The organism is Streptomyces angustmyceticus, from assembly GCF_040701845.1.
Classification (GTDB): domain Bacteria; phylum Actinomycetota; class Actinomycetes; order Streptomycetales; family Streptomycetaceae; genus Streptomyces; species Streptomyces angustmyceticus_A.
On record NZ_JBFBHQ010000017.1, the window covers coordinates 1 to 113,375 of the forward strand.

A 113,375-nucleotide genomic window follows, 5' to 3' on the forward strand; every position below is an offset into this window, starting at 1 on the left:
CGGAGCGGGTGGGTGTCCGGACGTAAAGCGAAGCAGTCCGGACACCCACCCGCGCAGGCCCGTCACCGGCACCCGACAGCCCCGCGCAGCGGACCGGCCCGCCGCAGGCGCAACGGCAGGGAAGTCAAAAACATGGGCCACGAGCAAAGCGCAGCGAACCGGCGCAACGGCGGGCGCACCGCGGCAGCGGGCGGCAAACGGTGAGCAACCCCCACGGCGGAAAAGACAAAAACGTGGGCCGAAAGCCATGCGCAGCGAAACGGCGGAAAAGCCAAAAACGCGGGCCTCAAATCCGCTCAAGGCTCCGGCCAGTGCTCCGCGGCCCCAGTAGTGCCACGTCCAGGCACAGGAGGAGCATCAGGCCGGCCGAGCCGGCGAAGACCGCGGCGGGGCCCAGGGTGTCCAGGACGTTCAGGGCGACGAACGGCAGTACGACCGAGGTGAGGCGGGAGAGCGAGTAGGCGATGCCGATCGCGCTGCTGCGCAGGCCGGTCGGGAAGAGTTCGGTCTGGTAGACGTGGAAGGCGTTGGAGAAGACGTTGCTGCACACCGTCAGCAGGAAGCCGAAGGCGACGATCGCCCAGGAGGCGGTGGCGAAGCCGAAGGCCAGTCCGCAGCCGGCGATGCCGAGCGCCGAGGCGATGATCAGCGTGCGGCGTTCGATCCGGTCGATGAGCGGGACGGACAGCGCGGAGCCGACCGGATAGCCGCAGAAGCTCAGCGCCGCGTAGAGCAGCGACTCGGTGACGGTGTGGCCCTTCGCGGTGAGCACCACCGGGGCCAGCGACCCGAAGCCGTAGTAGCCGACGGTCTGCAGCACCTGGAAGATCCACCACATGACGGTGCGCCGCCGCTGGTCGCCCCGGAACATCTCGCCCAGCGGCACCTTCCGCTCCCAGACGGTCTCCGCCTCCGGTACCGACGGCAGGCTGCCGCCGCTCTCCCGGGCCACCCGCTCCTCCAGGCCGGACACGATCCGTTCGGCCTCCTCGCCGCGGCCCTGCACCGTCAACCACCGTGGTGATTCCGGGAGTCGGCGGCGCATCAGCTGGATGAACCCGGCGCCCAGCGCACCGGCGACCAGCAGCCAGCGCCAGCCCTCGACGCCCAGCGGCTGGTGTGCGGCCACCAGCCGGGCGCCGAGCAGCGCGGCGACCGGGACGCCGAGGAACCCGACGGTGTACGCGTGGGCGAGGTAGCGGCCGCGTACCGCCCGGGGCAGGAACTCCGCGAGGTAGGTGTCCACCAGTACGAGTTCGGCGCCCAGCCCCAGGCCGGACAGGAAGCGCAGCGCGAGGAACCAGTGCAGGTTCGGCGAGAAGGCGCACAGCAGCGAGAAGAGCGAGTACGCCGCCAGGTTGACCAGGAACATCCGGCGCCGTCCGAAGCGGTCGGCGAGCACGGAGAGCACATTCGCGCCGACGAACATCCCGAGGAACCCCGCGGCGATCACCCAGGACTTCGCGGTGTGCCCGAGGTGCCACTGCTCGGCGAGGGCGGCGGCCAGCACCCCGCCGAGGAAGATCTCGTAGAGGTCGAAGAAGGCGCCGATGCCGACGACGAGGGTGATCCGGCGGTGCCACCGGGACGGCGGCAGCCGGTCGAGCCGCGCGGCGACCCGGCTGCCGTGGGGGGTCCCCCCGCGCCGTTCGGGCGTGGGAGAGGTGGTGTCCGTCATGGCGGTCCTCCCCTGAGCAGGTCCCGGCGCACGGGGCGGAGCCAGGTCCGTACCGCGCGGTCGGGCGTACGGCGAGGACCGTACTCCGCCAAGATCAGTTGGCGGAAGACCGCCTGTGCCGCCACCCCGTGCGGTGGACGTGGCAGGCGGATTCGGCCCCGCCGCCGGGCCGGTGGATACCATGCCGGGGTCAACCGAACGGTCCGGGAGGGGCTCCGCGTGACGGCGAAGCAGGACGCGCCACGGCTGTCCGATCTCATGCCGTGGTCCGTGGCGCCGCTGCGGCTCGGCCGCTCCTGGGTGCTGGCGCCGGACCCGGCCACGCTGCGCGCCCGCTGGGCGGCCCTGGCCGCGGCGGACGACGCGGCGGCCCGCGAGCGGCTGTTCCGCCCGTCCCGGGCCCGGACCCTGCACTCCGCGGTCGGCCAGTTGCCGGGCCAGGCCACGGCGACCGAGCGGCTGTACCGGGCGGCCGGCCCGTGCCCCGAGCCGGTGCGGGTGGCGCACGGCCCGTTCGACCAGCAGTGGCTGCTGCCCGATCACCGGCTGATCGACGGCGCGCGGCCGGAGCTGTGGCGGGTGGCGGACGACCGGCAGGTGTTCGTGGTCGAGTGGGGGCAGGTGCCGCAGGTCCCCGGCCCGGCCGTGGTGTGCTCCACGCTGCTGCCCGACGGGCGCTCACCGGCCGGTCGCCCCGGGCGGATCCGCCCGTTCTACCGGCGGCCCGGCGGGCACGAGCCCAATCTCGCCCCGGGACTGCTCGCCCTGCTCGGCCGGCGCCTGGACCGCCCGGCGACGCCGCCGGACCTGCTCGCCTGGCTCGTCGCGAGCGCCCGGCACTCCCCCGACGGCTGCACCGTGCCGCTCACCACCGACCCCGCCCTCTGGGACCGCGGCGTCGCGCTCGGCGAGCGGCTGCTCTGGCTCACCACCCGCGGCGCCCACGTCCCCGGGGCGGCCGGCGGGAGCGGCGGCGAGCGGCCCCGGATGCCGGGCGGGCGGCGCCCGTACGTGCGCTCCGCGCTCCCCGCCGGCGGGCTGCCGCAGGACGTCGCCTACGACCCGGACGAGGAGGCGCTGCTGCTCGGCGGCGGCCGGATCTCGCCGGTGCCCGCGGGCGCCTGGGACTTCCACGCGGGCGGCGTCCGCGTCCTGGAGGCGTGGCTGGCCGAGCGCACCGGCCCGGCCGCGGCGGGCACGGAGACGCCCGAGGCCGGTTCGCTGGCGGCGCTGCGCCCCGCGAACTGGCCGCAGGAGTGGACCTCGGAGCTGCTGGAGCTGATCACCGTCCTGGCGCTGCTGGCCGAACTCCGGCCGCAGTGCACGCAGTTGCGACGGGAGACGGCCGAGGGTCCGCAGGTGACGGCCGGTGAACTGCGGGCCGCCGGCCTCCTGCCGGCGCCGGTCTCCGCCCATCGTCCGGCGTCCGTGCTCGACCATCACGAGGAGGGCCCGGAGGGGCAGTTCGCGCTGTTGTGAGCGCCGGGGGACGCCGGTCGCCGCGGCCCGTCGGGGGTTCCGGCCCTGCCGGCCCGGCGGGCGCACACCGTGGGGACCGAGCGTCGCACATGCACAAAACCACCCGTTGCCGGGCAACGGGTGGTGGGGAGCGGGTCGCCGGCCGGGTGGGTGGGGACGGGGCCGGGTGTGAAGCGGATGCCGTGCGGCATCCCCGGGGCAGGGATTCCGCCCCGGCGAGCACACCGGCACGCTGCCGGTGCCCTGGGGCCTGACGAGCGATCGGACCGCAGTGCCGCGCCGGGACGGTGTGATCGCCCGAGATGCCGCTTCAGAAGCGGATCAGCCGTGACCGCCGAACAGCGAGCGCCGCAGCCTGCGCAGCGGCGCGAACAGCGACACCCTGGCGCCGCGGCCGTGCCTCGAACGGAAATGATCACGTGCGGTGAGCTCCTGCATCAGGGACGTCGCCCCTTCCGCCTCGCGCTGCGGGATGGCCGGACCACCCAGCACCGCGAGATGGCGGTCGAGACGCGCACTGGACGCACTGCTCCCGCAGCTGATGGCAGGGACTCGCGCCCTGCTACGCACTGTTATCTGTTCCATGACTCTCCCCACCCTACGAGGGCACCCGGCCCGGGCAGGGTAACCCTATCTCTCTCGGAGGACACGCGTGCAGACCGGTCAACGGATTCACCTGCCCCGCCTTGACGTTGACGAACACCATACGGAATGTCACGTACACCGCATGGGCCAGGGCGAGTTGAGCGTCATCGGGCTGCCGCGGGGGCCCGGTGGAGGTCTGACGGGCCGCCAGGACGCCCGGGGAAGAGAGCGGAATCTCACCGGCTCCCCCGGGCGCCCGGCGGGCGGATGATTACGCAGCGGAGGCGAAGACCGGCAGATAGCCGCCGGACTGCCCGGTGGCGGTGGGGTGGTAGGACTCCAGGACCGGATAGGTCACGCTGTGCAGCCAGGCGCTGCCGGAGCACAGCTCATGTCCGGAAAAGGTGGTGTTGACGTCGGCGAAGGTGAAGCCGTGGTCGGCGGCCCGCTTGGCGGTGACGCCGTTGATGGCGTCGGCGGCCGCGTTGATCGCGGCCCGGGACTTCTCGGAGAGGCCGGCGATACAGGTGCCGCGGAGCTTGTAGAAGCGGGGGTAGCCCACGACCACCACATGGGCGGCCGGGGCCTTCCGGGAGATGGCGTCGTACACCCCGTCGAGCTGACCGGGCAGGGTGGTGTCGATGTAGGCCCTGGCCTGGGCCACCCGGGACAGGCAGGCGCTCTCGCCCTGGAGCGCACAGGTCGTCATGGTGTCGGCGAAACCGGCGTCGTTGCCGCCGATGGTGATGCTGACCAGGCCGGTGGAGCCGTTGAGGGGGCCGAGCTGACTGCCGAGAACGTCACCCGTTCGGGCGCCGGAACAGGCGGTGAACTGGAAGGAGGAGGGGGAGTGCGCGGCGGCCCACAGGGCCGGGTAGGCCTTGGTGCTGCGCTTGCAGGAGCCGCTGGCACTGTCGTAGCTGCCGGCTCCGACACCGGAGGAGTAGGAGTCGCCGAGGGCCACATAGCCCGTGGCGGTGGGGAGTTGAGCGGACACGGCGGCGCTCGCGCCGGTGAGCGCGAGCGCCGTGGTGACGAAGAAGGCGGATGTCAAGGCCGCGAATCGGGACAGTCTCATGGAACCTCCCTTAGCAGGATCTCTGCCACATTCGTCGTAGCAAAACTCGCGGGTAGCCGGAAGTGTCCATGCCAAAACTCATCGGCAGTTCGCGGCAAATATGCCGATCCGGGGGGATGTTCACCGCCCTTGGGCGGCGTCGCGGGTGAGGCCGGGAACGAGGAAGGCGGTGGCCGCGATGAAGACGGCCACCAGCAGGATCACCAGCATCGGCCGGGTGCCCAGGCCGAGCAGGCCGGCACCGAGGAGGCCCCCGGCGAACATCGCGGAGACCGAGAACAGCCGGCGGCCGGCGGCGTGACTGCCGTACCCCAGCCGCTTGTCGCGCCCCAGCGGTGACCCGCTGACCAGGGCCGTCATCGCCCGGGTCTCGACGGTCGTGGTGAAGTCGGGGACGGCGGCGCGCATGGCGGTGACATTGCGCATGCCCATCGCCACCGCCATCAGCCCGATGACCAGGAAGCGCCGGCCCGGCGGCAGCCCCCGGACCGGGCCCGCGTCCCAGGCGGCCGCGGCGGCGGCCACCAGCAGTGCCGCCTCCACGGCCAGTGCGACCGGGAACCAGCGGCGCCGCCGCGCGGCCAGCGTCGACTCCATCCGGGCCCCGAACGCCGCCCCCAGGGCGAAGGCCCCGAGCGACACCACCGTCGCCAGGACCGGCAGCCCGCCCTGCCCGGCGATGCCGAAGCCGAGGAAGAGCAGATTGCCGGTCTGGGTGGCGGTGAAGACCTGACCGAGCGCCAGGAAGCTGACGGCGTCGAGCATCCCGGTGGCCACGGTCAGGCACACCATGATCACCGTCAGGGCGGTTCCGCCCGGCGGCTCCACCAACGCGGCTCCTTCCGGCGGTCGCCTCACCTCGCGGCACGTCCCCCCAGTGTCCGGACGGCCGGCCCGCACCACCGCCATTGCGCCGTCCGAGGGCGGCCCGCCACATCCGTCTCCTCGTACGGTTGCGCAGGTTTCCGGTCGTCTTCGTGTCTTGACGGTGCTCCGAGCGTTGCGCGACATTGAGGCCCGGCATCCGGCGCTTATGGGGGGCAAAGCTGCCAATGCACACCAAGACCATCACCCGGCACGGCTCGCACGACGCACCACCGCCCGGGGAACGGCCTGCGGGCGCCACCGCGGCACTGCTCGCGGGGGCGGGAACCGGCATCGGCGTCATGGGAGCCGTCCTCGCGCTCGCCGACATCGCCTCGCCGCTGCGCGCCCCGTTCACCCTCTTCTTCCTGCTGATGGCGCCCGCCGCCGCGCTCGCCACGGCGCTCGGCCGGATGGATCCGCCGGCCCGCGCGGTCGCGGCCGGCGCCGGGGCACTGGCCGTCGACCTGCTGGTGGCGCAGGCCATGCTCGCGCTGCATCTGTGGTCGACGCGCGGCGGCGTCGTCGCGGTGGCGGCGTTCAGCGGCGTCCTGCTGCTGGCCGTCGCGGTGCGCCGGCGCCCCGGCCGGGCCCCCGGAAGCCGGGCGGGCTGAGATGGACGTCGCCGTCTACCGCCCCGGCGAGCTGTCCGGGACCGACCGGAGTGCCTGGGCCGCCCTGCAGTCCCGGGCGCCGCTTCTGGGGTCACCACAGCTGGCGAACCCCTTCCTCTCCCCCGAGTTCGCGCTGGCCGTCGGCCACTGCCGCGGCGGGGTGCGCGTCGCGGTGCTCCACGAGGACGGCGGGCCCGCCGCGTTCCTGCCCTTCCAGCGCTCGGCGCTGGGCATCGGGCGGGCGGTCGGCCTGGGCGTCTCCGACGCCCAGGGGCTGGTGCACCGGCCCGGGTTCCGCTGGGACGCCCGGGAGCTGCTGCGGGCCTGCGGGCTGTCGGTGCTGGAGTTCGATCACCTGGTGGCGGGCCAGGGCCCGTTCGCGGCGGCTTCGTTCCGCGATCACGCCTCGCCCGTCATCGATGTGGACCAGGGCTTCGAGACCTATCTGGCGGAACTGCGGGCCCGGTCGCCGAAGTTCGCCCGGACCACCCTCGCCAAGGAGCGCAAGCTCGGCCGGGACATCGGGCCGCTGCGCTACGTCCACGACGAGCGCGACCCGGCGGCGCTGCGGACGCTGATGCGGTGGAAGTCGGCGCAGTACCGCAGGACGGGGCGCAGCGACCGCTTCGCCCAGCCCTGGATCGCCCGGCTCGTGGAGCAGTTGTTCCACACCCGTACCGCGTCCTTCGCGGGTCTGCTGTCCGTGCTGTACGCGGGCGGGCGGCCCGTCGCGGCGCACTTCGGGCTGCGGTCGCCGTCCGTGCTGGCCTGCTGGTTCCCCGCCTACGACCCGCAGTTCGCGAAGTTCTCCCCCGGGCTGGTGCTGCATCTGCGGATGGCGCGGGCGGCGGCCGAGGAGTCCTTGGGCCACCTCGACCTGGGGCGCGGGGCGAAGGACTACAAGGACTCGCTCAAGACCCGTGAACTCACGGTGTCCGAGGGGTGGGTGATGCGGCCGCATCCGGTGGCGCTGGGCCACCGGGCGCGGCGCGCACCGGTGCGCGCGCTGCGCAACGCGGTGCTGGCCAGGCCGGAGCTGTTCGCGCCGGCCGACCGTCTGCTCAAGCGGGTGGGCCGGATCCGGTCGGGGGGCTGACGCATTAGCGGCACCGGTGGCCGGTGTCCGGGGTTTTGCGCGGTTCCGGACGGCGCAACGGGGCGTGCGCCGGTGCATTCATACGGGCGTGCCCCCGAGTGCACCGGCCAGTTGCCGCAAAGGGTATTTGACCCGGAAGGCGGTGCCCTACAGTCCCAGTCATCAATACCGACGCACATCCACCCGCACCGGACGATCATCGCAAGAAGGCTCTTGGGGAGAGCCCGAGCGACACGGTGAAGCGGCCGGTGCGGTGCGCGGTGGGGGGGTCCCGTGCGCGGTCTTCGCTTGCCGATCACAGCTTGCCGAGGGCCGGAGCACGAGCCGCGCAGCCGGAATCACGCGTGCCTGCTCGCCTTGCTCGGACGGTGAACCCTGCCGTGCGACCCAGGTGTGAACCCCCCTTTCGACCCGGATAACCACATGGACCACCCGGGGGTGGGAGGTCCACCGGACGAGAGGGCAAGAATCCCGATGAGCTCGTTCCTTCGCCCGGCCGACGCGGAAGAACCATCGCTGACGCTGCTGCCGGACCAGGCCGTCTACCGTCCCGTCTCCTCGCATCTGGCCATCGCTCCACCGGTCAGTGTCGTCATCCCGGCGATGAACGAGGCGGAGAACCTTCCGTATGTCTTCAAGACCCTGCCGGACTGGATCCATGAAGTGATCCTGGTCGACGGGAACTCCACCGACGACACCGTCCGGGTCGCCCGTGACCTGTGGCCGGACGTGACGGTGGTGCCGCAGCGCGGCAAGGGCAAGGGCGACGCGCTGATCAGCGGTTTCGCGGCCTGCACCGGCGAGATCATCGTGATGATCGACGCGGACGGGTCGGCCGACGGCGGCGAGATCGTCAGCTATGTCTCGGCACTGGTGTCCGGGGCCGACTTCGCCAAGGGCTCGCGGTTCGCCAACGGCGGCGGCACGGACGACATGACGCCCGTCCGCAAGCTCGGCAACCGCATTCTGACCGCCGTCGTCAACACCAAGTTCGGCGCCCGTTACACCGACCTCTGCTACGGATACAACGCCTTCTGGCGGCACTGCCTGGACAAGATCGCCCTGGACTGCGCCGGGTTCGAGGTCGAGACGCTGATGAACATCCGGGTGGTCAAGGCCGGGCTGCGGGTGCAGGAGATCCCCAGCCACGAGTACAACCGCATCCACGGCGTCAGCAATCTGCGGGCGGTGCGGGACGGGCTGCGGGTGCTCCGGGTGATCCTGCGCGAGCGGGGCTCCCGGCGGAACCGGCCGGCCCGGCCCGCGCTGATCACCGGGAACGCCCGGTGAGCGCGGCCGGAGAAGCAGCCTGCCCGGCGCCGCGGATCTCCGTCGTCGTCTGCGTCCACACCCAGGACCGGTGGGGCGACATCCTCGCCGCGGTGGCGTCGGTGGGGACCCAGTCCCGCCCCGCCCATGAGCTGCTCCTGGTGGTGGACCACCACCCGGCGCTGCTGGCCCGGCTCAGGGAGCACTTCGGGGGCGCCCGCGCGGGCGCATCCGCCACCCGCGCTCCCGCAACTCCCCTGCGGATCATGGCCAATTCGGGTCCCCGCGGTCTGTCCGCGGGGCGGAACACCGGTATCGCCGCGGCACGCGGCGAGGTCGTCGCCTTCCTGGACGACGACGCGGTGGCCGAGCGGGACTGGCTGCGCCACTTCGCCGCGGCCTATGCGGACCCGGCGGTGATGGCGGTGGGCGGGCGCACCGAGCCGGTCTGGGCGTCCGGCCGCCGGCCGGCGTGGTTCCCCGAGGAGTTCGACTGGGTGGTGGGCTGCTCGTACCGCGGCCTGCCGCCGGGCACGGCGCGGGTGCGCAACGTCCTGGGCGGCAACGCCTCCTTCCGCAAGGCGGCGTTCGAGCGCGTCGGCGGGTTCGCCGTCGGCATCGGCCGGGACGCCGGACGGCGGCCGCTGGGCGGCGAGGAGACCGAGCTGTGCATCCGCATCAGCCACGCCCTGCCGGACGCGGTGCTGCTGATCGACGACCGGTCGGTCATCCATCACAAGGTCCCGGCCGTGCGCGAGCGGTTCGGCTACTTCCGCAGCCGGGCGTATGCCGAGGGACTGTCCAAGGCGCTGGTGTCCCGCAGCGTCGGCGCGCGGGACGGGCTGGCGACCGAGCGGCGCTACACCACCCGGGTGCTGCCCGCGGGGGTGCTGCGCGGGGTGCGCGACGCGGCGCTGCGCCGGCCGGGCGGCGCCGGGCGGGCGGGCGCGATCGTGGCGGGGGTGGCCGCCGCGGCGGCCGGCTATGCGTGGGGCACCCTGCGGGTACGCCGAAGACCCGTCACGGGTGAGGGAGTCGAGGAGCACACGGACGGCGCGGCGCCGGGCGCGGTCCCGGCGCGCGAGGGGACCGCGGCATGAGCACCCGGCGGCCTGCGGTGCCGATCGTGATGTACCACGCGGTGACCGCGGACCCGGCGCCCGCCGTACGGGAGCTGTCCGTGCCGCCGGAGGCCTTCGCCGCGCAGCTCGCGGTGCTGGCCGACGGCGGCTTCACCCCGCTGACCACCGCCGCGCTGGCGGCGGCCTGGCGCGGTGGCGGCCCGCTGCCGGCCAAGCCGGTGCTGATCACCTTCGACGACGGGTACGAGGGCGTGCACCGGCATGCGCTGCCCGCGCTCGCCCGGCACGGCTTCCCGGCCACCCTCTTCGTGTCGACCGGCTGGCTGCGCGGCCCGTACGACACCGGGGGCGGCCCGGACGCCATGCTCGACTGGGACCAGGTGCGGGAACTGGCCGCCGCCGGCGTGGAGATCGGCGGGCACAGCCACAGCCATCCCCCGCTGGACGGCCTCGGCGACGCCCGGCTGCGGCACGAGGTGCGGCGCTGCAAGGAGATCATCGCCGAGCAGGTCGGCACGCCGCCGGAGTCCTTCGCCTACCCCTACGGCCACTCCGGCCGGCGGGTGCGGCAGACGGTGCGCGCCCTGGGGTTCGCGCAGGCGCTCGCGGTGGGCAATGCGCTCGCGGACCGCCGCCAAGGGCCGTACGCCCTGGAGCGGCTGACGGTGCGGCGCCGTACGGACACCGAGGAGTTCGCCCGGATCGTGGAGGGCCGCGGCCTGCTCCGCTCCTTCGCCCGGGACCGGGCGCTCACCAAGGGGTACGCGGTGGTCCGCAGGGCGCGGCAGGCGGTCCGGCTGTGTACGCAGGGCGGTTGAGCACGCCGCGGCGCGCCGCGGCGGGAGAAGCGGAAGAAGGAGCGACGGAGCCGGTGTCGGACACCACCACCAGGACCGGGGAGCGCACGGAACCGGAGCCGCGGGGCAGCCGCGGGCTGCACCTCCCGGGGCGGGGCGGCCCGAGCCCGCTGTTCCGCAACGCCTATGCGCTGATGCTCAACACCGGCGTCTCCGGGCTGCTCGGCCTGGGGTTCTGGCTGGTCGCCGCCCGGTACTACACCGAGGCGGCGGTCGGCCAGGGCTCGGCGGCCATCGCCGCGATGAAGCTGCTGGCCGGGCTGACGGCGGTGACGCTGACCGGGGCGCTGGCCCGCTTCATCCCGGTGGCCGGGCGGAGCACCGGCCGGCTGGTGCTGCGGACCTACGCGGGCAGTTCGGTCGTGGTGGCCGTCGCCGCGGCCGTCTTCCTGCTCACCCTCGACCTCTGGGGGCCCTCGTACCGCTTTCTGCACGGCCCGCTGAACGGCCTGGGCTTCCTGCTGACCGTGGTCGCCTGGGCGTTGCTCACCCTGCAGGACGGGGTGCTGACCGGGCTGCGCAGCGCCCTGTGGGTGCCGGTGGGCAACCTCGCCTTCTCCACCGTCAAACTCGGGCTGCTGGTGGTCTTCGCCGCGGCGGTCCCCACCGCCGGGGTCTTCGTCTCCTGGGCCGCGGCGATCGCGGTCTCGGTGCTGCCGCTGGGCTGGCTGGTGTTCCGGCGGCTGGTGCCCCGGCACGCGCGGGCCGCGCCCCGCACCGCCCGGCCGCCGTCGCTGCGGGAGATGGGCCGCTTCCTGGCCGGCGACTCCACCGGCTCGCTGTTCTCGCTCGCGGTGGTCTACCTCGTGCCGGTCCTGGTGGCCTCACAGGTCGACGCGGCGGACAACGCGTACTTCTACATCACCACCACCATCGGCGGCACGGTCAACCTGCTCGCCCTCAACATGGGCGCCTCGCTGACCGTCGAGGGGGCGCACGACCCGGCGCAGCTGGCCCAGCACACCCGGGCCGCGCTGCGGCGGATGGCCCGCATCATGCTGCCGGTCTGTGCCGTCCTGTTCGTCGCCGCGCCGCATCTGCTGGGGATCTTCGGCCCGGGGTACGCGGAGGCGGCGACGCCGCTGCTGCGCTGGTTCGCGGTGGGGGCGGCGCTGCGGGTGGTGATGGAGGTCCACTTCGCGGTGCTGCGCGCCCAGAGCCGTACGGCCGGACTGGCCGCGCTGCAGGGCCTGTTGTGCGCGCTGGTGCTCGGGCTGACACTGGTGCTGCTGCCGCGGATGGGACTGACCGGCGCCGGTGTCGCCGAGATCTCCAGCCTGGCGGTGATCGTCGCGATCGCGAGCGTCCGGCTGGGCCGGGTGCTGCGCGGGACGGAGTCCGTGCCGCCCGCCCGGGCACCGGCGGGCGGCCCCGCCCCCGACGGCGATCCGGCGGAAGCGGCGGGCCACGGCGATCCGGGGGAGGCGGTGCGGGTGCACGGGGCACCGCGCGAGGCGGCCGCCGGCGCCGTGCCGGGCTCCCCGCTCCGGGGCGGACCGCCGCGCCGCCGCGCCCTCCTCGTCCGCGTCCGCAGCCGCCCCGACCTCGCCGTCTGGGCGCTGCTGGCCACCGCGCTCGCCCTGTTCTGGCTGCCGCTGCGCGGGATGGGCGATGCCGCCCTGGACCGGATGAACGGGCTCGGGCTGATCTCGGTGCTGCCGGTGGCGACGCTCGCCGGGGCCGCCCTGCTGGTGGCGGCCTTCGGCGCGGCGCTGTGGCTCCCCCGTCCCCGGCGGGCGCTGCTCGCCGCGGTGCTGCTGCTGACGGTGGTGGCGCTGCATGCGCTGCCGGCCGTCCTGGAGACCGAGCCGCGCTTCCCGACGGCCTGGCAGCATCTGGGTTTCCTGGACTACCTCGGCAGGACCGGCACCGCGGTCCCGGACCTGGACGCCCGCTGGAGCTGGCCCGGCTTCTTCGCCGCGGTGCAGTTCGTCGCCGGCGCCTGCGGGGTCACCGACTTCACCGAAGTGCTGCGCTGGTGGCCGCTGACCGTACAACTCCTCTATCTGGCACCGCTGTTCCTCCTCCTCCGGGCGGTACGGGCGAGCTGGCGGGCGAAGTGGTGCGCCCTGTGGCTGTTCGCGCTGTGCGGCTGGGTCGGCCAGGACTACTTCTCCCCGCAGGGCTTCACCTACCTCCTGTATCTCGCGTTCGTGGCGATCCTGCTGGTGTGGTTCCGCGACCCCCGGCCGATATGGAGCGTGCGCCGGCCGGGCGAGGCGGAGGTGCGGCCGGCCGGCCGCGGGCAGCTGGTGACGCTGCTCGGGGTGCTGATCGCGCTGTTCGCGGCCTCGGTGGCGGGCCATCAGCTCACCCCGTTCGTGATGCTCGGCGTGGTGACGGTCCTGGTGCTGGTCCGGCGCTCCGCCCTGCGGGGCCTGCCGCTGCTGCTGGGCGTTCTGGTCGTGGCGTGGGTGGGGTTCCTCGCCGAGCCCTACTGGTCGGGCCACTTCGACGAGCTGTTCGGCGGGCTCGGCGGCGTCGGGGGCAATGTCGCCTCGTCCGTCACCGACCGGATCGGCGGCGGCGACCCCACGCACAAGCTGGTGCTCTACACCCGGGTGGGGCTGGCGGGTGGCGTCCTGGCGCTGGCCTGCTGGGGAGTGCTGCGCCGGCGGGCGGCGGGCTGCACCGAACGCGCGCTGCCGGTGCTGGCCTTCGTGCCCTTCCTGGCGTTCGGGATGCAGTCCTACGGCGGCGAAATGGCGCTGCGGGTGTTCCTGTTCGCGCTGCCCGGCGCCGCGGTGCTGGCGGCGCTGGCCCTGTTCCCGCGCGAGGGCGGCAGCAGGCGCGGCCTGGGGCCGCTCGCCGCGCTGCTGACGGGCCTGCTGCTGGCTGCCGGCTTCCTCGTCGCCCGCTGGGGCAACGAGCCGTTCGAGCGGGTCCGGCCGGGCGAGGTCGCGGCGATGGACTACGTCTATGCGCACGACCGGCCGACCGCACGGCTGGTGTGGCTGAGCAGCGACCCCGTCAACAGCGTCACCCCGGCGATGCCCTGGGGCGCGAAGGACATGGAGCGGGTGCAGTACGAACCGGCCCTGGCGCCCCGCGACCCGGACCGGGTGGGCCCGGTCGTGACCGCGCTGCGGGAGGCGGGGCCGCAGTCGTACCTCGTCGTCAACCACGCCCAGGCGGAGTCCCTGCGGCTGGACTCCGGCTACCGCACGGACTGGGAGGCCCGGCTGCGCGCCGCCCTGGACCGGCGTCCCGAGCTGCGGCGGGTGCAGGCCGACCGGCATGCGGCGGTGTACGAGCTGACGCGGCGCCCGGCGGGCGAGGTCCCGCCGCCCCGCCCCGGCCCGGCCGGCCCGCAGGTGACCTGGACGCCGTGGTCGGTGCTCGGCGCGCTGGCGGCGCTCGCGCTGATCGTGGTGCTGACGGCCCGCGAGGTGCTCCGGGTCGGGGTGGCTCCCGGCGTGCGGCAACTGCATTGGATCCAGGGCCTGTTCTGGTTCTCGCTGCCGCTGCTGGTGGTGTTCCTGGCGTCGTTGGTGCAGCGGTTCGCGACGATGTCATGAGGGGCGGGGAGGGGCACGGCCGCCGGGCGGGCGGAGCCGGCCGGGCGGCGGTACGGCGCACCCGGGCCGGGGCCGCCGTCGGTCACTTCCCGTCAAGAACGGTCGATCCACCGCACCTGGTAACCGTCGAGCGTGACGCGCTTGCCGTCCACCGTCGCCACGGCGCGGCGGTCGGCGGTGTTGACCAGCAGCGCCGTCCGGGCGTCGGCCAGCCCCCGCACCGTCGTCCCGCCGGTGTCGAGGTCCTGCGGCTTCTCCCCCGGCGGGAAGGCGCGGGAGAAGCGGGACAGCAGGTCCATCATGGGCAGCGCCGCTCCCCCGTCGTCCCGTGCGGTGCTGGTCCACAGGCAGCCGGGGCAGTGCGCCCCCTGGGTCTCCGGGTTCCAGTAGAACCCGCTGCCGGCGCCGCCGGACGCCATCTCGATCAGGGCGGTGGCCTGGGTGGCGGTGCGGCGGCGCTCGCTCCAGCCGGCCCGGTCGTCGCTCCCGTCCGGGACCTCGACGTACCACTCCGCCCACCACAGCGGCAGCCCGCTCTCCTTGCGCAGCCACCGTCCCACGTCGGCGAACTTCCGGGTGGCGGCGAACGCGTCGGGGGCGTAGCGGTCGTCCTTGCTGTAGCTGGAGCCGTCGACGACCAGGAAGTCCGCGCCGTCCTTGTGCCGGTTCCAGTACGCGAAGGCGTCGAGGGTGCGCCGGTCGACGCTGCCCCAGGGGCCCTTGAGGGCGGAGGCGTAGGTGTCGTCGCCCGGGACGTAACTGTCCATCACCAGGTACGGGCCGCCGACCTGATTGGCGCTGTTCACCTTCTTCACCGCGCGGTGGACCAGGTTGTAGAGGCGGGTGTACCCCTCGTAGTTCCAGCGGCCCTTGGCGTCGTCGAAGAATCCCTTGAACTCGTTCCAGACGACGAAGTGCCGGACGTCCGGATAGCGCTGGGCGACCTTTCCGGCGAGGGCCGCGAAGTCCGCGTAGTGCGCGGGCGTCGGCGCCTTTTCCAGGGTGCTCCAGTCGGTGTGCCCGGCCGTGCCGCCCTTCATCCAGTCCGGCGCGCAGCACAGGGTCAGCACGGGGGTGCCGCCGGTCCGCCGGATCAGGGCGAGCCGGCGGTCCAGGTCGGCGAAGTCGTACTGGCCGGGACGCGGTTCGGGGTTGTCCGCGCCCCAGCCCATCAGGTGCTGGTTCTGCGGCATCGGGTGGGCGGCGAGCAGCCGGGCGGCGCGTGCGGTGGCCGCGTCGGTGCCGTCGTCCGCGCTGTACTGGGTGTGGGTGAACCCCCAGCCCACGGCGGGGCCCGCGGCGCGCGGGCGCGCGGGCCGTTTCGCGTCCCCGCCCTCGTCGCCGGGAAGGGAGCAGATGACCAGCAGGACGGCCAGCACCGCCACTCCGGCCGCGATCGCGAGGCCCGGACCCTGACGTTCCCCACCATGACGTCGCACAATGGGCAGGTTAGCCAGTGATCCCCCGCTACGCCCAGGTTTCTGGGTAACAGTTCTGTTCTGGTAGGGGGAAAACGCCGGGATAATCCGTGTACGTCATGGGTCGCCGTGACCGATCATGGCGGGATGTGTGCCGATCACGTACGGCCGACCGCCGCCGAGGAGTCCCTTCCGCTCCGGCTGACCATGGACGACAGCGATGCGCCCGCCGATGTCGTCGACGCGCTCTTCCTGGGGCGGTTCGCCAATGGAGAGCAGCCGTACGCCCGCAGCCGGTCCGTGGACCGGGTGAAGTCGGGCCTGACGCTGCTGCCGCCGGGCGCGCGGGTGCTGCGCCAGGCGAAGGACGAGGACCGCAGCGCCACCCTCGCGGAGGGCGACGGCTTCACCGTGCTGGTCTCCCGCTGGAACCGCGGCGCCGACGTGACGGTCACCGCCGTCACCGACGAACTGGCCGAGAAGGTGCTGGGGCAGGCCGCCGACGGTGCGCAGGACGATCCGGAGCCGCAGCCGGAGAACGTCCCGATGGGCTTTTGGTACTTCTCCCCGCGCCGCGGGCCGCACCGTACGTCCCGGCCGATCTCGGCCGGCACCTGGGAGGAGATCCGCCCCAACTACACCGCGCCGGTGGCCGGGGCCATGGACCGGCTGATGAAGGTGGCGCCGGGGGAGATCGCCGGCCGGCTGCTGTTGCTGCACGGCCCGCCCGGCACCGGCAAGACCTCCGCGCTGCGCACGCTCGCGCGTTCCTGGCGCGACTGGTGCCAGGTGGACTGCGTCCTGGACCCGGAGCGGCTGTTCCACGACGTCGGCTATCTGATGGACATCGCGATCGGCGAGGACGACAGCACCGGCAAGGGCCGCTGGCGGCTGCTGCTCCTGGAGGACTGCGACGAACTGATCCGCGGCGAGGCCCGGCACGCCGCGGGCCAGGCGCTCTCGCGGCTGCTCAACCTGACGGACGGGCTGCTGGGCCAGGGCCGCAACGTCCTGGTCGGGGTGACCACCAACGAGGACCTGGAGCGGATGCATCCGGCGGTGGTCCGCCCCGGCCGCTGCCTGGCCCGGATCGAGGTCGGGCCGCTGACCCGCCCGGAGGCCGTGCGCTGGCTCGGCACGGAAGGGGGCATCGGGCGCGAGGGCGCCACCCTCGCCGAACTCTTCGCGCTGCGGCGCGGCACCCGGCCCGCGTCCGTCCCGCCGCAGGACTCGGGTGCCGATGCGGGGCTCTACCTCTGAACCGGCGCCGCGGCCGCCTGCCGTACGGGCCGCTCGCGGGCCCCGTCAGTGCACCCGTCCGCGCGGTTTCATGGGCACCGCCGGGAGGGCGGGTGCCCGCAGGCGTTCCCCGTCGTAGCCGTGCACCTCACCGAAGCGGGTGCCGGTCATCCAGTCCTCGCGGGCCTTTTCGATGTCCTCCTGCGACCGGCCCACGAAGTTCCACCACATGAGGATCTTCTCCTCGAACGGCTCGCCGCCGAGCAGCATCAGGCTGCTGTCGGAGTCGGCGCGCAGGGGCAACTCGGTGCGCCCGCAGCCGAGGTAGAGGAGGGCGCCGGGCGCGAGGCGGACGCCGTCGACCTCGCTCTCGCCGGAGATGGCCAGGGCCGCGTACTCGAAGTCCGCCTCGACCGGCAGGCGGGCGTCCGTGCCGGCGGCGAGGGTGAGGTCGGCGCCCACCAGCGGGGAGTAGGTGGTGCCGGGCGAGACGGCGCCGGCCAGTTCGCCGAGGACGACGGTGGCGGACAGCCCGCCGCCGCCGTCGACCACCGGCAGGTCGGCGTGGTGCTCGAAGGCGGGGGCGGTGTCGCGGCGTTCGGCGGGGAGGGCCACCCACAGCTGCGCGCCGTGCAGGAGGCGGCCGTGGCCGGCCGGTGACTCCTCGGAGTGCGCGATGGCCCGGCCCGAGGTCATCAGGCCCAGCTCCCGCGGGCGTACGGTCTGCAGGCTGCCGAGGCTGTCGCGGTGCAGCACCTCGCCCTCGCGCAGCCAGCTGACGGTCTGCAGGCCCGTGTGCGGGTGCGGCGGCACCTGCATCCCGGGCTCCCCGGCGATGTCGTCGGGGCCGTAGTGGTCGACGAAGCACCAGGCGCCGACCATCCGCCGGCCGAGGTTCGGCAGCAGTCTGCGGACGACGGTGCTCTCGCCGAGCGGCACCTGTTTGCCGGGCTGCACGTCGCGGACCGGGCCCGTACGGCCGTTGCCGCCGCACGGATGGGGCGCGGGTCTGAGGTCGAGGTTGCTCATGGCGTCACGATAGGCGGGGCCGGGCGGACGGTCCGGGCAGGCGCACGAGTCCCCGGGGATGATGCCCCCTCACGCATACAGCTCGCGCAGCCGTACGGACAGGCAGGTCACACAGCCCTCCAGCTTCTCGAACTCGCTGATGTCCACGACGACCGGCTGATATCCCAGGTCGGCGAAGAGCTCCGCGCTCTTGGGCGCACCGGCGGACATCAGCAGCTTTCCCCCACCGAGCAGCACGACATGGGCGCCGGCCTCCTCGGGGACGGGCAGGAAGCGGGGGAAGGCGGCCGGGTCGTCGACCAGGGGCGGGTGGCCGACCACGGTGCCGTCCGGGAGTGCGGTGACCGCGGATTTGAGATGCAGCACCCGGCTCACCGGGACGGCGACCACGCGGGCGCCCAACGGCTCGAAGGCGGCGCGCAGTTGGCGCACTCCCTCGGCGTTGGTGCGCCCGCCGCGGCCGACGTAGACGGTGTCGCCGACCTTCAGGACGTCGCCGCCGTCGAGGGTGCCGGGCGCCCGGATCTCGCCCACGGGGCAGCCGAGCGCCTCCACGGCGGCGCGGGCGGCGGGCACCTCGGCCCGGCGGGCGTCGGCGCCGGGGCGGGCGAGCAGCGCGACGTTGCGGAACACCACCATGGAGTCCTCGACGAAGACCGCGTCGGGGCACGCGTCTGCGGGGCCGACCTCGGTGGTGTGCCAGCCGTGGTCGCGCAGCGCCTGGACGTAGGCCTCCCACTGGCGCAGGGCGAGCGCGGTGTCGACCGGGCGCCGTTCTATGTGCGTGACCAGGCCCTCGGCGAGGCGGGGGCCGGGGCGGCGGACGAGTGCCTGCTTGCTGGGCATGCGGCTCCTATCGGGCGGGGTGTGGCGGTCAGGCGTCGGCGCGGTAGGTGGCGCGCAGGGCGTCCTCGACGGCGGCGAGGGCGGCGCCGTGGTCCAGGCCCAGGCGCCGGGCACGGCGGGCGTAGCTCTCGGCGGCCGCGGCGGCCTCCTTGTCGGCGGCCTCGCCGGCCGCCGCGATGAAGCTGCCGTTGCGGCCCCGGGTCTCGATCACGCCGTCGGTCTCCAGGGCGCGGTAGGCCTTGGCGACGGTGTTGGCGGCCAGCCCGAGGTCCTCGGCCAGGCCGCGGACGGTGGGGAGCTTGTAGCCGACCGGGAGGCCGCCGTCCCTGGCCTGGTCCGCGATCTGGGTGCGTACCTGCTCGAACGGCGCGGCGGCCGCCGCCGGATCGATGGTGATGGTCAAGGTCTGCGGGGACACGGTGGCGCTCCTGGTGCTGGTGGTGGGGCGGGCGGATGCGCGGCGGCCGTCCCCCGGGTCCGTCCCCGGGTTGCGTGACGTGCGCGTACCCGTCGGTGCGCGGTTTTGTCGCATCCATTGTGCGTCAGGAGCGCCGTCCGTGCGGGGAGGTGTCACCCCTCGGGCGGTGTCACAGGTCGAGGGTGGTGCCCGTGGTGCGCAGCCAGGCGTCCATCCCGAGGACGAGTTCGGCGGCCGGGCGGATGTCGCGGCTCGCGCCGTCGGCGGTGGCCGCGGCCACGGCGGCCCGGTCCAGCAGCGGCCGCACGGGGGCGTCGCGGTCGGCGGCGAGGGCCGTGAGCCCGGCGCGCAGCGCCTCGTTGTAGCCGGGGTCCTGGGTGCTGGGGTAGGGGGACTTGACCCGGTCGGCGACCAGGTCGGGCAGGACGTCGCGGGTGGCGGCGCGCAGCAGCGACTTCTCCCGGCCGTCGAACGTCTTCATCGCCCAGGGGGTGTTGAAGACGTAGTCGACGAGGCGGTGGTCGCAGAACGGGACGCGGACCTCCAGGCCGACGGCCATGCTGGCCCGGTCCTTGCGGTCGAGCAGGATCTGTACGAAGCGGGTCAGGTGGAGGTAGCTGATCTCGCGCATCCGGCGCTGGTGGCCCGTGTCGCCGTCGGCGTAGGGCACTTCGGCGAGCGCCTCGTGGTAGCGGGCCGCCTCGTATCCGGGCAGGTCGAGCTTGGCGAGCAGGCCCTTGTCCAGCAGCGCCTCACGGGTGGCGTTGCCGCCGGCGAACCGTCCGGAGAGCCCGGCCGCGATCCAGGGGAAGGTGCCGGCGTGGACGGGCCCGGGGTCGTGGAACCAGCGGTAGCCGCCGAAGACCTCGTCCGCCGATTCGCCGGACAGCGCGACCGTGGACTGGGCGCGGACGGCCCGGAACAGCAGGTAGAGGGAGGTGTCGCCGTCGCCGAAGCCGTTCGGCAGGTCCCGGGCGGCGAGCACGGCGGCGCGGTGGCCGGGGTCCATCAGGGCGGTGGTGTCCAGGACGATGTCGTGGTGGTCGGAGCGGACGTGTTCGGCCAGGGCGTGGGCGTACGGGCCGTCGGGGGTGCCGCGCAGGTCGTCGGGGGTGAAGTTCTCGGTGTGGCCGGTGAAGTCGACGGCGAAGGAGCGGACCGGGCCGCGGCCCTGGGCGGCCAGCGCGCGGGCGGCGAGCGCGGTGAGGGCGGACGAGTCCAGGCCGCCGGAGAGCAGGGTGCACAGCGGCACGTCGGCGATCAGTTGGCGGGCGACGATGTCGTCGAGGAGGGCACGGATGTGCGCGATGGTGGTGGCGAGGTCGTCGGTGTGCGCGCGGGCGGTGAGGGCCCAGTAGCGCCGGACGCTCACCCCGCCGCGGGAGACCCGGACGACATGGCCGGGGCGCACCTCGTGCAGGCCCCGGTAGACGGCGTGGCCCGGGGTCTTGGTGAAGGTGAGGAGTTCGGCCAGGCCCTCGGCGTCGACGACGGGGCGCACCGAGGGGTGGGCGAGGACCGCCTTGGGCTCGGAGCCGAACAGCACCCCGTCGGGCGTGGGGTGGTAGTAGAGCGGCTTGATGCCCATCCGGTCGCGGACCAGCAGGAGTTCCTGCGTCCGCGGGTCCCAGAGCGCGAAGGCGTACATGCCGTTGAGGCGCTCGGTGAAGGCCTCGCCCCACTGGAGGTAGGCGTGCAGCACCACTTCGGTGTCGCTGCGCGTACGGAAGGTGCGGCCCAGCGCTTCCAGCTCGGCGCGCAGCTCCAGGTAGTTGTAGACCTCACCGCTGTAGGTGGTCACGAGCAGGGTACGGCCGTCCTCCTCGACGGCCATGGGCTGCCGGCCGCCGTCGAGGTCGATGACCGCGAGTCTGCGGTGGCCGAGCGCGGCATGGGTGTCGAGCCAGAGGCCCGCCGCGTCCGGGCCGCGGCAGGCCATGGTCCCCGTCATCGCCTCCAGCGTGGCGCGGCGGGTGGTGAGGTCGTGGTCGTAGGAGATCCATCCGGTGATTCCGCACATCCTCGCGGCTCCTCCCTCAGGGACGGCAGCGCCGCCGCATCCCGGCGACGGTCCGCGCGGTCACCGTAAGCCGAAGTAATTGCATGTGCCACTTAAACCGTCGGCGAGCGTCCGGAACGCGCCAGTGCCGGCCCACGGCGCGGGAAAGCGGCGGCACAGGGCACCCCTCGCGGAGGAAAAGGCGCGGTAAAGCGGCGCCCGGCGGTGGAGCAGCGCGCCCCTCATCCGCCGGGCCCCGCCCCGTCGAGGGCGACCGCCCGGGAGGGGGCGGACGGGTCGTGGGCGACGGGGTCGCCGGGCCGGTGCCAGTGGAGCAGGAAGCGGTGCCCGGCGCGCAGTCCGTCCAGGCCGGCGCGGCAGTACGCGACCATGTCGTCCGGCAGCGCGTCCAGCCGGTGCCACACCAACTCCGCGCACTTGTCGGGCTCGCGGTTCCACGGCTCGCCGCCCGCGCCGTACGCCGCCTCGAAGAACCAGCCGATCCGGGGCCGCGCGGGCGGCGGGGCGCAGTGCTGCATGACGAGCGCGACCCGCAGGTCGTCGGGCGAGAGCCGCAGCCCGATCTCTTCGGCCGCCTCCCGGATCATGGCCTCCCTGACGTCCTCGCCGTCCTCGGCATGGCCCGAGGGGGCGTGCAGCAGGCCGTCCGCGTAGCCGGTGCCCGACCGGCGGGCGAGCAGCACCTCCTCGCCGCGGCGCAGGACGAGGTGGACATCGACCACTTCGGTGTGCCGGCGCGGGAGTTCGGCGATCAGCACATACCGCTCGTCGGCCACCTCACCGCCCCACAGCGCGGAGTCGTGCGCGAGGTGCTCGACGTACGTCCGCGCGGCCAACGGCCGGATCAGGGCGGTGAGTTCACCGGCCGGGATGCCGATCGGATCGGCCTCGCCCCAGCGGCCCTCGACCAGCACCAGCCGGCCGCCGGGAGTGAGCAGCCCGGCCCAACGGCGCAGCGCGGCCGCGGGATCGGGCAGCGCCCACAGGACATGGCGCACCAGGACGACGTCGAACCGCCGCTCCCCCACGGGTGGTTCGGCGGCATCCCCGACCAGGAACGCCGCGTCCCGGCCCGCGAGCTTGTCGCGCGCCCGCTCGATCATGCCCGGTGAGCGGTCGACGCCCGTGACCCGGTGGCCCTGCTCGGCGGCGAGCAGCGCCAGGCTTCCCGTGCCGCATCCCAGGTCGAGGACGGCGGCGGGGGCCGAGGGGAGCCAGGAGCGCAGCCGGGCGGCCCAGGCGGAGCGGACCACGGGGTCGCGCAGGCCGTGGTCCGGCTCGTCGTCGAAGGAGGCGGCGGCCGCTTCCCAGTAGGCGGCGTCGGCGGTCGGCAGGGCCGATTCCCCCTGGCCGGCACGGGGGTTGGCGCATCGGTCGGCGGGCTGGGGGGCCGGGTCGGCGGGCGCGTCGGTGCTCATGTGCCGATGGTGGCAGCGACCACTGACAACGGCCGTGGGGACGCCTGGGCGCCGGGGGCCGGGCGGCCCGTGGGCGGCGCCGGGAGGAGCCCGGGACAGGGGGAGGGAGTACCGTGGTAAGGGCCGGTCGGATGCGGCGGCGCCGCCCTGGACAGAGCGTCTGCCGCATGGTGGGACCGGCATTGGACCGGTCAGATGAGCGCTTCCCAGAGCAGCCGTCTCTCCGGAGACGGGGTCTTCGACCTCACACGGACGGCCGTGGTGATGGCCGATCGCGCAGGGGTGGCGCGGGGCTGGACCGCGGGCGCCGAGCGGCTTCTCGGCTACGGGGTCTCCGAAGCCGTCGGCAGGCCGCTGGCGGACCTCTTCGCCGTGGTGGGCGCCGGCCCCGGGCGGGACAGCAGGTGGACGGACCGGCTGGCGTCGGCGAACGGCTGGAGCGGGCTGGAGGCCGTGCGCCACAAGGACGGCCACCGGCTCGACCTGGAGTTCCGGGTGCTGCCGGTGCTGGACGACCGAAAGGGCTTCTCGCGACTCGTCCTTGCCGCGGAGATGACACAGACGCCCTGGTCAGGGGCGAGCAGGTCGTTTCTGGAGGGCATTCTCGGCATGTCGCCGATCGGCGTGGCCATGGTGAACGCCGATCTGCAGTTCGTCTGGCTGAACGACGCCCTGGAGCAGATGGGCGGCACCAGCCGCGAGCAGCGCCTCGGCAAACGCCTGGGCGAGGTGCAGCCGGGCCTGGCCGTGAAGGCCATCGAGGAGGAGATGCGCCGGGTGCTGCACACCGGCACCCCCTCGGTCGGCTACGAGTACCTGGGGCACCCGCAGTCCGATCCGCAGCGCGAGCACGCCTACTCCACGTCGTTCTTCCGCCTGGAGGACGAGGCGGGCCAGGTGCTCGGCATCTGCTACATGGTCCTCGACGTCACGGAAAGTTACCGGGCCCGGCAGCGGATGACGCTGCTGAACAAGGCCGGTGAACGCATCGGCAGCTCGCTGGACGTCTGGCGGACCGCGCAGGAACTCGCCGACGCCGCGGTCCCGGATCTCGCCGACTTCGTCACCGTCGACCTGCTCGATGTGCTGCTCTCCGGGGAGGAGGCCGCGCCCGGGGAACTCGACGCGGCGGATCTGCTCGCCATGCGCCGTGCGGGGCAGCAGTCCGTCCGCGAGGGCTGTCCCGAAGCGGTGATCGCGGTCGGGGAACCGGCCGCCTATCCCCCGTCGGCGCCCGTCGTGGGCAGCCTCACCGAGGGCAACTCCACGCTGCTCCGGACGCTGGACCTCGCCGACGGCGACTGGGCTGCCGAGGACCCGGTCCGGGCGGCGCACCTGCGGTCCCTGGGCTTCCACTCGCTGATGATGGTGCCGCTGCGGGCGCGGGGCGTCTTCCTGGGGGCGGCCGCGTTCTCCCGCTGGCAGGCCACCGGGCCGTTCCAGCCCGACGACCTGGTGCTCGCCGAGGAATTCGTCGCCCGCGCGGCGATCTCCATCGACAACGCCCGCCGCTACACCCGCGAGCACAACGCGGCCCTCACCCTCCAGCACAGCCTGCTGCCGCGGGACCTGCCCGAGCAGTGCGCGGTGGAGGCCGCCTGCCGCTATCTGCCGGCCGATTCGCTGCGCGGGGTGGGCGGCGACTGGTTCGATGTGATCCCGCTGTCCGGGGCCCGGGTCGCGCTGGTGGTCGGTGACGTGGTCGGGCACGGGATGCACGCCGCGGCCACGATGGGGCGGCTGCGCGCGGCGGTGCAGGCGCTCGCGGACCTGGACCTGTCCCCGGAAGAGGTGCTGGCGCATCTGGACGACATGCTCAACCGGGTCGGCCACGACGCGAACGCCGACGACGGGGTCATCGGGGCCACCTGCCTGTACGCCGTCTACGACCCCGTCAGCTGCCGCTGCACCCTGGCCCGCGCCGGCCACCCCGCACCGCTGCTCGTCGGCCCCGACGGTGCGGGCAAGCTGCTGGACCTGCCGACCGGCCCGCCGCTGGGGCTGGGCGGCATGCCCTTCGAATCCGTCGAACTGCCGCTGCCCGAAGGCAGTCTGCTGGCGCTCTACACCAACGGGCTGCTGCTGGGGAAGACCCTCGACCTCGACGGGGGCATCACCCGGCTCCGCCGTGCGCTGTCCGATCCCGGGGCTCCGCTGGAGGACATCTGCGACACGGTGATCGGCGGCCTGCCGGGCGGGCGGCCGGTCGACGACGTGGCACTGCTGCTGGCCCGCACCCGGGCCCTGCCCCGGTCGCAGCTGGCCACCTGGGAGATCCCCGCCGATCCGTCCGCGGTCGGCGGGGCCCGCCGGACCGCGGCCGGCCGGCTGCGGGAGTGGGGTCTGGAGGACCTCGGCTTCTCCACCGAACTGATCGTCAGCGAACTGGTCACCAACGCCATCCGGCACGCCGCGGGGCCCATCGTCCTGCGGATGATCCGGGCGCGGGACCTGATCTGCGAGGTCTCGGACGCCAGCAGCACCACACCGCACCTGCGCCATGCCCGGACCACCGACGAGGGCGGCCGGGGCCTGTTCCTCATCGCCCGGTACGCCCAGCGCTGGGGCACCCGCTACACCGCGCAAGGAAAGATCATCTGGGCCGAACTCCCCCTCTCCGCCGCCCCCGGAGCCGAACCGCCGAACGACCTGGACGCCCTCCTCGAAGACCTCGGCGGCGACCCGGCCGACTTCACCGGCGCCGAGGACAACTGAGTTCTCCCGCACCGGCTTCGCGCCACCGCGCGGCACCCGCCGGGCGCTCGCGGCCACGGTTCCCCGACGTCCCGCGCGAGGAGTTCGTCCTCGACGGCACGCAGCCGCTCGCGCCAGTCGCGGGCGGCCTTGGCACTGCGCCCCTTGCCCCGGCGTCCCGGCGTCCCGGCGTCCCGAGCACGCTCGGCGGCAAGGCCCCGGCGCTCCCGCAACTGCCCGACACTGAGGCCGCGGAGATCGGCGTACCAGTTCTCGTACCGCTTCCAACGGCTCATGACGCCAGAGTGCCGCCGCCGGCACTCCGCTCCCGCGCCATGTCCGCGCCCGGCCAGCGGACTTGAGCCCGCCGGCCTCGCCGCCGGCGGTCCACCACGAGCGAGCCGGCCGGTGGAACACGTCCGGCAGAACGCCCCCGGCCCACCCGGCGCCCGTTTCCTCCCCGCCTGCCTGTGCCCCCGCTTAGCCGCTCCCTAAATGAGGCAGCCACCTGGGGGTGACTGCCTCCCAGGTCACAGCAGGTAAGCCCTCCCAACGTCGCAATGAATCGCGCAGCAGGGAGCCAAACAGGGAGCCACGAGGGCCCTTAACACAGCGAACGCAGCTTCACTCGTCGGCTTCCCCATCGCACGCAAAGATCTCGTCCATGGCTTCGGCACCCTCTGTGATCACGGGGCGAATCTGCTTACGATAGACGACCTCTGTCGTCTGAGACCCCCGCCTGTGCCCGACAACTCGCGCGATCACCTCCAGCGGGATCCCGTGGTCGGAGAGAAGGGAGACGAAGCTGTGCCGTAGCTCCCGCGGCGTCCACTGCTCAGGGTCGGTGAACCCTGAAGTCCTCAACAGCGCCCGGAAGTTCCGGCGGACGTGGTCCGCGGTGCGCTGTTCACCACTGTCCGTACCGAAGACGAATCCATCCGTCTCCTCGGCGATGCCCAGTGCCTCCCGCCGCCGCCGTTGCCGTGCCTGATGGTCCGCCAGAACCGTGACCAGTTGGCGGGGCAGCGCCAACGTCCGGCGGCTGGTCACCGTTTTGGTTTCGCCCCGCCGGCGCACAGACCGCCATACCTCAACGTGCGGAACCTTGTCACTGGACGGAAGGAGATGCACGTGATTCCACGTAAGAGGTCGCACCTCTTCAGTTCGGATTCCTACCAGCATTGACAGCGCGACGTAGGCATGAATCCACGTACCTGGCCGAGCAGTGAGCACAGCCTTGGCCTGTTCGAGCGTGAGGGATTTACTCGGCCGACCACCTTGCCCCTCCGGGGCTTCCACAAGTTCAGCCACATTCCGCAAAACCAGGTCGCGACGCTGCGCATGGGTGATTGCACGCCGAAGAATCGACAGGACCATCTGTAGCGAACTCGTCGCCAGAACCGCGGCCTTTTCATCTAGCCAGCAGTCCAAGGATTCCGCCTTTAGCTCTCGCAGTCGCGCCTTGCCCAGGTCGGCAATGACATGATTCTTGGCGAGGCTCGCATAAGTGTCGATGCTCGCCCGGTCCCTACCTTTAAGCCCTTGCGCGAGCCAGTCCCTCACTGCGCTTTCAACGGTGTACGCGGCAGGAGCCACAACCCCCGCCTCCAGTTCCCGCTTCCTACGCCGCAGCTTGCTACGCACCTCCGTCTTCGTCTTCCCCGACACCTTCACGCGGCGACGTTTTCCAGCGGGCGTGTAACCGAGTGATACAGCTCCGATGTACCTGTTCTTAGCCTTGTCCCAGTAGATGGAATCTTCGCCGTTCCCTGCTTTGCGCGGCGACATGGACGACTCGGCCATGAGATTTACTCCTTACTGAAAGAGCAAGGCCACACCTGCGAAAGGTGTGGCCTTGCTCAGCATCATGCTGGATTCAGCGAACTGCCTCAGACTCGCGCATCAGCAGTTCTACGTACTCGTCGATGTACCTGAGGGGAACCAGGCGACGCCGACCGACCCGGACGGTGCGGAGCCGACCTAGGCGAATCTCCTCGTACGCCGTTGAACGCCCGACTCCGCAAAGCTTGGCGGCGTCCTCGATCTTGTAGAGACGCGGCTGCATCGCGCCCGCCGCAGCGATCAGGGCCATGGCCTATCTCCTCTGTAAGGCCGTAGGGGCTAGCCGCCCCCTTCTCTGAGGTCCGCTACTTCCGCTACCTCCGCTACCTCCCAGGTCAGGGGCATGATCGAGGTAGCGGATAGGGGGAGCGGTAGCGGATAAATACCGCTACCCGCCCGCGGTGCGGCTGTGGGCGGGTAGCGGCAACGTGGTGCGCGGTAGCGGACGATTACGGCTCATCCGCTACCGACTTCAGGTCTCTGACCTGCTGGGTAGCGGAGGTAGCGGAAGTAGCGGACTTTCAGGGGGTGGGGGGCAGTACCGCTGCCACGCATCGGCCAGATCGGCGGTGTAGTAGCCCTTCATGACGCTTCCGGAGGCCTTGATGTTGCGGGCCGAGATGGGCCGGTTGTCGCCAGTCATGTACTCGCGCAGCATCTTCGCCAGCCCCCGGGCGTCGAGCGGCCGGCCGCCCATGTCGGCCCATGGCGCCTCGTCGAGGCTGTGAAGCCGCTCCAGCACGGCGACGGTGGGCAGGCGGTCGATGCCGCTCAGGACGTGGTCGCGCAGATCGGTCAGCAACCGGATGCCGATGCTGCCCTTGTCGTCGACCTTGGCAGCATTGACCAGTTCCACGCAGGCGGCGCGGGCTCGCTCCGGCCACTGCCCGCCGGCCGCATCCGCGACGGCGATCAGTGGTTCCCACACGTCGGCGGGCCGGTCGGTGACCTCTTCCGGCATGAGGGGGAAGACGCCCTCGACCATGGGGCGCACGCTCTCCGCCCACTTCGCCAGTCGGTCCCGCAGGACGTGTCCCTCGGCGGCGTGCAGCCGGTGCCGGAAGGGTTCTACACGTTCGTTGCGGGCGCGGCGGCGCATGCGGATGATGACCGACCGCGTCAGGATCGTGTCCGGCAGCGAGCCGAGCCCCGCCACGGCCACCCCGCAGTACGAGGGGAAGCCCTGGACGCTCTGGTTGCCGCCGTCGCCGACGCACCGGTAGGTGAGCTGTCCGCGACGGTGGCCGGCGTTGAGGAAGCCGCGCAGCTCCTCGTTGTCGCCTGCCTTGGGGCCGAAGACGGTGTCGATTTCGTCGAACAGGATCGTCGGCCGCCCCTCCGCCCCGGACACGGCGCGGAAGAGGGCTGCGGGGGAGGCGTTGACGGCCGCCATGGGTTGCGGCACCAGCGTCTCCACGATCTCCAGCGCCCGGGACTTCCCCGACCCCGGCTCGGGGGACAGGAACGCCAGGCGCGGGGTGGAGTCGAAGCAGTCCAGCAGGTGCGCGTGTCCGTCCCACAGGACGACGGCGACGTAGGCGGCATCGAGGGGGAAGACGTTGAAGCGGCGGTGGAAGGCTTCCACCTCGTCGAGCAGCGCCGCGCCGTCCCCGGTCGCGGCGGTCTGCTGCTGGGGGCTGGTCATGCGGCCTTCCTCCTGTTCCCCGGCTTACGGATGGCGAACGCCAACTGGATGCCGGGCACCGTGGTCCTGTGCGGGTCAGAGCGAAGAGCTGAGAGGACGCCTACGGCGGCGACCTTCGGCGCCCCACTGCCGGCCGAGGTACGGGGCGGTTTGGCGGAGCTGGGGCCCGTGGAGCGTGCGGGTTGGCCTTCCAAGGGGGGAGGGGGTTGGGTGCTCATGCCGCATCCCGGGGCCGGGCTTTGCGGATGGAGCAGTCCAGAGCACTGCGGATCGTGGCGCGGCACTCGGCAACGGTGAGCCCCCGGGCCTCCCCCGCCGCTTGGAAGGCCGCCTCTACTTCGTGACGGGGGATGTCGCCCCATGCGACGAAGCGCCCCACCTTGAAGGCGCATCGGTTCAGAGTGTTGTTGCGCTGCTTGTCCGGCGCCCGGTCGACTACAGCGCATTCTCGCTCCAGCGCAGCCTGTGCCGCGCGGGTGCCGCTGACGGCCGGAAACCTGAGAGGCCCCGCCCTGCGTGGCGTTTCCGGCTTGAGCAGCCCCAGCAGCCATTCGGGCAGCACAGCGACCGGAGCAGGATCGGTGACCTGATACCGCCCTGCCGGGGTGACACTGCCGGCGCCTACGACATAGCCGCCGTGGGCGCGGGTGTCGATGAGCTGCCCCAGGGCGCCCGCGGTGTTGCTCAGCCGCACGGCAACAGGGGTGGTGAAGTACAGGTGCTGCCCGCCGCTCGCAGTCCGCACTGTGCGGGTGGTGGGGACGGGGTGGCCGGTGCGCTCGCAGAGCGCCTGGAAGGTCGTCACGCCGCAAGGCGTGTCCGCATTGCTGTTGCCCTGGCCCTTGGGCATGTCGAGGTCCACGACGACTAGCCCGGAGGGGCCGGTGGCGATGCCGACGTTGAACGGGAGGGTGGACCACGCGGTGCGGATGCGGTCGGGGTCGGTGGTGGCACGCTGCTCCCACTTGTGATGACCTCCTGCGCAGTCCCCGATGCCGGGGCAGGAACTCTTGCCGTGCAGCGCCGGCCGCTTGTCGCCGGGGCGAAGCGGGATGACCGCCCAGCCGTGCTCGGCGGCGTCCAGCGCTGCGCGCAGCAGCGCCGGGCGGGGTTCATGCGTCATGCTGGAGACCTCCATAGGTCTGTTGAGGACCGGAGACCAGGGCGGCCGCGGATCTTTGCCGAGACGTGCGGCCGCCCTGGGCTTTGCTTGCTGTTGCCTGCGGGGCCTAGGGCTGGTCAGCGGCCCACAGGGCGTACTGCTGGCGGACGTAGTGGCGCGGGGCGCAGACGGCCCAGGAGTCGTCGAGATCCTGAAGGACGATGCCGGTGGCTTCGGCTTCTTCCGTGGCGGCGCCGGCCGGTCCGTCGGTCTCCTCGCGCAGGGCGATGCGGTCCAGCAACGCGGCGTGCCGCAGGTACCAGTCCCGGTCGAGTTCTTCCGGAGACTCGTTGGCGGTGCGCTGGGCCCACTCGCTTTCGCTGGTGAGGCTGGGGGCGTTGAGGTAGGCCTGCTCCGGGGTCGGCCACTGCGGGAGGGCGGGTTCCGCGTCGGCCATGTCGTCGAGCTGTAGGAGCAGTTCGCCGAGCTGGCGGCGGGTGATGTCGCGGGCGTACGGGGTGGTCCAGCCGGGGCAGTCCAGTTCCACGGTCACGATCTCGTCGGGGTTGAGGGTCATGGCGGTTCTCCTCAGTGGCCGGTGATGGCGTGTGCGATGGCGGTGGTGAGGTCGTTGATGGTGTGGCGGGCGCCGGTGTCGGCGAGGTAGAAGCCGAAGAGGACGGCCACCAGCGCGGCGCCGAGGCCGAGGGACTTGTAGCGGATCAGCAGGGCGAGCAGGACGCCGAGGATGACGACGAGGGAGAGCGTTATTGCCACGGCAGGGACTCCTTGCGGTCGGTGGAGCGGGTGCGGGTGCCGTCGTGGTGCAGGCGGCAGGCTTGGCGGTGCAGGCGGCGGCCGAGGCGCAGGCGCTTGCCGTGGGTGCGGCAACGGCGGCACGGCTTGCCGCGCTTGAAGTCGCCGGTGCGGCTGCGGCGGAGGCGGTAGCCGAGGCCGCGGCACGTGCGGCAGGTGCCGAACGGCTGGAGGGCGCACAACGCTGCGTAGCCGCCGATGGCGAGGAGCAGCAGTGCGGAGCTAGCGAGGAGCATGCGGGGTCAACTCCCGTTCCAGGGTGGTTTTCGGGGGTTGTGCCAGGTGGGGCGCTAGACGCTAGGTGCCTGCTCACAGGCCCTATGGGGTGCTAGCGAGGGTGCTAGACCTAGCAGCGCGGGCTGCTAGGTCTAGCAGTGCTGCTGGGGTCAGGCCGCAGCCCGATCGGCATCACGGCGGGTAATCGCGGCGGTGATGTCGGCCCGCTCGATGCCGCGGCGGTTCTTGCCTTCGCCGCCGTCGGTCTGGCCCCAGACCTGGCCCGGCTTGATGCCCCAGGGCTTCAGCGCCGCGGTGACGTTCTCGCCCTTCCACCCCTCGTACGTCTCCGGCCGCAGGGCGGCGAGGCGGGTGGCGATGCGCTCGCACCACACGGCCTTCTCGTCGGCGGGGACGACGGCGAGCACGTCGGTGAGGATGTCCGCGCCGGTGGTCTGCTCGGGGGCCTGGCCGATGGAGTGGCCGGTGACGTTGCCGTACTCCTCGCGCAGCTTGCGCGCCCGCGCCACCACCGTCCCGGCCGCGACGGCGTCGACGAACGCGCTGGCGACGATGCGGGGGTCATCGCCCTCGCCGGCCATCCAGCAGATGCCGCGGTCGGAGCGGGAGAACATGGTGGCCCGGTACCCGGCCTTGTACATCGACGTGCCCAGGACCATGTCGTTGGCGGGCTGGCCCATCACCTTCAGGCAGAACCGCAGCACCGCGTTCGCACTGATGCCGGTGGGCAGCGACTTCGCGTCCGGGCGCTGCGTTCCGAACAGCGTCACGATGCCCAGCGCGGGGCCGCGCTTGACCAGGTCGGTGCAGATCGCCTCGATCTCCTTGCCGTGCTCGTCGTGCTCGAACGGCACCTGGCACTCGTCGAAGCCGGCCACGATCGGATGCAGCCCCAACGAGCGGTCGTTGGCCAGTTCGGGGGTCACCTTCGACTCCGGGCAGCGGGAGGTGGGCAGGTTCTTGATGACCTTCGCCCGGCGCCGCAGCTCCTCCTTCAGCTCCCGCAGCGAGTCGAGGACGTACTCAATGTCGTCGTCCTCTTCCCCGGCCCGGTAGCGATGGCAGACGGGCTCCAGCGCACCGAAGTCGCCGGTGCCCTTGAAGTCGAACGCGTGCAGCTCGGCCCGCGGGTCGAGGGCGGCGATGAGCAGGAACAGTCGCATCAGGAACGTCTTGCCCATGCGGGGGATGGAGCCGACCACGACGGCCGCGAACATGAGCGTTACGGCGACGTCGCGCATGCGCTGGTCGTTGCCGAACACCACCGGCTTGAACAGGTCCACCTGACCGGCTTTGAGCAGCGGCCAGGCCGGTTTGGTGGTCTCGTTCATCGGCTTGTCGCCGACCCAAAGGACCAGGCGTCCTTCGTGCTCGGTGGGGTCGGGGGCGGGCCAGACGCAGCCGACCTTGCGGCGCAGGCCGGAGGCGAGGGGCTTGCGGGCCTCCATGATGTCCTCGGGCGTGACGCCGTAGGGCAGGTCGAGATCGGCGCGGTAGCCGGGGCCGTCGCGCACGATTTCGCTGGTGAAGCGCATGCCGTTCATGTCGCCGCCCTTCTTGATGGCGGCGGAGATCTTCGCGTTGCCGATCGAGTCCAGCCCCCGCAGCACGATCGACCCGGTGAGCTTCTGCACCTCGGTCTTCAGCACGGCGGGGCCGACGACGGGGGCGTCGGGCTGCTGGCCGGCCATGCCCAGCAGCAGCACCCCGCCCGCCCCGAACGCGTACAGCAGGGCGGGGGCCATGACGTAGAGCCACAGGGCGAACCCGAGACCGAAGACCAGGGCGACGAGGGTGACCAGGCCGCGCAGGCGGACGCGTCCGGCCCGCAGGCGGGCCAGGCGCATGTACTCCTCGACGTCCTCTGTCTGCACCGCGAAAGCCCGCAGCGGGGCCGCTTCACGGTCCCAGATCCACCGGTTGGTGGTGGCGATGAACCGGCAGGTCCCGCGCGGGGCCATGCCGGTCAGGCGCGCGGCGTAGACGGGCAGGCGGACGCCGTGGAAGAGGGAGGCGTAGCCGAGGTTGGCGCCGGCGTGGCGGGCGGTGGCCAGGAAGTCGCGGCGGTTGGTCAGCCACCCGGCGAGCACCGGCTTGCGCTTCTCGCTGACCACGCCCGGTGCGGGCAGCTTGGGGTTGTCGACCGCCGCGGGTGCGGCCGGGGTCTCGTCGGGGTCGGGGGTGTCCGGTACGGCGCGCAGGTGCGTCGGGGGTGCGGTGGTGTCGGTCATGCTGTACGTCCTGTCTTCGCATCGTGCGGGGATGGGCAGGCCCGGGGCGGTCGGTTCGCCTGGCAGCCATCGGCCGCCCCGGGGTGCAGCTACTTCGTGGTCTTGGCCTGGCGCTTGCGGGCGTCGTCCAGGACTCGGTCGACCTTGCGCTGAAGATCGCCGAGGTGGACGTGCTCACCCGCGAGGGAGCGCTTGCACATGCGGGCGGTCAGCAGTGCGACCTTGGCTTTCTCGGCGGCGGTCAGCGGCGGTTCGGCGGCCATGACGCTCCATTCCGGAGCCGGACTGTCCAGCTCCCCACCGCGCCCGGCCGGCGGCCGGGCGCGTCTGGGCAGCCGTCAGCCGCGCTTGCGCCGTGCCTTGCGCAGGTTCTGAGCGGCGGCCTTGCCGTCCGGCCCGCCGACCGACCGCACGACAGTCACCACGCCCCACGCGCCGACGGCGGCGATGAAGGCGAGGAGGGCGAGGTTGGCGGCGATGGCGGTCAGGGAGCCGACCAGCAGCGGGCCGAAGTACACGCCCGCGGCGACGGCACCGCCCCCGGCACCGGCACCGAGGGCGATGCGCTGAACGGTGCGGTCCGGCGGGGCCTGGTGGATGTGCTGGACGATCACCTGCGGCTGCTCGTAGTCGGCTGGCGTGCCGATCGGCTCGGGCCGGTAGACGGGCAGCTGTTGCGGGTTGCGCGGGACGGGGGAGTTGTCGAACTGGTAGCGGCGCGGAGTGGACACGCTGACCTCCTTCAATCGCTGCTGGTCAGTCGTCGGTGTCGAACGTGGCGTAGGGGCCGTCGGTGGCCTTGGGGGCGTGCATCACGCTGTCGGCCGCGGCGAACAGCGCGGCGCCCGCAGCGGCAGCCACGGCAAGGCCGGGGTGCCCGGCGTCGGTGGCGAGCCGGGCCGCACTCTGCGCCGCGGCGTTCACCTTCAGCGCGTTCGACGGGTCGTTGGTGGCGCTCATGATCCGGTCGTACAGGCCCATCTCGGAGGGTCCTTTCAACAGGAAGAGGCAGGTCAGGCAGCGCGCTGTCCGTCGTCGGGGTAGGCGCAGGGGGTGCACATGCCGAGGGAGCGCGGGATGCAGTACCCGGCGTCGCGGCGGCAGTTGGGGCAGGTGCGGCGGGCGAGGTTCGCCCGCTCCAGTGCCGCCCACCGGCCCGGCGTCATGGGCCGGACCGGGCGGGCGGCGTCGATCAGGTAGAGGTAGGCCACCAGCGGCCCGCGACGGCGTCGGCGCCGCTCAAGCTGTGCGACCACCGGCTGACCACCCGGCCGCAGCCCGAGGGCGCGCAGTTGGCGGCGGGTGGCCAGCCCGTCCGGGGCCAGGCGCCAGGGATAGGTGGGAATGCCGCAGGGTTCGCGGCCGGCCGGGCCGGTCACGGGGCGGTGAGGGCGAGGTCAGCGCGCCCGGCGTCGCCGGGCTGGCGCTGCTCGGCGTAGCGGGTGGAGACCCAGCCGACCGACCAGCCGCACAGCTCGGATGCGGCCCGCACCGGCAGCCCGGCGGCGAACGCCGCGGCGATCAGTGTGCGGGCTTCGTCCTCGGGCAGCTTCTCCTCGGCCGGGCCGCGGGACAGGAGCGCCGAGCGTTCACGCTCGGCCCGCTCCTCGCGCTCGCGCTGTTCACGCTCCCGGGCCGTGGCCCGCTCACGGCGCTCACGCTCGGAGCGTTCAGCGGCCTGGCGTTCACGCTGTTCACGCTCGCGCTGCGCCTGTTCACGCTCGCGTTCACGGCGTTCACGAGCCTCCCGCTCCGCCCGCTCCCGGGCGGCCGCCTGCTCACGCTCCTCACGCCGGAGACGCTCTTCACGCTCGGCCTGTTCACGGAGGAGCTGGGCCTCATGGTCGCGCTGTTCACGCGCCAGAGCGGCAGCGTGCTCCCGCTCCTCGGCCCGCTCCCGGCGGGCAGCGTTCTCACGCTCGCGCACGGCCTTCTCCCGGCGCTCGCGCTCGGCCTGCTGCTTGTCCTCCAGGGCGGTCACGGCGCGGGTGATGGCGCGGCGGTAGGCCAGTCCGGTCTCTGCCGTGACGATCAGCAGCAGCGGCGCGACCGCGTGGACGGCCACTCCGACCAGGTCTTTGTTGAGGGCGGAGTCGGCGATGTTCAGGGCCAGGGTCATGGCGCCGGTCATCCACCGCAGGGCGATGGGCCACCGGCCACCGTGCCCGCCCAGGCGGGCCAGCACCGAGTCCAGGCGCACCACGATGACGACCGCGGCGTCCACCACCAGGGGCAGGATCGGCGCCGTCCACACCCACCCGCCCGGGGTATGTGAGGCCATGAGCGGGGTGACGGTCAGGACCGAGAAGAGCATCGCGCCACCCACGATCAGCCACGTACCGGCGGACAACGCCTTCTCGGCTGAACGCACTTGAACACCGTTCACGCCGCACCCCCCAACGGCTCGACCGCGGGGGCGGCGACGCTGCGGAAGTGGTCGCGGCCGGCGTCGTAGATGAACGGCGTGCACACCCACCGCAGCTCCGCCACGGGGCGTTCACCCACCGAGACCCAGCCGTTCAGCGGCACTCCCAGGGTGGCCGCGTAGGCGTAGGCGGCCGGCTTGTCGGGGTGGATGCTGTGGGGCTCGCCGTAGTGGAGCAGCAGCACCATGGACGCATCCGCTGGAGCCGGAGCGCCCAGCTCCTCGATCCGCGCGGCCTGCTCAGCCACCGTGCCCTGGGTCTGCACCAACTCCGCCTGGGTCCGTTCCAGCACCTTGGCCAGATCCTCGGCGTGGGCGCGAGCCGTGACGGCGTCGAGGTGGGCGGCGACCGCCTCGGCACTCAGGCCGTCGGCGGTACGTACGTGGCGGGCGTAGGCGGCATCCGCAGCCGCCTGCACCTCCCGTGTGCGCTCCCGGGCCTGGTCGGTCTCCTGCTGGAGGGCGGTAAGGCGGGTGCGGGTGATGATGCGGATCATGCCGCGCCCCCGTTCTGCGCGGCGTTGCGGTTGAGCAGGTCTCGGCGGGCGGCCAGGACCTTTCGGCGGGCCCGGCGCAGCCGCCGCGCGTCCAGCTCGGTGACCGGTCGGTCCAGCACGCTGATCTGTACGTCCAGCAGCTCGACCTCCGCCGAGATGAGCGGCATCTCCGCCTCGATCGCGTCCAGCTCCGCGCCCGTCGGTCCGCCGACGGGCGGGGTGCTGGTAACGAGCGTCTGAAGTGCAACGATGTTCTTCATCGGGTCGTGTTCTCCTTCGACGGTGGGCGGCCCGAAGGCACCCCCTGGAGCGGCTACTCCGGGGGGTGCGGGCCGTTATGGGTGGTTGATCAGTCAGGGACGGGGCAGGACGCGTGCCGCCGTACCGGCCAGGGCATCGGCCGCATCCACAGCCGACTCCCGCAAGGACGCCAGGGCTGCAGCGTTCGAGGCGCCGCGCATGTCGTACGTGGCGCGCACAGCGGCGTCCACCTCGCCGCGAACTTGCGGCAGCAGCGTCGTCAGAGCGATCTGCGGGGCGGTGACGGCGGACCGGGTGACGTGGCTGGCCTCGCGGGCGGCAGCAACCTCAGCCGGCGCCGCGCCGGACAGCCGCAGGTCCTCGCGCACCCACATCGCGCGGCGGTGGTCGGCCAACGCGGCGCTCAGCTCGGTCAGGGCCTTCAGGGCCTGATCCCGCAGCGCCTCACGGCGTTGCGACCTGGCCGCGGAATACTGCTGGACACCGACGACACCGGCACCCAGCACGGTGCCGATGACCGCGACAACGGCGGCAGCGATCTCCATCGAACTCCCCCTCTCGGGGCCGGACGATCCGGCTCCCCTCAGCCCCGCCCGTACAGCGCACAGGGCGCCGGACGGGCGGAGGAGGCAACCGGCCGCAGCGCGAACGCGCTGCGGAGTTGGCGGAACGTGGTGGCCCCTGCCAGGGACCGCGGGTCTCGCATGGACGCGGGCGGTGCTCGATCCGGGGAGTCCCCTCCTGGACGTCGTGGCGACGAAAGGTGATGCCGCGTCGTTCTTTTGCGTCGGCGAGTTCTGCAGCTCGCCCTCCCCACGCAGGAATGTGCCGCTGGTGGATCACGGGGCTCGCCCAAGACACCGCGAAGTGCAGCGCCCTGGCCGACGGGTCTCCACTCACCTCCGGCCGGTGTCATCACGGACGGTGTTGCGGTGGTGGATCACGCTGTTCAGTTCTCAAGCAACGACCGCTTCCTTCGACCCCCTTCACCGGGGCCTCCGGGCGTGACTTCAGATTGACCTAAGTCAATCTGGCTGTCAAGCGGCTCCCGCAGAATCTCCGAGATTGACCTAGGTCCAGTTACGCTCGGGGCCATGGATCCCAGCTCGCATGCGCACAAGCCGACAGCCAAGGACATTGCCGCGAGGTACCGAAAAGAGATCGCGAACGGCGAGCGCGAGGCGGGCTCTCGCCTGCCGGCCGCACGACAGCTCGCCAAGGAGCTCGGTGTTCAGCTCGTGACAGTGCAGAGCGCCTACAACCAACTGCGCGATGAAGGCTTGGTACTCAGCCAGCAGGGCCGTGGCACGTTCGTTCGTGACCCATCAGTCCCGCTCGGAACTGAGCCGGGCAGCAGCCCGGCCTACACAGCTCTCGCGGAGGAGCTCAACTCGATCCATGACGCACTCCGCCTGCTTGGTGAGCGCCTGGATCGTCTCGAACGAGTCGTGGGAGACGAGACTCCGCCCGCTCAATGAGTGCGTCTGTGCGCCCCAGGAGCTGCTCGGCCTTGGTGTGCGCTTCTCTCAAACTCGCCCTGACCAGGGCGAGTTCCGAGGGGGAAAGGTCGCCCAATTGGCCGCTTCGCTCATGGATCCGCGTCATGACAACGAGCATGTGGCCCCAGACGCCAGAGGACCCGGACAAAGTGTCCGGGTCCCTAGTCTTGGCAGGCATGGAAGTTGATGCTTCTTCACTTCACTGCAAGGTCCACTGCGTTCAGTACGGCCGACCACGGAAGCTCTCGCCCTGATGGCGCCTCCCGCGGCTCGCACAAGGGCCAGACCTCCGGCCCCTGGACGAAGTAAACACCCCCCTCGCGCAGGTCGCCGATATGGCGCTTCCACGCCGGGTGGCGCGCGTGCGCAGCGTTCACGCGAGGGAAGACAACGACGGGCAAACCGATGGTGCCGATTGCCTCACCAACCTGGGTGAGCGCCTGGTTGTCCATGAGGCCAGTAGCCAGCTTTGCGACCGTATTGGCCGACGCCGGGGCGACTACGTAGCAGGCGACCGGCGGATGCGGTCGCGCTTCACCGGGGAACCGCGGCTCATCCCGTACAGGCAGGCCAGTCACCTCTTCCAGCCGCGCTAGTTCGCCATTCATCCGTAGCCAGCGCCCGGCGGTCGGCGTCAGCGTCACCGCCACTTGCCACCCGCGTTGCATCGCAGGTTCGACAAGGCCGGTACGCAGCGCCTCGACCCCGCCAGCCGCCGACCCCACAACTCCGAGTACACCCCGACTACCTGGTTTCACTGCACCGCCCTGCACCGTTGAGCCATCACGAACACTTCGGACGAGCGGGAGCCACCGGTGACGGGAGACTGTTTGATCAGGTCCCGCAGTGTCTCGCGCACCCTGGGATTGTTGCGTACAAGCTGTGGGGATGTTCGTTCGGCCGTACGCAACGACTCGAACGCCTCATCTCCCAGCCCCGCCAACGAAAGGGCACGGGCGTAGTCGATCCGGTGCGAAACGCTGCGTTCCTGCGGCATGTGGTCCACGTCGATACGACCGTGCTCAACCACGTACGAGATGTTGTCGAGGTCCAGCTCCACGGACAGACGATGCAGCAACACGTTCGTGGGACCAAAGCCTGTCTGCCAGTAGTTCTCGTCCGATCCGAGGTCGCACGCGAGAGTCTCGGCACGACTGAGTAGAGCCGTGGCGGTCGGGCGATCCTGATGCCGCGCTGCCGCGACAGCGGCGCGTAGGTGGATCATCCCGAGCAAGCTGAGCGCGGCAGGGTCGTTGTCTGATACCCGCGATGACAGCCAAGCGGCTGCCGTGTTGCCCAGTTCCAGTGCGTCGTCATAGCGACCGTTCGCGAGCAAGGCATGTGTTCCAGATCGCGCAGCCGAGGTGAGTACGAGCGGGTCATCGGACTCGTCCGCAGCACGCATGGCACGCTCAGCCGCCAGCCACGAGATATCCGATTCGCCGATCTTCGCAAGCGTCGTAGCAGCGAGGTGGTGCGCGCGGGCCGAGACCGCCCAGCAGTCTCGGCGGTCGTCCCCTCGTCGCGTCGCGCGGTCTTCCAGCTCGTGTGCTGTCTGGAGTAGCCCGGGAAGCACCGCGATGACGCTACCGAGCCGGCCGCCCTGGTAGTCGTTCCACGCGTGTTCCACCTGCACCGCCACGGGGGCAGGCGTCGGGAGCTGCACTTCGACCTCCGGGCCGAAGAGAAGACGCGAGAGTCGGCGTGGACTCATGAGCGCATCACGGACGGCCGGAACATCGTCCTGCTGGCGTTCACCCTCCACGAGCACGGTTTGACCGAGCAGGTCTCCGAGCGGCACTCGCAAGATGCGCGCGAGTTCCGCGAGCATGTCGATGCGCGGTGGGTTCCGACGGCCCGTCTCAATCTTCGCGAGCCAGTCAGTGCTACGGCCGACCAGTCCGGCCAGCACTGGTTGCGTGTAGCCACGACGCTTCCGGTAGAACGCGATCCGTTCGCCGATGCTGAGGTGATCTCCAAGACCACGCATGGGTGCTGCCTCCTGCGGATTGGGGGCTTGCTTCACGGTACAAAGCGGCTAATGCGGCCAGCCGTAGTCATCGCTGGCGTGCTGCTGAACGAAGCATGAAGCTCCAAGAATGAGGGTCCCCGGACGAAGTGTCCGGGTCCCACTTCAGGTCTCACCGAGCATCGCGCAGGGCGCCCGGGGGAGCCAGGGCTCCAACCTCAAGTCCACCTCCTAGACCCGCCATTCGCAGTCCGCCGCGCCTGCGACTGACAAGCTGAACTCATGAGTGCACGCACCAAACGCCTCGTGGTTACCGCTGCCGTGGCCATCCTGCTCATCGCCTACGCCCTCCTACTCTGGCGCGGCCCCTGGTGGATCGACGGCAGCCACCTGCGCGAACACGACCTTCAGCCCGCCGACGGTGTCGTGATCACCGGATTCCGCACCACTCTCGTCGCCCTTGGGGCCGGCACCGTTGCGGCACTCGGGCTCTGGTATACGCACAAAAGCCACCGCCAGACGGAGCGCCTTTTCGAGCACACGCGAGATAAAGACCGAGAGCAGGCCGAACTGACACGCGAGGGGCAAGTCACCGAGCGCTTTGTTGAAGGAATCAAATTGCTCGGCTCTGGAAGCCTGACCGAACGCCTCGGAGGCATCTACTCACTAGAGCGCATCATGAGAGATAGCGAGAAAGATCATTCTACCGTGGTCGAAGTGCTCGCAGCTTTCGTGCGAGAACGCGCACGCCCAGAAAATCATCGGGGTGAAAAATTCGACCGGGATGAAGATTTCGAGAAGAGTGTCGAAGAGGTTCTCGGGCGCCCGATCCGGCGCGTCCCGGATGATGTGCAGGCAGCAATGTCGGTACTGGGCAGGCGCCCCGAACGACAGGAAGAGTTCCACATAGACCTTTCCGAATCCAACCTTCAAGGCGCCACTCTATCGAATGCACGATTGCCGAATGTCCGTCTTAATGGTGCGAACTTGGAAGGGGCAAAGCTAGGCGGCGCCAACCTAAAAGGCGCTCGACTTTCAGGCTTGAGTCTCGCGAAAGCCAACATGGTACGAACCGACATGAGTGGCGCGATCTTGAGGAAGACAGACCTCAGGGAAGCACAGCTCGAAGGCGCAATCCTTGAGGGTGCCGACATTATCGGCTCTTCATTCCACAATGCGTTCCTGTCGGGCGCCAAATTCACGCGAGCGCACATCTCATCCACATCATTCGAAGGTGCCACCCATGTTGATCTAGAAGGGGCTGAGGTCGATAGTTGAGTTCAGGCTCGGCGACCACCTGTGGCCCACCGTCCCGAGTCTCCTGCGGACAATTCAGCGCCCTGGACTGCGTCAGCCGTCGAAATATGAGTGGGGGCGGGGATACCCGCACGATGACGGCAAGCTCGCCTAGCGCACCCCACCCGCGGAGGGTGGGGCGCAGGCCAGCAGACGTCGAGATCGAGCCGACAGAGCGAAGAGTCTGGGCGGGAGTGTCCGGGGATCTCGCTTTCGGTTGCCAGGAGCCGGCGTCGGCGAGACGCGCGGGGAGCCAGACAGGGCGCCCCCGGGGAGCCAAACCGGGAGCCAAAGCAGGCGAATCCCTGTGAACCGACGCGGACCGTCACGGACGGCCGGCGACTCAACTCCTGGTCGTGGCGCCCCTTTCGCCCCCCTCTTCCTGTGCCCCCGCTTAGCCGCTCCTTAAGCCCGCCATAAAGATCCTCGGCAACCGCCGTTCGGCGGCAAATGCGCTGTTCAGCGGGGCTAGCGTGCTTCTCGTGAGGCGGCACCGGGGGCCGTCGGCGCCGCCACCGGGGGACGGCGTCGTGGTCCGTGTTCCGACCCCCCACCGCTGTGCCGCCGCCCGACCCGCTCGACGCAACGACTGAAGGAGACCCCCACGATGACCGCTCGTCGCAAGGCCACCGGGATCGCACTGGCCGGCATCGGCCCGCTCGCGCTGACCGTGCTCACCGCGAGCCCGGCCGCCGCGCACGGTTCGATGACGGACCCGGTCAGCCGGGTGTCGGCCTGTTTCGCCGAGGGGCCGGAGAGCCCGAAGTCCGCGGCGTGCAAGGCGGCCGTGCGGGCCGGCGGCACCCAGGCGTTCTACGACTGGAACGGCGTACGGGACGGCGACGCCGGCGGCCGGTCCAAGACGCGGATCCCCAACGGCAAGCTGTGCAGCGCCAACAACCCCGAGTACAAGGGCCTCGACCTGCCCCGCGCCGACTGGCCCTCGTCCACGATGCGGGCGGGGAAGCACACCTTCCACTACAAGGCCACCGCGCCCCACAAGGGGTACTTCGAGCTGTACCTCACCAAGAGCAGCTATGACCCGGCCAAGCCGTTGAAGTGGTCCGACCTGGAGTCGAAGCCGTTCGCGAAGGTCACCGACCCGAAGCTCGTCAACGGGGAGTACGTCTTCGACGGGAAGGTGCCGGCGCGGTCCGGGCGCCACCTGATCTACAGCATCTGGCAGCGGTCGGACAGCCCGGAGGCGTTCTACACCTGCTCGGACGTGGTCTTCGGCAAGGGCGGGGGGAACTCCGCCGCGAAGTCCGCGCCCACCGCCTCGGCGCCGACCGACCGTCAGCTCGCGGCGGCCGCCGGCAAGTCGTCGATGGACATGAGCCAACACCACCACGGGGGCAGCGGGACGGGCGCCCGCACCGACGCCGTCGCGCCGGGGCACACCGGTTCCGTCACGGCGGCGGACGCCGACGCCCCCGCGCCGGGCGGGAGCGCGAAGACCGACGGCAACGCCCCGCGGCAGCAGGGCGGCGGCAAGCCGGTCGACGGGCAGCAGCTGGCGGAGACCGGTGGTGACGGCTCCACCGCCCCGCTGGCCATCGGCGGCGCAGCCGTCCTGGCCCTGGGCGCCGGGGTGCTGTTCACCACCGGCCGCCGCCGGGCGGCCCGGCACCGCGGCTGAGCCCCGCGCCCGGACCGCCCGGGAAGCGGCGCCGTCCCCGTCCGTCGGCCGGGGGCGGCGCCGCCCTGCCTCCGGCCGCCGCGCCGGTGCTGCCGCGCACCCGCCGCACTCCCCTGTGGTGCGGCGGGCGCACAGGCACCCGGCCGGCCTTCCGCGGACGGTGGTGCCGCCCGCCCGGGCCACGGCGGGGCCGGGCGTGCGGGGCGAGGGCGCGGCACGCCGGGGTGCCTCCTCGCGCCCCTCCCGCACCCGGCCGGCACCTCGTTCTAGAGGCACATCTCCAATATAGTGGAGAGTACCCTCTAGAACATGGCCAGGCCACCCCGCTTCGACACCTCGAAGCTCCTCGACGCCGCCGTACGGCTGGCGGCCGAGTCCGGCCCGTCGGGCGTCACCATGTCCGCGGTCGCGGCGGCCGTCGGCGCGCCCAGCGGCTCGCTCTACCACCGCTTCACCGGCCGCACGGCGCTGCTCGCCGAGGTGTGGCTGCGTACCGTCGAGGGCTTCCAGGAGGGCTACTTCGAGGCCCTGGAATCGTCGGACGACCCGCGCACCGGGGGCCGGGCGGCCGCCCGCCACATCGTGGCGTGGAGCCGCGCACACCCGGCGGAGGCGGCGCTGCTGCTGTACGGGGCCGGGGAGTTCGGGCGGGAGGACTGGTCCGACGAGCATCTGCTCCGCGCGGAGGAGGGGAACATCCGGGTGCGCGCGGCGGTGGCGGCGCTCGCGGGGGCCCTGGGGGTGCACGGCAGGCCGGGCCTGGACCGGGTGACGCTCGCCGTCATCGATCTCCCGCTGTCCGTGGTGCGCCGCCATCTGCGCGGCGGCACCCCCCTGCCCGAGTACGCCGAGGACATGGCCGAGGAGTGCACCGACGCCCTGCTGGCCGGCGGCTGACGGCAGCGGCCCGGCCCGTACGCGGCACGGTCCGGCCCCCGCACGGGCGGGGCCGGACCGCTCCCGGTCAGCCCGACACGCAGGTGGTCGGGGTGGCGTGCGCCGGGTCGAGGGCGTTGGCCGTCTCGTGGAAGGCGACGCGGTCGGCGAGGCCGATGGCCACATGCTCGGAGAGGTCGAGGGCGCACAGGTCCTGGAGCACGACGTTGTGCACGTCGGGGCCGTTGAGGAACTGCGTCCGGTAGGGGGTGACGACCTCGTCGTACTTGGTCGCGAGCACGGTGTAGTGCACCCCTGGAACGGTGTCCCCGCCCTCGTTGAGGCGGTTGAGGAGCTCCGAGCCGACGATCTGGTCGGACAGCCCCGGGGTCGCCCTGTCGAGGTACTGCTTGGCACCGGGGAAGTAGGGCAGCAGGCGGGTCAGCCCGTCCAGGTCGGTGCCGTGGTTGTCGGGAGCCAGCCCGACCAGCGCGTTCACCTTGCCCGCGCCGCCGTGGAACTTCATGTACACCCGCGGCATCATCCCGCCCTGCGAGTGGCCGACGATGTCGACCTTCGAGGTGCCGGTGGCGGCCAGCACCCGGTCGACGTAGTCGGCGAGCTGCTGGGCGGAGGCGTCTATCGGCCCCAGCCCGTGGAAGAACGGGACCCCGGGCAGCTGCCCGTAGTCCAGGGAGAAGACGCAGTAGCCGCGGGCCACCAAATAGGGGGCGAGGCCGAGCCAGTTGTCGACGGCGTTGCCCAGGGTGCCGTGCACCAGGACCACCGGGCGCGGGTGGTCGGCGGACGGCTTGCAGGAGTAGTTGTTCCAGCCGCTGCGGACGGTGGGGGAGTCGGCAGCGGCGGGCGTGGCGGCGGTGAGACCGAGGGCCAGGGCGAGGGCGGGAAGCAGGGTGAGCGTTCTGGACCAGCGCAGCTTCATACGATGCTCCTTGCGGGGTGAGGGGACTCCGAAGTGCTCGGTGAGCCGTTCACGCGATCCGGATCGCAAGGGCCAACGCAGTTGACTGGAAAGTAAGTTACGGCTGGGTAAGCAGAGAGTGCCAGCAGCGTGACGGTGAAGGAAGCCGCACACGACCCTCACCGGACGTCCGGGGGAAAAGCGCCGGGCGTGTGCCTGTGCCCGGTTCCGTACGTCACGGCCGCCGGGGACCGGAGCCGTCCCGTACAGTCGGCAACGCCTTGACCAGTGACATCACCGCCGACGGCGTCTTGACCAGTGGCCGCGGCACGAAGGACAGGAGGGGGACACCGATGACACCGAGGGAGACGGCGGGGACAGCGGATCCGACGGGCCTTGTGGAGGTTTCGTCGGAGGGGGAGCTGCGCGAGCTGATCGGCGAGCCCAGCTCCCATGCGGCGCACAAGACCCGCCACCGGCTGCACGACCTGGACCGCAAGTGGCTGGCCCGCTCGCCGTTCTGTGTGATCGCCACCGCGGACGCGCAGGGCCGGTGCGACGTCTCGCCCAAGGGCGACCCGGCGGGCTTCACCGTCGTCCTGGACGACACCACCCTGGTGATCCCGGACCGCCCCGGCAACAAGCGCCTGGACGGCATGAGGAACATCCTCGGCAATCCGCATGTCGGGCTGGACTACTTCGTCCCGGGACGCGGTGACACCCTGCGGATCAACGGCCGCGCCCGGCTGCTGCGCGACGCCCCGTTCTTCGACGAGCTGACCGTGAAGGGCAACCGCCCGCGACTGGCGCTGCTGGTGGAGGTCGAGGAGGTCTTCTACCACTGCTCCAAGGCGTTCCTGCGCTCGGAGCTGTGGAACCCGGAGACCTGGCAGCCCGACGCCCTGCCCTCGCGGGCCCGGATCGTCAAGGGCGTCGAGCTCAAGGACATGCCGCTGGAGGAGCTGGAGCGGCACTACGGCCCGGAGTACGCAAAGAAGCTCTACGGCTGAGGCCCCAGGGGCACGCCCTCGGGGAGACGCCGCCTACGGCCGGACGGCCCCGGGCCCGGGCCCGGGCCCGGGCCCGGGGGGCGGCCTGGTGCCCGGTGGCGGGGGCGTACGGCCGGGCGGGCCGAGGGTCGCCGCGGGGCGTACGCTCCCGGTGCCGAAGCGTGCTCTGGCCCGGTCGACGGCCGCCTCGATGCGGTGCGCCTTGTCGTCGGACGGGTCGAAGGTCAGCTGCCGCGCGGCGAGTTCGGCCCGGCACAGGTCCTCCGCGCGCAGCGCCACGGACCGCACCCGCGCCCGCTGCAGCCCGAGCGCGGCGTGCAGCGCATAGGCCGCCCCGGTCAGGGCGGGCCCGTGCGCGGTCGGCCCGTCGAGCCGGCGGGTGCGGGTCGTGGTGGAGCGGTCGGCGTAGCGGACGGTGAGGGTGAGCGCACGGGCCACCTGCCCGCTCGCGCGCATCCGGGCGCCGAGGTCGTCGGCGAGCGAGAGCAGCGCCCTGCGGCGCCTGGCCGGGTCCAGCTCGTCGTGGGCGAAGCGGTGTTCCGCGCCCATCGAACGGGCCGCGGCGTTGGGCGTCACCGGCGTCGGGTCGATGCCGCGGGCCCGCTCGTACACGATCCGGCCGGTCTTCGCGCCGAGGATCCGCTGCAGGGTCGCGGGCGGTGCGGCGGCGATCCGGCCGACGCTGTCGAGGCCGTACGCGCACAGGGCGCGGGCGGTGGCCGGGCCGACGCCGTGCAGTGCCGAGGCCGGGCGGCGGTCGAGGAACGCGGCGACCGCTCCGGCGCCGCCGGGGGCGGACCGGATCTCCCCGGGCGCGGCTTCCCCGGCCGCCATCCGGGCGAGCAGCGGGTTGGCGCCGATCCCGATCGTGCACCGTACGCCGCACCAGGCCAGGGCGCGCAGCCGCACCAGTTCGGCGATGCCCGCCGCGTCCCGGTCGAAGTAGCGCAGCGCCCCGCGCACATCGGCCAGCGCGGCGTCCGGCGGCAGCGCCTCGACCACCGGGGTGAACCGGGCCAGGAGCCGCAGCAGTTGCTCGAATCCCCCGGCGCTCACGGGGGCCCCGTCGACGGCCTCGAACCGGACGTGGAGCAGGCCCGGCTGCCGCGCGGCGGAGGGATCCGGCGGTGTGGCGGACGGCCCCGGCGCGGGGGTCATCCCGCGCTCCCCGGGCTGGCGTGCCACAACTTGCGCCCGGTGGCGGCCTGTTCGCCCGCGGGCCGGAGGTCGGCCCACGGGTGCAGCTCGTAGCCGGTCTCCAGCCGGAGGGTGCGGCCGGGGGCGGCGGCCGGCTCGGATCCCCGGTCCGCCCCGGGCCCCTCCCCCGGCTCCCCGCCCGGCCCGGCCGGCCCGCCGTCCGCCCCGGCCGCTTCCTCGCCGGTCCGCTCCGGTGCCGCCGCGAGCCGGGCGGCAACCGCCTCCAGCCCGCCCTCGCGGCGGAGTTCGGCCAGCTCGGCGAGGTTCCAGGCGGCGGCGCCGACCACGCTGAGGCTGCGCGGGCCGCGCCGCTGGACCGTACCGCGCACCAGCAGCAGCCAGGAGTGGAAGATCGTGTGCGCGCACGCCGCGACGGGGCCGGGGGCACCTCCCGGATCGCCGGAACCCGGGGGAGCGTCGAAGAAGGCGCAGTCGACCAGGCCCGTGCTGTCGTCGAGCGTGGTGAAGATGACCCGGCGGCCGGAGCGGATCGGCGGTGTCTGCGTGGCCGCCTTGGCCCCGGCGACCAGCACCGTCTCGCCGTGCCGGGCGCCGCGCAGCAGCCGGGCCGGCAGGGCGCCCAGCTCGGCGAGGAACTCTTGGTGGTCGGCCATCAGATGGCGGGAGGTGTCCATGCCGAGGACGCCCAGCTCGGCGCTGAGCCGTTCGACGTCGCTGAGGTCGGGCAGCCCCGCCGGCTCGACCGGGTCGACCGGCTCCGCCCGCTCCGCGCCCGCGCCGTCGAGGGCCCCGGACGGCAGCGTCAACTGGCCGCCGGACGCCTGCCGTCCGTGACGGTGCAGCTCGGCGACGTACAGCAGCAGATCCCGCCGGTTCGCGCCGAAGGCGTCCAACGCGCCGACCCGGGCGAGGCGTTCGGCCACCGGGCGGCTCGGCCTGGCCCGCTGCCACAGGTCCCGGAGCGAGCGGTAGGGCTGCCCGGCCTCGATCCGCCGCGCCTCGGCCTCGCTCATGCCGTGCACATCGCCGAGCGCGAGCCGCAGCCCCCAGAGCGCGCCCGAGCGGGGCCCGCCGCCACCGGAACCGGACACCAGTTCGATCCGATGGGCGACCGCCGACCGGTTCACGTCCAACGGCAGCACCGGCACCCCGCGCCGCCGCGCGTCCGCGAGCAGCAGCCGCTTCGGGTACATCCCGGGGTCGTGGGTGAGCAGCCCGGCGTAGAAGGCCGCGGGGTGGTGCGCCTTGAGCCAGGCGGACTGGTAGGTGGGCACCGCGAAGGCCACCGCATGCGCCTTGCAGAAGCCGTACGAGCCGAAGGCCTCGACGATCTCCCAGGTGCGTGCGATGACGTCGGGCGCATAGCCGCGCCGCTCGGCGCGCCGGGCGAACCAGGCGCGGATCCCGCCCTGCAGTTCGGGGTGCGACAGGGCCCGGCGCTTCTCGTCCGCCTCGTCCCGTGCGCAGCCCGTCATGATCCGCAGCAGCTCGATGACCTGCTCGTGGAACACCACCACCCCGTAGGTCTCGCGCAGCGGTTCCGCCAGGTCCGGGTGCGGGTAGCGGACCGGCCTGCGGCCGTGCCGGGCCTCGATGAAGGGCCGCACCATATCGGCGGCGACCGGGCCCGGCCGGAAGAGGGAGATGTCGACGACCAGGTCGTGGAAGGTGGCGGGCTGCAGCCTGCCGACCAGGTCGCGCTGGCCCGGCGACTCGATCTGGAAGCAGCCGAGGGTCTCGGTCGAACGGATCAGGCCGTAGGTCGCCTCGTCGCCGGGCGGCACCTGCGCGGGGTCGTCGAGGTCGATCCGGCGCCCGGTGGCCCGGCCGATCTCGGCGACCGCGTGCGCCATCGCGGACTGCATCCGTACGCCCAGCACATCGAGCTTGAGCAGCCCCAGGTCCTCCACGTCCTCCTTGTCGAACTGCGACATGGCGAGGGGGGCACCTCCCGCGCCCTCAAGGCCGTGGGGGACGTCGCCGCCGGTGGGCACGACCGGCGTGCGGTCCAGCAGGGTGGAGTCGGAGAGCAGCACCCCGCACGGGTGCATGGCGATCCCGCGCGGCAGCGCGTCCAGCGCCTCGACCAGCGGCCACAGCTGCTCCCCGCCGGCCTCCCGGATCCCGCGCAGCTCCGGCAGCTCGGCCAGCGCCGCCCGGGCGTCGCCGGCGCGGATGTGCGGGAAGGCCTTGGCGAGGCGGTCCACCCGCGCCGGGTCCATGCCCAGGGCGGCGCCCACGTCCCGTACGGCGTGCCGGACGCGGTAGGTCTCGGGCATCGAGACGGTGGCGACCCGTTCGGCGCCGAAGCGGTCGAAGATCGCGCGGTAGACCTCCAGCCGGCGGGCGGACTCGACGTCGATGTCGATGTCCGGCAGCGCCGCCCGGCGCTCGGACAAGAAGCGCTCCATCAGCAGCCCGTGCTCGACCGGGTCGGCGTGGGCGATGCCGAGGAGGTGGTTGACCAGGGACCCGGCGCCGGACCCGCGGGCCGCGACCCGGATGCCCATCGCCTTGATGTCGTCCACGACCTGAGCGACCGTCAGGAAGTACGAGGGGTAGCCGAGCCGTTCGATCGTGCGCAGCTCGTCGTGCAGCCGCGCCCAGCGCGCACGGTCGCGGTCGTAGCCGCGCAGCACCATCGCGGCGGCGCAGCGCGAGCGCAGCACCCGGGCGGCGGTGCGCCGGCCCGCACCGACCAGCCGCGGCTCGGGGAAGTGGACCCGGCCGAGCCCGATGTCGTCCTGCGGGTCGACCAGGCACGCGCCGGCGGTCTCCTCGGTCATGGTGAGCAGCCGGTGGGCCAGGTCGCGCCGGAATCCGGCCGCCTCGGCGACCCGCTCGGCGGTGTGGCGCATGGCGGCGGCGTCCTTGAGCCAGCGCTCGCCGCCGTCCCGGGCCTCGGGCCGGTGCCGGTCCAGCGGCACCAGGCGGCGGGCGGAGTCCAGGATGTCGGCGACCGGCCCCTGGCCGGGGTCGGCGTAGCGGACCGCGTTGGTCAGCACGGCGCGGACGCCCTGGTCGACGGCGAAGCCGAGGGTGCGGGCGGCCAGCCGCGGGGAGCCGGGGCCGCTGCCGGGCCGCCCGTGGTCGACGACCTCCAGGCGCAGCGCCCGACCGTACCGCTCGCGCCAGGGGGCGATCAGCCGGGCGGCGCGGTCCGGGCGCCCGGCGGCCAGCGCCCGGCCGACCTCGGAGTCCGGCCCGAGCAGCACGGTCAGCCCGTCCGCGGCGGATTCCAGGGCGCTCCACGGGAGGACGGGCTGCTCCCCCTGCCCGGCGTGGGCGGCGGAGACCAGCCGGCACAGGGCGGCCCAGCCGGCCGCGCCGTCGCGGGCCAGGAAGACGGCGCGGGCGGCGGACTCGTCACGGAAGGCGCCGCCGCGCACCGGAGTGCGGCGGCGCGTGGCGGCGGCGCCGGGCGCGGGGACCGACGCGTGCTCCGCCACGGCGAGTTCGGCGCCGAACAGCGGGCGGATCCCGGCCTCGGCGGCGGCCTTGGCGAACCGTACGGCCCCGGAGAGACCGTCCCGGTCGGTCAGCGCGAGGGCGTCCATCCCGCGTTCGGCGGCGCGCTCGGCGAGCCGCTCCGGATGGGAGGCGCCGTAGCGCAGGGAGAACCCCGAAGCGGTGTGCAGATGCGTGAACCCGGGCATCCGCACCTCCTGCGCCTCATCCGCCCCCCGGCTGACCCTGTGTCCCTCGTTCCTCCCCTCCACCATAACCCGCTCATCGAACATTCGTACGAAGACCCGCCGGGGGGACACCCGGCCGTCATCCACCGATCAGCCCCGTCCGCTCTGCACACCCCCACCGCCAAACGGAAGATAGCGGAGCAAAAGCACCCAACGCGCCGGGCCGGCAGCCCGGAGCGTGACGAGGAGCGACCGCATGGCCACGACGGACGACGGGACCCGCACCACCTTCCTCCGGGAGGTGCGGAGCGCGGTGACGCCCCACGCCTCGCTGCTGGTGCTCGGCGTGCTGGGCCTGATGATCGCGTTCATCACCTCGTACACCGGCGCCTTCCACCACCCCGGACCCGCCGACGTGCCCTTCGGCGTGGTCGCCCCCGCGCAGGCCCGCGGGCAGCTGGTGGGCAAGCTGAGCCGGCTGCCCGGCTCCCCCCTGGACCCGCGCGCGGTGCCCTCCGAACGGGCCGCGCGGGCCCGGCTCGCCGACCGGACCCTCGACGGCGTGCTGATCGTCGACCCGCGCGGCCGCACCGACCGGCTCCTGGTGGCCAGTGGCGGCGGGGCCTCCCTCGCCCAGGCGGTCGAACTGGTCGTCCGCTCGGCGGAGCAGGCCGAGCGCCGGACCGTGCGCACCGTGGACGTGATCCCCGCCGACCCGGGCGACAGCCGCAGCCTGTCGTCCTTCTACCTCGTCGTCGGCTGGTGCGTCGGCGGCTATCTGTGCGCCGCGATCCTCGCGATCAGCGCCGGGGCGCGCCCCTCCAACGGGCACCGGGCGGTCATCCGGCTGGCCGCGCTCGCCGTGTACGCGATCGCCGCCGGACTGGCCGGCACGCTCATCGTCGGGCCCGTCCTGGGCGCGCTGCCCGGCACCTTCTTCGGCCTGTGGGGCCTGGGCGCGCTGGTCGTCTTCGCGGTCGGCGCCACCACCCTGGCCTGCCAGGCCCTGCTGGGCATCATCGGCATCGGCCTGGCGATCCTGCTGATCGTCATCCTCGGCAACCCGAGCGCGGGCGGCGCCTACCCCTATCCGATGCTGCCCCCGTTCTGGCGCGCCCTCGGCCCCGCCCTCCCCCCGGGCGCGGGCACCTGGGCCGCGCGCTCCCTCGCCTACTTCCGCGGCAACGCGGTCACCGGCCCGCTCCTGGTGCTGTCCGCCTGGGCGGCGGGCGGCACCGTCGTCACCCTGGCACGTTCGATCCTCCGCACGAAGGACGGGAACCCCTCATGACCCTCTCCGCCAACCGGCTGTCCGACCCCGCGGTACGGGCCCTGGTCACGGCCCTCAACAACAACGACGAGCAGGCGTTCTTCGACGCGCTCACCCCCGACGCCACCATGTCCGACGACGGCTCCGACCGGGACCTGCGCGAATGGTGCGACCGGGAGATCTTCGCGACACGGGGCCACATGGACGTCCAGTCCGAGTCGCATCAGGGCCTGTCCCTGGTGGCGGACTACCGCAACGACACCTGGGGCGAGATGCGCACCCGCTGGCGCTTCACGGTGGAGAACGGAAAGGTGAGCCGCTTCGAAACCGGGCAGGCGTGATGCCCGGCGGGGTGGAGCGGCCTGACGCCCCGCAGGGCCCACAACCCCGGCATCCGGCAGGACGGTAGGGCCGTAGGCCCCCGGTGCGGGAGGGGCGCGGCGCCTTGCGGCCGATCCGCGCTCCCGCACGTCACCGGAGTCGATCTGCGACACTGGGAGAAACATGCCGGCGCGAGCAGCGGTTGACATCAATGTCACGGCTCGACGGTGAAACGGGTCGGCCCGATGATGGCCGGGAGCCGGTGGCGAGGGTTGTCGGACAGGCCGCGAGAGGCCGCGAATCGCCGGCCCCTCTTCTCCCCCACATGAACACCGGGCCCGCGCCACCGCATTCGGCCCTGGCACCAAGAGCGGCATGACGGCCGGATCTCACCATCACGTGGGAGGCATCCGATGCCCTTCATCGACATCAAGGTGATCGCAGGGGTATTCACCCCCGAAGAAAAGCAGAAGATGGTCGAAGACGTCTCCGAGGCGTTGATCGCCATCGAAGGCGAGGCGCTGCGACCGGTGACCCACGTCGTGATCACCGAGACACCCAGCGGCGCATGGGCCATCGGCGGCAAGGCCCTGACCGCCGAGGACGTCCAGGCCAAGCGGGCCGGCTAGCCCGGGCGGCAGGTGGCGTCGAGCGACGAACGCACCGCAGGGGTCGCGTGCGCGGGCACGGCACAGGCCCCTGACGGATCTTCCCGGTCAGGGGCCCCCTCGCTGCCGCCCCGAGGGCCGGACCTCAAAACCCTCTCCACACCGCCCGCGTGGGCACCTGTGACGCCGAGATCTCGACGCGCCCGTTCGTGCAACGCGTTCAGGGCCGCTGTCAGCGCTGTACCCGGGGCGCCGTCACAGCATCCGGATCACGCGCAGCCCGAAGCCACTGCCACGGCACGCGGTTCACTTGGTGTGCCGCCGCAAAGGCGGAAGGGTCTGCCGGCAGGGCCATCGACTCGAAGGCCGAAGAGCGCCGTCGGCAATGCGGCTCGGCCCGTCACGGGTGCCCGGCGAAGCTCCCTACCGTAGTGGCACGTCGGGCGACAGCCTCGTTGCCACCCTCACCGAACAGCTCTGCTTCGGCACGCTCCCTCACGCCATCCGACCTGATATCGCCAGGTGACATCAACGACGCTGGATCCAGGCGGCCTTGAGCACCGAAGGGGCCCGGAACCCGTCCGCCCCGCCCCCGTGGCTCACATATGCGTGCCGCCGTCGATCCGGATCTCGGTGCCGGTGATGAACGCGCCGTCGTGCGAGGCGAGCGTCGCGATGACGCCCGCGACCGTGTCCGGGCTCGCGAAGCCCTCGCCGAGGGCCGGGAAGAGCTTGTCGAACAGGCCCGTGTCGGCGTCCTCGGGCAGGCCGGGGACGGGGCCGCTGGTCATGCCGCTGGCGATGGATCCCGGGGCCACGCACACCGCGCGCAGCCCCTGCTTGGCGTACTCGCCGGCGATGGCGTGCGTCATGGACTGGATGCCGCCCTTGCTGGCCGCGTACGCCGCCATGTACGGGTGCGCGAACGAGGCGGAGGTGGAGCTGAAGTTGACCACCACGGGGTCCTGGCCCGCCAGGAGCGCGGGCAGCGCCTCACGGATCATCAGGAACGTGCCGGTCAGGTTGACCGAGATGATCCGCTGGAATTCCTCCAGGCTGGTCAGGTGGGTGTGCGAGGAGCGCAGGATGCCGGCCGCGTTGATCAGGACGTCCAGGCCGCCGAGCCCGGAGACCGCGGCGGCGACGGCCGCGCGGACCGACGCCTCGTCGGCCACGTCCAGCACCGTGGTCTCCAGCCGCCCGGCACCGCCGTCCGCGGCCGCGCGCTCGGCGGTGCCCCGCAGACCCGCCTCGTCGATGTCCGCCGCCACCACCCGGCCGCCCTCGGCGAGGATCCGGTGGGTGGTGGCCCGGCCGATGCCCGAGCCGGCTCCGGTGATCAGGGTGCGTCGGCCGTCAAAGCGGTTCATGGTCCGGCTCCGTTCTCGAGGTACTCGCGCACGGTATGCCGACCTGGCACAGTCTGCCAATATCGCATGCCGTGCCGAAATGGGCAGGACCCTCCGTAAGCTGGCGCCATGCCCACCGCCCCCCGCCCCGCCGCACTCCCCCGCCCCTCGCTCACCGAGCGGCGCAGAGCCGAGACCCAACTGGAGATCGCCCGCACCGCGGCGGCCCTGTTCACGGAGCGCGGCGCCGCCGTCACCGCCGACGAGATCGCCCGCGCCGCCGGGGTCGCGCTGCGCACCTTCTACCGCTACTTCCGCACCAAGGAGGACGCGGTGGTACCGCTGCTCGCCGCCGGGGTGCGGCAGTGGATCGACGACCTGGCCGCGCCCGCCCCGGACGCGGACGCGCCCTCCGTGCGCGAGGCGCTGGAGCGGACGGCCCGCCGGTCGCTGACGCCCGCCGACGAGCCTGCCGCCGAGGCGCTGCACTGGACCCGTGGACTGCTGCGGGCGATGCCGGGCGATCCCGCGCTGCGGGCGGTCTGGCACCGGGTGCACCACGACGCCGAGGAGGCGCTGGTGCCGGTCCTGGCGCGGCTGACCGGCGCACCGCCGCTGGAGGTACGGCTGGCCGCGGCCGCCGCGAACACCGCGATGCGGATCGCGGTGGAGGAGTGGGCGGCGGGCGACGAGGCCCCGGACGACGGACCGGAGGGGCCCGCCGCGCTGGTGGCCCGGTGCATGCGGGCGCTGACGGCCGGGCTGCCGCAGCTGGAGCGGGAGGCGGAGGCCGGGCCGGCGTGAGGGGCGGCCGCCTCCGGGGCTCAGGTGCCGGCCGGCTCCGAGCCCCGCGGGCCGCAGGCATGACGGCCCCGCACACGGCCGGCCCAGGCCCCGCGGGCCGAACGCGCACCGCCCCCGCACGACGACCGACTCCGGACCCACGCGACGCCCCGCCCCGGCACCCACTCAACGGCCGGCCCCGGACGGTGCGCACAACGGGCCCGCAGGGCACCCGACTTCGCGATGGCAAAGCAAGGAACAGGCGACGGTAAGGCGAGCAGCAGGTGGCCGGTTCTTACCGTGCCGAGCCCTCCGGGCAGCACGGAGGCGCCCTCCGCCCGCCCTCTTCGGCCAATCGGCGGAGATCGAAACCCGCCCGAACGACCGGTCGGCGGCCGGATTCATACCTTCCGGGTTCCGGCGACCTTTGCCAGGGGCAAGACCGGCACCGCATCCTCGCTGGCCGCACCCCACTTTCCCCCGGACACCCCGGGCCGCCTGCGGCCCGTTCGCGCCATTACTCTGAGCTTTCGGCTAATGACTCAAAGCGATCGCCTTGTGCTCACTCAAGATGCTTTCGAGGTGCGGTTGGGCCAGACTCCCGTCCGGTATCTGCACCTTCGAGCAAGGGAGTGTTCGTCATGCGGTACATCACTGGGGCGGTCGCGCTCGGCGCTGCGCTGGTCCTGGGCACCCTGGCCACCACCGCACAGGCCGCCGCACCGGCGCAGCCGTCGCGGAGCGGCGGCCTCTACGCCCCGACGGAACTGGTGCTGACAGTCGGCCAGGGCGAAAGCCGCGCGACCGCCACGGTGCAGCGTGCGGTGACGCTCAGCTGTATGCCGGGGGCCAGGGGCAGCCACCCGAACCCGCTGGCCGCCTGCACCCAACTGCGTGCGGCGGCGGGCGACTTCAACGCGATAACCGGCGCCACCTCGGACCGGCTGTGCACCAAGGAGTGGAACCCCCTCGTGGTCACCGCCGACGGCGTGTGGCAGGGCAAGCGAGTCTCGTACAGCTACACCTTCGCCAACCCCTGCGCGCTGAACAGGGACAACGACACGGTCTTCAACTTCTGACCGGTCAGGCCACAGATCCCCGGGCACCGGAGGGTGGTGCCCGGGGATCGTCCTGTGCGGCGGACACCGGGCGGAGCCGGTGCCGCCCGGTCAGCCGATCGTCGCGCCGTAGGCCTTCAGGGCCTCGGTGACGGGCTGGAAGAAGGTCTCGCCGCCCTGGGAGCAGTCGCCGCTGCCGCCGGAGGTGAGGCCGATCGCGGCGTCGCCGTCGAAGAGCGCGCCGCCGCTGTCACCGGGCTCGGCGCAGACATCGGTCTGGATCAGACCCTCGACCGTGCCCTCCTGGTAGTTGACGCTGGCGTTCAGGGCCTTGACGGTGCCGTCGTGCACCTGGGTGGTGCTGCCGCTGCGCTGCACCTTCTCGCCGACGGTGGCCTCCGCGGCCTTGGTGATCTTCTGCGTGCTGCCGTTGTAGAGGTCGACCTCGCTCGGGTGCGGGGTGTCGCCCGTGTACTTGGCGATCGAGAAGTCGTCGCCCGGGAACGAGGAGTCCTCGGTGGTCGCGATCGCCGAGCCGCCCTGCTTGTCGGACCAGCTCTTGATGTCGTTGCCGCAGTGGCCGGCGGTCAGGAAGTACGGCTGGCCGTCCTTGACGACGTTGAAGCCGAGCGAGCAGCGGGCACCGCTCCCCCAGATCGCGTCGCCGCCGCCGATGAAGGGTTTGAACTCGCCCTTGCTGTGGCGCACCTCGACCTTGTCGCCGAGCGCCTCGGCGACCTTGGTGAGCCGGTCCAGCTTGGTGCCCTTGACCGTGCGGTCCGCGGTCACCACGACCTTGTTGCTCTGCGGGTCGATGCCCCAGGACGTGCCGGGGATGGTCGCCTTCGACTTCAGCGTCCGCCGGGCCGAGTCGAGCTGGGCGAAGGTGTGCTTGACGAGTCTGGCTTCCGCACCCTTCGCCCGCACGGCGCGGGCCTGCGCCTGGTTCACGACGTTCACGACCAGCTTCTTGGCCTTGGCGTCGTAGAAGGAACCGGCGGTGTCCGTCTTGAGGTGCGAGGCGAGGCCGGCCGCCGCGGCGGAGGTCAGCTTGGCGAGCGCGGGGGTGCGGGCGGGGGCCGTGGACGCGTTGGCGTTGGCGAGGGTGACGGTGGCGGTGGCGGCGAGCGCGAGGGCTCCCGCACCCGCGACGATGACGCGCCGGTTGGGTATGCGACGGTGCTTCAAGTCAGAGCCTCCGTGGGGGGGAAGAGCCCGGAAACTGTGGGGAGTTGCCCGGGCCCGGAGAGTGAGGATTCGGAGCAGGAACGGATCCGCCGAGGAACGGGTCCCAGGGAGGCGCGTCCATGCCAACGTGCGGAGCCGAGTATTCCCATCCGCCTCACTCGCGCACAAGACCGGGTTCCGGTCTCCCGTGCGGGAGTTCACGGTTTCGCCACACGGCGGTCACACCGGTGCCGGCACCCCGCGATCCCGAGTGCGGACATGAGCGACATTCGGGGCGCTCGGCGGACGGCAACGCGTGAGGACTATAGCTGGCCGGAAATCAGCCGCCGGGAACCGCCCCCCGGACAGGGAAGATCGCCGTAAGTACCCACCTCGACAGGCACGTACGGCGATCAGGCGGACATCAGGGACGTATCGGCGCTCGGCCGTTACGGCGCCCCCCCGGCCCGCGGCCTACGGCAGCTCCTCGGCCTCCGGGAGGTCCTCCAGCTCAGGAGGCGGCGTTCCGTCCGTACCGGTCCCGGCGGCCTTCCGCGGGGTCCCGGGCGCCGCCGGGCCGGCCGGCCGCTCGCCGGCACCCCGCTCCGCCTCGGCCGCGGCGGTCTGGGCCTGCGCCTGCAGCCCGGAGCGCTCCAGGAAGCGCAGCAGCTCCACCGGGAAGGGCAGGACGAGGGTGGAGTTCTTCTCGGCGGCGACCGCCACCACGGTCTGCAGCAGCCGCAGTTGCAGCGCGGCGGGCTGGTCGGACATCGCCTCGGCCGCCTCGGCCAGCTTCTTCGACGCCTGCAGCTCGGCATCGGCGTTGATCACCCGGGCGCGCCGGTCGCGGGTGGCCTCAGCCTGGCGGGCCATCGACCGCTTCATCGTCTCCGGCAGCGAGACGTCCTTGATCTCCACCCGGTCGACGGTGACGCCCCAGCCGATGGCCGGGCTGTCCATCATCAGCTCCAGGCCCTGGTTGAGCTTCTCCCGGTTCGACAGCAGATCGTCCAGTTCGCTCTTGCCGATGATCGACCGCAGCGAGGTCTGCGCCATCTGAGAGACCGCGAAGCGGTAGTCCTCGACCCGGACGACCGCGTCGGCGGCGTCCACGACCTTGAAATAGACGACCGCGTCGACCCGGACGGTCACATTGTCCCGGGTGATGCCCTCCTGGGCGGGCACCGGCATCGTGACGATCTGCATATTGACCTTGCGCAACCGGTCGACGCCCGGAACGATCATGGTGAATCCCGGCCCGCGCACCTCGGAGGCCAGCCGCCCCAGCCGGAGCACCACGCCGCGCTCGTACTGCTTGATCACCCGCGCCGCTGCCACGAAGTACACGGCACCCACGGAGGCCAGCGCCACCCCGGCCGTCACCAGTTCTTCGACCATCACGGCTCCCTGAAACCTGCCGCACACCGTCCGAATCGCGTTGTTTACCATGGTATGCCCGGCTCGGGAAGGCGGTCGAGGCGCGGCCGGGCCCCCGTCCGCCGGCGGACGGGGGCCCTTGTGCCGCCGGATCCGGATCCGGCGCTCGGGCGAAGGACGCTCCGTGCGGACCGGCCCGGTGCGCACCGGGCCGGTCCGTACGGAGTCAGCCGGGCGGCGTCAGTAGACGCTCACCCCGTAGGCGCTCAGCGCCTCGGTGACGGGCTGGAAGAACGTGGTACCGCCGGAGGTGCAGTCGCCGCTGCCGCCGGAGGTGAGGCCGAGCGCCTTGGTCCCGGAGTAGAGGGGGCCGCCGCTGTCGCCGGGCTCGGCGCAGACGGTGGTCTGGATGAGACCGGAGACGATGTCGCCGCCGCCGTAGTTGACGGTGGCGTTCAGCGCGGTGACCTTGCCGCTGTGGATGCCGGTGGTGGAGCCCCGGCGGGTGACCGTCTGGCCGACGGTCGGGGTGCCGGCGCTGGTGATGTCCTGGCTGCCGACGGTGCCCTCGTGCGACACCGAGCCGGTGTACTTGATGATGCCGTAGTCGTTGCCGGGGAAGCTGCTGCCCGCGGTCGGGCCGATGCTCGCCCCGGAGCCGGTGGTCCACGGCGGGTTGCCGTCGGTGCAGTGACCGGCGGTCAGGGCGTAGTAGGTGCTGCCGCTGCGGACGTTGAAGCCCAGCGAGCAGCGCCAGCTGGGGGCGTAGATGGCGTCGCCGCCGGAGATGAACTTGCGGAAGGTGCCCGCGATCCGGTCGATGCGGACCGCGTCGGCGTTGGTGCCGGCGGCCCGCTCGATCCTGGCGATCTCGGCCTGGGAGACCGTGCGGTCGGCGGTGACGACCAGGGTGTGGGTCCTGCTGTCGACCCGCCAGGCGGTGCCGGCGACATCCGCGGTGCGCACCGCCTGGCCGGCGGCGGAGAGCTGGGTGGCGCTGAACGTCCGTGTGGGGGCGGGTATTTGGGCATTGGCGGTGGGGATGGCGATGGCACCGACGGCCACCAGTCCGGACGCCACGGCGATCAGCCGGGTGCGTCTCGCTACGCCGCTGCGGGGGGTGGTGCGCTCGTTCCTCACTGATTCCTCCGAGGGGGATCGGGGGGCCGCCGGTGGGCAGCCCGTGAGGCGCAGCCGAAGGGCACGCGGGAATCCGCACGTTCATTTTCAGCGTGCCCCTGACAAGCGCTGAGCGGAGTTTCGGGCGCACCGCCCCCGCAGCGCAAGAGGGTCACACGAATGTCTTGTGCCGGATACACGCGCTTCATGGCCGCACGACCCGCAACACGCCGCCCCGGCAGCCGCGTTGACGGCTGCCGGGGCGGCGCCGACCCCCTCGGTCGGACCTGGGACGGATCGGCGGACGAAGCGGTTCCGCGGCCGGGCCGGCCGGGCCGGCCCGGGATGCCGAGCGCGACGGCGTCCGGGCGCGTTCCCTACGCCGCTCAGCCGCCGGTCCCGGGCAGGCCGGGCGGGTTGATCCGCGAGGTCCGCAGACGCTCGCCGGTCAGCCCCCAGCGCGCCAGCACCTTGCCGTAGCGGCCGTCGTCGATGACCTTCTGCAGGGCGGCCGCATAGGCCTTGACCAGGCCGCTGTCCTTCCTGGTGGTGGCGGCGATCTTGCCCTGGACGCGGTCGCCGCCCCCGGAGAAGGTGCCGGTGATCTCGGTCTGCCCGGCGGTGTGCACGTGGTAGGCGGCGGTCGGGTTCGGTCCGAAGAAACCGTCGATACGGCCCGACTGGAGCGCGAGATAGGTGTCGGAGGGCTTCTGGAAGTACTTGATGTCGACCGGTTCGCGGCCGGCCTTCTCGTTCTCCCTGCTCCAGTCGACCAGGATCTTCTCCTGGTTGGTGCCGGTGCCCACCGCGATGGTCTTCCCCGCGACGTCCGCGGCGCCCCGCACCTTCCAGCCGCTGCCCTCCTTCGCCTCCATGGCCAGCTGGTCGCGCCGGTAGGTGGCGAAGTCGTACTTCTCCTTGCGCTCCTCGGTGACCGTGACATTGGCGAAGACCGCGTCGAGCTTGCCGCTGTCCAGGCCCACGAAGAGGTTCTCCCAGGACAGCGGGTCGAAGCGGGGTTCGAGCCCGAGGGTGTCGGCGACGAGGGTGGCGAGGTCCTCCTCGACGCCGATGAGGGTCTTGTCGTCGGTGGCGTAGAAGCTCAGCGGCGGGCTGGACTCGGCGCCCACCCCGATCCGCAGGAATCCGGCCCTGCGGACCCTGGCGGGCACCAGCGCGGCGCTCTTCGGGTCCTTGACGCCATGGATGCGGTGCTGGTCGGGACCGATGTTGATCGTCGGTTTCCGCCCCGGGGCGGCGGCGCCCACGCGGTTCCCGCCCGACGCCGCGGCGCCACCGCAGGCGGTGAGCGCCACGGATCCGGCGGCGAGCAGCAGGACGGTGGTCAGGGTGCGGCGGCGGTGCAACGGACGGCTCCTCATGTTCACAGGACCTTGGAGAGGAAGGAACGGGTGCGCTCATGGCGCGGACGGTCGAGGACCTCGCCGGGCGGGCCCTGCTCGACGATCCGTCCGCCGTCCATGAAGACGACGGTGTCGGCCACCTCCCGGGCGAAGCCGATCTCATGGGTGACGACGATCATCGTGGTCCCCTGGTGCGCCAAGTCCTTGATGACCTCCAGGACTTCGCCGACCAGCTCCGGGTCGAGCGCGGAGGTCGGCTCGTCGAAGAGCAGCAGCTTGGGCTCCAGGGCGAGCGCCCGGGCGATGGCGACGCGCTGCTGCTGGCCGCCGGAGAGCGTCCTGGGGTAGGCGTCCGCCTTGTCGGCGAGCCCGACCCGGGCGAGCAGTGCCCGCGCGGTCTCGGCGGCCTCCTTCTTCGGGCGGCGGAGCGCGGCGACGGGTGCCTCGGTGATGTTCTCCAGCACGGTCAGGTGCGGGAAGAGGTGGAAGTTCTGGAAGACGAAGCCGATCTCCGTGCGCTGCTTGAGGATCTCGCGTTCGCGCAGCTCGTAGAGCCTGGCCGGCCGCTCGCCCCTGCGGAAGGACCTCCGGGCCGCGGCCGGGTCCTCGCGCCGGTAGCCCACCAGCGCGCCGTTCACGCTCACCGAGCCGCTGTCGACCTTCTCCAGGTGGTTGATGGTGCGCAGCAGGGTGGACTTCCCGGAGCCGGACGGGCCCAGGACGACGGTGACCTCGCCGGTGCGGACCTGGAGGTCCACCCCGCGCAGGACCTCCAGCGGGCCGAAGCTCTTGCGGACCGAGCGGATGTCGACCATCGCGCCGTGCGTGCTCATCGGGTGGCTCCCTTGGAGAAGTGGCGTTCGACGTAGTGCTGGAGGACGGAGAGCACGGTGGTCAGCAGGATGTACCAGACGGTGGCGACCATCAGCAGGGGCACGACGGCGCCGTTGCGTCCGTAGACGACCTGGACCTGGTAGAAGAGCTCGCCGATCGCCATCACGGAGACGATCGAGGTGCCCTTGAAGAGGGAGATGACCTCGTTGGCGGCGTTCGGCAGGATCGAGCGCGCGGCCTGCGGCAGCACGATGCGGCGCAGCTGCCGCAGCCGGGGGATGCCGAGCGCGGCGGCCGCCTCCAGCTGCCCGCCGTCCACGGCCAGCACCCCGCCGCGGACGATCTCGGCGGCGTACGCGGCCTGGTGCAGCGCCAGCCCGAGCACCGCCGCGCCCATCGCACCGACCAGGCCCATGGTGTCGACGTGGAAGAAGCCGGGGCCGAAGGGGATGCCGAAGTCCAGGCGCTTGTAGAGGTAGGCGAGGTTGAACCAGAACAGCAGTTGGACGATGAGCGGGATGGAGCGGAAGGCCCAGATGTAGCCGAAGGCGACCGCGCGCAGGAAGGGGCTCGCGGACAGCCGCATGAAGGCCAGCACGATGCCGAGCGCGAAGCCGAGGGCGGTGCCGTAGACGGTGAGCTGCAGGGTCGTCCCGACCGCCGTGAGCACCGTGCCCGCGGTGAAGAACCGGGCGAACACCCCCCATTCCCAGGCCGGGTTGGTGAGCAGGCCGTGCCCGAACTGGGCGATCAGCACCGCCGTCACCGCGATCGCGGCCCAGCGCCAGGGGCGGCGTACGGGCACGACCACCAGGGCCGCCGGGTCGTCGTCGGCCGGGGGCCCGGCCCGCTCGGGTGCGGTGCGGGCGGCGGGCGGGTCAGTGGTCAGCGGCATGGGAGTCCTCGGGGGTGGGTGCGGTACGGGAAGCGGGGACGGGCACGGGCGGGGCGCCCCGCTCCCGCAGGAAGGTGAGCAGTGCCCGTGCGGTGGCGTCGTTCTGCCGGAAGGCGGGGGCGTTGGTACGGGGCCGGGCGAACGCGCCGCCGGAGCGGGCGTCGGTGTGCGGGCCGAGGGCGAAGCGGCGCGGGTGCGGGAGGCCGGCCCGGTCGAGGATCCGGCCGTCGGCGGCGGCCACCGCCAGCAGCCCGGTGGGGGTGGCCGCCGCGCCGTCGGCGAACAGGGTGCGCAGCAGGGCGTCCCGTGAGTGCTCGACGGTCGCCTCCGGCAATCGCGCCTCCACCAGCGCCCGGGCCTCGACCCGCTCCCCCGGCACACTGGCGCTCCGCGCACGGAACACCCCGCGCCCGGCGTCGGCGGTGACGGTGGTGCCGGCGCCGAGGAAACGGACCACCCCGGCCCGGGAGAGCGCGAGCAGCTGCCGCAGCCGCGGGCCCGGCGGGCCGGAGGCGAGATGGCTGAAGAAGCCGTGCCACCAGGGGCCGTGGTCGCCGATGCGCACCAGCTGGCCGTAGACCGACAGCAGCGCCAGGAAGACCGCCAGGTCGGGGCTGTGCGCGGGGTCGTGACGGCGGGCCAGGTCGGCTTCGAGGTAGCCGCGCAGCCCCTCCTGCAGCGCCTCGGCGTCGGGGTAGCGCAGGCCGTCCAGCGGGCGGTCCAGGGCGTCCAGGTCGAGGCGGTCGGCGGGGTCCGGGACCGCGGTGGAGACCAGCGCCTCCAGTGCGGCACCGCCGGGTACGGCGGCGGCGTACTTCTCCTCGAAGTCCGGCCAGTCCATCCGCGTGCGCCCGGGGTGGGCGGTGAACAGCCGGTGGTAGTGGGCGAACCCCAGTTCCTTGTCGATCAGGGGCCGGATGTCGCGCCGGAAGTCGACCCCGTCGGCCCTGGCGAGCAGCGCGTCGACCTGCTCGGGCCCGAAGAAGCGGGGCAGGGGCGGCCGTTCGCCGTCCGGCGGATAGCCGATCTTGGAGTGGTAGGGCACTCCGCGCCGTGACCCGACGTGCAGGACGGGCTCGCGCCCGGAGGGCCGGTAGGCCAACTGGCCGTCGGCGCCGGTGGTGTAGGTGCCGCCGCGGCCCTCGGTCAGCAGCACCATCAGGTCGACGAAGGCCAGCCCGAGGCCGCGGACGAGCACCGCCTCCCCGGGCCGCAGCGCGCTCAGGTCGCTGTCGGCGGTGAACGCCGGCGGCAGGTACGTCAGGTGGTGCCGGTCCGCGAAGTCGCGCAACTGCTGGTGCTCCGGGGCGAGTTCGGCTTCCAGATGGCCCAGGGCGAGGACCACGAGGTCGGCGGTGAGGGGCGCGGGGCGGCCCGCCAGATGCACCTGCTGCCGGCCGTCGCGCGCGCCCGAGACCCGTACCGCCCGGTGCCGGTGCTCATGGACGGCGACGGTCGGCGGCAGCGCGGCCACCGACCGCTCGTGGACCCAGCCGAGGTAGGCGCTCTGCAGCCGCCGGCCGGCGAAGTCGCGGGGCCCGAGCGCCGCGACCTCGTCGGCCCGGCCGGGCGCGACGGGGATCTCGCCGTCGCGCACCGCGCGGGCCCACTCGGCGAGCGAGGGGCCGGGCCGCACCGGTCCGTCGAGTTCGACGCTCTCGTCGGTGAACATGGTGACGTCCTCGGCCATGGAGTTCATCCACAGCAGGGAGGACTGCCCGGCGCGCCAGATGCGGCCGCCGCCGGGCGGATGGGGATCGACGAGATGCAGGTCGAGGGGCCGGTCACCGAGGAGTTCGGGGACATTGGCGGCGATCCGCTCGACCAGACCGGTGCCGCGCGGCCCGGCCCCCACGATCACGACGGACGGCCGCGCCGGCGCCCGCACGTCCGGCCTCACCGGGCACCCGCCGCACCGCGGGCGTAGTGCCGCTCCAGGTAGTACTGGCCCACGCCGAGCACCGAGGTGACGACGATGTACCAGAGGGTCGCGACCAGCAGCAGCGGGACGACCTGGTAGGTGCGGTGATAGACCAACTGCACGGAGTAGAGCAGGTCCTGGACGGCGATGACGCTGACGATGGAGGTGCCCTTGAGGGTGCCGATCAGCATGTTCCCGGCCGGCGGCACGATGGCGCGCATCGCCTGCGGCAGCACGATCCGACGCAGCCGCCGCCAGGCGCCGAGCCCCAGCGACTGGGCGGCCTCCAGCTGCCCCTTGTCGACGGAGAGGATGCCGCCGCGGACCACCTCGGCGGCGTGGGCGGCCTCGTGCAGGGTGAGGCCGATCAGGGCGATGGCGACCGGGCCGAGCAGGTTCACGGTCCGCACGCCGAGGACCGTCGGGTACAGCGCCCCGATGTTGAACCAGAACAGCAGCTGCACCAGCACCGGCATCGACCTGAAGAGCCAGACGTAGCCCCAGCTGACGCCGCGCAGCACGGGGTTGCCGGACAGCCGCATCGTCGCGAGCAGGGTGCCCAGCGCGAAGCCCAGCACCAGGACGGCGACGGTCAGCCAGAGGGTGAGCCCCAGGCCGCGCAGCACGGCGGTGGTCAGGAAGTAGTCGGCGACCACGTCCCACTGGAAGGCGTCGTTGCGCACGACGGAGACGAGGGCCGGCGCCAGCAGGGCGAGGACGGCGGCGGCCGCGGCCCACTGGCCGGTGCGGCGGCGCGGCACGATCCGGGGGACCCCGGGAGGTGTGCCGCCGGGCGCGGCCGCGGCGGCCCCGGGAAGGGCGGCGAGGGTGTCGGAAGGCATGCGAAGGCTCCGTGGATGCCGAGAGCGAACTCGGAAGTGGAGCGCCTTCACACAGGCAGAACGGGCCGTGCCCCTCAGCACGACCGGCCTTGAGGCTATGGGGTGAACACGCCCCGCTGTCAAGGGCGTCCGGACGGCGAGCCGTTGATCACTGCATGGTTGACGCGGAAACGGATGCCTGTTCCACTTGGTCGCATGCATCTCCGGCAGCGGCTGGTCACCCGCGACCACATCGACTTCGGTCGAGTGTGGTCGTCGTCCTGTTGAGCTGACCCCCTGCCCCGAAGCCCGTCGCCGGTCAGGCCGGGCCGTTTCGCGGTTCCCTCTCTCCCGTCAACCGCGCGCCTTCACACCCCGCGCCGCCGTCCGGCGCGCCCCTCCCCTCGCTCCACCCGCAGTTCCCGTCCGCCCCACCTGTCCTGTCGTTCCTTCGGCACGCTCGAAGAAGGGCTCAGTATGCGCTTCGGTGTCCTGACGTCGACCGACCTGGCCCCGGCCCCGCCGCCCGGGCCCCTCCTCGCCCCGCACTTCCGCCCCCGGCCGTGCGCCGCCGCGGCCCCGGTGCCGCGGCCCGCCGCCGGAGCGGCCCGGTGACCGCCGCGCCCGGACCGCTGCCCGCGGCCCGTGCGACGATCCGGCACACCACCGTCGACGACCCGCTCGCCCGCCCCCTGCTGGCGGAACTCACCCACGAATACCGCACCCGCTACGAGAAGCCCGTCGATCTGAGCCTGGAGTACCCGGCAGGCGAATTCGCCCCGCCCCGGGGCACGTTCCTGCTCCTGCTGGCGGACGGCGGCCCGGTGGCCGGGGGCGCGTACCGCCGCTACGACGCCCGCACCGCGGAGTTCAAGAGGATCTGGACGCACTCCGCGCACCGCAGGCGCGGACTGGCCCGGCAGGTCCTCGACGCCCTGGAGCGGGACGCCGCCGGCCGCGGCTACACCCGTGTCTTCCTGACCACCGGCCCCCGCCAGCCGGAGGCCAGGGGCCTCTATCTCGCGGCGGGGTACCGGCCCCTGTTCGACCTGTCCGCCGCCCCGGAGTCGATCGGCCCGCTGCCGTTCGAGAAGCATCTGGAGATCCCGCGCCCATGACCCCCACCACGCCCCGCACCACCGCGCTGCGCACCGCGGCGCTCCTGGCCGCCGCGGTCCTGGCGCTCACCGCCTGCGGCTCCGGCACCCCGCCGGGCACCGCCGGGGCCGCGGGCCCGGCCGCCGCCGGCGACCGCCTCCCCACCACGGACGTGGTCTCCGGCATCAGGAAGGACCCGGCCGCGGCGGCACTGCTGCCCGCGGATGTCCGGGCCCGGGGCAGCCTCTCGCTGGCCACCGCCGTCGGCACGCCGCCCGGCGCGGCCTACCGGGCCGACGGCAAGACCCTCGCCGGCCAGGACATCGACATCGCGGACGCGGTCGGCAAGGTCCTCGGCCTGCGGATCCACCGCGAGGTGGCGAGCTTCGAGGCGATCCTGCCGGCCCTCGGCAGCGGCACATACGACCTGGGCACCGGCAACTTCGGCGTCACCGACGAGCGCCGCAGGACCCTCGACTTCGTGACGTACATCAACGACGGCCAGGGCTTCGCGGTCCGCAAGGACAGCCCGCTGAAGAAGGTCGGCTCGCTGCGGCAGTTGTGCGGGCTGACGGTCGCCACCGGCGCCGGCACCACCTTCGAGGCGACGCTGGAGGAGAACCGGCACCGCTGCACGGCGGCGGGCAAGAAGCCCTACGACGTGCGGACCTATGCCGAGCAGGGCGCCTTGTGGATCTCGCTCCAGCAGGGCCGCACCGATGTCGTGATGAGCACCGTCAACGGGCTGCGCTACGCCGTGCGGCAGCAGCCGGACCTGCGGTTCCTCAACGAGTTCCGGCGGCTGGACGTGGGCTTCGCCTTCAAGAAGGGCACCCCGCTGGCGCCCGCCGTACGGGCCGCGGTCAACCGGCTGAAGGAGGACGGCGCCTACGACCGGATCCTGAAGAAGTGGGGCACCGGGCCCTCGGCCCTGAAGACGTCCCGGATCAGCCCGCCGGAGATCCGCTGAGCCCGCTCCCGGGGCCCGCGGGGCATCCGCACTGGTCCCGCACCTGAACCGACCCGCGGGTCCGGTCCGCCCGCCGCTGACCGCTTTGCCACCGGCACAGGGTCAGGTACCGACCGTCACGTTCTTCATACTGTCAGTTTCCTTACGGGGCGCATGAGCTGATGCCGCGCCACCCTCTTTGCACCAGATGTGTCACGAACCCCCCGTGCGGCGGCTATCCACTTGGCACACTGTCGGCCTGATGGACGACGATAGGGGTACACACACAGACACCGCGGGTGAGAGGAGGCGTCAATGGGATCGGTGCGCAAGGCGAGCGCCTGGCTTGGCCTCGTCGACGACAGTGATGACGAGCGCTACTACGACGACGACTACGCCGAGGGACCCGATGCCGGCGACTCGGGCGAGAGCCCCTGGGTCACCGACCCCCGGGTCCGGGTGGCCGACGAGGCCGCCCAGGACCAGGGCACCCGCATCGCCACGGTCACCCCGGAGAGCTTCCGGGACGCCCGCGGCATCGGCGAGCTCTTCCGGGACGGCGTCCCGGTGATCGTCAACCTGACGGCCATGGAGCCCTCCGACGCCAAGCGCGTGGTGGACTTCGCGGCCGGCCTGACCTTCGGCCTGCGCGGTTCGATCGAGCGGGTCGCCACCCGGGTCTTCCTGCTGACCCCCGCCGATTACCAGGTCGTCAGCGGCGAGGCCCGTGCCCACCGCAACGGCGGCTTCTTCAACCAGAGTTGAGCGCGACCCGCGTGTGTCCGGCCGGGGGTCCGGGGGCCCGCGGCAGCAGTCGCGAAGGGGCGGGCCCCCGGACCGCACAGCGGCCGGCGTCAGCGGGCGGGTCCGCTCAGCGGAAGGCGTCGAGACCGGTGAGCGCCTTGCCGAGCACCAGCTGGTGCATCTCGACGGTGCCCTCGTAGGTCAGCACCGATTCCAGGTTGGTCGCATGCCGCATGACGGGGTACTCCAGCGAGATCCCGTTGGCGCCGAGGATCGTCCGGGCCGTGCGGCAGATCTCGATCGCCTCCCGGACGTTGTTCAGCTTGCCGAAGCTGATCTGCTCGGGGCGCAGCCGCCCCGCGTCCATCCGCTGCCCCAGGTGATGGGCCAGCAGGATCCCCTTGTGCAGCTCGACGGCCATGTCGGCGAGCTTGGCCTGGGTGAGCTGGAAGCCCCCGATGGGCTTGCCGAACTGCTCCCGCGACTTCGCGTAGTCCAGCGCCGCCTCGAAGCTGGCGCGGGCGGCCCCCATGGAGCCCCAGACGATGCCGTAGCGGGCGTGGCTGAGGCAGCCGAGCGGGCCGCGCAGCCCGGTGACCTCCGGGAGCACCGCGTCGGCCGGCAGCCGTACGTCGTCCATGACGAGTTCGCTGGTCACCGAGGCCCGCAGGGACCACTTGTGCTTGATCTCGGGGGCCGAGAACCCCGGGGTGTCCGTGGGGACCACGAAGCCGCGGATGCCGTCGTCGGTCCGGGCCCAGACCACCGCGACACCGGCCACCGAGCCATTGGTGATCCACATCTTGCGGCCGTTGAGCACCCAGTCCCCGCCGTCGCGCTTGGCGTGGGTGCGCATCGCCGCGGGGTCGGAGCCGATGTCGGGCTCGGTCAGCCCGAAGCAGCCGATGACCTCGCCGGCCGCCATCCGGGGCAGCCACTGTTGCTTCTGCTCCTCGGAACCGAAGCGCCAGATCGCGTACATGGCGAGCGAGCCCTGGACGGAGACCAGCGAGCGGATGCCGGAGTCGGCGGCCTCCAGCTCCAGACAGGCCAGGCCGTACTGGACGGCGGAGGCGCCCGCGCAGCCGTAGCCGGTCAGGGACATCCCGAGGGCCCCGAGGGAGCCCAGTTCGCGGGCGAGTTCACGGATGCCGGGCAGTTCGCCGCGCTCGTACCAGTCGGCGATCTGTGGCAGCACCCGGTCGGCGGCCCAGCCGCGGACGGTGTCGCGGACGGCGCGGTCCTCGTCGGTCAGCAGGTCGTCCAGGCCCAGGGGGTCACCGGGGTCGAACGGCGGGACCGCGGAGGAAGCTCGGGACGGCTGTGCGGACATGACGGGGCCTCCGGCGGGTTCGGCGCTCGCGCGAAAAACTAGCAGCGGTAGTTATCTCGCTTCCGACGGTACGGCCCGCCGTGCCGCGCGGCAAGGGTCACCGCCGCACGGCGGGGCGGCCGCGCGGGACGCCCGCGCCGGTCAGCGGCCGGAACTTGCCGGGGCGGGCTCGCCACCGCGGCCGGCGCCGGCCGGGCCCTCGCCCGGAGCAGGCTCCCCGTCGGCCTCGGCCCGCTCCGTGGAGTCCGCCGCCCGGCGCGGCAGCCGCAGCGCGATGCCCGCACCGATCAGCAGCAGCACGGCGCTGGCGACGAGGGTGACGTGCAGCCCGCGGACGAAGGACTCGCGGGCGGCCTCGCGCAGCGCGGCCCTGGCACCCTCGCTCAGCCCCGCGGCCACCTTGTAGGCCTCGCCCAGGGAGTGCGCGGCCGAGGCCGAGGCGCGCCCGGGGACACCGTCGACATGGGACAGGCCCGGGGCGTAGGCGGCGTTCATGACGCTGCCGAGCAGGGCGACACCGATCCCCGCGCCGAGCTGGTAGGAGGTCTCCCCGATCGCGGCGGCGCCGCCCGACTGCTCGGCGGGCGCCTCGCTGAGCATCGACTCGTACGCCCCGAACAGCGTGGACTGGAAGCCGAACCCGAGCAGGACGAAGCCGAGGGACAGCAGCCACGGACGGTCCTGGCTGCTCATCGCGGTCAGGCAGAGCACTGCGGTCGCGGTCAGCACGAAGCCGAGGGAGACCATGACGCGCGGGCCGAGGGCCTGCAGCATCTTCGAGCCGGTCAGCCCCGCGGCCATCGCGGCGAAGACCAGCGGCAGCATCCGCAGGCCGGTCTCCAGCGGGCTCAGTCCGAGGACGAGTTGGAGGTACTGGACGGCGATCAGCTGCAGGCCCACCAGGGCGAGCATGGCCAGCACGATGCAGCCGACGGAGGTCCCGAACGCCGGCCTGGCGAACAGCCGCACATCGATCAGCGGGTGCTTGCGCCGGCGCTGGCGGCGGACGAACACGACCAGCAGCAGCACCCCGAGGACGATGGGCAGGAGCGTGGTCGTGCCCAGCACGGCCGTGCCGCTGCCGATCCGCTTGACGCCCAGGACGATGCCCAGCACACCGAGCGCCGCGACGATCGCGCCGATCACGTCCCAGGGGCCGTTGCGCTCACCGCGCGACTCCGGCAGCAGCCACCGCCCTATCAGCAGCATCGCGGCCATCATCGGGATGTTGATGAGGAAGACCGAGCCCCACCAGAAGTTCTCGACGAGGAACCCGCCGAGGACCGGGCCGACCGCGGCGCCGACCGCGGCCACCGCGCTCCACACGCCGATGGCGACCGCGCGCTCGCGCCGGTCGGGGAAGACCTGACGCAGGATCGACAGGGTGGCAGGCATGATCATGGCGCCGCCGACGCCGAGCAGGGCGCGGGCCACCATCAGGATCTGCGGGTTGGGCGCGAGCGCGGCGGCGGCCGAGGCGAGACCGAAGAGGCCGTAGCCGAGAAGGAGGATGCGGCGGCGGCCGACGCGGTCGCCGAGGGTGCCGAAGAGGATCAGCAACGAGGCCGCGATCAGCGGGTAGACGTCGACGATCCAGAGGAGTTCCACCGGCCCCGGCCGCAGGTCCTCGGTGACGGAGGGCACGGCGACGTACAGGATCGTGGTGTCCAGCGCGACGAAGAGCAGGCTGACGCACAGCACGATCAGCACGGTCCAGCGGTTCGCGCCGCCGCCGGTGAGCCGGGGAACACCAGCCGTCCGTCCACTGCCGGACGCGGTCGTCCCGGACATGCAGCACCTCCAGTCATGCTCTCGCGGCCACGGATCAGGGCGCGACAACGCCCCGGGGGAACCGGCGGCACAAGCGAGTAGGGACGTCAGACTACGCGAGTCCCGGTGGGTGCCGCGTGGCTCACCTCACGATGAGACGCGCATCGCAGCACATTGCGTTGCCCTCCCGCGGTCGGCAATCGCTCCTCGGCCACCCTGGATAATCCTCGGGATGAACGATCTTGCCTCCGCCGCCGTTCCCGGCCGCCCGCCGTGCGACGTCCCCGCCGTACGCGCCGCGCTGCGCCGGGCCGCGCCCGCACTCGCGGCCTTTGCGGCGGTCCGGCTGCTGGGGCTCGTCGTCCTCGCGGTCTGGTCCACGGCCGACGGCAAGGACTGGCACAGGCTGCTGACCGCCCGCTGGGACGCGCTCTGGTACACCCGGGTCGCCGAGCAGGGCTACGGCTACACCGTGCAGCTGCCCACCGGCGAGGTGCACTCCAACCTGGCCTTCTTCCCGCTGCTGCCCTGGCTGGAGCGCGGCCTGTCCGCCCTCTCGCCGCTGTCGGCCGCCGACGCCGGGATGGTGGTGTCATGGCTGGCCTCACTGGCCGCGGCCTGGGCGCTGTACGCGACCGGCGGGCGGCTGCACGGACACCGGGCCGGGGTCGCCCTTGCGGCACTGTGGGCCGCGGTGCCGGTCGGGATCGTGCAGTCGATGGCGTACTCGGAGTCGCTGTTCACCGCGCTCGCCGCCTGGAGCCTGTACGCCGTGCTGACCGGGCGCTGGATGTGGGCGGGGGTCCTGGCCTCGCTGGCCGGGCTGACCCGGCCGGTGGGGGCGGCGGTGGTCGCGGCCGTGTGGATCACCGCGGCGGTGACGCTGTGGCGGCAGCGGGCCGGCGGCGTACGGGTGCGCGCGGCGCTGCGCGCCCGGCCGGGCCTGCTGCCCGGTGTGCTGCTCGCCCCGCTCGGCTGGTGCGGCTTCTTCCTGTGGGTGGGCGCGCGGGAGGGGTCGTTCACCGGCTACCTGGACGTCCAGGGCGGCTGGGGCAACGGCTTCGACGGGGGGCTCGCCTTCGGCGCCTTCGTCTGGCGGCAGTTGTCGGGGCCCGTGTTCGCGGCCGGGCTCGGGCTGCTCCTCGGCGTCGGGCTGGTGGTCTGGCTGTACCTGCGCGGCCTGCGGCAGGGCCAGCCGCTGCCGCTGGCGGTCTACTGCGGGGCCGTGCTGCTGCTCGCGCTGACCGCCAAGGGCTACTTCGGGTCCAAGCCGCGGCTGATGCTGCCGGCGTATCCGCTGCTGCTGCCGCTGGCCGCGGCGCTCGCGCGGTGGCGCCCGGTGCGGTCCTGGCTGGTCGTCGGCCTGGTGGCGGCGGGCTCGGCGGCGTACGGGGCGTTCTGGCTGAACGGGTCGGGCCCGCCGTGACATCCGGACACCCACCGTGACGGATCAACCCCTCTCCGTGATCCACCCCGGGAAACGTCGCGCGACCCCCGGGCGACGGCCGGATAAACTCTGCCGGAGAAAAGCAGATAAGGCGCTCAGGGTGACGACACGCGGATCCGGGGAGGCGTTTGAGAATCGCCGGGAATTCCCTTCCAAATCCTTGTGACGAAGCCCCGATTGAGACACATTCCACATCACATCGTCATTACAAAGCGCACAGTTTGACCAAGCACCTACATCACACGCGGTAACGTCGATTGAGTGCGTACCGATGACAAGCTCGACCAGATGGAGGAGCGCCCGACCGATCGCGCCCGACCGCCGCGCATGACCCGGACCCGCCTGTGGCTGTTCTGGGGCACGCTGGCGGTGTATCTCGCGATCGTGGCCGGGGTGCTCGTCACTTCATGGCTGGTCACGTTCGACTGGCAAGTCATGTTCTTCAGGCCGTACAAGCAATGGCCCGAGATCCATGCCTTCCTCGACTACTTCGTTGTACTGGGGCAGCGCGGACCGACCGCGGTGGCGGTGGCGGCCTGGCTGGGCTGGCGCTGCTGGCGCCAGCGCAACCTCCACCCGCTGCTGGTGCTCGGCGCCTCGCTGCTGCTGCTGAACATCACCGTGGGCGCCGCCAAGCTCGGCATGGGCCGGCTCGGCCCGCACTACGCGACCGTGGTCGGCGCCAACGAGATGGGCCTCGGCGGCGACATATTCCCCTCGGGCCACACCGCGAACGCCGTGGTGACCTGGGGTGTGCTGGCCTACCTGGCGACCACCTCGCTGCGCCGCCGGACGCTGTCGGTGATCGCCGCGCTGGGCGCGCTCGGCGTCGGCATGACCACCGTCTACCTCGGCACCCACTGGGTCAGCGACGTGCTGCTCGGCTGGGCGGCAGGGCTGCTGGTGCTGCTGGCGATGCCGTGGCTGGAGCCCGGGATCACCTGGTTCGAGGACCGCCTCATGGGCATCCTGCTGCGCCTCTGGCTGCGGCTGCGCCCCGACTCGCTGCGCGGCCCGCTGCCGGTCGGCTCGCTGGCCCCCGGCGTCTCCCGGCAGCGCATCGCCCCCGACGGCGAGGTGCTCGTCCGCGAGCCGATCTCCGCGGGCACCGGCGGCCGGTCCGCCGCCCACACCCCGGACGGCTGGCCGCACCACCCGGCGCGCCCGTACACCATCCGCTCGGAGCGCGCCCCGGCCGCTCCGGCCGGCAGCCGGCGTCCGCCGCACGCGGACCGGATGCCGCGCACCACTCCGCTGAGTCCGACGTCCGGGCGCGGCCGCAACGCGAGCGGCTGAGCCCACCGCGGGCAGCGGGGCCGGTACGCACACCCCACCCCGCAGCGAAGGCCCCGTCCGCTCCCTGGGGAGCGGACGGGGCCTTCGTCGTCGGTGCGGCGCTCAGCCCTGCCAGGTGCGGTGCACCGTGCCGTCCTCGACTTCGAAATTGAGCCGGCCGGCCAGGTACTCCATGGTGATGATCGCGCCCGGGGGCAGTGCGCGGACGGTCGTCCAGCCACGCCCCCTGGCCTGCTCCTCGGCGTCCTGCTGGGCGAGGCCGACATACGCGTCGATGTCGTCCTGGGGGTTGTCGGGAAGGTTCGGTACGTCCATGACAGCCACCGTAGGCGTCCGCGGCGGCCCGCGGAAGGCCGGCCCTCGCACACCCCGGTGACCGCCCGGTCCCCCATTGGTCACACTTGTGTCACAGCCGACACCGGGGCGTTTGCCGGAACTTTCGTCACCCTTACGCGCCGGGCGATCGCGCATCCGGGTGGAATTTTGCACAGCCGGAATTCCACCTTGATCGAATGCGAAACGGGAGCGGCCGCCCGGCACATCGCGACGGGCCGTCCGAAAACAATCCCCCGTAAACGCCGGATTCCCTTTACCCGACGCTCTTTATCGGCCGCCGGGAATTTGTCCAACGCGCCACACTCCGCACACATTTTCCGCACATCGCCCGGCTTGCCGGTCCCGCGACCGCTCCCGCCCGCCCGTCGGCCCGCCCATCGCCCCTCCCCCGGGCCCGCCCGATCCCACCGGAACGGACCGGAGCGCCACCTCGCGCTGCGCCGCCCGCGCGAGCATCATGTGCCGGGCCCCAGTACACCTTCGACGAACGAGGTGCAGCGGATGGTTACGGACACCGACCGGGCCACCCTCCGGCCTCCGGGGGCCCGGCGCCGCGGGGCGGTGCTGGTCGACTGGCTGACGACCACCGACCACAAGAAGATCGGGCACCTCTACCTGATCACCGCGTTCGGATTCTTCCTGGTGGGCGGGCTGCTGGCGCTGGTGATGCGCGCCGAACTGGCCCGGCCCGGGCTGCAGATCATCGACGCGGAGCAGTTCAACCAGGCGGTGACGATGCACGGCACGATCATGCTGCTGCTGTTCGCCACCCCCGCCTTCGCCGGTTTCGCGAACGAGATCATGCCGTTGCAGATCGGCTCGCCGGATGTGGCCTTCCCGCGGCTGAACATGTTCTCGTACTGGCTGTTCCTCTTCGGCGGGCTGATCGTGCTGGGCAGCTTCCTCACCCCCTTCGGCGGCCCGGCCTTCGGGTGGACGGCCTACGCCCCGCTGAACTCGATGGTCCGCTCCCCCGGCGTCGGCGCCGACATGTGGATCATGGGGCTGGCGCTGGCCGGCTTCGGCACCATCCTCGGTGCCGTCAACTTCATCACCACGATCCTCGTGCTCCGGGCGCCCGGGATGACGATGTTCCGGATGCCGGTGTTCACCTGGAACATCCTCTTCACCTCGATCCTGGTCCTGATGGCGTTCCCCGTCCTGGCGGCGGCGCTGCTGGTGCTGGAGGCGGACCGGCAGTTCGGGTCGGTGGTGTTCGAGGCGCAGTGGGGCGGTGCGCTGCTGTGGCAGCACATGTTCTGGTTCTTCGGCCATCCCGAGGTCTACATCATCGCGCTGCCGTTCTTCGGCATCATCACGGAGATCATCCCGGTCTTCTCCCGCAAGCCGATCTTCGGCTATGTGATGCTGATCGGCGCGACGATGGCCATCACGGCCCTGTCGGTGATGGTCTGGGCGCACCACATGTTCGTGACGGGGGCGGTGCTGCTGCCGTTCTTCTCCATCATGTCGTTCCTGATCGCGGCGCCGACCGGGGTGAAGTTCTTCAACTGGATCGGCACCATGTGGCACGGCTCGGTGTCCTTCGAGACGCCGATGCTGTGGTCGATCGGGTTCCTGGTGAGCTTTCTGTTCGGCGGGCTGACCGGCGTCATCCTCGCCTCACCGCCGCTGGACTTCCATGTCACCGACTCCTACTTCGTCGTCGGGCACTTCCACTACGTCGTCTTCGGGACGGTCGTCTTCGCCACGTACGCGGGCTTCTACTTCTGGTGGCCGAAATTCACCGGCAAGATGCTCGACGAGCGGCTGGGAAAGATCCACTTCTGGACACTGTTCGTCGGCTTCCACACCACCTTCCTCGTACAGCACTGGCTGGGCGTGGAAGGCATGCCGCGGCGCTACGCCGACTATCTGGCCGCCGACGGCTTCACGGCCCTGAACACCCTCTCCACCGTCGGCTCCTTCCTGCTCGGCCTGTCCACGCTGCCGTTCCTCTACAACGTCTGGAAGACCACCCGGCACGGCGTCAGAATCACCGGCGACGACCCCTGGGGTTTCGGCCGCTCCCTGGAGTGGGCGACCTCCTCACCGCCGCCCCGGCACAACTTCACCACCCTTCCGAGGATCCGTTCCGAGTCCCCCGCGTTCGATCTGCACCATCCGGAGGTGGGGAAGCAGCCGGTGGTGGCGCCGCCAGTGCCCGGGACAGCCGGTCCCTGATCTCCCGGATGCGGCCGAGCAGCTCCGGCGGTTCGCGGACCTCGAAGTCGAAGCCCGTCAGCACGATGTGGAGCACCATCACCTCCAGGCTGTGCGCCCCCGTCCGCAGCAGGCAGGTCCGCTCGTCGACGGCTTCGAGGGTCCCGGCGGCCGGGCCGATGCGCTCCGCGGCGCGCTCCAGCGGGGCGTGCAGCAGCACGGTGGCCTGCCGGGCGTAGACCCGGGTGGAGATGCCCCGGGCGACGTACTCGGCGAGGTCCGGGGCCGGGGGCGGGCGGGGCGTGAAGCGCGGCCCGTGCGGCGGGGTGGGGGTGAGGCGGTCGGCCCGGTAGGTGCGCCAGTCCGCGCGGTCGGTGTCCCAGGCGACGAGGTACCAGTGGCGCCGGGCGCAGACCAGGCGGTGCGGTTCCACGATGCGGCGGGAGACCGTGCCGTCGTGGGCGGTGTAGTCGAAGCGGAGCCGGTGGCAGTCCCGGCAGGCGTGCGCGAGCTCGGTGAGGACGTTCGGGTCCACCCGGGGGCCGCCGCTGCCGAGCAGCGGGACGGTGAAGGCGTTCAGCGCACCGACCTGGCGCCGCAGCCGGTGCGGCAGCACCTGTTCCAGCTTCGCCAGCGCGCGCACCGAGGACTCCTCGATGCCCTCGACCCCGCCCGCCGCCGCGGTGCGCAGCCCGACCGCGACCGCCACCGCCTCCTCGTCGTCCAGCAGCAGCGGCGGGAGTTCGGCGCCGGCGCCGAGCCGGTAGCCGCCGGCCGTGCCCGGCGCGGAGTGGACCGGATAGCCCAGCTCGCGCAGCCGGTCGATGTCCCGGCGCACCGTGCGCGGGGTGACGTCGAGCCGGCCGGCGAGCTCCGCGCCGGACCACTCGCGGTGGGCCTGCAGCAGCGAGAGCAGACGCAGCAGACGTGCCGAGGTCTCCAACATGGCCCGAGTCTCGCAGCCCTTGCGGACAGCTGCGGTCCTCGATGCGTCACGAGGACCGCAGGCGGGGTCCCGTCAGCTCTCGGCAGGCCCCGCGACCCGTACGGCCAGGTCGTTGTCGAGCGTGTAGTACGGACCGACCCGGAGCTCCTCCGCGCCGGCCCGCACCGGCAGCGCCGGGTAGCTGAAGACCTGCTTCTTGTCGGCGACATCGTCCAGGAGGCGGGCGAGGCGCACCGGCCGGGCGCCCTCGGCGGGGCGCAGCCACAGGTCCCAGGGCTCGCTGCCGTGCTCCCAGCGGGCGGCCAGCTCCTCGTAGGGCAGCGTGAAGGTGAACTCCGTGCCCTCGACGGTCAGCGGGACGGTGACGGTGGCCGGCGCGGCGCCGCAGGAGGCCGGGTCGCGGCGCACACGGGCCTCGGCGCGGGCACCGGCGCCCGGCGCGGCGCCGTAGAGCCGGCCGGAGACCGTCATGCCGTCGGGCGCGACGAGGATGTCGCCGGCCTCGGCGTGCGGACCGCGCCGCCAGCTGCGCAGCGCGAGGTTGCCGAACTTGGTCGCGTACGGGATGCGCACGCCGAGCCGGCCGATGCCCGCCAGCGGCCGGCGGTCCACCAGCGACCGCAGGTCGTTGAGGCCCGGCAGCAGGCGCCGCGGGTCCTGGCCGTCGCCGAGGTCGGCGTAGGCGTTCCAGCGGCCCTCGGCGAGGGGGACGGTGCTGGGCAGCACGGCGCGCAGGCACCCGGCGCCGTTCGGCCCGAGCGGCAGCCGTACCTCGTCGTCCGCGCCGTCGCCGCCGCGCAGCCGCAGCACCAGCGCCGCGCTCCAGGCGGCCGGGGTCTCCTGAGGGGCGTTCAGGTCGAAGGTGAGGCCGCCCGCGGAGTCCGCGATGCAGTCGGCCCTCAGCTCCACCGGCGCCCCCTCGGCCGGTTCCGCCGGCCGCTCGGGGCGGTTGGTTCCCGCGCTCGCCGGAACCCTGGGTTCCTGATCGATGGCAGAGGACTCCTTCATCTCGTCTCCGGTGACCGTCAGTTGGCTCGGCGCGGTCATACCGTCCGCACCCCTCTCAGTGCGGCGCGGGCCGCGTCCTTGGTGGCGTACGCGCCGCTGAGCAGGGCCCCCCGGGCGCGATGCAGGTTGCCGCGCAGCCGGTTGCCCCGCCCGCGGGCGAGCAGTTCGCCGAAGAGCTCCTCATAGCGCCCGGCGACCGCGGCCGGGTCGAAGCGGGCCGACGAGGCCAGCGCGGCCGCGCCCATCCGCTTGCGGGCGGCGTCGTCGTTGATCAGTTCGAGCAGCGAGCCGGCCAGTGCCTCCGGGTTGCCGACCGGCACCAGCCGGCCGTCCACCCCGTCGTCGATGATCTCGCCGGGGCCGTGCGGGCAGTTGGTGGCGACCACCGGCAGCCCGCAGCGCATGGCCTCGACGATCGTCATCCCGAAGGACTCCAGGCTGGAGGAGACCGCCGCGATCGAGCCCTTGGCCCACTCGGGCTCCAGGGGGTTGGCCGGGCCCATCAGGAAGACGTGGTTGTACAGGCCGAGTTCGTCGATCAGGGCGCGCAGCGCGGCCTTCTCCGCGCCGCCGCCGTAGATCCGCAGCCGCCAGTCGGGCCGTTCGGCGGCGACGTGGGCGAAGGCACGGATGAGGACGTCATAGCGCTTGACGCGGGCGAGCCGGCCGGCCGCGACGACCCACTTGCCACTGCCGTCGGCGGGCGCGAGGGCGGGTGCCGGCACGCTGTTGGGCACCGCCTCGACGCGCACTCCGGGCAGCCGCAGCGTCCTGCGGTAGGTGCGGGCATCGGCCTCGGTGACGGTGGTGACCGCGTCGAGGCGCGGATAGGCGCTGCGCAGCGCCAGTTTGAGCGCCCGGCTGTGGGTGTCGAGGGTGAGGTGCTCCTGGCCTATCCGGACCGGGCCGCGCCGCGCCTGCTTGGCGATGTGCACATTGAGTCCGGGCCGGGTGCCGACCACCACGTCCGTCTCCAGCCGGCGCAGGTGCTGGGCTATCCGGCGGTCGGTGAGCTCGCTGTACTGGCCGAACCGGTTCTCGGCGGCGGGAAATATCCTGGCGGGGCGGGCGTGCGCGGGGTCCGCGCCCTCGTAGCCGGGGCTGTTCTCCCTGAGGTCCACGAGATGCCGCAGTGCGACCCGCGGACCGAGGTCGAAGACCGGGTCGTCGCGGTGGCGCAGTACCGACACGATCTCGACGTCGTGCTGCTCGGCGAGCGTTCGCGCGAGGTTGAACGTCGTCCTGATCGTCCCCCCGATGCCGTAGGCATTGTGTATCAGGAATGAGATGTGCATCCGTCCCCGTGTCCCCTGGTCTTCCGGTCGTGGTCTCCCGTGGGCCGCGTCGCACCCCCCTCCCGTTGGCGCGACGCGGCCCCTTGCCGACCGGTAGGACCGCGAATCAGGGTTCCTGGTTGGGCCTTTCGCCAAGTTGTTCCGCAAAAGTTAGGTCATCGGTAGCCGGGCCGCGGAACCCGCGGGGCCCGAATCCCCTCCGCCTGCACCCCGTGACCAGGCCTTGCGCCGGGCCGGGCCGGGCCGGGGCACGGGAGTCCGGCCGTCCCGGCCCGGCCGGACTCCCGCCGTCCGCCCCTCAGTCGTCGCGCTCCGGCCGGGAGTGCGCCTTCGGCTTCTGCGGGAGCCGCAGCTTGATGCCGACCGGCAGCTTGCGGGGGTCCGGCCCGATGGTCGAGCGGTTGGCGCTGTACAGCGCCCGCCAGCCGCCCTTCACGTGGTACTTCTCGGCGATCTCGCCGAGCGTCTCCCCGCGCCGTACGACATGGGTCCGGGCGGGCGGGATCAGCCCGTAGCGCTGGGCGCACTCGGGCCAGGCGCCCCACCCCTGGGCGGCCTGCACCCTCTTTGCGATCTTGATCTGCTCGCCGCGGCTGGCGAGGTCGGCCCGCTCGGCGAAGTCCAGGCCGCCGAAGGCCTCCCAGGTGGGCTGCCAGAACTGCAGCCCGCCGTAGAAGGTGTTGCCGGTGTTGACGTGCCAGTCCCCGCTGCTCTCGCACTCGGCGAGGCAGCCCCAGGGCCACTGGTCCGCGGCACAGGCGTGCGTGCTCTTGCCGCCGGAGCCGTCGCCACCCGCCCCGTCGGCGACGGCGTCGCCGGGCAGGCACAGCACCAGGGCAGCGGCGGCCGCGGTGAGCAGCCCGACGGATCCCACGAAGCGCCGAGGCGCCGAAGAGTTGTCCGACATAGCCGGTGACGGTAAGCAGCCGCCGGGCGCTGACCAGCGCGCCACGCCCTCGGGCCCCCGCACCCACCCGGTCCGGTGTACGGAACACCGCCGACTGCAGCAGGTTCTGCGCAAGAGTTGGCGTTATGTGACCGCTTCCGGGGCGGCTTTCCATGGATTTCCGCTGTGCGGGGATTGGTTCGATTCCGTTCCCGCCCTCGCGTGACTCCTGCCGCAGGTCACCCGTTGTCCTTGTACGAGCCGGGAGACCACCCGGCAGACGCACAGAGATCTAGGAGCCACCCGTGCCGCGCATGCTCGACGTCAGCGACGACGTTCGCGCCGAGATCGGCGACGAAGAAGCCGACCGCCTGCTGGCCGGTGGCGACGCCCCCGGCAGCTACGACTGCACCTCCTGCCGGACCCCCGGAGACAGCGAGCAGGAGCGCACCAGCACCGTCCTGTTCGTGGGCGAGGAGACCGCGGTGCTCGCGTTCGCCCATGCCACCTGCATCCCCTCGCAGGTCGTCCCGGTGTCGGAGGAGCAGCTCCAGGGAGCCGTGCGCTCCATCACCGGAGAGGACGCCGCCGCCCCCCAGAACCCCGCCCCGGCCGTCCCGCTCCCCACCGCCCCGCGCCAGGCGACCCTCGGGATCACCTGCGGCCTGGTGCTGGTCGAGAACGACCTGCGCCCGGCCCTGGTGGTCGAGCCGGACGGCCCGATCGCCCGCCCCGGCTCGGTCGGGCCGGACGACGACTTCCTCCCGCTGCTCCTGGAGCAGGGCTTCCAGCCGGTGACGGACGTGAACCAGCTCCCGGCCCCGAACCCGGGCTGGTCCGCGCTGCTGGCCATGGGCAAGCTGCACGCCGTCCTGCAGCCGGGCAACGCCGGCCAGCAGGCCGCCTGGTGGCAGGCCCACCAGCCGCTGGCCGTCTCCGACGGCTGGCGCGCCGCCGCCAACAAGGCGCAGTCGGTGCTGATGTACGCGGCGCCCGCGGGCTCCATCGGCCACCAGCCCCGCGAGGACCTGATGCGGGAGGCGCTGGAGAACGCCGCGGCCAAGGGCACCCTGGTCGCCGCGGAGATGCCGCTGGCCGGCACCTGACGGCCCCCGGCACCCGATCGCGGGGGCAGGACCGCCGATCCGGACGGTCATGCCCTCGCGATCAGCCATTTCCGCACGAAAGCCGCATCCCGCGGCCATCGGGGTCGTTGGCACATACGTGCACGCATACGACCCCTCCGCCCGCGCCCCGTACAGCCCCCCGATCCCCGGCATGCGCCCGTCCTACGAACACCGGACGGCGCACCCCACGGACCATGGTGCGGCCACGCCGATCTATGACGCGCTGTACGCCGAGTACCGCCGCGCCTTCCGGGCCCTGCCCGGGGACCGTACGGACGAGCCGGAGCTCCCGGAGTCGCTGCGGGGCAACGGGAGTTGGAGCCGTACGGCGGGGCCGGCGGGCCACTGGGAGGTCGTGAGCCGCCCGTCGTACCACCCGCGGGGCCATGCCCCGGCGGCGCTGCCGCCGGGGCAGCGGGACGCCCGGCCGCACGGACGCTGATCCGCCCGCGCGGCCCGGGGCCGCCGCTACTTCTTCCTGCTGCGCTTCTCGCGCACCCGCACCGAGATGTGGATCGGCGTCCCGTCGAAGCCGAACTCCTCGCGCAGCCGACGCTCGACGAAGCGGCGGTAGCCGGCCTCCAGGAAGCCGGAGGCGAACAGGACGAAGCGCGGCGGCTTGGTGCCCGCCTGGGTGCCGAAGAGGATGCGGGGCTGCTTGCCGCCGCGGATCGGGTGCGGGTGGGAGGCGACGATCTCACCGAGGAAGGCGTTCAGCCGCCCGGTGGGGACCCGGGTCTCCCAGCCGGCCAGGGCGGTCTCGATCGCCGGGACCAGCTTCTCCATGTGGCGGCCGGTGCGCGCGGAGACGTTCACCCGCATCGCCCAGGGGATCTGCACGAGGTCCCGCTCGATCTCCCGCTCCAGGTAGAAGCGACGCTCCTCGTCGAGGGTGTCCCACTTGTTGTAGGCGATGACCAGGGCGCGGCCGGCCTCCACGGCCATCGTCACGATGCGCTGGTCCTGGACGCTGATGGACTCGGACGCGTCGATCAGGACGACCGCGACCTCGGCCTTCTCGACGGCCGCAGCGGTGCGCAGCGAGGCGTAGTAGTCGGCGCCCTCCTGGAGGTGCACCCGGCGGCGGATGCCGGCGGTGTCCACGAACTTCCAGGTCTTGCCGCCCAGTTCGATCATCTCGTCGACCGGGTCGCGGGTGGTGCCGGCGATCTCGTTGACGACCACCCGCTCCTCGCCGGCGACCTTGTTCAGCAGCGACGACTTGCCGACGTTCGGGCGGCCGATCAGCGCGATGCGGCGGGGGCCGCCGAGGGCGGTGCCGAAGGTCTGCGCGGGGGCCTCGGGCAGCGCCTCCAGCGCGGCGTCGAGCATGTCGCCGGTGCCCCGGCCGTGCAGCGCGGAGACCGGGTAGGGCTCGCCCAGGCCCAGGGACCACAGCATGGCGGCGTCGGCCTCGCCCGACGGGCCGTCGACCTTGTTGGCGACCAGGACGACGGGCTTGCCGGCCCGGCGCAGCAGCTTGACGACGGCCTCGTCGGTGTCGGTGGCGCCGACCTTGGCGTCGACGACGAAGACCACCGCGTCGGCGGCCTCGATGGCGAACTCGGCCTGCATCGCCACGGATGCGTCGATGCCGAGGACGTCCTGCTCCCAGCCGCCGGTGTCGACGACCTTGAAGCGGCGGCCGTTCCAGTCGGCCTCGTAGGTGACGCGGTCGCGGGTGACGCCCGGCCGGTCCTCGACGACCGCTTCCCGGCGGCCGATGATGCGGTTCACCAGGGTCGACTTGCCGACATTGGGGCGGCCGATGACGGCGAGGACGGGCAGCGGGCCGTGGCCGGCCGCGGCGATGTCGCCCCCGACCTCCTCGAGATCGAAGCCCTCCTCGGCGGCGAGCTCCATGAACTCCGCGTACTCGGCGTCGCCAAGCGCACCGTGCTCGTCGCCGGTAGGGATCTGGTCGTTCATGAAGTCCGTTCCTCGTTCATCATCGTGATCGGTGGGCCGCTCGTCCGCGGCCCACTACTCAAGTGTGGTTCAGCGCCCGGTCAGGCGCCTGGCCTCTGCCAGGTGGGCGGTCAGCCGCTCCTGGATCCGTACGGTCGCCTCGTCGAGCGCCTTACGGGTGCGCCGTCCGCTTCCGCCCGCCCGTCGCCCACCACCGCCCTCGGCCGAGCTTCGCGCCCCTTCCTGGGCCTCGAAGGCGTCGCCGAAGACGACGTCGACGCGGGACCGCAGCGGCGGCACGGCCGACGACAGCCGGCTTTGCCGGTCCTTGCCGCCGAGCACCGCCACCGGCACCACCGGGGCGCCGGAGCGCACCGCGAAGTACGCCAGACCCGCCCGCAGGGAGGCGAAGTCGCCCTCGCCGCGGGTGCCTTCCGGGAAGATCCCCAGCACGCCGCCCCGGGCCAGCACCCCGAGGGCGTCGGTGATCGCCTTGCGGTCGGTGGTGTCGCGGTCCACCTTCAGCTGCCCGATGCCCCGCAGGAACGGGTCCAGCGGGCCGACGAAGGCTTCCTTCTTGATCAGGAAGTGCACCGGCCGCGGCGCGGTGCCCATCAGCATCGGGCCGTCGATGCCGTGCGAGTGGTTGACGGCGAGGATCACCGGCCCGGCCGACGGCACCCGCCAGGCGCCCAGCACCCGCGGGCGCCACAGCCCGTACATCAGGCCGATGCCGATCCGCCGGCCGACCGCGGCGCCCGCCTCGCTCGGGGCCCCGCCGCTGTCGGTCACCGGGCGACCCGCCCTGCCTTCTCGGCGCCGGCGCCCTCGATGAGGGTGACCACGCACTCGATGACCTGCTCCAGCGTGAGCTCGGTGGTGTCGACCTCGACGGCGTCGTCCGCCTTGGCCAGCGGGGAGGTCTTGCGGCCGGAGTCGGCGGCGTCCCGCTTGATCAGCGCCTCGCGGGTGGCGGCCAGGTCACTGGCCTCCTTGCCCTTGAGCTCGCCGCTGCGGCGGGCCGCCCGCGCCTCAGGGGAGGCGGTCAGGAAGACCTTGAGGTCGGCGTCGGGCAGGACGGTGATGCCGATGTCCCGGCCCTCGACGACGATGCCGTTGGGCGCTTCGGCGGCGATGCTGCGCTGCAGATCGGTGATCAGGGTCCGGACCTCGGGAACGGCGCTGACCGCGCTGACCGCGGAGGTGACCTCCTGGGTGCGGATCGGGCCCGCGGCGTCCAGGCCGTCGACCGTGATGGTCGGGGCGGCCGGGTCGGTGCCGGAGACGATCACGGGCTTGGCGGAGGCGTCGGCCACCGCGGTCGCGTCGTTGACGTCGATGCCGTTCGACAGCATCCACCACGTGATCGCGCGGTACTGGGCGCCGGTGTCGAGGTAGCCGAGGCCCAGCTTGGCGGCCACGGCCTTGGACGTGCTGGACTTGCCCGTGCCTGCGGGGCCGTCGATGGCGACAATCACTGCTGCCGGGGCGGTCCGGGCGGCGGTTTCCACGGTGACGAACACCTTTCTTGTTACACGGGGCGGGGGTCCAAGGGCCATAAGGGCCTCGGACAAGGTTACTGGCTCACCCGCACGGCGCCGTCCACGGTGTCACTGCCGGATGGACCAGCCCCGCTCCCGCAGCTCGGCGATCAGCCCCGGCACGGCCTGCGGCTCCACCATGAGCTGGATGAAGCCCGCCTGCTGGCCGGTGGCGTGCTCGATGCGGACGTCCTCGATATTGACCCCGGCCCGGCCGGCGTCGGCGAAGATCCGGGCCAGCTCGCCGGGCTGGTCGCCGATGTGGACGGCGACGATCTCGTAGACGGCCGGGGCGGCGCCGTGCTTGCCGGGCACCCGCTCGCGCCCGGCGTTGCCGCGGCGGAGCACGTCCTCGATGCCGCCGGCACCGCTGCCGCGCTTCGCGTCGTCGGCGGACTCCAGGGCGCGCAGCGAGCGGACGGTCTCGTCCAGGTCGGCGGCGATCTCGCCCAGCACATCGGCGACCGGACCCGGATTGGCGGCGAGGATGTCGATCCACATCGCCGGGTCGGAGGCCGCGATCCGGGTCACATCCCGGATGCCCTGGCCGCAAAGGCGCACGGCGGTCTCGTCGGCGCCCTTGAGCCGGGCCGCCACGAGGCTGGAGACCAGCTGCGGGGTGTGCGAGACCAGGGCGACGGCGCGGTCGTGCGCGTCCGCGTCCATCACCACCGGGACGGCCCGGCACAGGGCGACCAGCTCCAGGGCGAGGTTGAGCACCTCGGTGTCGCCGTCGCGGGTCGGGGTGAGCACCCAGGGCCGGCCCTCGAAGAGGTCGGCGGTGGCGGCCAGCGGGCCGGAGCGCTCCTTGCCGGCCATCGGGTGGGTGCCGAGGTAGCCGGTCAGCGTGCAGCCCATGGCCTCCAGCTCGCGGCGCGGGCCGCCCTTGACGCTGGCGACGTCGATGTAGGCGCGGGCCGTCCCGCGCCGGATGGCACCGGCCAGCGCCGCCGCGACATGGGCCGGCGGCACGGCCACGATGGCCAGGTCGACCTTCTCCGGGGGCGGCTCGGCGGTGCCGGCGCCCAGCGCGGCGGCCGTCCGGGCCTGGGCCTGGTCGTGGTCCTCCAGGTAGACCTGGACGCCCCGCCCCTGCAGCGCGAGCGCGGCGGAGGTGCCGATCAGGCCCGTTCCGATGACGAGTGCGGTCCTCACTGCGCGATGTCCTTTCGCAGCGCCCCGGCCGCGCCGAGGTAGACGTGGGCGATCCCGGCCTTGGACAGATCGGTCTCGACATGGGCGAGCACCCGCACCACGCGCTCCATGGCGCCGGTGATCTCCAGCTCCTGGGCGCAGATCAGCGGGACGTCGGTGATGCCCAGGGCGCGCGCGGCGGCGGCCGGGAAGTCGCTGTGGAGATCGGGGGTGGCGGTGAACCACACGCTGATCAGGTCGTCCGCACGGAGGCCGTTGCGTTCGAGGAGGGCGGTGAGCAGCTCGCCGACCTGCTCCTGCATGTGCTCCGCGTCGTCCCGCTCCAGCTGGACGGCCCCGCGGACCGCTCGTACCGCCACGTCACTGCTCCCCTGCGTCCTGTGCCGCGTCACGTCACGCACCTGTGCGCGCACTGATCAGCGTAACCAGCCGCACCGACAATCCGTACGCGCAGGCCGTACGGCGGGACGGCCCCGAGGGGCGACGGCGGCCCTCTGCCCGCCGCGACCGGCCGCCCACCGACAGTGACAAAGCTGCCGGAGTGCGGCATTCCGCCTCGGAAACCTGGTGACATTCACCATCCCACCAGCGACAATCGCCGCCATGTCCGAAGCCGCCGCAGGTCACACCCTGGTCGCCGAGCACACCGTCTACGCCTGCGTGATGGGCTCGCGCGCCTTCGGTCTGGCCACGGAGACCAGTGACACCGACCGGCGCGGGGTGTATCTCGCCCCCACCCCGCTCTTCTGGGGCTTCGAGAAGCCGCCGACCCATGTGGAGGGCCCGCGCGAGGAGGAGTTCTCCTGGGAGCTGGAGCGGTTCTGCCACCTGGCGCTGCGCGCCAACCCCACCATCCTGGAGTGCCTGCACTCCCCGCTGGTGGAGCGGGTCGACGCCACCGGCCGGGAACTGCTCGCACTGCGCGACGCCTTCCTGTCCCGGCAGGCCCACCGCACCTTCGCGGGCTACGCAGGCGGCCAGCTCAAGCAGTTGCGGGCCGACGTGCGCCAGCACGGCGCGCCCCGCTGGAAGCACGCCATGCACCTGCTGCGGCTGCTGGCCTCCTCCCGCGATCTGCTGCGCACCGGCCGGCTCACCCTGGACGTCGGCCGGGACCGGGAGGAGCTGCTGGCGGTCCGGCGCGGTGAGGTGGCCTGGGAGACGGTGGAGCGCCGGATGGCGCGGCTGGCGGAGGAGGCCGAGGCCGCGGTGTCCGGCTCGCCGTTGCCGGCCGAGCCGGACCGGGGCCGGGTGGCCGACTTCCTGTTCCGGGCCCGGCGGGCCTCAGCGCTGGGCTGAGGCGCCCGCCGTCCTGGCCCGGACGAGGAGGTCGTGCAGCGCCTCGTGGGCGCCGGGAGCGTCCGGCAGGGCGGTCGCGTCCTGCGCGGCGTCCAGCCGGCCGTGCAGCGCCTCGACGTCCCTGCGCAGCCGCTCCGGGCCGACCACCTCGCCTGCCGTGCCGTGTTCGGCCTCCTCCTTGGCCGCGATCAGCTCCGGTATGTAGGAGGGCGCGGCCAACTCGTCCGCCAGTGTGGGCAGATGGGGCTGGACCCGGCCACTGTCCATGAGGTGGATGCCGGTGAGCAGCACTCGCAGCGTGTACAACAGCGGCTTCAGCTCGCCGGTCTTCTCGAACAGCCGCCACTGGGTCCCGGCGAAGCCCCGGTAGTGGTGGGCGTGGTGGGCGGTGAGCAGGTCCGGCACCAGCGCGAGCAGTTCGCCGTGCACGGCGGTGGTGTGCACGACCAGGGGCGAGACCAGTTGCTCCAGGACGTAGCCGTTGCGCCGGAGCAGCATCCGGGCGAACTTGCGCAGGTCGTGCGAGACCAGGTCCAGCTCGGTGCGCCCCTGCTCCCACATCCGGGTCCGGGTCTCCTCCGGCTCGTGCAGCCCGAGGAGGGCGGCGGCCGGCAGGAGGTGGGCGCCGCGCAGGTCGACGTCGGAGTCCCGGGACGGGAAGCCGTACAGGTGGGCGCCGGAGACCGTCGCGAAGACCAGCGGATCGTCCTGTCCGGCGACCACGGCACCCAGGTCGACGTCGGGCAGCCCGGCCGCACGCAGGACGGCCTCGCGTGCGGTGTCCGCTTCGGTGGCCGCCGGGCTCTCACACATCCCAGGCCTCCCCCAGTGCCAGCAGTTCGTCGCGGTACTCGATGCGGGCGGCCCACTCCTCGGGCCAGGCGCCGGCCCCGAGGTGGGCGCCCGCGAAGGCGCCGGTGAGGCAGGCGATCGAGTCGGAGTCGCCGGAGGTGCAGGCGGCCCGGCGCAGCGCGGTGAGCGGCTCGTCGGGGAAGAGCAGGAAGCACAGCAGCCCGGTGGCCAGCGCCTCCTCGGCGATCCAGCCGGCGCCGGTGGCCAGGCAGGGGTCGGCCTCCGGGTCCGGGGCACCGAGCGCCGCGTCCAGCCGGTCCAGGACGCCGAGGCAGTCGTCCCAGCCGCGTGCGGCGAAGGCCGCCTCGGACGGGTCCTGGCTGCGCCGCCACAGGTCGCCGAGCCAGTCCTCCCGGTAGACGGTGCGCTGGTCCTCGGCGTACGCCCGCAGCAGGCCGGGCAGTTGGGCGGGCGGGGTGCCATCGGCGAGGGCGCGTACGGCACGGGCGGTCAGGTCGGAGGCGGCCAGCGCGGTGGGGTGCCCGTGGGTCAGCGCGGACTGCAGCTGCGCGGCGCCGGAGCGCTGCTCGGGGCTCAGCCCCGGCGCGAGCCCGATGGGCGCGACCCGCATATTGGCGCCGCAGCCCTTCGACCCCATCCGGGCGGCCTCGGCCCACGGCCGCTCCCGGTCGCTGAGCAGCTGGCAGGCGCCCAGGCAGGTGGCGCCGGGCGCCCGGTTGTTGTCGGGCGAGCGCCACCAGGCGACGTACTCCTCGCGTACGGGCGCCAGGAGGCCGGACGGGGTGAGCGCACCGCGCCCCATGGCCGTGCGCAGCCCGCGGCCCAGCGCCAGCGTCATCTGGGTGTCGTCGGTGACGAAGGCGGGGTCGGGCAGCGCCATCCGCCGCCACGGGCCGCACTTCGCCAGGATCGCCGGCACCTCGTTGAACTCGGTGGGAAAGCCGAGCGCGTCACCCAGGGCCAGCCCGATCAGCGAGCCGGTGGCGACGGTCCCCGTGACCCCCGTGGACACCATGAAAAACCACCCCTTAATGTCGCAGTGACATTAAGGGGTGGCCGGGCGGGTCCGCAAGGCGTTTGCCGCCCTGCGGACCCGCCGGAGACGGCGGCGGCTCTAGAGCTCGACCTCGCGCATCAGCATGCCGACCTCGGTGTTGGTCATCCGGCGCAGCCAGCCCGACTTCTGGTCGCCCAGGGCGATCGGGCCGAAGCTCGTACGGACGAGCTTGTCGACGGGGAAGCCGGCCTCCGCCAGCATCCGGCGGACGATGTGCTTGCGGCCCTCGTGGAGCGTGACCTCGACGAGGTAGTTCTTGCCGGTGTTCTCCACGACCCGGAAGTGGTCGGCGCGGGCGTAGCCGTCCTCCAGCTGGATGCCGTCCTTGAGCTGCTTGCCCAGGTCGCGCGGGAGGGGGCCCTGGATCGCGGCCAGGTAGGTCTTCTTGACGCCGTAGCGCGGGTGCGTCAGACGGTGGGCCAGCTCGCCGTGGTTGGTGAGCAGGATGATGCCCTCGGTCTCGGTGTCCAGCCGGCCGACGTGGAACAGCCGCGTCTCCCGGTTGGTGACGTAGTCGCCCAGGCACTGCCGGCCGTCGGGGTCCTCCATGGTGGACACCACACCGGCCGGCTTGTTCAGCGCGAAGAAGAGGTACGACTGGGTGGCGACCGTCAGGCCGTCGACCTTGATCTCGTCCTTCTCGGGGTCGACCCGGACGCCCTGCTCCATGACGATCTGGCCGTTGACCTCGACCCGCGCCTGGTCGATCAGCTCCTCGCAGGCCCGCCGCGAGCCCATGCCGGCCCTGGCCAGCACCTTCTGCAGGCGCTCGCCCTCCTGGTCGCCGAACGTCTTGGGGGTCTTGACCTGCGGCTTGTCGTGGCGGGCGCGGTTGCGCTCCTCCACCTGGGCGTCGTACTCGCGGGGCCGCGCGGGCGCCTGGCCGCGGCCGCGCTGCGGACCGCCCTTGGCACCCGGGCGGGACCCCTTGGAGGCCGCGCCGGTACGCGGACCGCCCTTGGCTCCGCCGCGGGCCGCCGCGCCCCGGCTGCCGCCGCTCTTGGGGCTGCCGCTCTTGGGACCACCGCTCTTGGCGCCGCCGCGCCCGTCCTTGCCGCCCTGGTCGCCGGGGCCGCCCACGTCGTAGCGGCGCTCCTCCGGACGGGGACGGCCGGCGCGCTGCTGCTTCTCGTCCCGCTTATTGCCCGCGCCGCGGTAGTTGCCCCGCCCGCTGTCGTTGTTCCTGCCGCTGCTTCGCATCAATGATCCGTCTGAGAGTCGCCGCTGTCGTCTACGTCGAACGACGGGATACCTTCCGGGGAATCGCCCTCGACCGCGTCCGCCTCCGGGAGGAACGGTGCGAGCTCAGGGAGCTCGTCCAGGCCGCGCAGGCCCATCCGCTCCAGAAAGTAGTTCGTCGTCCTGTACAGGATCGCACCTGTTTCAGGTTCCGTCCCCGCCTCCTCCACCAGGCCGCGCTGGAGGAGCGTGCGCATCACACCGTCACAGTTCACGCCGCGTACGGCCGAGACACGGGAACGGCTGACCGGCTGACGGTACGCGACCACGGCCAGAGTCTCCAAAGCCGCCTGGGTGAGCCGGGCCTGCTGCCCGTCCAGGACGAAGCTCTCCACCGCGTCCGCGTACGCGGCGCGGGAGTAGAACCGCCAGCCCCCGGCCACCAGCCGCAGATCGAAGCCCCGCCCCTGGCGGGCGTAGTCGTCGGACAGCTCGCGCAGCGCCAGCGCGACCGCGCGGCGGGGCCGCTGCAACACCCTGGCCAGGTGTTCCTCGGTCGCGGGCTCGTCGACGACCATCAAGACGGCCTCCAGCGCGGGCTTCAGCGCGAGCTCGGCGACGCCCAGCGCCCCGGCCGGTGCGCCGGACCGCTCGCCGGGGGTCCCGCCCGCGCCGGCCTGCGCCTCCGTGATGTCGTACGCCCCGCTGTCGGCCTCGCCGCTCATGCCCGCTCCTCCGCTGTGTGTGCTCCCTGCTCCGCCGCGTCGTCGCGCGGCCCCGGTTCCCGGTCGAACTCGTCCGTGACCACCGGCTCGGCCCCCTCCGTGCCCGTCCAGCGGACCTGCAGCGCCCCCAGGGCCTCCTCCTGCTCCAGGACCACCACCCGCTCCCGGTAGAGCTCCAGCAGGGCCAGGAAACGCGCCACGACGGTCAGGGTGTCCGGTGCGTCCGCGCACAGTTCCCGGAAGCTGGTCTCGCCCGCCTCCCGCAGCCGCGCCATCATGACCTCGGCCTGCTCCCGCACGCTCACCAGCGGCGCGTGGATGTGGTCGACATAGACCTGCGGCCTGGCCTTGGGCTGCATCGCCTTCACCGCGAGCCGGGCGAACCCGTCCGCTCCGGTGCTGATGACCACCTCGGGCAGCAGCTCGGCGAGGTACGGCTCCAGCCCGACCGTACGGGGGTGGCGCCGGGCCTCGTCCGCCAGCCGGTCGCTGAAGATGTCCGCGATCCGCTTGTAGGCGCGGTACTGCAGCAGCCGGGCGAAGAGCAGATCGCGGGCCTCCAGGAGCGCGAGGTCCGCCTCGTCCTCCACTTCGGCCGCGGGCAGCAGCCGGGCCGCCTTCAGGTCCAGCAGCGTCGCCGCGACGACCAGGAACTCGGTGGTCTGGTCCAGGTCCCAGTCCGGCCCCATGGCCCGGATGTGTGCCATGAACTCGTCGGTGACCTTCGACAGCGCGACCTCGGTGACGTCCAGCTTGTGCTTGGAGATCAACTGCAGCAGGAGGTCGAAGGGCCCCTCGAAGTTGTCCAGGCGGAGGGTGAACCTCCCGTCACCGGGCTCCCGGGCCGAGGGGGGCTCGGAGCCCGGAAGGCCACCGGAGCCTTCCCCGGGAGGAAGGCCGGGGTCGGAGGCGGGATCAGGGCTCGAAGCGGGCTCGGGGGCCAAGGCGGCTGCCGGCGGCGCGTCGCCGGCCTCCGGCGTCTCGGCCGCACCTGCCGCCCCGGTCGCCTCGGGATCGTCCGACGCCTCGGGCGGAACCGATGCCGCGGGCTCATCCGGCACCTCGGGCCCATCCGGCACCCCGGCTCCATCCGGCACCCCGGGACCGTCCGGCGCCACCGGCCCCGCGGCGGCACCCCGCCCGAGAGGTCTGCGGGCGCGGGGCGCGGGGGCGTCGTCGTTGGTCGTCGGCATCGCGGTCCATGGTGCTGCGGTCCCGCGCCGGGGGCGGCGGGCTGGTCAGGGGCGGGAGACCCCGCCGAGGAGGCAGGCTATCTCGCTGCGCCCGTGCCATGGCCGACCCGACGCGGCCGGGCCCGCGCGGCGTGACGTTTCAGCACCGCGGCCACCGTCACACGGCATCTCCGCCACCACGACGGGCGGCCACCCCACAGGCGTTCCACGGGCACCGGACCGGCCGCGCCCGCGCAGGCGCCGGGCGTCAGCGCCCCCGCAGCCGCCGCACCAGAATGCTGGCGTCGCCGCGCGACTCCAGGTCGGCGAGGACGACCGCGACCGCCTCGCGGACGATCCGGCCGCGGTCCACGGCGAGGCCGTGTTCGCCGCGCAGCACCAGCCGCGCATGTTCGAGGTCCATGAGCTCCTCGGCGGAGACATAGACGGTGATCTTCTCGTCGTGCCGTTCCCGGCCGCTGGGGCGGCGGTTGGCGCCGCGGGAGCCGCCGCGCCGGCGGCCCTGGCCACCGGCCTGCGCGGCCGCCGCGGCCGCGTCGGAACCTGCCTGGCCGCCCTGGCCCGCCGCGGCCCGGTGGCCCTTGGCGGTGTCGCCGTCGCCCTCCCGGCCGCTGTGCTCGGCGGGGGGCCCGACGGCGGGTACCCGCGGCGGCGTGGCCGGTCCGCCGTCACCGGCCGTCGCTGCCGGGGTGTCCCAGTTGCCGGCGGTCCCGGACCGGCGCTGCCGTACGGCGGCGGCCGCCTCCGGCGCCTCCTCCGCGGTGTCGGGCTCGCCGGCCGGTGCGGGCACCCGGGGCGCCTCGCCGCCTGCCGCGGAGCCGTTCGCCGCGCGACGGGGGCTGGAGGGCTGCAGCCCCACTCCCCCGGTGGTACGGAACAGTTCGTCGGCTCCCGGCAGACTCACTCGGCGTGACACCGGGCGAGCACCTCCCTGGCGAGCTGACGATAGGCGGCGGCGCCGACGGAGTTGGAGGCGTACGTGGTGATCGGCTCGCCCGCGACGGTGGTCTCGGGGAAGCGGACCGTACGGCCGATGACGGTGTGGTAGACGTGGTCGTCGAAGGCCTCGACGACACGCGCCAGGACCTCGCGGCTGTGCACCGTGCGGGAGTCGTACATCGTCGCCAGGATGCCGTCGAGCTCCAGCTCGGGGTTGAGCCGCTCCTGGACCTTCTCGATGGTCTCGGTGAGCAGCGCGACACCGCGCAGGGCGAAGAACTCGCACTCCAGCGGCACGATGACCTTGTGAGCCGCCGTCAGGGCGTTGACGGTGAGCAGGCCGAGGGAGGGCTGGCAGTCGATGACGATGTAGTCGTAGTCGGCCAGCAGCGGCTTCAGGGCGCGCTGCAGGGTCGACTCGCGCGCGACCTCGCTGACCAACTGCACCTCTGCCGCTGACAAATCGATATTGCTGGGCAGCAGGTCCATGTTGGGGACCGCGGTCTTCAGGAGCACCTCGTCGGCCGCCATGCCCCGCTCCATGAGCAGGTTGTAGACCGTCAGGTCGAGCTCCATCGGGTTGACGCCGAGTCCGACCGACAGGGCGCCCTGCGGGTCGAAGTCGACGAGCAGCACCCGTCGGCCGTATTCGGCGAGCGCGGCACCGAGGTTGATGGTCGAGGTGGTCTTGCCGACCCCGCCCTTCTGGTTGCACATCGCGATGATCTTGGCGGGGCCGTGGTCGGACAGCGGTCCCGGGATGGGGAAGTAGGGGAGCGGGCGTCCGGTCGGCCCGACGCGCTCTCGGCGCTGGCGCGCGGCGTCCGGCGCGAGCGTCGCGGCGTATTCGGGGTCCGGCTCGTACTCCGCGTCCGGGTCGTAGAAGTGCCCCTGGGGCAGGTCGTCGTAGTCGGCGAGACGGGCGGGTTCTCCACTGCCCCGGTCGCCGGCCATGGCGTTCACGTGATGGCCGTCCATGCTCTGGTGGGCTGTCGTGGAAATGCTCTGGTGGGCTGCGAAGGTGTGGACCGCGACGGAGCCGACAGCCTCGCGCCCCGAGGGGTCCTGGCCCCCTGCAACCGCTCCTGGTCGACCACCTCCGGGAGAAAATGTCGACTCATTCACAAGTCGTCTTACCTCCTTGGATGTGACCAGGAAACTTTATCGATAGGTCAGCGTGGCACCATGCCGACGGTTGGCGACTCTATGGCGTGTCGGGCGTCCGCAGCAACACAATCCACCGGACCTGGCACGATGTGTCGGTAACCGGACTCCCGATGTCAAGGGCGCACGTCGCATCGGACCGAAGTTTCCGGGGTGCGCGAAACGGCTAAAGGGTCACGATCGCGGCGAGTTGGGGGCCGGCGTTCCGGAACGCGGGGTTCCGTGCGCCCCCTATGCGACCGGCCGGGCCTTGTTGCCAAGGCCCGGCCGGATATGCAGCGTTGACGCGCTTCGTTGACGTCTCAGCCGAGGAGGGTGCGCAGTTCGACGTGCTCCAGGTCGTGCGCCTCGGCGACGGGGCCGTAGACGACCTTGCCGTCGTGCGTGTTCAGACCCTTGGCCAGCGCCGGGTCACGGCGCAGCGCCTCGACCCAGCCGCGGTTCGCCAGCTCCACGATGTAGGGCAGCGTGGCGTTGGTGAGCGCGTGGGTGGAGGTGTTCGGCACCGCGCCGGGCATGTTGGCGACGCAGTAGAAGACCGAGTTGTGGACCGCGAAGGTCGGCTCGGCGTGCGTGGTGGGACGCGAGTCCTCGAAGCAGCCGCCCTGGTCGATCGCGATGTCGACAAGAACACTTCCGGGCTTCATCTTGGCGACGAGCTCGTTGGTGACCAGCTTGGGGGCCTTGGCGCCGGGGATCAGGACCGCACCGACGACGAGGTCGGCCTCGACGACGGCCTTCTCCAGCTCGTAGGCGTTGGAGACGATCGTCTGCACCTTGGTGCCGAAGATCTTGTCGGCCTCGCGGAGCTTGTTGATGTCCTTGTCGAGCAGGGTGACGTGGAAGCCGAGGCCCACGGCGATCTGCAGGGCGTTCCAGCCGGAGACGCCACCGCCGATGATGACGGCCTTGCCCGCGTGGACACCGGGGACGCCACCGGGCAGCACACCGCGGCCGCCGGCCTGGCGCATCAGGTGGTAGGCGCCGACCTGCGGGGCGATACGGCCCGCGACCTCGGACATCGGGGCGAGCAGCGGCAGCTGGCGGCCGGCCGTCTCGACGGTCTCGTAGGCGATCGCGGTGGTGCCGGACTCCAGCAGCGCGTCGGTGCACTCCCGGGAGGCGGCCAGGTGCAGGTAGGTGAAGAGCGTCTGGTCCTTGCGGAGGCGGTGGTACTCCTCCGCGATCGGCTCCTTGACCTTCAGCAGCAGGTCAGCGGTGCCCCAGACCTCATCGGCGGTGTCCAGGATGGTGGCACCGGCGGAGACGTACTCCTCGTTCGGGATGGACGAGCCGACGCCGGCGTCCTTCTCGATGAAGACCTGGTGGCCGTGGCGGACGAGTTCGTTGACTCCGGCGGGCGTGATGGCCACGCGGAACTCGTTGTTCTTGACCTCGCGGGGGATGCCGACCTTCACGTCGATCACGGTCCTTGAAAGAGAGGGTGCAGGAGGAATTATCCCCTCATGCGATGCATGACGGAACTGACCGCGCCGAACGCGGCCCGGCCAGTCTATTGAAGGAGCTCTCGTTGTCTAGCCTTGCAAAGCATTAAATCTCGCGAGAAGCACTACCGATTTCGCAGGTCACTCGGAGTGATCTTCGAGGAGTCGCTCCCCCACGGCCCGATGGAGCCGTGCCGCTGCCGGATCTCCGAGCCGGTCGAGGGTGTCCGCAATCCGTAGTTGCAGCGCCGCCTCCAGTCGTCCGTCGCCCGCTTTCCGGGCGATGCCGAGGGCCTCCAGGCAGGTCCGCAGCGCCTCCTCGGGCCGTCCCGCGTACTCCTGTACCCGGGCCACCTCACCGGTCGCCCGCGCCTGGCCGGCCACATCGCCGGTCCTGCGGTACGTGCCGACCGCCGCCCGCCATGCCTTGAGCGCCTCGCCCCACCGGCCCGCGTAGGTGTGCGCCCCGCCGATCCGGCCCTGCAGCCGCGCCGCGTCCCCGCTCTCGCCGCGGGCCAGCCGCAGCTCCAGCGCCCGGCCGTACCAGTCGGCGGCCCGCTGCCAGTCGCCCAGCGCGGTGTACGTACCGCCCAGCGACTCCAGCGCCCGCCCGGTCGCGACCGGGTCCTGCACCGAGCGGGCCGCCTCCAGCGCCCCCCGGTAGCGGGTGAGCGCCTGGGCGGTGCGGCCCGCCTGCCCGTCCAGGTCCGCGAGGTTCAGCAGGGCGGCCGCCTTCTCCCGCGGCAGCTCGCGCCGCTCGGCGACCTGGAGGACGAGTCCGTGCAGCGCATAGAGGTCCGGCGCGGCGGCCTCGGGGCCCTGGTGCACGAGCAGCGTCCGGGTCAGCGCGGCCATCAACCGCCGGTCCAGGGTGTCGAGTTCACCGTCCGCGACGGCGATCCTGGCGGCGTCGAGCAGCGCGCCGCGGCGGCTGCGCAGCCAGTGCGCGGCGGCGCCCCGGGAGCAGAAGCGCAGCGAGCGCGGCAGCCCGTCGACCTTCTCCCGGGCGGGCGAATCGGCCGGCTCGCCCATCGCCCGGCAGGACTGGAGCAGCCGTACGGTCCGCTCCAGCATCCGGGCGCGGGCCAGCTGGATGTCGGCGGGGCGCTCGTGCTCCCGGAGCAGTTCGCGCGCCAGCGGGTCGAGGCAGCCGGGCAGCCGGTACTGCGGGCGCAGGGCCGGATCGGGCGTGCCGATGCCGGCCGCGGGGGCCTCGTCGTCCTCGGGGGCGACCGACCGCAGCAGGCCGAGCGCCGTGAAGTCGGCGAGTGTCGTGGCGGCCGCCGCCACCGAGCAGCCGGCCAGGGCGGAGGCGATGTGCGCGTCCACGAGACCGCCCGGTGCCAGGGTGATCAGCCGCAGTATGCGGGCGGCGGGCGCCGGCAGCGCGTCATGGGCGAGGCGGAACGCGCGGAACAGCGGGCGGGCGCCGGTGGGCAGGTCCGGGGGCAGCCCGACGGCGTGCAGCGCCTGGTACAGGTCGGCGACCGAGGACTTGGGGCGGGCGGCGAGCCAGGCCCCGGCCAGCACCAGCGCGGCGGGCTGGCCGCCGCACTCCTCGGCGACGCTGTCGGCGGTGCGCGGGTCGACGGTGATCCGGGTCGGCCCGGCGTACCGGCTGAGCAGCTCGACCCCGGCCGCGCTGTCCAGGCCGCCCAGGGCGCACGGCCGGACGTCGGGGATGCCGGTCAGCGGCCCCTGCGAGACCACCACGACCAGGCAGTCGGGGGCGTCGGGGAGCAGCGGTTCGACCTGTTCGGCGCCGGGTGCGTCGTCCAGGAAGAGCAGCGCGCGGCGCCCGGCGAGGGCTTCGCGCAGCTGCTCGGTCAGCTCGTCCTCGGCGGCACCGGGCGGGGCGTCGGCGCCGAGCGCGGCCAGCAGCTCGCGCGCGGTGCGGGCGGTGTCGGCCGGTTCGCCGCCCGGCCCGGTCAGCGTGGCCCGCAGCACGCCGTCGGGGTGGCCGTCCGCCAGTTCCCTCAGCAGCTCCTCGGCGAGGGCCGTACGGCCGGAGCCGGGGCGGCCGGCGATCAGCAGCACCCGGCTGCGGGCGCCTTTGCGGCCGGAGAGGGTGTCCAGGCCGGCCCGGGCGATGTCGGCGTGCAGCGCCTTGAGCTCGCGGCGGCGGCCGGTGAACCCGGTGGTGGAGGGGCGGGCGGCACCGTCCTCGCGGGACCCCGGCGCCCGCTGTCCGGGTGCCGCCGTGACCGGCCCCTCCGCCATCCCGGGCGCGAGGTGCCCCCCGCCCACCGCCTGGTCCGTCACCGGTCACGCTCCCGTCCACCTGCGCATATGCGTCCGCCGCTGGGACGGAACGCTGCCGAGCGTAGTTCACGGGCCGTCACCTCCCCTGCAGAGCAGGGCGGTTGCGTCACCCGATCGGATCGGTCGATCATCCGACCGGCTCCGGGTGGGGGCGGTGGGCCCGGCGGCTCAGGCCTCGAAGGGGCGGGCCGGCCACGGGGCCTCGGCCGGCCGCAGCGCGTCCAGGCCCTCGCCGCTGCGGGCGGCGCTCAGCGCCAGCACCCCCACGACCAGGCAGTTGTTGTGCAGCTCACCGGCGAGGACGAGGCGGACCAGCTCGTCGTGCGGCACCCGGGCCAGCTCCATGTCGGCCTCCTCCTCGGAGACCTCGAACCGCTCCCCCTCGGCCTCGGCGAGACCCCGGGCGAGGAAGATCCGTACGGCCTCGTCGCAGCCGCCGGGCGTGGTGTAGACGTCGGTCAGCACCCGCCAGTCCGCGGCCTTGACGTGTGCCTCCTCGTACAGCTCGCGCTGCGCCCCGTGCAGCGGGTTCTCCCCGGGGACGTCGAGGAGCCCGGCGGGGATCTCCCACAGCTTCTGCCGCACGGGGTGGCGGTACTGGCGCAGCACCAGCACCCGGTCCTGGTCGTCGAGGGCGAGGACGGCCACGGAACCGGGGTGGACCTGGTAGTCGCGCGTGACGGTGCTGCCGTCCGGCATGACGACCTCGTCGGTGCGCACGCTGGTCTTGTTCCCGGTGAACGGCGTCCTGGACGCGATGACCGTCCACTCCTCGGGGGTGTCCTTGATCGTCATGGCGCGTCCTCCTGTGTGTTGCCTGAACCAACGCAGAAACCGGGGCACAGCCTCCGAAGAGGCCGTACCCCGGCAACCGTATCCGCCGCGGTGTCCCTTACTTCGCGGTGCCCGTCTTGCGCGCGACCGCGGCCTTCACCAGCCCGGCGAAGAGCGGGTGCGGGCGGGTCGGGCGGGAGCGCAGCTCGGGGTGCGCCTGGGTGGCGACGAGGTAGGGGTGCACCTCGCGCGGGTACTCGACGTACTCGACGAGCTTGTTGTCCGGGGAGGTGCCGGAGAACTGCAGCCCGGCCTTCTTCTCCAGCTCGCCGCGGTAGGCGTTGTTGACCTCGTAGCGGTGGCGGTGGCGCTCCTCGACGTACGGCTGGTCGTCGTAGACCTCGCGGACGATGGAGCCCTCGGCGAGCTTGGCCGGGTACATCCCCAGCCGCATCGTGCCGCCCATATCGCCCTCACCTGCGACGATGTCCATCTGCTCGGCCATCGTGGAGATCACCGGGTCGGCGGCGGCCGGGTCGAACTCGGTGGAGTTCGCGCCCTCGATGCCGGCCAGGTTGCGGGCCGCCTCGATGACCACGCACTGCAGGCCCAGGCACAGGCCGAGCAGCGGGAGCTTGTTCTCCCTGGCGTAGGTGATCGCGCCGACCTTGCCGTCCACACCGCGGTCGCCGAAGCCGCCGGGGATGCAGACCGCGTCGCAGTCGGCGAGCTGCTCGGCGGCACCGGCCGGGGTCTTGCAGTCGTCGGAGGTGACCCACTTGAGCTTCACGCGGGTGCGGTTCGCGAAGCCGCCGGCCCGCAGCGCCTCGGTGACCGAGAGGTAGGCGTCCGGCAGGTCGATGTACTTGCCGACCAGCGCGACCTTGACCTCGTGGTCGGGGTTGTGGACGCGGTCGAGCAGGTCCTCCCACTGGGTCCAGTTCACATCGCGGAACGGGAGGTCCAGCTTCCGTACGACATAGGCGTCCAGGCCCTCGGTGTGCAGGACCTTGGGGATGTCGTAGATCGACGGGGCGTCGATCGCGGCGACGACCGCGGCCTCGTCGACGTCGCACATCAGCGAGATCTTGCGCTTGATGGCGGTGGGCACCTCGCGGTCGGCGCGCAGCACGATGGCGTCGGGCTGGATGCCGATGTTGCGCAGCGCCGCGACCGAGTGCTGGGTCGGCTTGGTCTTCAGCTCACCGGAGGGGCCGATGTAGGGGAGCAGCGAGATGTGCACGACGAAGACGTTGTCCCGGCCGACCTCGTGGCGGACCTGACGGACGGTCTCCAGGAACGGCAGCGACTCGATGTCGCCGACGGTGCCGCCGACCTCGGTGATGACGACGTCGACGTCCTCGGTCGCCATCCGCCGGATGCGGTGCTTGATCTCGTTGGTGATGTGCGGGATGACCTGCACGGTGTCGCCGAGGTACTCGCCGCGCCGCTCCTTGGCGATCACGGTGTTGTAGACCTGGCCGGTGGTCACGTTCGCGGAGCCGTCGAGGTCGACGTCCAGGAACCGCTCGTAGTGGCCGATGTCCAGGTCGGTCTCGGCGCCGTCGTTGGTGACGAAGACCTCACCGTGCTGGAACGGGTTCATCGTTCCCGGGTCGACGTTCAGGTACGGGTCGAGCTTCTGCATCGTGACCCGCAGACCGCGCGCCTTGAGGAGAGCACCCAGGCTGGAGGCGGTGAGCCCCTTGCCCAGCGAGGAGGCGACGCCCCCGGTGACGAAGAGGTGCTTGGTCGTCGTGGATTTGGGCGGCATGGCCAAGAGGGAGCTCCCGTGGTCGCGAGGTGGAGAGGTGCGAGGCGGCATGGGCCCTGGAATTCAGGGGTGCCGTCGCTGCGGTTCGGGGGTGCCGTGACGTCTGCTGGGTCCCACCGGTCCACGGGGTACCAGGCTATCAGCGACCGGGCATGGTCGTGTCCGGCCGCACGGCGGAACCTGGAGGTGATGGTTCCGGATGACGCTGTCACGTGACGGAGGCCACCCATTTGGACCGCTTCACTCGTCGCGAGGGTCGCGCGGATCACCCACGTGCGTCGTATCCTGCTCGGACACTCGCTACGAGCCGCCCGGGAAGGCACCACCCTCCCCCAGCTACCGCTGGGCGGTGCGCCAGCCCGATTTCCGGTCCCGCTGCTCGGCGACGTTTCATGGGCAGGACGGACAGATCACAACGTCCCATGGGGGGCGTGACTCCAGTTCGACGGGAGATGCACGTGGCCGGGCGCATCGAGGACTACGCACTTATCGGCGATATGCAGACCGCCGCTCTAGTGTGCAGGGACGGCACGGTCGACTGGCTGTGCCTGCCCCGCTTCGACTCCCCGGCGGTCTTCGCAGGGCTGCTGGGCACGGAGGAGCACGGATACTGGCGGATGGGGCCGGTCAACGGCCCCGGGGGCCGGCCCGCACCGGCCGACCGCCGGCGCTACCGGGGCGATTCGCTCGTCCTGGAATCGGAGTGGGACACCCCGCGCGGCACCGTCAGGGTGATCGACTTCATGCCGCCGCGCGACGGCGCACCGCAGCTGATCCGCATCGTGGAAGGCGTCAGCGGCCGCGTCCCGATGCGCTCGGAGCTGCGGATGCGGTTCTCCTACGGCTGGGTCGTGCCCTGGGTGCACAAGGTGGACGACCGTACGGTCGCGGTGGCGGGCCCCGATTCGGTGTGGCTGGACACCGAGGCGGAGACCTACGGCAAGGACCTGACGACGTTCTCCGACTTCACGGTCTCGCCGGGTGAGCGGATCGCGTTCACGATCAGCTGGGAGCCCTCCCACAAGCCGCCGCCGGCCGTGGCGGAGCCCGAGGCGTCGCTGGAGGCGACCGAGGAGTTCTGGCGCGAGTGGGTCGAGCACTGCACGTACCACGGCCCCTACCGCGATGCGGTGGTGCGCTCGCTGATCACGCTGAAGGCGCTGACGTACGCGCCGACCGGCGGGATCGTGGCGGCGCCGACGACCTCGCTGCCGGAGTGCCTGGGCGGCGTGCGCAATTGGGACTACCGCTTCACCTGGCTCCGGGACGCCGCGATCACCCTGTCCTCCCTGCTGCGCACCGGCTACCGCGAGGAGGCGCGGGCCTGGCGCGAGTGGCTGCTGCGGGCGGTGGCGGGCGACCCGGAGAACCTGCAGATCATGTACGGCATCGCCGGTGAGCGCGAACTGGGCGAGAACGAGCTCAACTGGCTTCCCGGATACGAGAATTCCCGTCCGGTACGGGTCGGCAACGGCGCCGCCGGACAGCTCCAGCTCGATGTCTACGGCGAGGTCACCGAGGCGCTGCACCTGGCGCACATGACGGGCCTGGCCCGCAACGACTACGCCTCGCTGCTCCAGCTCAAGTTGATCCAATGGGTGGAGAAGCACTGGGACGAACCGGACGAGGGCATCTGGGAGGTCCGCGGCCCGCGCCGGCACTTCGTGCACTCCAAGGTCATGACCTGGGTCGCGGTCGACCGCACGGTCAAGCTGATCGAGTCCGGGGACGTCGACGGACCGCTGGAGCGTTGGAAGGACCTGCGCGAGACGATCCACCGGGACGTCTGCGAGAACGGCTACGACAAGGAACGCAACACCTTCACCCAGTCCTACGGCTCGCAGGAGCTGGACGCCTCGCTGCTGCTGATCCCGCAGATGGGCTTCCTGCCGCCGGACGACAAGCGCGTCATCGGCACGATCGAGGCGATCCAGCGGGAGCTGTCCACCGAGGACGGTTTCGTGCTGCGCTACCCGACGTCCGGTGCGGACGATCTCGGCGTGGACGGTCTGGAGGGCGAGGAGGGTGCCTTCCTGGCGTGTTCGTTCTGGCTCGCGGACGACCTCGCGATGATCGGCCGGGTCGACGAGGCCCGCAAGCTCTTCGAGAAGCTGCTCTCGCTCCGCAACGACCTGGGACTGCTCGCCGAGGAGTGGGACCCCAAGGCCCGGCGGCAGGTCGGCAACTTCCCGCAGGCGTTCAGCCACGTTCCGCTGATCGACACGGCGCTGCGGCTGACGGCCAGCGGGGCCTACGGGGGTTAGCGCCCCCTTCCGGGCGCCGGCCTCCCCGGCGTTCCGTGGTGCCGTCCGGCTTCCGGACGGCACCTTTTCGTTGTCAGAACGGGGTCAGGGTGAGAGTGATCTCCGTCGGTGCGCCGTCCTCGATGTACGAGGCGAAGCCGGCCACGTCGTCGAAGGCGAAGCCGTAGGCCCTGCCGTCCCGCGTCGCGCTGTGCATGGCCTCGGCGTAGTGGTTGGTCAGCCGCTGCCGGTAGAAGGCGGCCGGGTCGGTGGCGGGCTGCCGCGCCTGCGAGGCGAGGGTGGAGCGGTTGAGGGCGGCGCCCAGGACGGCCGCGAGCGGGCCGCGGGTCCCGTCGTTGGGGGCCGCGAGGGTGCCGTCGCAGAAGAGGACGTCGCGGGTGGACGGCTTGTCGAAGGAGACCGTGCCGGCGGGTGCGGATCCCCGGCCCGCGGTGCCGCGGGGCCCGGTGAAGGAGAGCGTGCCGCCGCTCGCCCGGCCGGTGAAGGTGCCCGCGTCGGTGGTGACGGTCAGGTCCTTGCCCGCGTAGGCGGACCAGGCCTCGTCGATGGCCGGGGCGAAGTAGTCCTTGTCGAAGAGCCCGGTGTCGAGGCCGTGGCCGGGGGCGATCACGCGCTGGTCGCCGATGACCAGGCGGTCGAAGCCCTCGGCGGCCTCGACGTCGGAGAAGATCCTGGCGCGGGCGCCGTCCTTGAGCGTGCCGGTGGTCTGTTCCGCGGCGCCGGTGAGCTTGATCGCGAGCGGGACGCTGAACATGTCGACCATCGTGGTGTTGCAGTACATCCCGCCGGAGTTGTAGGTGAACTCCGCGCAGTCGTGGAGGACGTCGTAGTTGGGGTCGGACGGGACCCAGCCCGCCGGGTAGGCGAGCGCGGCCTTCCCGTTGCCGTCCTCGACCGCCTTGAACTTGAGCTTGCCGCCCAGCGCGGTGTAGATCCGGCCGGACATCCGCGGCAGGTGGAGGGTGGTGGTGCCGCTCGCGGCGAGCGGGATCGCGTAGTCGGTGTAGCCGTCCGGGCCGTTGTCGGCGAGCGCGACGGGCCTGAGTGCGCCGTCCGGGGTGACGCGGACCTGCTGGGTGCCGTCGTTGCCGACGATGTAGATCCAGACCGAGGAGTTGGCGTAGGCGCCGGAGTGGTTGACGAGGTGCAGGGGCATCCCGTCGGCGGCCCGGCCGGACCGGGCGGCGGGTGCGGGAGCGCCGAGGGCACGGCCGGCCAGGGCGGCCCCGGAGGCGGCGGCGCCGGCGGCGAGTCCGCCGAGCAGGCTGCGGCGAGTGATCACGAGGTGGCTCCTTGCGGGGCGGGGCGCCGGGACGGCCGGGCGGTACGGGACGGTGCGGGCTGCTGGACGAGGACCGCGACATGGTCGACGAGGAGGGACCCGCCGGGCCGGGTGGCGTCGGTGGGAGTGGCCCGGCCCGCGACACCGTCCGGGAACGCGCCGCCCATGGCGAGGTCGAGCAGCAGGAAGTGGCCGTGGTGGGTGGCCCTGGCCCAGGTGTCGGCGTCCGTCTCGGAGGCGGTGACGGTGTGGAACTTCTGGCCGTCGACGTACCAGTTCAGCGCCTCCGCGGCGCCGTCGGTGCGGTCCAGCTCCAGCGCGTAGGTGTGGAAGCCGGCCTGGCAGGCGCTGTCGGGGCAGGCACGCGAAGCACTCCTGCCCTGGGTCTCGTGGCACGGCCCGCCGGGGTTGACGCCGCAGTGCAGCGTGCCCCAGACCTTGTCGAGGCCGTTGGCGTTCTCCATGACGTCGAACTCGCCGATCCCCGGCCAGTTCTGGTAGTTGCCGCGGTAGTCGGCGCCCAGCGTCCAGAACGCCGGCCAGTAGCCGAGCGCCCCGTCACCGGACACCTCGGGCAGCCGGATGTCCGCCTCGATGCGGAGCTTGCCGCCGGCCGGGGCGGCGAAGTCGGTCCGCCGCGATTCGATGCGGCCCGAGGTCCAGGTGCCGCCGTCCTTCAGGGCCGTGATCCTCAGGTGGCCCGCGCCGTCGAGCCGGAGGTTCTCGGGGCGGTCGGTGTAGGTCTGGCGCTCGCCGGTGCCCCACTGGGCGGGGCCGCCGGGGTAGCCGGTGCCGGTGTCGGTGATCCAGTCGTCGGCGGAGGGGCGTGATCCGGCGCTGCCGTCGAAGTCCGTGCGCCAGACTTCCCGGAGGGCCGTGGGGGCGGCGTCCGGGGCGGGGGCGGTCTCCTCGGCGGATGCCGTCGGGAGGGCGAGGGCACAGGTGGCGACGAGTGCGGTGCTCGCGGCGAGGAGCAGGGCGCCCGCCCGCTCCTGCCGCCGCTTGTGCACCCGGCTTCCGGGCCGATATCTCATGCTCATGACATTCTTTCCTGGCAGTGGGGGGTGGGGAGTTCCGTGGAGCCAGTCAGCGTGAGAGCGCTCTCATGTCGTGCGCTGTGAACCCTGCCCACTCGACCGAACACCGTCAAGTCACCGTGTGGAAAAAGGAGTTGAATGGTGTCTGAGCCGAACGGTCCGCGCCCGACGCTGGAGGCGGTCGCCGCGCTCGCCGGGGTCTCCCGCGCCACGGTCTCCCGCGTGGTCAACGGCGGTGCGGGCGTACGGGCCGAGGTCCGCGAACGCGTCCGCGAGGCGGTGGCCGAGCTGGGCTACGTTCCCAACAGCGCGGCCCGCTCCCTGGTCACCCGCCGCACGGGAGCGGTCGCCGTGGTCATCGCGGAGCCCGAGACCCGGGTCTTCAGCGACCCGTTCTTCGGGCGCCAACTGCGGGGCATCAGCCGCGAACTGGCCGCCGCCGACACCCAGCTCCTGCTGATGTTCGTCGAGCACCGCGACGACTACGACCGCATCGGCCGCTACCTGTCGGCCGGGCATGTCGACGGCGCGCTGATGTTCTCGCTGCACCGCGACGACCCGCTGCCCGCCATGGCCGAACGGGCCGGCCTGCCCACCGTCTTCGGCGGCCGGCCCGACTGGGCGGGCGCCGGCCGCGCGCCGCGGCCGCTGTACGTCGACACCGACAACCGCGACGGCGCCCGCCAGGCCGTACGCCATCTCCTCGGCCGCGGCCGGCGCCGGATCGCCGTGATCACCGGGCCGCTCGACCAGACCTCCGCGCTGGACCGCCTCGACGGCTACCGCGAGGCGCTCGGCACACCGGAGCCGGACCCGCGGCTGATCGCGGACGGCGGCTTCACCGCGCAGGGCGGCGAGCGGGCCATGGCCGAGCTCCTCGATGCCGCGCCGGACCTGGACGCCGTCTTCGCCTGCTCCGACCTGATGGCGAACGGCGCGCTGCGCACGCTCCGGGCCCGTGGGCGTCGGGTGCCGGACGACGTGGCGGTGGTGGGCTACGACGATCTGGAGCCGGCCGCCTGGGCGGATCCGCCGCTGACCACGGTGCGCCAGGACGTGGAGGAGATGGGGCGGCTGATGGCCCGGTTGCTGCTGCGGCTCCTGGACCCGCGGAAGGCCGAGGCGGCGGACGGGGTTGCCGGGGTGGAGCAGGTGCCGGGGGACGGTCCGGCCGGACTCGCTCCGGTGATCACGGGGGCGCGGCTGGTGGTGCGGGAATCGGCGTGAGGGTGGCGGTGGGGGCGGGCCGGGCTGCCGCCGGGCCCCTGGCTCCGCCGGGTGCGGTGGCAGGGCGGCGGTGGGGGCGGGACCGACGCGGCAGCCGGAACCGGACCACGCAGCTCCGGATAGCGGACTACGGGTACCGTTCCACGCCATGGGGCCGGAAGCGAAGATCGAAGCCGAGATCACGGTACGCAGGGCGCTGGAGCTGCCGGCGCTGCGACGCGGCCTGCCGGAGGTGCTGGCCGGCGCCGACCGGCTGGACCGCCCGGTGCGCTGGGTGCACGCGGGCGAGGTCCCGCACATCGCCTCGCTGCTCAAGGGCGGCGAGCTGCTGCTGACCACCGGGCTCGGGCTGGGCGCCCGGCCCTCCGAACAGCGCGCCTTCATCCGCAAGCTCGCGGACCGCGAGATCGCCGCGCTCGTCGTGGAGCTGGGCTCCCGTTTCGAATCCCTGCCGGCCGCGCTCGTCGACGCCGCGCGGGACTGCGGCCTGCCGCTGATCCAGCTGCACCGCGAGGTCCCGTACGTCACGGTCACCGAGGCGATCCACACCGAGATCATCAACACCCACTACGCCCTCCTGCGGCGCGCCGACGAGATCCTGCGGCGCTGTACGGACGTGCTGCTGCGCGGCGGCGGCGCCCCCGAGGTGCTCCGGCTGCTCGCCGACTTCACCGGCAACCCGCTCTGCCTGGAGACCCCCGACGGCAGCCCCCTCTACGCCGCGGGCCCGGACGCCGGCGACGGCGGCCCGGCGGAGGCCGACCCGCTGCTGGCCTGGGAGGGCCTGCGCGACACCGGCGTCCGCATCGACGTCCCCGGCGGCGGCCCCGGCCCCGACGCGGTCCGCGCCCGCCTCGTCCTGCTGCCCGTCAACGCCCCGCTGGCGCCGGTGCACCGGATCGCCGCCGAGCGGGCGGCCGACCTCCTCGCCGTCGTCATGCTCCAGTCCCGCCAGGAGGAGGTGCTCGCCGCCCGGGGCCGCGGCGACTTCCTCGCGGACCTGGCGGAGGGCCGGATCTCCGCGTCGGAGGCGCCCGGTCAGGCCCGCCTGCTGGGCTTCCGCCCCGGCACGGAACCGGTGCTCCCGGTGGTGATGCGACTGCCCGCCGGCCTTCCTTCCCCCGGCAGCTGGGCGCTGCTCGCCCAGGCCCTGCGCGAGGAACTCGCCGCCCCGGGAGTGCCGGTACTCCTCGGCGTACGCCCCGTGGAGGGCCGGGTCCCGATGCTCGTCGCCCTGCGCGCCGGCCAGGACCGCGAGGCGCTCGCCGACCGGGTCGCCGCGGCACTGCGGGCCGGGGTCGTCCGCGCCGGCCTGGACCGGCCGGCCGCCCCCCGCCCGGTGGTCGTGGTCGGCACCCCGGGCGACTGGGCGGCGGCGGGCCCCGGCCTGCGGCATGCGGCGGAGGCGGCGGCCGCGGCCCAGGGGCTGCCGGAAGCGCCCTGGTACGACGCGCGCCGCCTGGACATCGAGCTGTTGTTGTGGCGGATGCGCGAACACGGCGAGCAGGGGGTGCTCACCGACTTCGTGGAGCGCGCCATCGGGCCGCTGCTCGCCCATGACCGCGCTGCCCGGCAGCCGCTGCTGCCGACGCTGGAGGCCTATCTGGCCAGCGCCGGCCGCAAGGCGGAGACCGCCCGCGACCTGAATGTGAACCGGCAGACGCTGTACGACCGGCTGGCCCGCATCGCCCAGCTGCTGGGCACGGACCTGGACGATCCGCAGACGGTCCTGGGCCTGCGGCTGGCCCTGCGCGCCAGGCGCCATACGGACCATCCCTGACGGCCGGCCCGGCCCCGCCCGCTAGACCGGCTGCACCGGCTGGGTCAGTTCGTCGTAGACGCTGAGGACCTGGGTGACGGTGTCGTTCTCGCTGGGCCAGCCGGCCGCCTGGGCGCGGCCCGCCGCGGCGAGGGCATCCCGCCGCACGGGGTCGGCGAGCAGCGCGAGAACCGCACGGGCCAGGGCGGCGGCGTCGCCGTACCGCACCAGTTCCGCGGCCCGGCCGACCAGTTCGCGGGTGCCTCCGGTGTCGGTGGCGACCAGCGGCACCCCCGCGCGCAGTGCCTCCTGGGCGATCAGCGAGCGGGCCTCCCACCTGCTGGGCAGCACCACCAGGTCGGCGGCGGAGAGGAGTTCGGGTACGTCGTCGCGGCGGCCGAGCAGCTGGACGGGCAGCTGCTCGGCGTCGATCCGCCGCTGCAGCGCGGCCCGCTGCTCGCCCTCCCCCGCGATGGCCACCAGCGGCTGCGGGTCGAGCGCGCACCAGGCGTGTGCCGCGTCCAGCAGCAGGTCGTGCCCCTGGCTCGGGTCGAGCCGGCCGACCGCGAGCAGCAACGGGCGGTCCACCGCGCCCAGTTCGGCGCGTTCCTTGCGACGCATCCGGTCGTGGCTCTCGGGCTCGGCCGCCGCGCCGCCCGGCCGGGGACGTGGGATCGCGACGGGCGCGAGCCGGGCGTCGCGCGCTCCCCGCTCGCGCGCCCGGTCCACGAGGTCGGAGCAGGCCCCCAGGACGACGGCGGCCGCACGCGCCACCCGCCGCTCCATCAGATGCACCAGGCCGGCCCGCGCGCCCTCCAGGTGCGCCTTGGTGTGCCAGGTGATGACCAGCGGAACCCGCCGTCCGCCCCGGGGGCCGCGCAGTCCGCGGAGCGCCATCGAAGCGCGCAGCCCGGCCCGCAGCCCGTGCGCATGGACGAGGTCGGCGTCCCAGCAGGCGCTGCGCAGCGCGGCCACGCTCGCCGGATCCGTCCGGGGCGGGACGTACACGAACCGCGCGCCCGAGCCGGTGAAGTCGTAGGCCTCCTCGGTCTCCTGCGTGGCACAGACGGTCACTCGCACGCCACGGGCCACGAGCCCTTCGGCCAGCGAGCGGACGTGCGCGGCGCTGCCGGCGCTGCCGTGCCCCAGCACCTGGACCGTGCGCAGCGGCGACAGCCCGTGCGCCGAGGTCGGGGTGCTGATCACGTGGTCGGGGCTCCTGGGTCGGGGCGGGACGGTCCGTACCGGCGAGTCGGTCCGTTTGCTGCGGGGTGGCGCGTCGCGTGCAGGCGTTCGCCCGCCTGTCCGGCGGACGGTCCGGGCGGGGCGAGCGTGCCCGGGACTGCGCACCGCGCCCAGGATGCCAGTCCGGCGACGTCAATTCGGCACCGTCGGCCCGCCGTTCCGGTGGGAAGTCTCACCCCCGCGCCCGCCAGATCACCCACATGGGCGACAAACCGCCCGCGCGGGTTGAGGGCTCGTTCGAGTGAGTCCACTTCCCGGAGTGCGCCTGCGCCGGGGCAAGGGGCGTGTGCGCCGCCATCGGGAGCGCGTGAGGTTTGTCCGAATCTACGGGAGGGAGGGGCGGAGTTCGGGTCGGGGAGGGAATCTCGGACGGCCGCGCAGCCGGCCTCGCGGTCGTGTCCCTGCCCTCGGCCCCGTCCCTGCCCTCGGCCTCTCCCTGTCCCCGCCCTCGCCCTGTTGGTTTCCTTTCCCCGTCCCGGCAGCCTCAGATCGCCGCGGCCGCCCGGCTGACGCGGTCCCCCGCGGCCGCGGCGGCGACCAGCCCCGCGGCGTGCGCGAGCAGTCCGCGGCGGCCGTTGCCCGTGACGATGGCGACGCCGAGTGCCGCGCCGAGGGCGTGCGCCCCGGCGTCCCCGAGCATCGTGCGCTCCCCCAGGTCGTCGCCGATGACGGCTGCCGCGGCCCCCATGGGTGCCGCGGACAGCGGACCCGCCGGACCGCGGCGCAGCAGACCGGGAGCGCCGACGGCCAGTACGGCGCCGGCCGCCCGGCCCGGCCGGACGTCCAGGAGATTCACCAGATGGGCCGAGCCCGCGATCACCACACCCGCCAGGAGCCTGTCGGCCGGGCGCTCCTTGAGGAGGGCCCCCGCCGCGAGCCCCGCGGCGCCGATCCCGAACAGCTTCACGGCGCCGCTGGTGACCTCCTTGTCCCGGAGGGCCGAGAGGTGCGCCCGGAAGCCGCGGCGGGGGTCATCGGCGCCGAACACGTCGTCGTACGCCCCGCAGCCCCCGGCGGCCAGCACGGCCAGCGTCGTGGCGGCCCTGGTCCGGGCGGGCAGCCCCGGTGCGGTGGCGACGGCGAGCGCGGTACCCGTCGCCGTGGCCAGCCCCGCGTGCAGGTCGACGGTCCGGCCGGCGTAGTTCTTCCGCTGCCACAGGACGGCACCGCCCGGCGGCCGCTTCCGCAGCGCCGTACAGGCGGCCCTGGTCACCCCTGCCGCCCCCATGAGCGCCGAGATCCGCCCGCGCACACTGTTGCCTGCCGCCGCCATGCCGCTCCCCTCGCCCGGCACCCTGCCGCGCTCCACTCCGGTCACCCTAGGCACGGCCCCGCTCACCCTCTGCCGGGAGGGCCGGATCAGCCCTTCGTCCCGGTCGTCACGGGCTGGTCGTCGCGCAGTTCCGCGAAGAGCTTCTTCGCCCGCGGCAGGTCCCATTGCACGGCGCTGCCCTTGGGGGTCCGGAAGCCGAGCCCGGAGACGGGGACGTGGAGGCGGGTGCCCTGGCCGGCCGAGACGCCCTTCATCGCTTCGAAGAGCGAGGTGAGGTTCCACAGGCTCATGTTCTTGTCGACGATGAGCGTGTCGAGGCCCGCGTTCACCGTGGGGTAGACCTTGGCCGGGTTGAGCAGGGTGTCGGGTTGTGCGGCCTTGTGGGAGAGGGCGGCCAGGAACTTCTGCTGGTTCCGGCTGCGGCCGAGGTCGCCCTGGGCCTCCTGGTGGCGCTGGCGGACGAAGGCGAGCGCCTCCCGGCCGTCGAGCGTATGGCAGCCCTTCGCCAGGTTTTCGCCGGACTTCTCGTCCTTGACGGCCTTGTCCAGGCACATCGGCACTCCGCCGACCGCGTCCACGATGCCGACGAAGCCCGCGAAGCCGATCTCCGTGTAGTGCCCGATGCGCAGGCCCGTGTTGTGCTCGACGGTCCGCACGAGCAGCTCGGGACCACCTCGCGAGAACGCCGCGTTGAGCTTGTTCTTCGACGCGCCGTAGCGCTTGCCGGTTTCGGGGCGGACGTAGGGCGGGATGGTCACCCAGGAGTCGCGCGGCAGGCTCATCATCGTGGTGCCGTGGGCGCCGGTGTGCAGCAGGATCATCGAATCGGTACGGCGCCCCGCGTCCGCCGAGCCGCCGGTGTGCAGGTCCTTCAGCTGCTTCCCGGAAAGGCCCTGGCGGCTGTCGGAACCCACGATCAGATAGTTGGCGCCCTTGCCCGGTGCCGGCCGGCCGGCGAGCCGGCCGAGGTCGACGTCGCGCTCCAGCTTGGTGTCGGCCCATGTGTAGCTGCCTAGGGAGGTGAGCAGGGTCACGACGCCCACGAGGCCGGCGAGCCGCAGGATCCGGCGGCGCCAGGTGGGGCGGGTGGCCGCGGGCCGGGTGCTTCTGCGCACGGGCCCGCCGGGACCGCCGTAGGGGCCGGGCATCGGCCGGCCGGTGACCGGCTGCGGCGGACGGGGGGCCTGCCGCCGCACCTGCCCCGTGACGGCATGCACCGGCTTCCCCGCGCCACCGTCACGGTGGGCGCCGGGGGCACCGTCCAGCCAGTCACTCATGGGCGGACAGTCTGCATGCTCACGAGCCTTTCACCAAATAGTCCGGAATTCTGCTTGACAGGAACGGTACTTAGGCGAAGAGAAAGGGCATTTGTGCGTGATGGGGCTTTTGGTCGAGTGGGGTCTCCGTGCGGGATCCGGGAGCGGGCCGCCTTGTGACAGGCCCGCCCCCGGCCGGCTCACTCACCTCGACGACAGGCTCCGAGACGCCACCGGCTGCCCGATCTGCTGCCCTGCGGTCCCCGAGCGATGCATCCGGTGCCACTTCAGGCGGGTGCCGAGCAGGAAGGCCACCACGGACTGGATGACCACGAGATACATCAGCTGCCGGTAGACGAGGAGCTGGAACGGCATCGCCCACAGCGACCGCAGTTTCTCGCCATCGAGCCGCAGCGCATATCCGGCGCAGAGCAGTTGCACGAGCAGGAAGCCGCACCAGACGCCGGCCGACTGCCAGGGCCCGAGGAAGAGCAGCCCGTACAGCGCGAAGATGTCGACGACCGGCGCGAACAGCGGCAGGGCGACCTGGAAGAGGACGAGGTAGCTCAGCCCGCGGCGGCCGGAGCGGCCGGCCGGCCCCACTTCGATGACGGCCCGGCGGTGCTTCCACATCGCCTGGATCGTCCCGTAGCACCAGCGGTAGCGCTGCCGCCACAACTGCCGCAGCGAGGTGGGCACCTCGGTCCAGGCGACGGCGGACTCCTCGTAGACCACCCGCCAGCCCGCCTGCCACAGGGCCATGGTCAGGTCGGTGTCCTCGGCGAGGGTGTCCCCGCTCACCCCGCCGACGCCCATCAGCGCGTCCCGGCGGAAGGCCCCGATGGCGCCGGGGACCGTCGGCATGCACTCCAGCACCTCGAACATCCGCCGGTCGAGGTTGAACCCGAAGACGTACTCCAGGTGCTGCCACCGGCCCAGCAGCCGCCGGCGGTTGCCGACCTTGGTGTTGCCGCTGACCGCACCCACCGCCGGGTGGGCGAGCGGCTGGATGAGGTGGTGGACGGCGTCCGGTTCGAAGACGGTGTCGGCGTCGACCATGACGATGATGCCGTAGCGGGCATGGGCCAGGCCGGTGTTGAGCGCGGCCGCCTTGCCCGCATTGGTCTGCCGGATCACCGTCACCCGCGGATCGTCGATCCGGGCAGCGATGTCCGCGGTCCGGTCCGTCGACCCGTCGTCGATCACGATGACCTGTAGTTGCCGGTGGGTCGAGGCGAGCAGCGAGCGGACGGTGGA

The 113,375-nt window shown here is 72.7% G+C and carries 100 protein-coding genes (1 of these 100 running past the window's edge); 31 read left to right on the top strand and 69 right to left on the bottom strand.

Annotation, left to right across the window (positions count from 1 at the left end; all coding sequences use genetic code 11):
* Positions 1-286: 286 nt before the first annotated feature.
* On the bottom strand, positions 287-1,678 hold the full coding sequence (locus tag AB0411_RS26955; RefSeq protein WP_366419860.1) for an MFS transporter: 1,392 nt from the start codon (positions 1,676-1,678) through the stop codon (positions 287-289).
* Between the two features lie 219 nt (positions 1,679-1,897).
* On the opposite strand from AB0411_RS26955, the gene AB0411_RS26960 reads away from it, so the two are divergent.
* Entirely contained in the window at positions 1,898-3,157 is a 1,260-nt protein-coding gene (locus tag AB0411_RS26960; RefSeq protein WP_366419861.1) for a type ISP restriction/modification enzyme, read from the top strand.
* Between the two features lie 321 nt (positions 3,158-3,478).
* On the opposite strand, the gene AB0411_RS26965 is transcribed toward AB0411_RS26960, so the two are convergent.
* From AB0411_RS26965 to AB0411_RS26975, 3 genes are all read right to left on the bottom strand, one after another.
* Positions 3,479-3,742 (bottom strand): hypothetical protein, encoded by a 264-nt coding sequence (locus tag AB0411_RS26965; protein WP_152105036.1) that lies wholly within the window; start codon positions 3,740-3,742, stop codon positions 3,479-3,481.
* A gap of 271 nt (positions 3,743-4,013) precedes the next feature.
* Complete coding sequence (locus tag AB0411_RS26970) at positions 4,014-4,820, bottom strand: SGNH/GDSL hydrolase family protein (protein ID WP_366419862.1); 807 nt, start codon at positions 4,818-4,820, stop codon at positions 4,014-4,016.
* Positions 4,821-4,940: 120 nt separating this feature from the next.
* Positions 4,941-5,648 (bottom strand): YoaK family protein, encoded by a 708-nt coding sequence (locus AB0411_RS26975; RefSeq protein WP_366419967.1) that lies wholly within the window; start codon positions 5,646-5,648, stop codon positions 4,941-4,943.
* 224 nt (positions 5,649-5,872) lie between these two features.
* Between AB0411_RS26975 and AB0411_RS26980 the strand changes: the two genes are divergently transcribed.
* The 6 genes from AB0411_RS26980 to AB0411_RS27005 all read left to right on the top strand — a co-directional run bounded on the left by AB0411_RS26980 (position 5,873) and on the right by AB0411_RS27005 (position 14,120).
* The gene (locus AB0411_RS26980) at positions 5,873-6,298 is read left to right on the top strand and encodes a hypothetical protein (protein WP_366419863.1); all 426 of its coding nucleotides are present in this window, start codon (positions 5,873-5,875) and stop codon (positions 6,296-6,298) included.
* 1 nt (position 6,299) lies between these two features.
* A complete protein-coding gene (locus tag AB0411_RS26985; protein ID WP_366419864.1) occupies positions 6,300-7,394 on the top strand; it encodes a GNAT family N-acetyltransferase in 1,095 nt (364 codons plus the stop codon).
* Positions 7,395-7,868: 474 nt separating this feature from the next.
* Positions 7,869-8,684: a glycosyltransferase family 2 protein gene (locus tag AB0411_RS26990; protein WP_366419865.1), complete on the top strand. Its 816-nt coding sequence runs from the start codon at positions 7,869-7,871 to the stop codon at positions 8,682-8,684.
* Positions 8,681-9,763: a glycosyltransferase family 2 protein gene (locus AB0411_RS26995; protein WP_366419866.1), complete on the top strand. Its 1,083-nt coding sequence runs from the start codon at positions 8,681-8,683 to the stop codon at positions 9,761-9,763. Before AB0411_RS26990 ends, AB0411_RS26995 begins: the two co-directional genes overlap by 4 nt.
* Positions 9,760-10,563, top strand: coding sequence for a polysaccharide deacetylase family protein (locus AB0411_RS27000; RefSeq protein WP_366419867.1), 804 nt, complete (start codon positions 9,760-9,762; stop codon positions 10,561-10,563). The genes AB0411_RS26995 and AB0411_RS27000 overlap by 4 nt, the downstream gene beginning before the upstream one ends.
* Before the next feature lie 53 nt (positions 10,564-10,616).
* On the top strand, positions 10,617-14,120 hold the full coding sequence (locus tag AB0411_RS27005; protein ID WP_437043496.1) for a lipopolysaccharide biosynthesis protein: 3,504 nt from the start codon (positions 10,617-10,619) through the stop codon (positions 14,118-14,120).
* Positions 14,121-14,212: 92 nt separating this feature from the next.
* Here the strand turns inward: AB0411_RS27005 and AB0411_RS27010 are convergent, their stop codons facing one another.
* Complete coding sequence (locus AB0411_RS27010; RefSeq protein WP_366419868.1) at positions 14,213-15,559, bottom strand: xylan 1,4-beta-xylosidase; 1,347 nt, start codon at positions 15,557-15,559, stop codon at positions 14,213-14,215.
* Positions 15,560-15,685: 126 nt separating this feature from the next.
* Here AB0411_RS27010 and AB0411_RS27015 point away from each other — a divergent pair, with 126 nt between their 5' ends.
* Positions 15,686-16,798, top strand: coding sequence for a DUF5925 domain-containing protein (locus tag AB0411_RS27015; RefSeq protein ID WP_366419869.1), 1,113 nt, complete (start codon positions 15,686-15,688; stop codon positions 16,796-16,798).
* A gap of 45 nt (positions 16,799-16,843) precedes the next feature.
* Here AB0411_RS27015 and AB0411_RS27020 read toward each other — a convergent pair whose 3' ends face one another.
* The 5 genes from AB0411_RS27020 to AB0411_RS27040 form a co-directional block, all read right to left on the bottom strand.
* Positions 16,844-17,806, bottom strand: coding sequence for a pirin family protein (locus AB0411_RS27020; protein ID WP_366419870.1), 963 nt, complete (start codon positions 17,804-17,806; stop codon positions 16,844-16,846).
* A 69-nt stretch (positions 17,807-17,875) separates the two neighbouring features.
* On the bottom strand, positions 17,876-18,652 hold the full coding sequence (gene ddaH / locus AB0411_RS27025; protein WP_366419871.1) for a dimethylargininase: 777 nt from the start codon (positions 18,650-18,652) through the stop codon (positions 17,876-17,878).
* Positions 18,653-18,680: 28 nt separating this feature from the next.
* Positions 18,681-19,070, bottom strand: coding sequence for a GntR family transcriptional regulator (locus AB0411_RS27030; RefSeq protein ID WP_366419872.1), 390 nt, complete (start codon positions 19,068-19,070; stop codon positions 18,681-18,683).
* Between the two features lie 169 nt (positions 19,071-19,239).
* A complete protein-coding gene (gene asnB, locus AB0411_RS27035) occupies positions 19,240-21,090 on the bottom strand; it encodes an asparagine synthase (glutamine-hydrolyzing) (protein ID WP_366419873.1) in 1,851 nt (616 codons plus the stop codon).
* 221 nt (positions 21,091-21,311) lie between these two features.
* Entirely contained in the window at positions 21,312-22,508 is a 1,197-nt protein-coding gene (locus AB0411_RS27040) for a methyltransferase domain-containing protein (protein ID WP_366419874.1), read from the bottom strand.
* 195 nt (positions 22,509-22,703) lie between these two features.
* Between AB0411_RS27040 and AB0411_RS27045 the strand changes: the two genes are divergently transcribed.
* Complete coding sequence (locus AB0411_RS27045) at positions 22,704-25,223, top strand: SpoIIE family protein phosphatase (RefSeq protein WP_366419875.1); 2,520 nt, start codon at positions 22,704-22,706, stop codon at positions 25,221-25,223.
* A 603-nt stretch (positions 25,224-25,826) separates the two neighbouring features.
* On the opposite strand, the gene AB0411_RS27050 is transcribed toward AB0411_RS27045, so the two are convergent.
* From AB0411_RS27050 to AB0411_RS27125, 16 genes are all read right to left on the bottom strand, one after another.
* Positions 25,827-27,005, bottom strand: a complete 1,179-nt coding sequence (locus tag AB0411_RS27050; RefSeq protein WP_366419876.1) for a site-specific integrase — start codon at positions 27,003-27,005, stop codon at positions 25,827-25,829.
* A gap of 73 nt (positions 27,006-27,078) precedes the next feature.
* Complete coding sequence (locus AB0411_RS27055) at positions 27,079-27,294, bottom strand: helix-turn-helix domain-containing protein (protein ID WP_366419877.1); 216 nt, start codon at positions 27,292-27,294, stop codon at positions 27,079-27,081.
* A 222-nt stretch (positions 27,295-27,516) separates the two neighbouring features.
* A complete protein-coding gene (locus AB0411_RS27060) occupies positions 27,517-28,689 on the bottom strand; it encodes a DUF3631 domain-containing protein (RefSeq protein WP_366419878.1) in 1,173 nt (390 codons plus the stop codon).
* A gap of 214 nt (positions 28,690-28,903) precedes the next feature.
* Positions 28,904-29,812, bottom strand: a complete 909-nt coding sequence (locus AB0411_RS27065; RefSeq protein WP_366419879.1) for a bifunctional DNA primase/polymerase — start codon at positions 29,810-29,812, stop codon at positions 28,904-28,906.
* A gap of 106 nt (positions 29,813-29,918) precedes the next feature.
* Positions 29,919-30,368: a hypothetical protein gene (locus AB0411_RS27070; RefSeq protein ID WP_366419880.1), complete on the bottom strand. Its 450-nt coding sequence runs from the start codon at positions 30,366-30,368 to the stop codon at positions 29,919-29,921.
* Between the two features lie 11 nt (positions 30,369-30,379).
* Positions 30,380-30,568: a hypothetical protein gene (locus AB0411_RS27075; protein ID WP_366419881.1), complete on the bottom strand. Its 189-nt coding sequence runs from the start codon at positions 30,566-30,568 to the stop codon at positions 30,380-30,382.
* Positions 30,559-30,843 carry a hypothetical protein gene (locus tag AB0411_RS27080; protein ID WP_366419882.1) on the bottom strand — a complete coding sequence of 95 codons (285 nt, stop codon included), beginning with the start codon at positions 30,841-30,843 and terminating at the stop codon, positions 30,559-30,561. The genes AB0411_RS27075 and AB0411_RS27080 overlap by 10 nt, the downstream gene beginning before the upstream one ends.
* Before the next feature lie 150 nt (positions 30,844-30,993).
* Positions 30,994-33,075, bottom strand: coding sequence for a cell division protein FtsK (locus tag AB0411_RS27085; protein ID WP_366419883.1), 2,082 nt, complete (start codon positions 33,073-33,075; stop codon positions 30,994-30,996).
* An 89-nt stretch (positions 33,076-33,164) separates the two neighbouring features.
* Positions 33,165-33,338: a DUF6257 family protein gene (locus AB0411_RS27090; RefSeq protein WP_366419884.1), complete on the bottom strand. Its 174-nt coding sequence runs from the start codon at positions 33,336-33,338 to the stop codon at positions 33,165-33,167.
* Between the two features lie 75 nt (positions 33,339-33,413).
* The gene (locus AB0411_RS27095; RefSeq protein ID WP_437043566.1) at positions 33,414-33,722 is read right to left on the bottom strand and encodes a DUF6251 family protein; all 309 of its coding nucleotides are present in this window, start codon (positions 33,720-33,722) and stop codon (positions 33,414-33,416) included.
* 109 nt (positions 33,723-33,831) lie between these two features.
* The gene (locus tag AB0411_RS27100) at positions 33,832-34,056 is read right to left on the bottom strand and encodes a hypothetical protein (RefSeq protein WP_366419886.1); all 225 of its coding nucleotides are present in this window, start codon (positions 34,054-34,056) and stop codon (positions 33,832-33,834) included.
* Between the two features lie 32 nt (positions 34,057-34,088).
* Entirely contained in the window at positions 34,089-34,454 is a 366-nt protein-coding gene (locus AB0411_RS27105; protein ID WP_366419887.1) for an RRQRL motif-containing zinc-binding protein, read from the bottom strand.
* A complete protein-coding gene (locus tag AB0411_RS27110) occupies positions 34,451-35,461 on the bottom strand; it encodes a DUF2637 domain-containing protein (protein WP_366419888.1) in 1,011 nt (336 codons plus the stop codon). Before AB0411_RS27110 ends, AB0411_RS27105 begins: the two co-directional genes overlap by 4 nt.
* Positions 35,458-35,997 carry a hypothetical protein gene (locus tag AB0411_RS27115; protein WP_366419889.1) on the bottom strand — a complete coding sequence of 180 codons (540 nt, stop codon included), beginning with the start codon at positions 35,995-35,997 and terminating at the stop codon, positions 35,458-35,460. The genes AB0411_RS27110 and AB0411_RS27115 overlap by 4 nt, the downstream gene beginning before the upstream one ends.
* The gene (locus AB0411_RS27120) at positions 35,994-36,257 is read right to left on the bottom strand and encodes a DUF6284 family protein (protein WP_366419890.1); all 264 of its coding nucleotides are present in this window, start codon (positions 36,255-36,257) and stop codon (positions 35,994-35,996) included. Before AB0411_RS27120 ends, AB0411_RS27115 begins: the two co-directional genes overlap by 4 nt.
* Before the next feature lie 93 nt (positions 36,258-36,350).
* Complete coding sequence (locus AB0411_RS27125; protein ID WP_366419891.1) at positions 36,351-36,803, bottom strand: protein kilB; 453 nt, start codon at positions 36,801-36,803, stop codon at positions 36,351-36,353.
* A gap of 549 nt (positions 36,804-37,352) precedes the next feature.
* On the opposite strand from AB0411_RS27125, the gene AB0411_RS27130 reads away from it, so the two are divergent.
* The gene (locus tag AB0411_RS27130) at positions 37,353-37,736 is read left to right on the top strand and encodes a GntR family transcriptional regulator (RefSeq protein ID WP_366419892.1); all 384 of its coding nucleotides are present in this window, start codon (positions 37,353-37,355) and stop codon (positions 37,734-37,736) included.
* Positions 37,737-37,951: 215 nt separating this feature from the next.
* On the opposite strand, the gene AB0411_RS27135 is transcribed toward AB0411_RS27130, so the two are convergent.
* Positions 37,952-38,530 (bottom strand): flavoprotein, encoded by a 579-nt coding sequence (locus AB0411_RS27135; protein ID WP_366419893.1) that lies wholly within the window; start codon positions 38,528-38,530, stop codon positions 37,952-37,954.
* Positions 38,512-39,747, bottom strand: coding sequence for a helix-turn-helix domain-containing protein (locus AB0411_RS27140; RefSeq protein ID WP_366419894.1), 1,236 nt, complete (start codon positions 39,745-39,747; stop codon positions 38,512-38,514). Before AB0411_RS27140 ends, AB0411_RS27135 begins: the two co-directional genes overlap by 19 nt.
* A 261-nt stretch (positions 39,748-40,008) precedes the next feature.
* On the opposite strand from AB0411_RS27140, the gene AB0411_RS27145 reads away from it, so the two are divergent.
* From AB0411_RS27145 to AB0411_RS27155, 3 genes are all read left to right on the top strand, one after another.
* Positions 40,009-41,004, top strand: coding sequence for a pentapeptide repeat-containing protein (locus AB0411_RS27145; RefSeq protein WP_366419895.1), 996 nt, complete (start codon positions 40,009-40,011; stop codon positions 41,002-41,004).
* A 625-nt stretch (positions 41,005-41,629) separates the two neighbouring features.
* Positions 41,630-42,661 carry a lytic polysaccharide monooxygenase auxiliary activity family 9 protein gene (locus AB0411_RS27150; RefSeq protein ID WP_366419896.1) on the top strand — a complete coding sequence of 344 codons (1,032 nt, stop codon included), beginning with the start codon at positions 41,630-41,632 and terminating at the stop codon, positions 42,659-42,661.
* A 309-nt stretch (positions 42,662-42,970) separates the two neighbouring features.
* Positions 42,971-43,558, top strand: coding sequence for a TetR/AcrR family transcriptional regulator (locus tag AB0411_RS27155; protein WP_366419897.1), 588 nt, complete (start codon positions 42,971-42,973; stop codon positions 43,556-43,558).
* A gap of 67 nt (positions 43,559-43,625) precedes the next feature.
* Here the strand turns inward: AB0411_RS27155 and AB0411_RS27160 are convergent, their stop codons facing one another.
* Complete coding sequence (locus tag AB0411_RS27160) at positions 43,626-44,480, bottom strand: esterase/lipase family protein (protein WP_366419898.1); 855 nt, start codon at positions 44,478-44,480, stop codon at positions 43,626-43,628.
* Positions 44,481-44,812: 332 nt separating this feature from the next.
* Here AB0411_RS27160 and AB0411_RS27165 point away from each other — a divergent pair, with 332 nt between their 5' ends.
* Entirely contained in the window at positions 44,813-45,469 is a 657-nt protein-coding gene (locus AB0411_RS27165; protein ID WP_366419899.1) for a pyridoxamine 5'-phosphate oxidase family protein, read from the top strand.
* 33 nt (positions 45,470-45,502) lie between these two features.
* On the opposite strand, the gene AB0411_RS27170 is transcribed toward AB0411_RS27165, so the two are convergent.
* Positions 45,503-46,627: a DNA polymerase Y family protein gene (locus AB0411_RS27170; protein WP_366419900.1), complete on the bottom strand. Its 1,125-nt coding sequence runs from the start codon at positions 46,625-46,627 to the stop codon at positions 45,503-45,505.
* On the bottom strand, positions 46,624-50,283 hold the full coding sequence (locus AB0411_RS27175) for a DNA polymerase III subunit alpha (protein WP_366419901.1): 3,660 nt from the start codon (positions 50,281-50,283) through the stop codon (positions 46,624-46,626). Before AB0411_RS27175 ends, AB0411_RS27170 begins: the two co-directional genes overlap by 4 nt.
* A gap of 235 nt (positions 50,284-50,518) precedes the next feature.
* Here AB0411_RS27175 and AB0411_RS27180 point away from each other — a divergent pair, with 235 nt between their 5' ends.
* From AB0411_RS27180 to AB0411_RS27190, 3 genes are all read left to right on the top strand, one after another.
* Positions 50,519-51,553, top strand: coding sequence for a DUF3533 domain-containing protein (locus AB0411_RS27180; RefSeq protein ID WP_366419902.1), 1,035 nt, complete (start codon positions 50,519-50,521; stop codon positions 51,551-51,553).
* Positions 51,550-51,873: a nuclear transport factor 2 family protein gene (locus AB0411_RS27185; RefSeq protein ID WP_366419903.1), complete on the top strand. Its 324-nt coding sequence runs from the start codon at positions 51,550-51,552 to the stop codon at positions 51,871-51,873. The genes AB0411_RS27180 and AB0411_RS27185 overlap by 4 nt, the downstream gene beginning before the upstream one ends.
* Before the next feature lie 393 nt (positions 51,874-52,266).
* Complete coding sequence (locus tag AB0411_RS27190) at positions 52,267-52,482, top strand: tautomerase family protein (protein ID WP_366419904.1); 216 nt, start codon at positions 52,267-52,269, stop codon at positions 52,480-52,482.
* 578 nt (positions 52,483-53,060) lie between these two features.
* Here the strand turns inward: AB0411_RS27190 and AB0411_RS27195 are convergent.
* On the bottom strand, positions 53,061-53,831 hold the full coding sequence (locus tag AB0411_RS27195) for an SDR family NAD(P)-dependent oxidoreductase (protein WP_366419905.1): 771 nt from the start codon (positions 53,829-53,831) through the stop codon (positions 53,061-53,063).
* Between the two features lie 108 nt (positions 53,832-53,939).
* Here AB0411_RS27195 and AB0411_RS27200 point away from each other — a divergent pair, with 108 nt between their 5' ends.
* Both AB0411_RS27200 and AB0411_RS27205 read left to right on the top strand, forming a co-directional pair.
* The gene (locus AB0411_RS27200) at positions 53,940-54,614 is read left to right on the top strand and encodes a TetR/AcrR family transcriptional regulator (protein WP_366419906.1); all 675 of its coding nucleotides are present in this window, start codon (positions 53,940-53,942) and stop codon (positions 54,612-54,614) included.
* Positions 54,615-55,234: 620 nt separating this feature from the next.
* Positions 55,235-55,672, top strand: a complete 438-nt coding sequence (locus AB0411_RS27205) for a subtilase-type protease inhibitor (protein ID WP_366419907.1) — start codon at positions 55,235-55,237, stop codon at positions 55,670-55,672.
* A gap of 90 nt (positions 55,673-55,762) precedes the next feature.
* On the opposite strand, the gene AB0411_RS27210 is transcribed toward AB0411_RS27205, so the two are convergent.
* The 8 genes from AB0411_RS27210 to AB0411_RS27245 all read right to left on the bottom strand — a co-directional run bounded on the left by AB0411_RS27210 (position 55,763) and on the right by AB0411_RS27245 (position 65,170).
* The gene (locus tag AB0411_RS27210; protein WP_366419908.1) at positions 55,763-56,839 is read right to left on the bottom strand and encodes a S1 family peptidase; all 1,077 of its coding nucleotides are present in this window, start codon (positions 56,837-56,839) and stop codon (positions 55,763-55,765) included.
* A gap of 453 nt (positions 56,840-57,292) precedes the next feature.
* Positions 57,293-58,216 (bottom strand): slipin family protein, encoded by a 924-nt coding sequence (locus tag AB0411_RS27215; protein ID WP_366419909.1) that lies wholly within the window; start codon positions 58,214-58,216, stop codon positions 57,293-57,295.
* A 219-nt stretch (positions 58,217-58,435) separates the two neighbouring features.
* The gene (locus AB0411_RS27220; RefSeq protein WP_366419910.1) at positions 58,436-59,335 is read right to left on the bottom strand and encodes a S1 family peptidase; all 900 of its coding nucleotides are present in this window, start codon (positions 59,333-59,335) and stop codon (positions 58,436-58,438) included.
* Positions 59,336-59,700: 365 nt separating this feature from the next.
* Entirely contained in the window at positions 59,701-60,696 is a 996-nt protein-coding gene (locus AB0411_RS27225; RefSeq protein ID WP_366419911.1) for an ABC transporter substrate-binding protein, read from the bottom strand.
* A 2-nt stretch (positions 60,697-60,698) separates the two neighbouring features.
* The gene (locus tag AB0411_RS27230; RefSeq protein WP_366419912.1) at positions 60,699-61,511 is read right to left on the bottom strand and encodes an amino acid ABC transporter ATP-binding protein; all 813 of its coding nucleotides are present in this window, start codon (positions 61,509-61,511) and stop codon (positions 60,699-60,701) included.
* Entirely contained in the window at positions 61,508-62,407 is a 900-nt protein-coding gene (locus tag AB0411_RS27235) for an amino acid ABC transporter permease (RefSeq protein WP_366419913.1), read from the bottom strand. Before AB0411_RS27235 ends, AB0411_RS27230 begins: the two co-directional genes overlap by 4 nt.
* Entirely contained in the window at positions 62,391-64,307 is a 1,917-nt protein-coding gene (locus AB0411_RS27240) for an FAD/NAD(P)-binding protein (protein ID WP_366419914.1), read from the bottom strand. The genes AB0411_RS27235 and AB0411_RS27240 overlap by 17 nt, the downstream gene beginning before the upstream one ends.
* A complete protein-coding gene (locus tag AB0411_RS27245) occupies positions 64,304-65,170 on the bottom strand; it encodes an amino acid ABC transporter permease (RefSeq protein WP_366419915.1) in 867 nt (288 codons plus the stop codon). Before AB0411_RS27245 ends, AB0411_RS27240 begins: the two co-directional genes overlap by 4 nt.
* A 590-nt stretch (positions 65,171-65,760) precedes the next feature.
* On the opposite strand from AB0411_RS27245, the gene AB0411_RS27250 reads away from it, so the two are divergent.
* The 3 genes from AB0411_RS27250 (at position 65,761) to AB0411_RS27260 (ending at position 67,961) form a co-directional block, all read left to right on the top strand.
* Positions 65,761-66,267: a GNAT family N-acetyltransferase gene (locus tag AB0411_RS27250; protein WP_366419916.1), complete on the top strand. Its 507-nt coding sequence runs from the start codon at positions 65,761-65,763 to the stop codon at positions 66,265-66,267.
* Entirely contained in the window at positions 66,264-67,217 is a 954-nt protein-coding gene (locus AB0411_RS27255; protein WP_366419917.1) for an ABC transporter substrate-binding protein, read from the top strand. The genes AB0411_RS27250 and AB0411_RS27255 overlap by 4 nt, the downstream gene beginning before the upstream one ends.
* A gap of 294 nt (positions 67,218-67,511) precedes the next feature.
* Positions 67,512-67,961 (top strand): cell division protein SepF, encoded by a 450-nt coding sequence (locus tag AB0411_RS27260; protein ID WP_366419918.1) that lies wholly within the window; start codon positions 67,512-67,514, stop codon positions 67,959-67,961.
* A gap of 106 nt (positions 67,962-68,067) precedes the next feature.
* On the opposite strand, the gene AB0411_RS27265 is transcribed toward AB0411_RS27260, so the two are convergent.
* Complete coding sequence (locus AB0411_RS27265; protein ID WP_366419919.1) at positions 68,068-69,273, bottom strand: acyl-CoA dehydrogenase family protein; 1,206 nt, start codon at positions 69,271-69,273, stop codon at positions 68,068-68,070.
* Positions 69,274-69,414: 141 nt separating this feature from the next.
* The gene (locus tag AB0411_RS27270) at positions 69,415-71,064 is read right to left on the bottom strand and encodes an MFS transporter (protein ID WP_366419920.1); all 1,650 of its coding nucleotides are present in this window, start codon (positions 71,062-71,064) and stop codon (positions 69,415-69,417) included.
* 211 nt (positions 71,065-71,275) lie between these two features.
* On the opposite strand from AB0411_RS27270, the gene AB0411_RS27275 reads away from it, so the two are divergent.
* Both AB0411_RS27275 and AB0411_RS27280 read left to right on the top strand, forming a co-directional pair.
* Positions 71,276-72,469 (top strand): glycosyltransferase family 39 protein, encoded by a 1,194-nt coding sequence (locus tag AB0411_RS27275; protein ID WP_366419921.1) that lies wholly within the window; start codon positions 71,276-71,278, stop codon positions 72,467-72,469.
* Positions 72,470-72,751: 282 nt separating this feature from the next.
* Positions 72,752-73,786 (top strand): phosphatase PAP2 family protein, encoded by a 1,035-nt coding sequence (locus AB0411_RS27280; protein WP_366419922.1) that lies wholly within the window; start codon positions 72,752-72,754, stop codon positions 73,784-73,786.
* A 102-nt stretch (positions 73,787-73,888) separates the two neighbouring features.
* Here the strand turns inward: AB0411_RS27280 and AB0411_RS27285 are convergent, their stop codons facing one another.
* Entirely contained in the window at positions 73,889-74,101 is a 213-nt protein-coding gene (locus AB0411_RS27285) for an I78 family peptidase inhibitor (protein WP_366419923.1), read from the bottom strand.
* A gap of 522 nt (positions 74,102-74,623) precedes the next feature.
* Between AB0411_RS27285 and ctaD the strand changes: the two genes are divergently transcribed.
* Complete coding sequence (ctaD, locus tag AB0411_RS27290) at positions 74,624-76,306, top strand: aa3-type cytochrome oxidase subunit I (protein ID WP_366419924.1); 1,683 nt, start codon at positions 74,624-74,626, stop codon at positions 76,304-76,306.
* Here ctaD and AB0411_RS27295 read toward each other — a convergent pair.
* The 4 genes from AB0411_RS27295 to AB0411_RS27310 all read right to left on the bottom strand — a co-directional run bounded on the left by AB0411_RS27295 (position 76,194) and on the right by AB0411_RS27310 (position 80,441).
* A complete protein-coding gene (locus AB0411_RS27295) occupies positions 76,194-77,231 on the bottom strand; it encodes a helix-turn-helix transcriptional regulator (RefSeq protein WP_366419925.1) in 1,038 nt (345 codons plus the stop codon). The two genes, ctaD and AB0411_RS27295, sit on opposite strands and share 113 nt — an antisense overlap.
* 72 nt (positions 77,232-77,303) lie before the next feature.
* Positions 77,304-78,278, bottom strand: coding sequence for a hypothetical protein (locus tag AB0411_RS27300; protein WP_366419926.1), 975 nt, complete (start codon positions 78,276-78,278; stop codon positions 77,304-77,306).
* Complete coding sequence (locus AB0411_RS27305) at positions 78,275-79,534, bottom strand: glycosyltransferase family 4 protein (protein WP_366419927.1); 1,260 nt, start codon at positions 79,532-79,534, stop codon at positions 78,275-78,277. The genes AB0411_RS27300 and AB0411_RS27305 overlap by 4 nt, the downstream gene beginning before the upstream one ends.
* 298 nt (positions 79,535-79,832) lie before the next feature.
* A complete protein-coding gene (locus tag AB0411_RS27310; protein ID WP_366419928.1) occupies positions 79,833-80,441 on the bottom strand; it encodes a transglycosylase family protein in 609 nt (202 codons plus the stop codon).
* Positions 80,442-80,725: 284 nt separating this feature from the next.
* Here AB0411_RS27310 and AB0411_RS27315 point away from each other — a divergent pair, with 284 nt between their 5' ends.
* Together AB0411_RS27315 and AB0411_RS27320 are read left to right on the top strand one after the other, a co-directional pair.
* Positions 80,726-81,526: a hypothetical protein gene (locus tag AB0411_RS27315; protein WP_366419929.1), complete on the top strand. Its 801-nt coding sequence runs from the start codon at positions 80,726-80,728 to the stop codon at positions 81,524-81,526.
* A 118-nt stretch (positions 81,527-81,644) separates the two neighbouring features.
* Positions 81,645-81,989 (top strand): hypothetical protein, encoded by a 345-nt coding sequence (locus tag AB0411_RS27320; RefSeq protein WP_366419930.1) that lies wholly within the window; start codon positions 81,645-81,647, stop codon positions 81,987-81,989.
* A 26-nt stretch (positions 81,990-82,015) separates the two neighbouring features.
* Here AB0411_RS27320 and der read toward each other — a convergent pair whose 3' ends face one another.
* The 5 genes from der to aroH form a co-directional block, all read right to left on the bottom strand.
* Entirely contained in the window at positions 82,016-83,476 is a 1,461-nt protein-coding gene (gene der, locus AB0411_RS27325) for a ribosome biogenesis GTPase Der (protein ID WP_366419931.1), read from the bottom strand.
* Positions 83,477-83,545: 69 nt separating this feature from the next.
* Positions 83,546-84,247 carry a lysophospholipid acyltransferase family protein gene (locus tag AB0411_RS27330; protein WP_366419932.1) on the bottom strand — a complete coding sequence of 234 codons (702 nt, stop codon included), beginning with the start codon at positions 84,245-84,247 and terminating at the stop codon, positions 83,546-83,548.
* The gene (cmk, locus tag AB0411_RS27335; protein WP_366419933.1) at positions 84,244-84,978 is read right to left on the bottom strand and encodes a (d)CMP kinase; all 735 of its coding nucleotides are present in this window, start codon (positions 84,976-84,978) and stop codon (positions 84,244-84,246) included. The genes AB0411_RS27330 and cmk overlap by 4 nt, the downstream gene beginning before the upstream one ends.
* Before the next feature lie 87 nt (positions 84,979-85,065).
* Positions 85,066-86,151: a prephenate dehydrogenase gene (locus AB0411_RS27340; RefSeq protein ID WP_366419934.1), complete on the bottom strand. Its 1,086-nt coding sequence runs from the start codon at positions 86,149-86,151 to the stop codon at positions 85,066-85,068.
* A complete protein-coding gene (aroH, locus tag AB0411_RS27345) occupies positions 86,148-86,510 on the bottom strand; it encodes a chorismate mutase (RefSeq protein WP_366419935.1) in 363 nt (120 codons plus the stop codon). The genes AB0411_RS27340 and aroH overlap by 4 nt, the downstream gene beginning before the upstream one ends.
* Positions 86,511-86,754: 244 nt before the next feature.
* Between aroH and AB0411_RS27350 the strand changes: the two genes are divergently transcribed.
* A complete protein-coding gene (locus AB0411_RS27350; RefSeq protein ID WP_366419936.1) occupies positions 86,755-87,450 on the top strand; it encodes a nucleotidyltransferase domain-containing protein in 696 nt (231 codons plus the stop codon).
* Here the strand turns inward: AB0411_RS27350 and AB0411_RS27355 are convergent.
* The 11 genes from AB0411_RS27355 to AB0411_RS27405 all read right to left on the bottom strand — a co-directional run bounded on the left by AB0411_RS27355 (position 87,436) and on the right by AB0411_RS27405 (position 100,775).
* Positions 87,436-88,263, bottom strand: coding sequence for a nucleotidyltransferase domain-containing protein (locus tag AB0411_RS27355; RefSeq protein ID WP_366419937.1), 828 nt, complete (start codon positions 88,261-88,263; stop codon positions 87,436-87,438). The genes AB0411_RS27350 and AB0411_RS27355 overlap by 15 nt on opposite strands.
* A complete protein-coding gene (locus AB0411_RS27360; RefSeq protein WP_366419938.1) occupies positions 88,256-89,278 on the bottom strand; it encodes an ADP-ribosylglycohydrolase family protein in 1,023 nt (340 codons plus the stop codon). Before AB0411_RS27360 ends, AB0411_RS27355 begins: the two co-directional genes overlap by 8 nt.
* 99 nt (positions 89,279-89,377) lie before the next feature.
* A complete protein-coding gene (locus AB0411_RS27365; RefSeq protein WP_366419939.1) occupies positions 89,378-90,520 on the bottom strand; it encodes a pseudouridine synthase in 1,143 nt (380 codons plus the stop codon).
* Entirely contained in the window at positions 90,520-91,224 is a 705-nt protein-coding gene (scpB, locus tag AB0411_RS27370) for an SMC-Scp complex subunit ScpB (protein ID WP_366419940.1), read from the bottom strand. Before scpB ends, AB0411_RS27365 begins: the two co-directional genes overlap by 1 nt.
* On the bottom strand, positions 91,221-92,417 hold the full coding sequence (locus AB0411_RS27375; RefSeq protein WP_366419941.1) for a segregation and condensation protein A: 1,197 nt from the start codon (positions 92,415-92,417) through the stop codon (positions 91,221-91,223). Before AB0411_RS27375 ends, scpB begins: the two co-directional genes overlap by 4 nt.
* A 247-nt stretch (positions 92,418-92,664) precedes the next feature.
* Positions 92,665-93,333 carry a hypothetical protein gene (locus AB0411_RS27380; RefSeq protein ID WP_366419942.1) on the bottom strand — a complete coding sequence of 223 codons (669 nt, stop codon included), beginning with the start codon at positions 93,331-93,333 and terminating at the stop codon, positions 92,665-92,667.
* A complete protein-coding gene (locus tag AB0411_RS27385; protein WP_030990106.1) occupies positions 93,318-94,334 on the bottom strand; it encodes a ParA family protein in 1,017 nt (338 codons plus the stop codon). Before AB0411_RS27385 ends, AB0411_RS27380 begins: the two co-directional genes overlap by 16 nt.
* A gap of 488 nt (positions 94,335-94,822) precedes the next feature.
* A complete protein-coding gene (gene ald, locus AB0411_RS27390; RefSeq protein WP_366419969.1) occupies positions 94,823-95,938 on the bottom strand; it encodes an alanine dehydrogenase in 1,116 nt (371 codons plus the stop codon).
* Between the two features lie 168 nt (positions 95,939-96,106).
* Positions 96,107-98,227, bottom strand: coding sequence for a tetratricopeptide repeat protein (locus tag AB0411_RS27395; RefSeq protein ID WP_366419944.1), 2,121 nt, complete (start codon positions 98,225-98,227; stop codon positions 96,107-96,109).
* A 168-nt stretch (positions 98,228-98,395) separates the two neighbouring features.
* On the bottom strand, positions 98,396-99,022 hold the full coding sequence (locus AB0411_RS27400) for an NUDIX hydrolase (protein WP_366419945.1): 627 nt from the start codon (positions 99,020-99,022) through the stop codon (positions 98,396-98,398).
* 97 nt (positions 99,023-99,119) lie between these two features.
* Positions 99,120-100,775 carry a CTP synthase gene (locus AB0411_RS27405; RefSeq protein WP_086720148.1) on the bottom strand — a complete coding sequence of 552 codons (1,656 nt, stop codon included), beginning with the start codon at positions 100,773-100,775 and terminating at the stop codon, positions 99,120-99,122.
* A gap of 452 nt (positions 100,776-101,227) precedes the next feature.
* On the opposite strand from AB0411_RS27405, the gene AB0411_RS27410 reads away from it, so the two are divergent.
* Positions 101,228-103,039, top strand: coding sequence for a glycoside hydrolase family 15 protein (locus AB0411_RS27410; RefSeq protein WP_366419970.1), 1,812 nt, complete (start codon positions 101,228-101,230; stop codon positions 103,037-103,039).
* Between the two features lie 73 nt (positions 103,040-103,112).
* On the opposite strand, the gene AB0411_RS27415 is transcribed toward AB0411_RS27410, so the two are convergent.
* Positions 103,113-104,321, bottom strand: coding sequence for a beta-1,3-glucanase family protein (locus AB0411_RS27415; RefSeq protein ID WP_366419946.1), 1,209 nt, complete (start codon positions 104,319-104,321; stop codon positions 103,113-103,115).
* The gene (locus tag AB0411_RS27420; RefSeq protein ID WP_366419947.1) at positions 104,318-105,361 is read right to left on the bottom strand and encodes a glycoside hydrolase family 16 protein; all 1,044 of its coding nucleotides are present in this window, start codon (positions 105,359-105,361) and stop codon (positions 104,318-104,320) included. The genes AB0411_RS27415 and AB0411_RS27420 overlap by 4 nt, the downstream gene beginning before the upstream one ends.
* 135 nt (positions 105,362-105,496) lie before the next feature.
* Here AB0411_RS27420 and AB0411_RS27425 point away from each other — a divergent pair, with 135 nt between their 5' ends.
* Both AB0411_RS27425 and AB0411_RS27430 read left to right on the top strand, forming a co-directional pair.
* Positions 105,497-106,585: a LacI family DNA-binding transcriptional regulator gene (locus tag AB0411_RS27425; protein ID WP_366419948.1), complete on the top strand. Its 1,089-nt coding sequence runs from the start codon at positions 105,497-105,499 to the stop codon at positions 106,583-106,585.
* A 148-nt stretch (positions 106,586-106,733) separates the two neighbouring features.
* Positions 106,734-108,365, top strand: coding sequence for a PucR family transcriptional regulator (locus AB0411_RS27430; protein WP_366419949.1), 1,632 nt, complete (start codon positions 106,734-106,736; stop codon positions 108,363-108,365).
* A gap of 21 nt (positions 108,366-108,386) precedes the next feature.
* Here AB0411_RS27430 and AB0411_RS27435 read toward each other — a convergent pair whose 3' ends face one another.
* From AB0411_RS27435 to AB0411_RS27450, 4 genes are all read right to left on the bottom strand, one after another.
* Complete coding sequence (locus AB0411_RS27435) at positions 108,387-109,550, bottom strand: glycosyltransferase family 4 protein (RefSeq protein WP_366419950.1); 1,164 nt, start codon at positions 109,548-109,550, stop codon at positions 108,387-108,389.
* A gap of 523 nt (positions 109,551-110,073) precedes the next feature.
* Positions 110,074-110,862 (bottom strand): hypothetical protein, encoded by a 789-nt coding sequence (locus AB0411_RS27440; RefSeq protein WP_366419971.1) that lies wholly within the window; start codon positions 110,860-110,862, stop codon positions 110,074-110,076.
* An 86-nt stretch (positions 110,863-110,948) separates the two neighbouring features.
* On the bottom strand, positions 110,949-112,139 hold the full coding sequence (locus AB0411_RS27445; protein ID WP_366419951.1) for an LCP family protein: 1,191 nt from the start codon (positions 112,137-112,139) through the stop codon (positions 110,949-110,951).
* A 183-nt stretch (positions 112,140-112,322) separates the two neighbouring features.
* A protein-coding gene (locus AB0411_RS27450) for a bifunctional polysaccharide deacetylase/glycosyltransferase family 2 protein (protein ID WP_366419952.1) crosses the window boundary here: on the bottom strand, positions 112,323-113,375 show its 3' portion. It continues 1,044 nt past the right edge of the window; only the last 1,053 of its 2,097 coding nucleotides appear in the window; its start codon lies beyond the right edge, outside the window; the stop codon is at positions 112,323-112,325.

What these genes read in the sequence shown, in the direction of transcription:
- AB0411_RS27165 (WP_366419899.1), top strand. Translation starts at nt 44,813, where the DNA reads ATGACACCGAGGGAGACGGCGGGGACAGCGGATCCGACGGGCCTTGTG.
- AB0411_RS27405 (WP_086720148.1), bottom strand. Translation starts at nt 100,775, where the DNA reads ATGCCGCCCAAATCCACGACGACCAAGCACCTCTTCGTCACCGGGGGC.
- AB0411_RS27125 (WP_366419891.1), bottom strand. Translation starts at nt 36,803, where the DNA reads ATGGAGATCGCTGCCGCCGTTGTCGCGGTCATCGGCACCGTGCTGGGT.
- AB0411_RS27045 (WP_366419875.1), top strand. Translation starts at nt 22,704, where the DNA reads ATGAGCGCTTCCCAGAGCAGCCGTCTCTCCGGAGACGGGGTCTTCGAC.
- AB0411_RS27185 (WP_366419903.1), top strand. Translation starts at nt 51,550, where the DNA reads ATGACCCTCTCCGCCAACCGGCTGTCCGACCCCGCGGTACGGGCCCTG.
- AB0411_RS27215 (WP_366419909.1), bottom strand. Translation starts at nt 58,216, where the DNA reads ATGGTCGAAGAACTGGTGACGGCCGGGGTGGCGCTGGCCTCCGTGGGT.
- AB0411_RS27440 (WP_366419971.1), bottom strand. Translation starts at nt 110,862, where the DNA reads ATGGCGGCGGCAGGCAACAGTGTGCGCGGGCGGATCTCGGCGCTCATG.
- AB0411_RS27175 (WP_366419901.1), bottom strand. Translation starts at nt 50,283, where the DNA reads ATGCCCGGGTTCACGCATCTGCACACCGCTTCGGGGTTCTCCCTGCGC.
- ddaH (WP_366419871.1), bottom strand. Translation starts at nt 18,652, where the DNA reads ATGCCCAGCAAGCAGGCACTCGTCCGCCGCCCCGGCCCCCGCCTCGCC.
- AB0411_RS27400 (WP_366419945.1), bottom strand. Translation starts at nt 99,022, where the DNA reads ATGACGATCAAGGACACCCCCGAGGAGTGGACGGTCATCGCGTCCAGG.
- AB0411_RS27115 (WP_366419889.1), bottom strand. Translation starts at nt 35,997, where the DNA reads ATGATCCGCATCATCACCCGCACCCGCCTTACCGCCCTCCAGCAGGAG.
- AB0411_RS27300 (WP_366419926.1), bottom strand. Translation starts at nt 78,278, where the DNA reads ATGACCGCGCCGAGCCAACTGACGGTCACCGGAGACGAGATGAAGGAG.
- AB0411_RS27245 (WP_366419915.1), bottom strand. Translation starts at nt 65,170, where the DNA reads ATGCCTTCCGACACCCTCGCCGCCCTTCCCGGGGCCGCCGCGGCCGCG.
- ctaD (WP_366419924.1), top strand. Translation starts at nt 74,624, where the DNA reads ATGGTTACGGACACCGACCGGGCCACCCTCCGGCCTCCGGGGGCCCGG.
- AB0411_RS26955 (WP_366419860.1), bottom strand. Translation starts at nt 1,678, where the DNA reads ATGACGGACACCACCTCTCCCACGCCCGAACGGCGCGGGGGGACCCCC.
- AB0411_RS27160 (WP_366419898.1), bottom strand. Translation starts at nt 44,480, where the DNA reads ATGAAGCTGCGCTGGTCCAGAACGCTCACCCTGCTTCCCGCCCTCGCC.
- AB0411_RS27140 (WP_366419894.1), bottom strand. Translation starts at nt 39,747, where the DNA reads ATGCGTGGTCTTGGAGATCACCTCAGCATCGGCGAACGGATCGCGTTC.
- AB0411_RS27080 (WP_366419882.1), bottom strand. Translation starts at nt 30,843, where the DNA reads ATGCTCCTCGCTAGCTCCGCACTGCTGCTCCTCGCCATCGGCGGCTAC.
- AB0411_RS27055 (WP_366419877.1), bottom strand. Translation starts at nt 27,294, where the DNA reads ATGGCCCTGATCGCTGCGGCGGGCGCGATGCAGCCGCGTCTCTACAAG.
- AB0411_RS27295 (WP_366419925.1), bottom strand. Translation starts at nt 77,231, where the DNA reads ATGTTGGAGACCTCGGCACGTCTGCTGCGTCTGCTCTCGCTGCTGCAG.
- AB0411_RS27225 (WP_366419911.1), bottom strand. Translation starts at nt 60,696, where the DNA reads ATGAGGAGCCGTCCGTTGCACCGCCGCCGCACCCTGACCACCGTCCTG.
- AB0411_RS27190 (WP_366419904.1), top strand. Translation starts at nt 52,267, where the DNA reads ATGCCCTTCATCGACATCAAGGTGATCGCAGGGGTATTCACCCCCGAA.
- AB0411_RS27350 (WP_366419936.1), top strand. Translation starts at nt 86,755, where the DNA reads ATGTCCGAAGCCGCCGCAGGTCACACCCTGGTCGCCGAGCACACCGTC.
- AB0411_RS27270 (WP_366419920.1), bottom strand. Translation starts at nt 71,064, where the DNA reads ATGTCCGGGACGACCGCGTCCGGCAGTGGACGGACGGCTGGTGTTCCC.
- AB0411_RS27285 (WP_366419923.1), bottom strand. Translation starts at nt 74,101, where the DNA reads ATGGACGTACCGAACCTTCCCGACAACCCCCAGGACGACATCGACGCG.
- AB0411_RS27255 (WP_366419917.1), top strand. Translation starts at nt 66,264, where the DNA reads ATGACCCCCACCACGCCCCGCACCACCGCGCTGCGCACCGCGGCGCTC.
- AB0411_RS27385 (WP_030990106.1), bottom strand. Translation starts at nt 94,334, where the DNA reads ATGGACGGCCATCACGTGAACGCCATGGCCGGCGACCGGGGCAGTGGA.
- AB0411_RS27410 (WP_366419970.1), top strand. Translation starts at nt 101,228, where the DNA reads ATGCACGTGGCCGGGCGCATCGAGGACTACGCACTTATCGGCGATATG.
- AB0411_RS27070 (WP_366419880.1), bottom strand. Translation starts at nt 30,368, where the DNA reads ATGACCCTCAACCCCGACGAGATCGTGACCGTGGAACTGGACTGCCCC.
- AB0411_RS27085 (WP_366419883.1), bottom strand. Translation starts at nt 33,075, where the DNA reads ATGACCGACACCACCGCACCCCCGACGCACCTGCGCGCCGTACCGGAC.
- AB0411_RS26990 (WP_366419865.1), top strand. Translation starts at nt 7,869, where the DNA reads ATGAGCTCGTTCCTTCGCCCGGCCGACGCGGAAGAACCATCGCTGACG.
- AB0411_RS27365 (WP_366419939.1), bottom strand. Translation starts at nt 90,520, where the DNA reads ATGCGAAGCAGCGGCAGGAACAACGACAGCGGGCGGGGCAACTACCGC.
- AB0411_RS26970 (WP_366419862.1), bottom strand. Translation starts at nt 4,820, where the DNA reads ATGAGACTGTCCCGATTCGCGGCCTTGACATCCGCCTTCTTCGTCACC.
- AB0411_RS27180 (WP_366419902.1), top strand. Translation starts at nt 50,519, where the DNA reads ATGGCCACGACGGACGACGGGACCCGCACCACCTTCCTCCGGGAGGTG.
- scpB (WP_366419940.1), bottom strand. Translation starts at nt 91,224, where the DNA reads ATGAGCGGCGAGGCCGACAGCGGGGCGTACGACATCACGGAGGCGCAG.
- AB0411_RS27260 (WP_366419918.1), top strand. Translation starts at nt 67,512, where the DNA reads ATGGGATCGGTGCGCAAGGCGAGCGCCTGGCTTGGCCTCGTCGACGAC.
- AB0411_RS27445 (WP_366419951.1), bottom strand. Translation starts at nt 112,139, where the DNA reads ATGAGTGACTGGCTGGACGGTGCCCCCGGCGCCCACCGTGACGGTGGC.
- AB0411_RS27205 (WP_366419907.1), top strand. Translation starts at nt 55,235, where the DNA reads ATGCGGTACATCACTGGGGCGGTCGCGCTCGGCGCTGCGCTGGTCCTG.
- AB0411_RS27265 (WP_366419919.1), bottom strand. Translation starts at nt 69,273, where the DNA reads ATGTCCGCACAGCCGTCCCGAGCTTCCTCCGCGGTCCCGCCGTTCGAC.
- AB0411_RS27155 (WP_366419897.1), top strand. Translation starts at nt 42,971, where the DNA reads ATGGCCAGGCCACCCCGCTTCGACACCTCGAAGCTCCTCGACGCCGCC.
- AB0411_RS26965 (WP_152105036.1), bottom strand. Translation starts at nt 3,742, where the DNA reads ATGGAACAGATAACAGTGCGTAGCAGGGCGCGAGTCCCTGCCATCAGC.
- AB0411_RS27305 (WP_366419927.1), bottom strand. Translation starts at nt 79,534, where the DNA reads ATGCACATCTCATTCCTGATACACAATGCCTACGGCATCGGGGGGACG.
- AB0411_RS27230 (WP_366419912.1), bottom strand. Translation starts at nt 61,511, where the DNA reads ATGAGCACGCACGGCGCGATGGTCGACATCCGCTCGGTCCGCAAGAGC.
- AB0411_RS27065 (WP_366419879.1), bottom strand. Translation starts at nt 29,812, where the DNA reads ATGACGCATGAACCCCGCCCGGCGCTGCTGCGCGCAGCGCTGGACGCC.
- AB0411_RS26985 (WP_366419864.1), top strand. Translation starts at nt 6,300, where the DNA reads ATGGACGTCGCCGTCTACCGCCCCGGCGAGCTGTCCGGGACCGACCGG.
- AB0411_RS27150 (WP_366419896.1), top strand. Translation starts at nt 41,630, where the DNA reads ATGACCGCTCGTCGCAAGGCCACCGGGATCGCACTGGCCGGCATCGGC.
- AB0411_RS27430 (WP_366419949.1), top strand. Translation starts at nt 106,734, where the DNA reads ATGGGGCCGGAAGCGAAGATCGAAGCCGAGATCACGGTACGCAGGGCG.
- AB0411_RS27120 (WP_366419890.1), bottom strand. Translation starts at nt 36,257, where the DNA reads ATGAAGAACATCGTTGCACTTCAGACGCTCGTTACCAGCACCCCGCCC.
- AB0411_RS27355 (WP_366419937.1), bottom strand. Translation starts at nt 88,263, where the DNA reads ATGTGTGAGAGCCCGGCGGCCACCGAAGCGGACACCGCACGCGAGGCC.
- AB0411_RS27130 (WP_366419892.1), top strand. Translation starts at nt 37,353, where the DNA reads ATGGATCCCAGCTCGCATGCGCACAAGCCGACAGCCAAGGACATTGCC.
- AB0411_RS27090 (WP_366419884.1), bottom strand. Translation starts at nt 33,338, where the DNA reads ATGGCCGCCGAACCGCCGCTGACCGCCGCCGAGAAAGCCAAGGTCGCA.
- asnB (WP_366419873.1), bottom strand. Translation starts at nt 21,090, where the DNA reads ATGTGCGGAATCACCGGATGGATCTCCTACGACCACGACCTCACCACC.
- AB0411_RS27000 (WP_366419867.1), top strand. Translation starts at nt 9,760, where the DNA reads ATGAGCACCCGGCGGCCTGCGGTGCCGATCGTGATGTACCACGCGGTG.
- AB0411_RS27050 (WP_366419876.1), bottom strand. Translation starts at nt 27,005, where the DNA reads ATGGCCGAGTCGTCCATGTCGCCGCGCAAAGCAGGGAACGGCGAAGAT.
- AB0411_RS27040 (WP_366419874.1), bottom strand. Translation starts at nt 22,508, where the DNA reads ATGAGCACCGACGCGCCCGCCGACCCGGCCCCCCAGCCCGCCGACCGA.
- AB0411_RS27310 (WP_366419928.1), bottom strand. Translation starts at nt 80,441, where the DNA reads ATGTCGGACAACTCTTCGGCGCCTCGGCGCTTCGTGGGATCCGTCGGG.
- AB0411_RS27425 (WP_366419948.1), top strand. Translation starts at nt 105,497, where the DNA reads ATGGTGTCTGAGCCGAACGGTCCGCGCCCGACGCTGGAGGCGGTCGCC.
- der (WP_366419931.1), bottom strand. Translation starts at nt 83,476, where the DNA reads ATGAACGACCAGATCCCTACCGGCGACGAGCACGGTGCGCTTGGCGAC.
- AB0411_RS27145 (WP_366419895.1), top strand. Translation starts at nt 40,009, where the DNA reads ATGAGTGCACGCACCAAACGCCTCGTGGTTACCGCTGCCGTGGCCATC.
- AB0411_RS27060 (WP_366419878.1), bottom strand. Translation starts at nt 28,689, where the DNA reads ATGACCAGCCCCCAGCAGCAGACCGCCGCGACCGGGGACGGCGCGGCG.
- AB0411_RS27020 (WP_366419870.1), bottom strand. Translation starts at nt 17,806, where the DNA reads ATGAGCAACCTCGACCTCAGACCCGCGCCCCATCCGTGCGGCGGCAAC.
- AB0411_RS27375 (WP_366419941.1), bottom strand. Translation starts at nt 92,417, where the DNA reads ATGCCGACGACCAACGACGACGCCCCCGCGCCCCGCGCCCGCAGACCT.
- AB0411_RS27195 (WP_366419905.1), bottom strand. Translation starts at nt 53,831, where the DNA reads ATGAACCGCTTTGACGGCCGACGCACCCTGATCACCGGAGCCGGCTCG.
- AB0411_RS27235 (WP_366419913.1), bottom strand. Translation starts at nt 62,407, where the DNA reads ATGCCGCTGACCACTGACCCGCCCGCCGCCCGCACCGCACCCGAGCGG.
- AB0411_RS27200 (WP_366419906.1), top strand. Translation starts at nt 53,940, where the DNA reads ATGCCCACCGCCCCCCGCCCCGCCGCACTCCCCCGCCCCTCGCTCACC.
- AB0411_RS27275 (WP_366419921.1), top strand. Translation starts at nt 71,276, where the DNA reads ATGAACGATCTTGCCTCCGCCGCCGTTCCCGGCCGCCCGCCGTGCGAC.
- AB0411_RS27100 (WP_366419886.1), bottom strand. Translation starts at nt 34,056, where the DNA reads ATGGGCCTGTACGACCGGATCATGAGCGCCACCAACGACCCGTCGAAC.
- AB0411_RS27420 (WP_366419947.1), bottom strand. Translation starts at nt 105,361, where the DNA reads ATGAGCATGAGATATCGGCCCGGAAGCCGGGTGCACAAGCGGCGGCAG.
- AB0411_RS27360 (WP_366419938.1), bottom strand. Translation starts at nt 89,278, where the DNA reads ATGGTGTCCACGGGGGTCACGGGGACCGTCGCCACCGGCTCGCTGATC.
- AB0411_RS26980 (WP_366419863.1), top strand. Translation starts at nt 5,873, where the DNA reads ATGCACACCAAGACCATCACCCGGCACGGCTCGCACGACGCACCACCG.
- AB0411_RS27170 (WP_366419900.1), bottom strand. Translation starts at nt 46,627, where the DNA reads ATGACCCCCGCGCCGGGGCCGTCCGCCACACCGCCGGATCCCTCCGCC.
- AB0411_RS27015 (WP_366419869.1), top strand. Translation starts at nt 15,686, where the DNA reads ATGTGTGCCGATCACGTACGGCCGACCGCCGCCGAGGAGTCCCTTCCG.